The following is a 115,044-nucleotide window of genomic DNA, read 5'->3' on the forward strand; positions in this document are numbered from 1 at the left end:
AATTTCTCGAGATAAGTATTTTGTTCAAAAGCTATTTAGTTGCAAACAAACTACACTAAAACCGAAATTTTTAAAAAACTTCTCAAAAATAATGATAGTTTATCTTTCATTATCCATAAAACCTAACTCTTTTTTTTAGCGCAAAATTTTATAACGATTTTTTATATTTGATATTTGACTTTATTTTGCCTAAATGGATTTTGACCTCTTGGAGATGTCTGGTTAAGTTTTGTGGCATTCTTCAAGGGGGGTTGTTCATGGAAAAATTATGGGGAAGCATACTGGAAATTTTACGTGAACTGCTTCCTGAAGCCAGTTTTAAGGTATGGATCAAGCCCCTTAAATATTTGGGGTTAAAAGGAAACAAGATCTTAATTGCCTGTCCCAATCAATTCAGTTTAGAATGGATTAAAGAAAATTATTTGCCCCTTTTCGAAGAAGCCCTTAAAAAACAAAGGCTTTCTCTTGAATTTGAATTCAAAGTAGTAGAAGAAAATTCTAATAACTCGGTAATCCAAGGAGAGTTACCCTACGACCCTACCCGTCTTTTAGGAAGAAAGTTATCAGGGCGTTTTACTTTCGAAGAATTTGTAGTGGGAGAATGCAACCGTCTGGCCTATGCTACTTGCTGGGCTCTTGCTAATAAAAATCCTAAAAGTTCTATTATTTATCTTTGCGCTGGAACAGGTCTTGGCAAAAGTCATTTAAGCCAGGCAATTGGAAATTATCTTCTAAAAAATCCTGGAAAGGGTGGTAAGATTTGCTACCTTACCGCCCAAGATTTTACTGCTCATCTAGTTAGAGCTTTACGACAGGACCGTTTAGACGAGTTTAAAGAAAAGCTCCGCAAAGGCCTAGAGATTCTCATGCTGGAAGAAGTACACCATTTTGCTGGGAAAGATTTTACCCAACAAGAACTAGCCTTAACTTTAGACTATCTTTATGATGCTGGGAAAATAGTGGTTTTTACGGCCAATCGTCCACCTCAAGAAATAGAACGCATCGATGACAGCTTGCGCAGCCGTTTTCAAGCAGGGGCTATTGTCCGCATAAATCCTCCTGATTATCAGACAAGGATAAATATCATCAGACGCAAAGCCGAAAAACAAGGTATCAAACTCAATGAAGAAGTTATAGACTATCTTGCCCAAAATTTACGAGGCGATATTCGCCAGATAGAAAGTGCTATCGTAGGGCTGGTAGCCCGTTCAAGTCTCCTTCAGGAACCCATAACCCTTTCTCTGGCTCAAGAACTGGTCCAAGAAATAACTCCTCAGATCCCTTCCCTCACTAAGGACTTTATAATTGACCTTGTATGCCGTTATTTCAAAGTAAGCAAAGAAGACCTGACTTCCAAAAAAAGACAGCGCAAGATCACGTTTTCGCGCCAGGTAGCCATGTATCTGTGTCGTCGTTTTACCGATGAAAGTCTGCAATCCATAGGGAAGTTATTTAATAAAGACCACGCCACAGTGGTTTACGCCATCAAAAACATAAACAAAAAATTGAGCCTCCCTGGCCCAACTAAATATCAAATTGAGTACCTTTGCCGTGAAATTGAAGAATACTTACAACCCACTAAGCTCATCAATAAGGAAGAAATTACGGCAGATACTGGGCAAGCGGTTTCTGGAAACCCAAGAAGACTTAAGAGCCTATAGTGTTGATGCTTCTCCTCATAGCTTTCTTCCAGAAGCCGTAGCCTTGCCCGAGAGTGCCGAAGAAATAGCCCAAATTCTACGCCTGGCCCAGAAAGAAAAATTTCCTGTTATACCTAGGGGAGCAGGCACTTCCACTACTGGAGCCACTCTCGCGGTAAAAGGGGGGCTAGTCATTTCACTTTTGCGCCTTAACCGCATTCTCGAAATTAATCGAGAAGACCTGGTCGCCGTAGTAGAGCCAGGTGTTTTTACCGGAGACTTTAAACGAGCAGTAGAAGAGGTAGGGCTCTTTTACCCGCCAGACCCGGCCAGTTATGAGTTTTCAACTATTGGTGGAAACGTAGCTTGCGGTGCAGGAGGCCCCAAAGGCCTTAAATACGGTACCACTAAAGACTATGTGTTAGGCCTTGAGGTGGTAACCGCTAGAGGAGAAATAATCTTTTGTGGCCGACGGACTATGAAGGGTGTGGTTGGATATGACCTGGTACACCTTTTTACCGGCTCTGAGGGAACCCTCGGAGTTATAACCAAGCTTATACTCAAATTAATCCCTAAACCTCCCTGCCAAGCTACTTTGGCCCTGTGGCTGGAAGACACTGAAAAAGCAGCTAAGGCCTTTCTGGAAATATTAAAGGCGAAACTTTTTCCCGCTACCGCTGAACTTTTAGATGATACTACCTTATTGGCCGTGAAAAGATTTCTTGAAAAAGAAATTCTCCGGGCGCAAGCCCTTCTTTTGCTAGAGTTTGACGGGGCTAAAAAACAAGTAGAAGAAGATCTACTACAAGCGCAAAAAATTTTAAAAAACTTTGGACTAAAACTTGAAGTGGCCACATCTAAGCAAGAAAGAGAAAAACTCTGGCGAGCGCGCCGTTTAATCTCCCCTGCCCTAAAAAAAATAGCGCCAGGTAAACTGGCTGACGATGTAGTCCTTCCCAGGAGTAAAGTACCTGAATTTTTAAGTTTTGCTAAAAATACAGGGGAAAAATATGGTCTTACAGTAGCTTGTTTTGGCCATCTAGGTGACGGCAATATCCATGTAAACATACTTTTTGAAAAAAATGACGAAATTAAAGCCCAAAAAGTACGTGTGGAAATATTAAATAAAGTACTTGATCTTTGTGGGACCATCTCCGGTGAACACGGAATAGGCCTTACCAAAAAAGGTTTTTTACCCAAAGAACTTTCACCGGAGGTGCTTTCTCTAATGAAGGGAATCAAGCAGGTTTTTGATCCGCATAATATTTTGAATCCAGAGAAGATTTTTTAGTTTTACAGCCGAGGGAAAATACTATATAAAAACCAGAAACTGTTGAGGGAAACTTAGCCGTGCCGATATTGAGAACGCTGATATTAATATTTTTATTTTTATTGGCCTCAGGGAAGGTTTTCGCTCAAGAACTAGTCTTTGATGAAGAAACTTTTAAAAAAATAGCTTCTGTAATTAGACACGAAACTATATTCTCTAAAGAGCCAGGCACTTTATCTACCTTAACTGCTCAGGACCTTGAAATACTAAATCCACAGGATCTCACCTGGGTATTACGTTATCTCCCAGGAGTACTGCTAAATTATACTTCTCCTAGTTACGCCAATATAATGTTTAGGGGGGCTACTGGTGTTTTCCCTCCCATTCAGGTATTGCTTGATGGAAGGCCTTACACCATTGAAGCCATAGGCATAACGGTCTGGCCTTTTTTACTGATCGATCCCTCAGAAATAGAACGCATAGAGCTTATCAGCACACCAGCTTCAGTCTATTTTGGCTCAAACGCCCTCACTGGGGCCATAAATATTGTAACTAAACCCCCTGAAGATATACATAAAAATTCCATACAGACCTCTTTAGGAACCCAATCTTACTTTAAAACCGCAGGAATATTTAAGAAATATATAAAGCCCTGGCATGTATATGCTTTTGTTGGCCAAGAAAAAGTAGATGACTTTCATTCCTCAAATCTTTCTATGAGAAGATGTATGGCAAGAACTTCTCTTTCTCGAATCACAAGATTGGGAACGCTTAGATTTGACATTGGTTTTTATAGCGGTGAATTAAAAAATCTTTATATATTGAGAAATCTTTCAGAAAGTTTTGGTCTTTTTGATTTTGGTATAGATACTGATGATGTTCATCATTGGGGAGCGCGCCTTGCTTTAGAAGGCCCAACTTACTTTATAAGATTTTCAAATTATCAGGCCGATGGGGAATTGGTAATAACAAATACTTTGAATCAACCCATAAAATATAAACAGAAAGACTATTTATTAGAAGCTGAGAAATATTTATACTTTTACAAACAACGCTTAACAATAGGCTTTAACCTTCAGCAGGTAAATACAGACACTGATTTTATAAAAGATAGTGATGAAACAAGGTTTGCCCTTTTTGCCGAAGATTTAATAAAACTAAATAAAAAGATAGATTTAAATTTAGGAGCTAGAATTAATTATCATCCTTTAACAAATTTTTATTTTTCACCTAGAGCATCCTTTGTTTTTAGTCTTAGACCAAATATAAAATTACGTTATACCTATACCAGAAGCTTCGGAAATCCAATTCTATACTATACAAGTATAAACCTTAAAAACTATCCCATAAAAATTCCTAATTATCCAATAGACTTCAAACTTACTATTGAGCCTACTAAAAAACCAGAATATATTAAACAAGATGCCCATGAGGTAAGCCTATTAATCAAAAAGAAAAAGCATAGCTTATTGCTTTCTATGTTTAACTATTATATAAAAGACTACCCATATCAAAAAATTGAACAAATTAATCAGATAACTGGAACAATCAATGTTAGTTCAGGATACCTCAAAAGAAAAATAAAAGGTTTTAGCATCGAATACCAATATCATATATTTAACAATTTTAGCCTTAGAACAAACTACGAATATACTGATGTGAAAAATTTGACTACTAATAGAAAAGAAAAAATATTTCCAAGACATTTAATCTCAGGCTTAATTCTCTATAAAAGAAAAAAATTTAGCGGTTTTATTGGAGTAAATTATATTAGCAAAAGAGAAGACTCAAACGTAAAAATAGGAGATATTTTTTATTTAGATACAGGAATAAATTTTAAATTAAGTAAAAAATTTTCAGTAAGTATACAGGGCCTTAATATTTTAAATTGTCAAGAAAAAAACGACATCTTTGGTAAAGAATTAGAAAGACGTCTATTTTTAAACCTAAAATATCAATGGTAAAAAAAAGACAATTAATCATAACAATTATAGCAATAATAATTTTTCTATCAAAAAATACTCACGCTGATATAATAATTATTTCATCATCTAAAATATACTATAAACAGGCAATCGAACTCTTTTTAAAAGAATTAGAGGCAAAAAAAATAGAAACCTCTAAAGTAGAGATAGTATACGATAATTTTAAAAACTTTTATATTAAAGATGATAGCTTTATAATCTCCTTGGGTGGCGATCTTACCAAAAAAATATTGAGAAAAAACTATAAAAAAATATTCTTTTTTATGACTGCTGATGCAGATTTATATGATTTAAGTTTAAAGATTAATAACAGCAAATCTGATAAAAAAATTTCTGGAATTTTTTATTTACCAGAGATAAAAAAAAGACTAGAAGTTTTAAAAGAAATTTTCAACAGCAATATCATTATTTCTATCCTTCATAGCAAATCATCTTTATTTTATGCCAAAAAGATAAAAAGTGAAGCAGACAAATTAGGAATTAAAGTAATATTAATTGAAGCAAACAAAGAAAATTTTACAACTAAAATAGAAGAAGCTTTTAGTAAAGGTAATATATTCTGGATGATTCCTGATGAGTCTATTTATAATCAAACTACTATAAAGTTAATACTGATATCAGCTGTTAAAAAAGGTATCCCTGTTATAAGCTTTTCTCCTGTTTTTATAGATATTGGTGCATTTATGAGCTATCAAATAGACATAAATGATTATATAAAAGAAGCTGCAGAAACATTTCTAAAATGTTACCAAAAAGATATTTGTGAAATAAAATTTACTAAAAACTTTAAAATAATAATCAATAAAAACTTAGCAAAATTTTGGAATATTAAAATAAAACTAAAATCCAACTTCTTTATCTTAAAATAATGGTTAAAACTAATAGTTTATATTTTAGATTTACAGGACTTACTTTCCTAGCCATTTTTTTTACAGCTATCTTAATAATTTTTAGTTACATATATATAAACAAGAGAAATTTCTGGGAAAATCAAACATCTATATTACAAGAAATTGCTAACTCCTTAAAAGAAAGTATAAAATATTATTTACCTCTAGATAGAAAAAATGAAATAAAAAATTTATTTAAAAGTTATATCGATATTGCTAATATTGAAAACATTGTTCTAATAAAATGCAACAACAAAAAAATACTAATATCTGCCAAAAAAATAAATAATCCAGAAGATATTTTATTTTGTAAAAAAAATAAAATTATTAAACACGAAGATCATTTCCATTATAAAATTAGCTTCAAAATCAAAATTCCCCAAAAAAACTATTTAGAAGACATAATATTCAAAAGAAGTAGTAACAATATAAAAGAAGAAAAATATTGTCTTTGCTTTATTCTTTCTAGCCAAAAAATATTCTCACAGCTATGGAAACCCATAATTACCTCAATAATCATCGCTATTATTATAACATGCATATTGACAATAATTTCTATTTTTACTGTTAACAAAATCAGTGCCCCACTAAAAAAGGTAACAGAACAGATAAATGCCATATCTAGAGGAAATATTGAAGAAATAGAACCAGAACTCCTTGAAAGCGAAATAGAAGAAATCAAAGAGTTAGCAAACGCTTTCAATAAAATGGTAGAAGCGCTAAAAAACAAAGAAATAGAAGTAAGAAAGGAAATAGAAGGTTACATAAATGAACTAGAAAAGAAAAATAATGAACTTAAAAAAGCCCTCAAATCTTTAAAAGAAAGCCAAGAACAATTAATACAAACAGAAAAATTGGCAGGACTTGGCTTCATATCTGCTGGTATTGCTCACGAAATTAACAATCCATTACAAGTTATAAATGGATATTGTGAAATTATTTTAGCGAAAGAAACTGATCAAAATAAAATAAAAAATCTCAAAAGAATTCAAGAAAGCGTTAATAGAATAAAGAAAATTACTGAATCATTAGGAGAATATACCAGAAAAGAAAATAACTTCAAAAAAGTCAACCTGCGAGAAGTTGTCGACAAAGCTATAGAAACAGTAAAATTCTCTGAAAAGATAAAGAATATAGCTTTTGATATAAACGTTGACCCAAACATCAAGATTATTGGCAAACCAACAGAACTACAACAGGTCTTTATCAACTTATTTTTAAACTCGGTTCAGGCTATGGAAGGCGAAGGAAAAATTTGTGTAGAAGCTAAGAACAGTAAAAAAGAAAAGCTTGTATATATTTACGTTAAAGATACTGGTCCAGGAATACCTTCCGAACATCGCAAATATATTTTTGATCCGTTTTTTACCACTAAAAGCCCCGGGGAAGGAACAGGGCTTGGCCTTAACATTGTTTACCGAATTATAATGAAGCATAAAGGCTTTATTCGAGTCCTAGATAATGACCCCGGAGCTACTTTTGAAATTATATTAAAGACCGTTTAATTAAGTTCTTTGCAAAGGCTCAGAAATATAGGTTGAGATCGCTTCGGCTATAGTGACTCGCGACCGAGATTGCTTCGCTTTGCTCGCAATGACAGTGTAAGAAGGTAGCAAACGTAGTTCCTACGCATGTAGCGAAGCAATATCTTTTAAAAACTTTAGCAAAGGTCTCTAATCGTCTAATAAAATAGCACCTTTAGCTGCGGATGTTACTAATTTGGCATACTTGCCCAAAACTCCTTTTACCTTCTTCTGTTTTATTTTTAGATTTTTTCTTCGTTTTTCTAGTTCTCCTTCGCTTACCTTTAGAACTAAACGGCGATTGGGAATATCTATCTCGATAATATCCCCTTCTTCGACTAGGGCAATAGGCCCACCTTCAGCTGCCTCAGGAGAAATATGCCCCACACAAGCACCTCGTGTTCCTCCACTAAAGCGGCCATCAGTTAAAAGGGCTACCGAACGCCCTAATCCCATTCCCATAATAGCAGAGGTGGGAGAAAGCATTTCTCTCATTCCAGGTCCACCTTTAGGGCCTTCATATCGGATAACCACAACATCGCCTTCTTTTATTTTGCCGGCTAAAATGGCTTCATAGGCCTCCTCTTCAGATTCAAATACTCGAGCAGGACCTTCGTGGTGAAGCATCTCCGGGACCACTGCGCTTGTTTTAACCACAGAGCCTTCAGGAGCAAGGTTACCCCAAAGTATAGCGATAGCTCCCTCTGGACGATAAGGGCTATCAATCGGCCTTATTACCTCCTGATCCAAGACCTTAGCTGTTTTTAAATTCTCGCCTACACTTTTACCGGTAACGGTTTTTGGTTTTTTCTTTATAAGATTGGCCTTACTTAGCTCCAGCATTACTCCAAGAACTCCTCCGGCTTCATGAAGGTCCGTAACGCTGTGGGGACCACTAGGAATAAGAGAACACAAACAAGGTACTTGACGTGAAATCTTATCAAAGATTTTAAGGGAAAGATCAATCCCGCCTTCGTGGGCAATAGCAGGCAAATGTAACACGGTATTGGTAGAACATCCCATAGCCATAATAAGAGCAATGGCATTTTTAAAGGCATCTAACGTGGCTATTTTTCGGGGAGTTAGTTTTTTCTTCAATAGATTCATAACCTGCATTCCTGACTGCTTGGCCAATCTTATCCGGGCTGAACTAACAGCAGGTATGGTACCATTACCAGGCAAAGCCAAACCCAAAGCTTCTGTCAAACAATTCATTGAATTGGCGGTAAACATACCCGCGCAAGAACCACACGTAGGACAGGCTTCATCTTCTATTTCTCGTAATTCGTCACTAGTTATTTCTCCTTTTTTATAGCGACCAATAGCTTCAAAAACCGTAACTAAGTTTATCTCTTTTCCTCTATGTCTCCCTGTAAGCATAGGCCCACCAGAGACAAAAATAGCAGGGAGGTCCAAACGCATAGCAGCCATTAACATGCCGGGAACTATTTTGTCGCAATTAGGGACGAAAACTAAAGCATCACAGGCATGGGCTTTAGCCATTATTTCTACAGAATCAGCTATATTATCACGGGAAACAAGGGAATATTTCATACCTTCATGATTCATGGCGATACCGTCACAGACAGCTATCACCCCAAATTCCATAGGGGTTCCTCCCGCCATACGAACTCCGGCCTTAATAGCCTCTACAATCGGACGCAAATGGACATGCCCAGGGACTATTTCATTAAAAGAATTCACTATACCGACTATAGGACGAGCAAGTTCATCATCAGTGTAACCAGAAGCTTTTAAAAGAGAACGGTGAGGTGCTCTTTCCAAACCCTTCTTTATGGCATCACTCCGCATAGTGCCCTCCTCTTTGGGAATTATTTTTTTGTTTACTACAAAAACAAACTTTTGCAAAAGAGACCTTTGCAAAACATCTTATTTAAGAGACTGTTTAGCCCTTAGGGGCTCGCAGTAACTAAATGGCTAAGGGCTGATGGTAGATGGCTGGTGGTAAATAACTCTCACTTCTATTTATGAGAAGGCCCGTATTGCCGACGAAGTGGCCCAACCGGGTCATTACGAGGAGGCCCAAAGGACCGACGAAGTAATCTAAGAGACTGCTTCACCTGTCCCGAGCGCTAGCGAAGGGATCTCTGTCACCAGGCGCCAGCAGCCGAAGCAACGCTCTCGCGAGGCGACGTAGTCGTTGTGGCGATTAATCTATATTTTTTGAATTTTGCAAAGGTCTCAAAAATAAGATTATTGGTTTACGAAAAAACCTAATACTTTGAGCAAAACTCTCGATAATATTGATAAATATTCGCCTCTTGGCATGAGTTACTTTTGAAATTAAAATGCCTTCAAACTCAAAGGAGGTTTCTCTATGAGGGAAGAAGTAGAAAAAGCCCTTCAGAAAGTGCGTCCTATGCTTCAGGCAGACGGCGGAGATGTTGAGCTAGTAGAAGTAACTGAAGATGGCATTGTAAAGTTGCGTCTTCAAGGTGCCTGTAAAGGCTGCCCTATGTCTACTTACACTTTAAAAATGGGAATCGAACGCTTTCTTAAAAAAGAAGTCCCTGAAGTTAAAGCCGTAGAAGAAGTTTCTTAGGAGGATTATTTATATGGCCAGAGTCACAGTAGAAGATTGCTTACGCCAGGAACCCAGACGTTTTCGCTTAATACACCTGACTATCAGAAGGGTAAAACAGCTTCGTAAGGGAGCTAAGCCTTTAATAGAGTGCAACAATAAGGAAATTGTTTGTGCTCTTAGGGAAATAGCTGCTGGTAAAGTAAACTGGGAAAACATCGATCAATTAGAAAAAGAAACGGAAGAACTCTCACTAGGAGAATTCCTAGACCTTGCAAAATTAGCTGAAGAAAAAGCCAAGTCGTGAGAGAAAAAGACTATTACCAAATTTTAGGTGTATCGCGTAACGCCTCGCAAGAAGAGATAAAGAAGGCGTATCGTCGTCTTGCACGCCAGTATCATCCTGACCTTCACCCTGGAGACAAAGAAGCAGAGGAACGTTTTAAAGAAATCTCCGAAGCTTACGAAGTTCTTTCTGACCCGGAAAAACGGGCTATATACGACGCACGGGGCTGGCGTGGTCTTCATGAAAGGGGCTATGAAGGCTTCACTGATGTTGACGACATTTTTAGCACTTTTTCTGACCTCTTTGAAGAATTTTTCGGCATAAGGTTTGGCGGAGGCCCAAGCAGAGAACGCCGTCCAAGAAGAGGGGCTGATCTCTCTTATGAAGTTACGGTTACCCTTGAAGATGTCTATTTTGGTCGAGAAATCCCTATAGAAATTGAACGCTATGAAAATTGTAGCGCCTGTCAGGGCACAGGCCTTGCACCTGGCGCTACTCCCCAATATTGTCCCACCTGTAAAGGGAAAGGCTATGTTGTTCACTCTGAAGGTTTCTTTAGGCTCTCTACCACCTGCCCTACGTGTCACGGAGCAGGCACTTTAATTACTGATCCTTGCCCAGCCTGTAAAGGCAAAGGGCGGATGCGTAAAAAGAAAAAGCTTTCGGTAAAAATTCCTCCTGGGATAGAAGACGGGTCTATTATAAAGGTAACAGGAGAAGGGGAAGCTGGCCTTATGGGCGGCCCCCCTGGTGACCTCTATTTAAAAGTTCGCATCCTTCCACACGAAATATTTGAAAGAAAAGGAAAAGACCTTTATCTGGAAGTGCCTATATCGGTAATAGACGCTATCCTTGGAACTGAAATCGAAGTCCCTACCATGGAAGAAGAGGTCAAGGTAAAAGTTCCTCCTGGTATCCAGCCTAATGAAAGCCTGGCCATAGAAGATAAAGGGCTTCTTGACTGGCGCACTAAAAAAAGAGGAAATCTTATTTTAAACTTCAAAGTAGAAATACCTAAAGACCTTACTCCCAGACAGATTGAGCTTCTTAAAGAATTTCAAGAAATTGAAAAAGAAAAACGAGGAAATATTTTTAAGAGACTCTGGAAAGCAGTTAAAAAATGAGCAAATTTACCCATTTAACAGAAGATGGACAGGCCCAGATGGTAGATGTTTCTCAAAAGGTACCTACTGCCCGAGAAGCTGTAGCTAGAGGGAAAATAGTCCTTGGAGAAAAAGTCTTTCAAGCAGTAGTTGATAAAAACATCCCTAAGGGAGATCTCTTTGCCACCGCCAGGATTGCAGGTATTCTTGCCGCTAAAAAAACAGCAGACCTTATCCCCCTTTGCCACCCTTTACCGCTAACCAAAGTCGAAGTTGACTTTTCTCTTTCCCCAGAAGATAAGAGTCTCTCTATAGAGGCTCGCGCCAAAACTGTAGCCCAAACAGGTGTTGAGATGGAAGCCCTAACCGCCGTAAGTGTAGCTGCTCTTACCATATATGACATGTGTAAAGGCATAGATAAAGGCATGCGCATTACGGATATCCGGCTAGTCAAAAAAACCGGGGGTAAAAGCGGCACTTTAATACTGGAATAAGAGGAGGATTTATGGATCCTGAAAAACTTGAATATTTTCGGAAGTTACTCCTGGAAAAACGGGAAAGACTTATTAGAGAAGCCCTTAAGACCGTTGGCGAACTGGTAGAAAACCCCGAAAGGCTTCCTGACCCTACAGACCAGGCCACTTTTGAAAGTGACAAAGGATTTGAACTAAGAATACGAGATAGAGAACGCAAACTGATAAAAAAGATAGATAAAGCCTTAAAACGAATCGAAGAGGGAACTTATGGTATCTGTGAGGCATGTGGTGAAGACATTGATGAAAAAAGGCTAAAAGCCCGTCCTGAAGCCTCTTTATGCATTCATTGTAAAAGAGAACAAGAAAGACTTGAAAAGCTGCGCGGTGATTGATGCTTTATATAGCCTTTTTATGGCACATGCATCAGCCCTTCTATCTTGACTGGGAGAAGGGCTCGCTTGCTCTTCCCTGGGTAAGGCTACATGCTGTAAAAGCCTATTTTGACCTACCCTACTTGCTTGCTAAATACCCTCAAGTCAAAAACAATTTTAATTTGGTACCAAGCTTACTTCTTCAATTACGCCATTATGAAGAAGGAAAAACTGATATTTTTCTCGAACTCTCTCGTAAACCCGCGAGCGAATTATCACCTGAAGAAAAAGCCTTTCTTTTGAAATACTTTTTTAGCTGTCATTGGGAAACACATATTTATCCTTTCCCTCGCTATCATGAACTCCTGGCTTTACGCGGTGGAGATCGGCCTCAAGATATAGAAAGGGCCCTTGATGAATTTTCGAACCAGGATTTTCTTGATCTTCAGGTATGGTTTAATCTCACCTGGATTGGCTTTGGACACCGAAGTGAACCTTTGATTAAGGAACTTTTAGCCAAAGAAAGGCTTTTTACCGAAGAAGAAAAAAATTTGCTCCTTGATCTTCACATCGAAGTTATAAAAAAAATAATACCTCTTTATAAAGAACTACAGGAGAAAGGCCAGATAGAAATATCTACCTCTCCTTTTTTTCACCCTATTCTTCCTCTTCTTATCGACTCCGATATGGCCAGACGGAATCTTCCCCACGCTCCCTTACCTCCCCGCTTTAACTATCCAGATGATGCCGCTTTTCAAGTTGAAAAAGCTTTGGAATACCACCAGGAACTATTTGACAAAAAACCAAAAGGACTGTGGCCATCAGAAGGCTCTGTTTGCCCTGAACTTATTCCTATAGTGGCCCAAGCTGGCCTTTCCTGGATGGCTACTGACGAAGAAATATTATACAAAAGCCTTTGGCGCCATGGCCCAGCAGTTCTTATGAAACCTTATTTAGCCACCCATGAGAACTCTCAAATAGCTATGGTATTTCGCCACCACGGCCTATCAGACCGTATCGGCTTTGTTTATCGCACCCTTACCCCTGAAGACGCAGTCTCAGACCTTATTAACACTGCCAAAGGACTGGCTAGAGAAAGTGGACTTGAAAATCCTCTGCTAACCTTGATTTTAGATGGAGAAAACCCCTGGGAATATTATGCCGATGGCGGTGAAGGCTTTTTATCAGCTCTTTTTGAAAAAATAACCAGCGACCCGGAAATAGCCTCTGTCACCATAAGCGAGTATCTTGATAAGTTTCCTCCTCAAGAAGAGATAACCAATCTTTACACTGGCTCCTGGATAAACGCCAACTTTGATATCTGGATAGGCCACGAGGAAGAAAATCAGGCCTGGGAACTTCTTGGCCGTACTAGAAGAGTATTGAATAGCTTAAAAGAAGTCCCTGAAAAAGCCCGTCAGGCGATAATGGCTGCAGAAGGAAGTGATTGGTTCTGGTGGTATGGGGATCATTTTACCAGCCTTTTTGACGCCGAATTTGACCGTTTGTTCAGGGGGCATTTACAAGAAGTATTTAAGGCATTAGGAAAGGAGCCTATTGTTGATCTATTTTATCCAGTAAGAAAACCTAAACCCATTGAACCAGAAGAAATTCCTGTAGCTTTTATAAAACCAGTGATTGATGGCCGGGAAACCTTCTTTTTTGAATGGATTGGAGCCGGCCGTTTTCTCCCTTCTACCGCTGGAGAGGCTATGTATCTTGGTGAAAGTCTTGTTGTTGCCCTATATTTTGGCTTTGATCTTACTAATTTTTATTTAAGGCTTGATTTTAAAGACAAAATATTTGATCATTTACCTGAAGATTTGCAGACTATAGTTACTTTTTCAGGTTCTAAACATAAAACTCAAATTATGTTTAAACCCAAAGCTAAAGACATAACAAAAACTCTTATTCTCGTTAAAGGACCATTTCGTCTTTACGGAAAAGATGTTGGAGAAATCGCTTTAGACCGAATATTAGAATTAGCAGTCTCTTTTGAAAATCTCGGTTTTGTAGTAGGAGAAAAAGTAAATTTCCATTTGGAATTTTTAGAAAATAGTTTAATTCGTGAAAGAATTCCAAGAACAGGGAACCTTTTGTTTACTGTTCCGGACGAAAATTTTGAACAAGAAATGTGGTTAGCCTAAGCTAAGGAGGCATTTATGCCTGAATTAAGAAAAGACCCTGTTGTCGGCCGGTGGGTTATTATCGCTAAAGAAAGGGCCAAACGTCCCCACGATTTTATTATTCCAGAAGAAAAAACCAAAGGGGGTTTTTGCCCCCTTTGCCCGGGCCACGAATATTCTACCCCTCCAGAAGTTTTAGCCTATGGCCGCCCGCCAGAAGCACCCCCTAACAGCCCTGGCTGGACGGTAAGAGTAGTGCCTAACAAATTTCCAGCACTTCGCATTGAAGGTGAACTCTGGAAAGAAGGTGAAGGAATCTATGATAAAATGAATGGTATCGGGGCTCATGAGGTCATCATAGAAACTCCCAATCACCACGAAACACTTTCTACCATGCCTATAGATCGCTTAGTCCAAGTCTTTTGGGCCTATCGAGACCGTATGGTTGATCTCTCTAGAGACCCACGTTTTCGTTACGTTATCATATTTAAAAACCATGGCCGGGCTGCTGGAGCCTCACTTGAACATGCTCACTCACAACTTATCGCCTTACCTGTTCTTCCCCTCAGAATGAATCAAGAGCTTAGAGGCACCAAAATGTATTACGATTATAAGGAGCGTTGTATCTTTTGTGACATCGTACACCAGGAACTCAGAGACGGAAAAAGAGTAGTCTGCGAAAATCACGAGTTCGTAGCTATTTGTGCCTTTGCTCCCAGACAACCTTTTGAAATGTGGATTATTCCTAAAAAACATCATTCTGATTTCCGTACTATTGATGAAAGCCAATTAAGGGCGCTTGCTGAGATATTCTCTGAAGTTTTAAAGCGGCTTGATACTGCTATTCCTCGTTGTCCTTACAATTTCGTTCTTCACACCGCTCCCTTGCGCGAGCCTTATCTGGAACACTACCACTGGCACTTTGAACTCTTACCCAAACTCACCCAAATAGCTGGTTTTGAATGGGGCACTGGTTTTTACATTACGCCAACGAGCCCTGAAGACGCAGCCCATTTCTTACGTGAAATAAAACTTTCTGAAGGAGGCCAATAATGGCAGACAAACCTAAAATACTTATCGTTGACGACGAAGAAAGTATCCACCTTCTTTATAGAGAGGAACTCTCTGAAGAAGGCTATGAAGTTATCTCTGCCTTAAATGGCCCTGAAGCCATTGAACTGGTAGATAAAGAAAATCCAGATCTGGTGGTTCTTGACATAAATATGCCTGGCATGGACGGCTTAGAAGTTTTGCGCATCATTAAGGAAAAACATCCTCGTCTTCCAGTTATTTTGTGTTCTGCTTATCCGGAATTCAAACAAGACTTGAGTTCTTGGGCCTCAGAGGATTATATCGTCAAATCTTTTGATCTTACCGAATTAAAGGAATCTATTAAAAAGAATTTGGCTAAAACAACAGAAAACTAAGGCTAGCTATAACTAAACGAAATGGTCTAAAAATATGGAAGAGATTACTTCGCTTTAAGATACTTTTACTTTCTCATAATTTTTATACCAGGCAATAGTTTTGCCAAGCCCTTCTTCAAGGTCTGTTAGATCCGTCAGGTTAAGCAAATGACGGGCTTTGGAAATATCAGCCAGTGAATGGCGTACGTCTCCCGCTCGTGATGGAGCATAATTGGGTTTTATATCTACATCTATAATTCCAGCAATAATTCGATAAAGTTCGTTAATACTTATAGCTTTACCTGAAGCTATATTTATGACTTCTCCCACAGCTTTCTTATCAGCTTTACAGGCAAGAAGATTAGCCCGCACAACATCTTTAACAAAAATAAAATCTCGGGTTTGTTCTCCATCACCAAAAATTGTAGGAGTTTCTTCTTTAAGTAAAGCGGTGATAAATTTAGGTATTACCGCCGCATACTGGGATTTTGGGTCCTGCCTGGGGCCATAGACATTAAAATATCTGAGAATTACCGTCTCAAGGCCATAAAGTTCAGGAAAAATTTTACAAAAATATTCTCCTGAAAGTTTGGTTACCGCGTAAGGTGACATGGGATTGGGAAGCATGTCTTCCCGTTTAGGCGCTGGCGTTTCTTCTTCGCTATCTCCATAAGCTGAAGAAGAACCCGCATATACGAGCCTCTTTACTCCGGTTTTGCTAGCGGCACGCAAAATATTAAGTGTACCCGTGGCATTTACATCTTGATAAGTAGCCGGGTCCTCCACCGAGGCCGGCACTGAGCCTAAAGCCGCTTCATGAAAAACGTAATCAACCCCCTTGCAGGCCTCTTCACAAAGCTTAAAATCCCTAATATCTCCCTCTATAAGAGTAAAACGAGCTTTAGCCCCAGGGATCTCTTCCACAAAAGCCAGATTTTTAGGAATACCGTTAGAAAAATTATCAAGCACTCGTACTTTATAGCCTTCACACAAAAGATATTCGGCAATATTTGAACCAATAAACCCAGCCCCGCCGGTTATCAGAAACTCCATATTTATAACCCCATCTCTTCGAATTCTCTAAGTTTATAAAGAAGCGCCTTATAAGAGATCCCCAAAAGCGCTGCGGCCTGCTTTTTATTGCCATCGGTTTGCCTGAGGACCATATCAATTATCTTTTTTTCCACCAGAGCCAGCACTCGCTTTTTTACATCTTTTAGGCAGATCTTTCCCTGTTCTGCTTTAGCCAGCTCTAAAGCAATACGTTTGGCAAATTGTTCATTTTCTGTCTCCAAGATATCTTCTGGATCTAAAATTTTTAAAAAGCGCTTTATCTCTATTTCAACTTCTTCAAAGTCTCTTAAAACCACCAGTCGTTTGATGTAGTTTTCAAGCTCACGGACATTCCCTGGCCAGCTGTATTTAAGAAAGAGTTCTAGTAAGCTAGAAGGAATTTTGAAATCTGTGACATTATATTTGCGGCCATAAAGATTAGCGAAATAGTCACATAGTAAAGGTATGTCTTCTTTTCTTTCTCTAAGGGGAGGGATATAAATTTTTATGACACTTAAACGATAGTAAAGATCTTGCCTAAAAGAACCTTTTTCTACGTCTTTTTCTAGATCATGGTTAGTAGCTGTAATAACCCAAACATCAACTTTTATGTCTTTTTTACCGCCCAAGCGGCAAAACTCTTGGTCCTGGAGGACCTGAAGAAGTTTTGATTGAAGGGAGAGAGGCATGTCTCCAATTTCGTCAAGAAAAATTACCCCGCCATTTGCCTGTTCAAAACGACCAGGCTTTGCCCTTTCTGCTCCGGTAAAGGCCCCTTTTTCATAACCGAAAAGCTCGCTTTCCAAAAGTTCTTCGGGAATAGCAGCGCAATTAACCTTAACAAAAGGTCCTCGGGAACGATAAGAGCAGGCATATAAAGTTCTTGCCACCACCTCCTTGCCGACTCCGCTTTCTCCATATATAACAACATTTAAATCAGTATCAGCTACTTGGAGGATAAGATTCTTTATGCGCTTAATAGCAGGACTTTGGCCAACTATATTTCTTAATGGGCCTTCAAGATGTTTATCTTGTTCAGTAGCTAGTGCATTCACTCCAGATACCCGATTTTTAAAATAGTGCTTTTATTATAAAGGACAATTAAAATTTTAAGCAAGGGAGTGTTATGAAAAATTTAATTAGTAACTCTAATCCATCTTATCGGCAAAAAATAGAAAAAGCTAAGGATTTTTTGGCTCAAAAATTTCCTTTTTTTCCTAAAGTAGTCATTGTTTTGGGCACAGGGCTTTCGGGCGTGGCCGAGGAAATGGAAAAAGACCTGGTTATTCCTTATGCAGAAATTCCCTACTTCCCACGTTCCACAGTAGAAAGCCATAAAGGAAATTTAATTTTGGGTCGGCTCTCAGACCTTGAAATAGCGGTTTTTCAGGGAAGATTTCACTTTTACGAAGGCTATTCTACCAAAGAAATTACTTTTCCCTTAAGAGTACTAACTCTCCTTGGGGCAAAACTCTTGATTATTTCAAACGCCGCAGGAGGCCTTGATTTATCTTTTAAACCAGGTGATTTGATGCTTATAGCCGACCACATTAATTTTATTCCCGAAAATCCTTTAAGGGGAGAAAATTACGAAGATTGGGGGCCGCGTTTCCCAGACCTCTCTGAGGCCTATAGCAAACGATTGCGGCACCTGGTCAAAGCGGTAGCTGAGGGTAAAATAGACTTACAAGAAGGTGTTTATGTAGCTGTCCCTGGCCCAAGCCTTGAAACTCCCGCAGAAACGCGTTTTTTACGTTTGATAGGGGCTGACGCCGTAGGCATGTCCACGGTGCCTGAGGTCATTGTGGCCAAACACGCTGGCCTTGAAGTGCTTGGCCTTTCTGTTATTGCCAACGTTAACGACCCGGATAATTTTCAACCCATTCTTCTGGAAGACGTCATTGCCAACGCCCAAAAGGCCGAAAAGAAAATGCTTTTTCTAATAAAAGAATTTTTAAATTTCCTTCCCAAGGATTGGCTGGAATAAAATGGCAGAGCTTTTGATAAACTACGCTCCGTACGAAACAAGAGTTGCTCTTCTTGAAGATGGAACCCTTGCCGAATTTTATCTCGAACGTCCAAGAGAAAGAGGTTGCGTAGGCAACATCTATAAAGGCCGTGTAGTTCGTGTTCTTCCTGGTATGAAAGCTGCCTTTGTGGATATTGGCCTTAATCGTACGGCCTTTCTTTACGGAGGAGATCTATGCCCTAGCCTTTTTGAAGCAGAAGAACTATTTGGCGAATATTTCGCTCAAGAAAAATTTAAAATTCCACCGATAGAAGATGTTTTAAAACCCGGCCAGGAAATTTTGGTGCAAGTAGTCAAGGAGCCTATTGGTAATAAAGGAGCAAGGCTTACTACGAATGTAACTCTAGCTGGGCGCTACTTGGTTTTTCTGCCAACTATGGGGCATATTGGCATTTCACGAAAAATTATTGATGAGAAGGAGCGAAAACGCCTAAAAGAACTTATTGAAGGATTACGTCCGTCTAATACCGGTTGGATTATTAGAACAGTAGCCCAAGAAGCTACCGAAGAAGAAATTAAAACAGAAATCTCTTTTTTAGTTTCTTTGTGGGAAGATATCAAAAAACGCGCCCAAAAAGTTATAGCCCCAGCTTTACTCTATGAAGAGCTTGACATAAGTTTAAGGGCAGTACGAGACTTACTAGTAAAAGAAGTATCTTCTCTGGTAATAGATAACCGTCAGGTTTACGAAAAAATTCTTTCTTATGTAGAAGAGTTAGCCCCTCATTTAAAGGGCTGTATAAAACTCCACGAGCCACCACCTGGAATCTTTGAGGCCTACGGTGTGGAAATAGACTATCATCGTTTTTTGGCCCGTAAGGTATGGCTTAAATCAGGGGGCTTTATTGTTATCGAGCCGTGTGAGGCCTTCACCGCTATCGATGTGAATACTGGCCGATTTGTGGGTAAAGACGACCTTGAAGAAACGGTACTGCGCACGAACCTTGAAGCCGCCAAGGAAATAGCTTACCAATTACGCCTAAGAAATATCGGTGGTCTAATTATTATTGACTTTATTGACATGCACCGCCAGGAAAGCCGTGAAAAACTCTATCAAGCTCTCAAACAATTCCTTAGCCGTGACCGGGCCAAAACCAACGTGCGGCCCATGTCAGAATTCGGTATTATAGAAATGACCAGAGAAAGACGCCGTGAAAGCCTCTATAATCTTCTTATGGAAACCTGCCCTCTTTGCCATGGAGACGGGGTTATAAAAAGTAAACGCACGGTGTGCTATGAACTTTTCCGCCGTCTTGAACGCATGGGCCCTCATATCAAAGGGAAAAATGTAACAATCAAGGTACATCCCGATGTGGCTCAGGTCTTAACCGGTGAAGAAATTGAATTTCTTGAAGAAATAGAAAAAAAATTCGAATTTGAGGCCTTAGTAAACGAAGATCCCGAACTTTACCCCTGGGAATTCAAATTTATTTTGAATTCCAGTTAATTACACGGAAAGACCTCTGAAAAATTTCTCAGAGGTCTCTTAGAACAAAAAAGAAAAAAAGAGGCAAATGGGGGTTTGGGGGCAAAACCCCCAATGTATCCCAACGGGAAGAAACTTATTAAAAGGTCTGGCAGAGTAAAAATCTCTATTCCCTCTACCTCAAAATAGAAGATACCTCTTTCAAAAGAGACAAAGCTTGTTCAACTAAATCTTCAGGCAAAGTTCCCATGCCACAGCTAGGAGTAATTATGGCTTGCTCCACTACTTGTTGTATAGACAAACTTCCCTCTTTGGTCAGTTTCTCAAAGGCATTTTCAAGTTGTTTGGCAAGGCTTTCAGCAGAACTTTCTTTTAAGGCCTCGGGTTTAAGGGTGGGAATGATTCCCCAGGCAATGTTTCCCTTTTTGTTTAATAAAGTGACTATGTCTTTGGTATAAAGCAGGAAACGATCTAGATAATCAAAGGCATCAAAATTTAAGATATCAATTCCCGCCTCAACCAGCAGATCCCATTCTGTATTAGCACAGACGTGAACCCCTACTATACCCCCTCGAGCCTTAATTTCTTCAGCTACTTCACCAAGGACCGCCAGCACTTCTTCTCGACTCACGCCTACAAAACTAGAAGAACCAAAACCCGCTAGCGCTGGTTCATCGAGAAAAATTATTACCGGAACTTCCAGTTCCTTTAACAAATCTACCTGAAAAGCTGCTTTTAATGCCACCTGTTTGGTTATAATGTCCCTCAAAGTAGAATCGTAAAAGCAGGCCTTACCATCAGGTGTCTTAAGCCCCGTGGCCAGGGTAAATGGCCCGGTAACCTGGCCTTTAACCGCCAAGGGCTTCGCGCCAGCAAGTTTTTCTTTCAAGCAGAAAAGTCCTCTGGCCTCCTCGGGAGTGAGCGCAAAAAAGCTTTCCGTTACAGGCTTTCCGGCTTCTTTTACCGCTAGATACTCTTCATAAAATTGAAGCATTTGCGGTTCAAAATTTGCGTCAGTAGGGTCTAAAATAAGTTTTTCTGGATTAAATCCAGGAAGGCCCTTTGAAAACTGGATTAACATGCCCTCTTGTGGATAAGCTGGCAACTGGGGCCAGCATGGTATTTCGGGGCAATATTTTAAAACAAGCTTTACGGCTTTTTCATGATCTTTGCCAGGAAAACTCCCCACAATGGTAGGAAAAGCTCTGCCTATAAACATTTTTACCTCCAAAGATTTTTGGCTTTTTTCTAACAAAATTTTTTAGGCAAGCCAAGAAGGATACCACTCTGACAAAAAATGAAGGGACAGGCAAAAATTTTCAGGTCTCCCAAAATTCTGCCGATATAAGGGACAGGTGCCGATATAAGGGACAGGCAAAGAAAAAATTTAGGAGGTCTCTTATGCCACGTATCCCACGTTTTTTCATGAATGATCCACGAGCCGCTTATCATGTAATCTCCCGCACCGCCTTGCCCGGCCACCATGTCCTCGGCGACGAAGAAAAAGAACACTTACTCCATCTTATTAGTTGGCTCTCGCAGGTCTATTTCGTCGAAGTTTATGGCTTCGCCATTATGGGTAACCATTTCCATCTCCTCTGCCGCATGCTCCCTGAAGACCAGTTCTCTGACGAAGAAGTAAAACGCCGCATTCGCCTCTACTACGGCGAGAAACGCAAAATTTTCTTCTACGAAGAGGTGCTCAAAAAATGGCGGAAAAGGCTTGGAAATCTTTCTCGATACGTCCAGGACATCAAACAGCGCTTTTCACGCTGGTATAACAAGCGCGTTGACCGCAAGGGCTATTTCTGGGCTGACAGGTTTAAGTCCGTAATCATTGAAACTGGGGAGGCTTTGCTCAACTGCTTGGCTTACATAGAGCTAAACCCGGTGCGGGCAGGAATTGTAGAAAAGCCAGAAAACTACCGCTGGTGCTCGCTAGGATACAGAGCAAGAAGAGGGACAGGCAAAACTTTTCTGTCGCTTGATATAGGACTTCCGCGGTATGAGGGAAAAAGCGAGAAAGAAAAATTTGAGCTTTTGCGGGAGTTTGTTTATGGCAAGGGCGGGCTTGGCAAACCAGAACGAGGGACAGGCAAAAATTTAAGACAAAGAGTCAGTTTTTTTACAGAAGGTCTGGCTATCGGAAGCAAAGATTTTGTGAAAAGTGCGGCCACAAGGTTAAAGAGATTTCTCGGGCTCAAACGAGGAAGAAAAAGTAAAAAGATAAAAGATTGGGCAGATATGGCTTTTATCTGAGCTAAACTTTACTTGCAATTTTTGGATAAATCTCGGAAAGAAATCTTTAAAAAATAAAATCGAAAATTTCACTTGTCTTTTAATTCGACTGTCCCCCTATTTTAACTGTCCCCCTATTTTAAGCTAAGACCAAGGAATTGAATCAATGAATATTGGGTAGTTTTGGAATTTTTGTAAGACAGATTAAAATTTAGACATGACCAAAAACCCTTTCGAAGTGCTAGGAATATCTCCTGAAATGGTTAGAGACCTTGATGAAGAGGCCTTATTTGGCCTGGTCAAGGCTTGTTATCGAGCCCTTCAGCGAGCTTACCACCCAGACATGCAAACTAACGGCAAAGAAAAGGCAGTAGAACTTAATCTGGCCTTTGAAGCTCTTGATCTTGAACGAAATCCGGATTCTTTTAAGATACATCGAAAAGCTTATTTAAGACGACTTTCCCGCCGTACCCAAAAAAAAACTATCGACGATTTAACTAAAAAAGTAGCCACTCTTTTGCGTCAGAAAGAACTCCTTGCTGAAAATTTTTGGCAACATCTTTTAATTAACTCGGAATCTCCTCGCGCGACTTTATTTCCCGAACAACCAAAAGATTTAAAAGTTACTCTGCTAGACCTAGGTCTTAAATTTAATGCCTCTTTTACCGGTTTTGCCAGGCACGTGGCCTTTAAGGAAATACTTTTTGACGAAGAGGGAAAGCTTTATTATCGTTTTCCCAAAAGGCGATACTTTCAGCCAGTAAATTTTATTACTCTGGTTGGTTCCGTTTCTAGGCGCAAATTAGAAATTTGGCCACTTCTTGAAAAAGAGCCCACACCTGAAGCCGCTGAAGACGGTTTACCTGATCTTAAAGCCTTTAAAATATTAAATGCCATTTCAGTAGAAGTATTTAAAAGAACATGTCTTCCCTTGTTGAAGACTTCTCTTCATGAAAATGCCTATCTATTTTCTTTACATCGACGTTATTCATTAATAGAGCCTCTGGTATTTGTTGAAGGAATGATATTAAAAATAGAACCAGCTACTTCTAAAGATTTTTCTAAAATAATAAAAAAGTCTGTATCCCAAAAAACTCCAGAATTGCCTTCAGGTTTTTTAGCTTTAACTTCTCACAAAGACAGTTCTGCCTAAACTTTAGACCTTTTTGAAATAAGAAATTCTCTCTTTGACTTTTTCCACAAGCATTTCTGTTCCATTAAAAGAAGCAATTCGGTCATAATAAATTAAAGCTCTCTCAGCTAAAAGCATTAATTCGCCCTTGGCCACTTCACGCGAAAAACCCATTTTTTGTCCAGCAGCTAATAAATCATCTGGAGTAATATCATTAGTTTTATCATTTATAGGCATAGTGTGCTCAGACATGCCCCAGAGGTTTCCCACCAAATCATATGCTGGAGATAACCTTAAAGTCTCTCCATCCCAAAGAAAGGCAAAGTTTTTGAGATGATCATCAGTATTTACGATGAACCAATTAAGCACCATCTGTTTATAAAAGGTCAATACATCTCTTTCTGGAAAGTGAGAATATTTTTTCACATATTGAGCGGCTACTTCATATCCTTCGTCAAACATTTCAAGGCCTCCCATCACTGTACTTAAAGAAATTAACATAAGACGCCCGAGATAAAGGGTTTTAAGAGAAGTGATGTCGAATCTTTTTACCGCAATGCTATATATGTGTTTAGTTTTGACTAGCCAGAAGGTAGGTACTGGAATCCCTACATCTCTTGCAAAAGCAAGGCCTTCAACCTCTACCTGAGCAATAGTATTAGGAGCAGGGTCGGTTTTTCCAGGAAATTTTACCAGCCAGGGCTGGCCATGAAAGTCAACTAAAATAGTTTTGGGTTTAGCACCACCGATATTTACTCCTGTTACGCCGATATAATTGAAGACCTCTTCTACACGCCGTGGATCAAACTCTGGTATTTCTTCTAGACACTTCTGTAAGGCTCTAAAGTTCACCCAGGTAGGCTTAGGAGGAGAGGAAGCTTCTGTATCTGAAAAAAGAAGAGCCCCTATACGGGAAGAATCTCCTATTCCTATAGCAAGATGTCTATTACGTATAAAATCAAAATCGTACTTATCTGAAAGGATCTTAAGACCCCAGGTGTCAGGGATGGTATCATCAAAAATCAGAAGAGGGGGTTTAAGTCCTTCCGTTCTAATAGGTTTATCTGTATAAGGTAGATTTATAGGATCAATGATGAATTTTTTTGTTTCGTACTGGAAGGTAATCCCTTCTCTATCTATATCTATCCAACCAATATGGTGAGGATAACCTTTGGTATCAACAAACCAAACTTTTAAGCGTCGTTCTAAAGAAAAATTAAAATGTTCTTCTTTCATTTGTTTTAATCATCTTGGGAATAAAAATAATGGGAATTAAAGCAAGAGTGGTAACTCCAGAAATAAAAAGAGGCCATTGATAGCCCCACTTTTCCCCAAGAGGCCCAAAAATAAGTGAACCAATAAAGCCTCCTAACATGATAGTCAAAGTAATTAAGCCGCTGTTTCCTCCGATACGCTCAACCCGAAAAAGCTCGGCTATCCCCACATAAGAAAGCACCATTATGGTGCCGTCTCCTACTCCGTGTAACAATCGAAAAACAAGACTTACCGTAAGATTTTCAATAATCATTCCCATGTGCCCGATTCCAGAAGCCAATAGACCCCAGATTGCAAGAAGGTAAGGGCTCACCCCTTTATTTAACCAGAGACCTACTGTAAAAGAAGTTAAACCTATCATAGCAAATTCGGCAGACATGTAAAAACCCATACCTAACAAGGAAAGTCTAAGATTTTCCCTCAAGAATAGACCATAAGAAGTGAATTCTGCCCCCCAGTGAAGATAAAATAAAAAGAGCCAAATCGCAAAAAGAAGCACCGAAGGTTTCCAAAAGTCCTCTCTATAAGTTTTGAGGCCAAAAGAAATCGGTACGTTTTTGGGAAGAAAATTTTTTATAAGGGAAAGTAGCAAATAGAAACTACCTATTAATTTGAGAATGAAACGAAAATCAAGAACTGAAAGTAAAAGACCTCCCGCAATTCCTCCAGGGGTAAAGCCTAACATTCTTACACTGTTAAATATGCCATAAACTTTACCTACATCTCGAGAGAAGGTTTTCAGAAGTAAAGCATCAAGGCTTACCTTGAAAAGATTTTGACCTACTCCATAAATAAGATAAGCCAACATAAAAAGTGGAAATAAAAAAATTTCACTTTTCATCCAAGAAGCAACTCCCATAAGAGCTAGAGCTAGAGCGATTAAATCTCTTGCCAAAAAGCGATCACTAGCAAGCCCTGAGGGAAAAGCACTGATAATAGAAGTAATACTAAAAGCAGCGTAAATAATCCCTATTTCTTTTCCTGAAAAACCGCTTTCTTTTAGATAAAGAGGCATAAAAAAAGCAGTAGTAGCTAAGGCAAAGGCTCCACAGACAGAAAAAAACAAAGAAGGAAAAGATTTTTTGTCACTTTAAATTTTAAGGGGCACTTTTGTGCCCCTTAGTTTAGTTATTCAGGTTTGATCCCCAGTTTCTTTTCAGTCTCAGCCACTAATAGCCAGGTTTTGACAATGGTATCAGGCGTAAGACTCATAGAGTCAATCCCACATTCTACTAAAAAGGCGGCAAAGTCAGGAAAATCGCTGGGAGCTTGACCACAAATCCCTACTTTACGTTTTGCCTTTTTGGCTTCTTTTATAACTTGGCGAATAAGCTTTTTAACAGCAGGGTTTCTTTCATCATAAATATGGGCTACTAGCTCAGAGTCACGGTCAAGTCCTAAGGTAAGTTGTGTGAGGTCATTTGAACCAATAGAAAAGCCATCAAATACCTTAGCAAATTCATCCGCCAAGATAACGTTACTCGGAATCTCACACATTACATAAACTTCAAGGCCATTTTCTCCCTGTTTAAGGCCGTATTTCTCCATCACCTGAATTACTTTTTGGCCTTCTTCAACGGTTCGACAGAAAGGAACCATAACTTTTACATTAGTAAGCCCCATTTCATCGCGAACTTTCTTTAGAGCTTTGCATTCCAGGGCGAAAGCTGGCTCAAAATTAGGGTCATAATAGCGAGAAGCCCCTCGCCAACCAAGCATTGGATTGTGTTCTACCGGCTCGTAAAGGAACCCACCTATTAAATTGGCATATTCGTTACTTTTGAAATCAGAAAGACGAACAATTACATCTTTGGGATAAAAACCCGCGGCTATCATGGCTATGCCCTGAGCCAGTTTATCCACATAATATTCGGCCTTGTTTTCGTACATAGGGGTCTTTTCATCAATAGCTTTAATTACTTTTCGAATCTTTCTGTCTTTCTTGGCCTTTTCTTTGAGTTCTTCGTAATTAAGAAGGGCCAGAGGATGAATGGCAATGTGAGAACCAATGATAAATTCAAGTCTGGCTAGTCCCACTCCGTCGTTAGGAATTTGGCCTTGAGAAAAAGCCTTTTCGGGAATTCCCACGTTCATCATTATTTTAGTACGTGTACGTGGCATTTTAGTAAGGTCAATACGCTCTACTTCAAAAGGAATAAGCCCTTCGTACACATATCCATCTTCTCCCTGAGAACAATCCACTGTAACATCCATACCTGTTTTTATAACCTCTGTAGCGTTGTTGGTTCCTACTATACAAGGAATACCAAGCTCTCGTGAAATAATGGCAGCGTGACAGGTTCTTCCACCACGGTTAGTCACAATAGCCGAAGCTATTTTCATAATAGGTTCCCAGTCTGGGTCGGTCATGTCAGTTACTAGGACTTCACCTTTCTGAAAATCATGAATACCAGAAACATCTTCAATAACTCTGGCCTTCCCCTGGCCGATTTTGCTTCCAACAGCCTTTCCTACGGTAAGGACCTTACCTTCGCCTTTTAGTTTGTAAATTTCATAAAATTGTTCTTGTTTAGTTCCGTGAACCGTTTCAGGTCTTGCCTGTACAATAAAGAGTTCACCAGTTCCAACTTCTTTTCCGTCTCCGTCTTTGGCCCACTCAATATCCATCGGTCGTCCATAATGATCTTCAATAATGATAGCCCATTCAGCCAATTTTAAGATTTCATCATCGGTAAGACAAAACTTTTGACGTAATTCCTTAGGAGTTTTGATGTTTCTTACAGGGCAACGCTTACTTTTACCGTAAATCATCATTAGCTCTTTAGAGCCTAATTTCTTGGAAAGAATCGGCCGAAAACCTTTCTTGAGAGTGGGTTTGAAAACGTAAAATTCGTCAGGATTTACGGCCCCTTGCACTACATTTTCACCAAGACCCCAGGCTCCAGTAATATAAACCACTTCTCGATATCCTGACTCAGTATCAATAGTGAACATAACCCCAGACGAAGCAGCGTCACTTCTGACCATCTTTTGAATTGCTACTGAAAGATAGACGTTAAAATGATCAAAACCTTTGTCTTGACGGTAAGAAATGGCTCTGTCAGTAAAGAGCGAGGCGAAACACCTCTTAACAAACTCGATTACATTTTCGGCCCCTCGGACATTTAAAAAGGTTTCCTGCTGACCAGCAAAAGAGGCATCTGGTAGATCTTCAGCAGTAGCTGAAGAACGAACGGCTACATCTACTTCAGGATAGTATTTTTCTTCTAACTTATGGTATGCCTCTTTGATAGAGGCAGCCAATTTCTCAGGCATTTTGGCCTTAAGAATTATCTCTCGTACTTTTTTTCCACGTCTTTGAAGATCTTTAATATCGTGAGTATCAAGACCGGTTAATATTTCTCGAATTTTATCATCAAGATGGTTCTCGTGAATAAAATAGCGATAGGCCGCCGCGGTAACCGCAAAGCCATCAGGGACATTTATCCCTTTGGGAGTCAAATTACGATACATTTCCCCTAAAGAGGCGTTTTTGCCGCCTACCAAAGGAACGTCCTTGATGGAAATTTCTTCAAACCACATAATAAGAGGTTCATTACTCATAAATTCCTCCTTAAATAAAATCTTGTCAAAATTATTTGAATGAGATTTCTTCTTATCTATCGGGTTTTTATCAATTTTAGAAAATATGTGTCAAGCCATGTTTTAATATTATAATTTTAAATTAAAAATAATTAAAGAAATGGTATAAAAATTTTTAAAATCTAGAAATGAAAACTCTGCCCTGGAACATACTTGATGAAAAAGACTGGAAGATTCTAAAAGATTTATATGCCCATGCCCCTGATTGCGCTAAATTTTTATCACGTCGATTACGGTTTGAATTAGGTGACACCATGGAAAGACTACGAAAATTAGAAAATTTAGGTTTTTTAGAAAGAATAGAAGGCAGATTTTTAAAGAAAAAGGGACTTAAAAGGCCTAAACACATGAATCACACTTATTACGAACTTACCAGATCCTGCCGTTTATATCTTAGAAAGGACCTATTTAAAAAAGACTAAATCATAATATTTGGCAAATCCATTTCTCCATGTTCAAAGGCTTTTACAAAAGCTTTTACAACTTCTGGATCAAAGTGCTTGCCGGCTCCTTTAACGATAATTTCTTTGGCCTCAAAAGGCGGAAGCCCTTTTCGATAAGGTCTATCACTAATTAGAGCATCATAAACATCTGCTACCGCTAAAATTTTGGCTTCAATAGGTATCTGACGACCTTCAAGCCCCAAATAGCCTGTACCATCATATTTTTCATGGTGGGCCAGGACAATAGGAATAACTCTCCCTAAACTTCCTTTTATAGGATCAAGGATATCAGTAGCTGAAGTAACATGTTTTTTCATATGTTCAAATTCTTTTTGGGTAAGTTTAGCCGCTTTGTAAAGAATTTCACGACTAATCTTTAGTTTACCTATGTCGTGAATTAAAGCTGCTGAGCGAAGGTCTTCAATACGATCATCCGAAAGCCCCATATATTGAGCAATTTTAGTAGCAAATACAGAAACCCTATAACAATGATTTTCTGTATATTCATCTTTAGAAAGAAAATGTCTAAGAATTAAGATAATACCGTGATAAGTTTTTTGAAGTTCTTTTATTTTTTTCTTTATGACGATCATATAAAACTCCCATGGTATAAGCCATAATTAGCAATGTAGTTGTCCATACAGTTAGCTGGCGCCAATCTTCTTTCCACCAACTAAAGTTTTTATTTTCAATTATACTAGGAATAACATAAAGTATAGCTATTACTAACAAAATACTGGCTAACGCAGTAAGAACAGCATGCCTTTTCCCATAAAAAATATGCTGAAAAAATGGCAGGAAGACTGTAAAGATTTAACAAAATTCGTTGTGAGTCAACTAAGAAATTGGTAATAGCAAGTAAAGAAACGATGGATAAAACTAGCCATAGCTCCTTGTTTACTTTATAAACTTGTTCTAAAAAATTCTGTTTTATATTTGAAAAAGAAAACTTCTTCTTTTTATCTTCATTATATAAATATTCTTGCAAAATCTTTTCTGTCTTGTCTATGTCTTCATCTTCGTAGGAATGTATTTCTTTTTGTTCCTTTAAATATTCTTTTTTTACTTCCTGAATTTTTGTATGTTCTTTCGAATCATTATTTTTCAAGTAATTAACTTTATTTTCTTTAGGAATAAAAGTTACCTCAGCTCCTAACTCTTTAAGCTTTCTTAAAAAGAAATAGGCTTCTTTTTCGGAAATCTCTCTTTTTAAAATTAAAGGAGTTTTGGAAATAATATCTTTTATTTTTTCTAAATTCTCTTTATCGCCGTTTTTCCGACAAATTTGGCCAAAAATTCAGCCACTTTATCCTTTTTTTCTTGGGGAATAGATTTAAGAATCAAGATTCCCGTAGTATTATTCATATACCTAGCTCTATTCTTTTTTTCTATTCTTTTATAATTAATCGGCAGGTTATTATTTAAATTTAATTATTTTTCTACTAGCCTTAAAAACGAAAATAAGTTTTCTTCAGACATTTGAGAGGTAAGGGATACGCGGAGGCGAGCTGTTCCTGGAGGCACAGTAGGTGGCCTTATAGCAGGAACAAAAAAACCAGCTTCAAAAAGTTTGGCTGAAGCAGCTAAAGCCTTTTCATTGTCACCTAAAACAATAGGAACAATAGGGGTATCTCCTGAAAGCCCTAAATTTTTACGAAACCAGGAAGATAGTTTTCTTAATTGGCTGCGCGCCTCTTTAAGATCAGGCAACAAAGATATGGCCTTTAGGTTGACCGCCAAGATAAAAGGAGGTAAAGCTGTAGTAAAAATGAAAGAACGGGCCTTGTTTATCAAAAGATCTATTACCTCTTCGCTAGCTATCACAAAGGCCCCATAACCACCAAGGGCCTTGCCAAAGGTACCAAGAAGCAAGTCTATCTCATTTATTAAACCGTATTCCTCTGCCAATCCCAAACCTTGTTGCCCATAAACACCAACAGCGTGAGCTTCATCAAGTATTAAAAAGGCCTGATAAGTTCTTTTAAGTTTTATTAGTTCTTCAAGAGGGCTCTTATCTCCGTCCATACTAAAGATACTTTCTGTAATTATAAAAGCCCGTTTATACCTGAAACGACGACTTTTAAGCAGGTCAGCCAATGCTTCTATATTTCCGTGGGGATAACGAAAATAAGTGGCTCCTGAGAGACGAAGGCCGTCTATTATGCTTGCGTGGACTAGTTTGTCTGCAAAGACCACGTCTCTTCGTCCAGCAAGGGCTGAAATAATTCCTACGTTAGCGTGATAGCCTGAAGAAAAAACAAGGGCTTTTTTTTGGTAAAGATTTCCGAGCTTTTCTTCTAGGCGTTGATAAAGAAGATGGTTACCTGAAAGAAGTCTCGCCGCCCCTGCCCCTATAGGAAAGTCTTTTATTTCTTCAAGAATTTCTTTCTGAGAAAGTTTTTCACTCAAACCCAAATAATCGTTTGACGAAAGGTTAAGGAGCCATTTTCCATTTATCTTTACATAAGGCCCTTGGCGAGCTTCTATCAAGGGAAGACGGCGAAAACGTTTTTCTTCCTTTAATTTGGTTATTTCTGCCGTGAAATCCATTACAAATTAATCAGAACTTCTTCGATAACTTCAGCACTGATTTTTAAAATTTCCTCTACCTCGGTTTTACTTATACACAAAGGCAAAAACCAGTAAATAACGTCTCCAAGAGGCCTCAAAACTACACCTTTTTCCAAGGACTTCATGTAAATATTGAAACCCAATCTCAACTCTTCAGAAAAAGGTTCTTTTGTTTTTTTATCTCTTACCAGCTCAATGGCTCCCACATAACCGATATAGCGTATATCACCTACGTAGGGTTTATCTGAAAAAGTATCAAGCAATAACTGGTGAAAATATTCTCGGGCTTCTTTAGTTTTGACTAGCGGCTCTTCTTCGGCAAAAAGTTTAAGACTAGCCGCCGCCACTGCACAACAAATGGGATTGGCAGTATAAGTGTGGCCGTGATAAAACGTTTTCCCTTCCAGGTAGTCAGCGTAAAAGGCCTGATAAATTTCTTCGGTAGTTACTGTCAAGGCCATAGGGAGATACCCGCCAGTTAAGCCTTTGGCCAGACAAATAATGTCTGGCGCTATCCCTGCCTGTTCAAAGGCAAACATGGTCCCTGTGCGCCCAAAACCTGTAGCTACTTCATCGAAAATTAGAAAAACTTTAAATTGTTCGGTAATCTCTCTTAGTTTTTTTAAATAAGCAGCAGGGTAAACTAAAATTCCCCCTGCCCCTTGAAGACGGGGCTCCACAATAACGGCACAAATTTCTTCATGATGTTCATTAAGAATTTTTTCTAACCCATCCAGACAACGTAAGTTACACTCGTGATTGGCGTCTAGAGTAAAGCCTTCTTTTTCTTCACAACGATAACAATAGGGGCTTGGCGCTTTAAAGGACTTGAAAAGAAGCGGCTTATAGAGTTCGAAAAAAAGATCTACCCCTCCAACACTTACTGCCCCTAAGGTATCGCCGTGATAGGCATTTTCCAGACATACAAAACGAGTTTTGGAATTTACTCCTCTGTTTTGCCAGAACTGAAAGGCCATTTTTAAGGCTACTTCTACCGCCGTTGAACCATTATCAGAGAAAAAAAAGCGCGAAAGTGTATGTGGTAAAAAATTTTTTAAACGCTCTACTACTTCTACTGCATAAGGATGGGTATAACCTGAAAAGTTCACGTGATCTAAAAGTTTTAGCTGTTCCATTATGGCTTGATTAAGCTTTGGATGAAGGTGTCCATGCAAAGTAGTCCACCAGGAAGAAATAGAATCATAAAGTTCATCGCCATCTATTGTTTTTAGCTTACAGCCATTAGCGGCAACTATGACCAATGGGTCACGGTTTTCATAATCTTTCATCTGAGTGTAAGGATGCCAGATGTGCTTTTTATCAATTTCCAAAATTTTCTTTTTATTCCAGCTTTTCATTGGCAATTCTCCACACATATTTTTTCAGGGATGATAGTTCCTCCACAGCTCAAAAAACAACGATCATAGATTTCTTGGCAACCACAATCCCGATGGCAAGTAATCATGAGCTTTTTTATTATGATTTCAAGATTGGGTTTCTTAGGCCTTATAGGACGAAAAGGCTTATTTTGTTTGAAATGATATATTTCTTTTTTTAATTCTTTTTGACGTAAGCAGGCGTAACGGTCTTGTTTCTCCTGACAAATCCGCTTAAAGAAACGAAAGTCATCGTTTAACTTTTTAAAGTTTTCCTGATATTCAGTTATTTTCTGGCGAAAAAAACGCATTTCTTCCTGGTAAACAGCAAGTTGTTTTTCATATTTGGCTATGTCTTTTTCATAAATATTGATTGCCTTTAGGCGTACGTCAGCCATACAAGATTGATATTGATTTTCACAGGCTTTTTGGCAGCTTTCGAACTTTTCCTCACAAATATGGAGACAGGAATTATCTTTCACAACAATGGGAGGAATATAGCGATTTTTTACTACATATTTAGGCCCGCCGCAGGCACTCAAAAAACATAAACTTCCTAGCCCTATTAAATACAAAAATTTTTTAAAACACATAAAAAGGCCCCAGTAATTTTTAAAACTTACTTATTATTATCTTGGCTTACAAGTTTTAGAGAAATAGGTAACAAAAATTTTTGCCTGTCCCCAATTTTAGTTTAAGTTAACTGCTATGAATACGGGAAAAGATTACCTTTTAACCCTACTAAAAGATGAAGCAGATGTTTTTACCGCCCTTTTTGAGGCCAAAAAACTAAAAGAAAAATATTTTGGAGACTTTATTGAAACCTGCAGCATCTTGAACACTAAAAGTGGCCGCTGCCCTTCAGATTGTAAATTTTGTGCCCAATCCAAAAGCTGGCCTACCAAAATTAATGCTTACCCACTTCTTGAGGAAGACAAGATACTTGCAGCTGCCGAAGAAGCTCAAAAAGCGGGTATTGACCGCTTCAGCCTAGTAACAAGCGGGGTTAAGCCCAGCCGACAGGAATTCAAACAAATACTCAACGTAATAGAAACTATTAAGGAAAGGCTTCCCGGGCTAAAGCTTTGTGCCTCTCTTGGGCAGCTCACCACCGAAGAGCTCAAGGCCTTAAAAGAGGCCGGACTTTCTCGTTATCATCATAACTTGGAAACAGCTGAAAGTTTTTATCCTTACGTCTGCACTACCCAGCAGTGGCGTGACCGCCTAAAGACCGCCGAAAGGGTAAAAGAAGTCGGTCTTTCCCTTTGTTGTGGAGGGATTTTTGGCCTAGGAGAAACGGCTCAGCAAGTCATAGAGTTTGCTGAAACCCTGCAAAAGCTTGCCCCAGATTCTGTCCCGGTAAACTTTCTGCATCCCATACCGGGCACTCCTTTGGAAAATGCTTCTTTTCTCTCCCCCAGAAAGGCCCTGGCTATTTTGGCTGTTTTACGTTTTATGTTGCCAGATAAGGCTATAAGGGTTTGCGGAGGCCGAGAACATAATCTTAGGGATTTGCAAGTGTTTCTACTTTGGCCAGCCAACGCCTTAATGGTAGGGAACTATTTAACTACTTCAGGAAGAATGCTGACTGATGATAGCCAGATGATAAAAGATATGGGACTTAAAAGCTCTCTTGTCATTTAAGGGGCACCTTCCCTGTGCCCCATTTTAGCAATTAAGCCTGAGCCTCTTTGGCTTCTTCGCCTTCTTCATCTTGCGGCAAAATATCAGAGTATTCTTTTTTAAAGAATATAATCCGCTGACAAATAGGACACTCATATACCTTGTCATCTCGCTGCAATTCATTATAAAGCTGAGGAGGGATATTCATATGGCAACCGTCACAAACGGCATTTATCACCGGCACCACCGCCACCCCGTTACGGTGAGATTTAATAAATTCGTAACGTTTGAGGAGATTTCCAGGAATATTTTTAGCAATAGCTTCCCTTTCCTTCCAAATCCCTTCCCTTTCCTTATCAAGCTCTGCCCGGCGAGTTTCATATTTTTGGTGTTCTTCTTCAACCTGTTTTTCAAGTTCCGCTATTTCATTTTTTAGGTCTTCTTTCTGTTTGGTAAGCTCTTCCACGCGTTCCATCATTTTAAGAAGTTCTTCTTCGCGAAGCTTGTTGGCCTTTTTAATTTCTTCTATTTCTTTTAGAAGGGCCTGATATTCTCTCTGGGCCTTGACCTCCATAAGGCGGGTCTGACTCTTTTTAAGACGCTGATACTCTTGCTCAAGTTCCTCTTCAAACTTACGCCGTTTAAACTTCAGTTCCTCAATTTCGTTTTCAAGTGCTTCCATTTCATTCTTTTTCTGAGCAAGGGCCTCCTCGGCCTTCTTTAAAGACTCTGGGAATTCATCCTTGGCCTTATCCAAAGCCAAAATTTTTAAATCAATCTCCTGTAATTTGATGAGATTTACGATTTCCTCCCGCACTATTTACCTCCTCCTTTAAAATAACGGTATAAACGGGTTTTTTTCTTTTAACATGGTAATTTGTAGTTCTTCACCTTTGCTGTTGGCCATTTTTTGAAAAAATTCCGCCATTTTAGGCACTATGAGGCTTTCGGACTCAAAATGGCCAACAGAAATCAAGGAAAGCCCTCTAGCTTCAGCCTCACGAGCCTGGTGATACTTGACCTCAGCGGTAATATAGACCTCGGCCCCCAGAGAAAGCGCATTTTCAAAGAAGTCCCCTCCTGCTCCACCACAAAGGGCCACTCTTTTGACCAGTTGCTTAGGGTCTCCCACCATAAAAATAGCCTGTGAATTAAGTAGTTGGCTCAATTTTTGAGCCAGCTCATAAAGAGTATATTCCAATGGGAGTTCACCTATCCGGCCCAGGCCATAACGGTAATCATAAGCCTCAGTCGGCCATACATCTATGGGAACCTCTTCGTAAGGGTGTACTTCCTTGATTTTGGCTATAACTCGAGCCAGCAAAAATTCAGGTACTAAAAATTCCATCTTGGTTCCAGACACTAAGTTGAGCTTGCCAACTTTTCCTCTGTAAGGTTTTGCCTCTTCTTTAGGATAAAAACTTCCTATACCCTCTGTGGCAAAAGAACACCCACTATATTTTCCCCTCTGGCCAGCCCCTTCTTTTAACAAAATCTCTCTTACTTTTTCTTCGTAACCTTTAGGTACGTAAGTAGTTATCAAAAATAACTTCGTGGCTTTAGCCGGCAAAAGAGCTCTTTCTACTTTTAAATGCAAGGCTTCGCCTAGAACGTCACTCACTCCCTCTTTTGCTGAATCAAGGTTGGTATGACAGGCTATAAGGGAAATATCTTTTTCAGCAAGAGTTTTTACCGCCTTACCAGGCCAGGTGTCCCAACAAATTTGCTTGGTGGACTTAAAAAAGAAGGGATGATGGGTGACAAGGCAATCGATTTTTTGAGTTAAGGCTTGAGCCAGGGTCTCAGGGGTAAGGTCTAAGCAAACACCAAGATGTTTTACCTGTTTTTTGAGGGATCCAAGCTGGAGACCAACGTTATCCCAATCCTCAGCTAGTTTTTTAGGGGCCCAACTTTCTAAAGCGGCTATAATTTCCTCGACTGTTATCGCCATTTTTTGAGCAAAAATAAAAGGTGCATTTACATGCACCTTTAAAATTGGTGGGCCCACCTGGACTTGAACCAGGGACCTACCGGTTATGAGCCGGTGGCTCTAACCAGCTGAGCTATGGGCCCACAATATATTTTCCTCTTAAAATGTATCCTCATCCTCTCTTTTGTCAACCTGCTCCAAAATTTGTTATTTAAACATTTTTTATAAAACAGCGCAATTTTCGGCTACGGCTTGGATGCCTTAATTTTCGCAAGGCCTTCGCCTCTATCTGTCTGATTCTTTCTCTCGTCACCCTAAATTCCTTACCTACTTCTTCAAGAGTATGCTCGCCTTTTTCACCTATGCCAAAACGCATCCGCAATACTTTCTCTTCTCTAGGGGTAAGGGTGGATAGTACTCGACGTGTCTGCTCTATAAGGCTTAGAGAAATAGCCACTTGATCCGGAGGGGGAACACTTGGATCTTCGATGAAATCCCCCAAATGCGAATCTTCATCTTCACCAATAGGCGTTTCAAGAGAGATGGGTTCTTTGGCTATTTTTAGAATCTTGCGAACTTTCTCTACTGGCAGTTCAAGCCTTTCAGCAATTTGTTCGGGCGTGGCTTCCTGGCCTGTCTCTTGATAAATCTGAAGAGAAGCCCTTACTAGCTTGTTTATAGTTTCAATCATGTGTACGGGAATACGAATGGTGCGGGCCTGATCAGCAATAGCCCGGGTAATGGCCTGTCTTATCCACCAGGTGGCATAAGTGCTAAACTTGTAACCGCGGCGGTAATCAAACTTTTCCACCGCCTTCATAAGGCCAATATTTCCTTCCTGGATTAAGTCCAGAAATTGTAAACCGCGGCCTGTATATTTTTTGGCAATAGAAACCACCAATCTCAGATTGGCCTTAACCAGCTCATCTTTGGCCTTTCTTATCTTTTCTAATGAATGTTCTAGGTCGCGAGCTACACTTTGTAATTTCTTGGCAGAAAGGCCAGTTTGTTTCTCTGCCTCTTCGATGGCCTTTTGAGCCAGTAAATATCTCGCTCTGAGATTAAGGAAGCGGTCCATATCCATTCCCAGTTTAGCCGCTGACTTTTCTATTTCCGAAAAGTGACCATTAGTCTTTTGAAAATGGACCGCAAGGCTTGAAAGAGAGCGACCGGCCTCTCTTTCACAGGCTTTTAAGTCTCTATGTGCCTTTGTAATTTTTTCATAGCCATCAATTATGGGTTTAATTATCCTTTCTAGACATCGCTTATCAAGACGCAGTTGACAAAGACGGGCTAAAATTTCTTCACGCAACTTCCTGGCTCTTTGACGCATACGCGCCTTGGCCTGTTTATTAGAAGAGGAATCGAGAGCTTCCTCTAGGCTCAACAAGTCTCTAGCAATACAGCGTATTTCTAGCAGAATTCCTTGAAGACCTTGGCTTCGCTGTTCGATATCAGATTCATTATCAGAAAAACAATCATCAAGGTCTCTAACTATTTCGCGGGCCTTAAGTTGACCGGCAAAGAATTCTTCACAGATATTGAATATTTCTTGCACTACGCCACGAGCCTTAATGGCTACTTTTAAGGCCTCGTGTTCTCCTTGTTCAATAATTTTGGCTACTATTACCTCTTCTTCGCGACTCAAAAGACGGGCTTGCCCCATTTCTTTTAAGTAAAGCTTTACCGGGTCAGAGCGGGAAACATCTTTGGTCACCTCTTCGGCAATCTCTTCAAGAGAGGCTTCTTCTACCTTGGTCCCTATATCCAGGCTTTCCACCAAGTCAGCTACTTCTTCAATGGGCATAGAAAATGACCTAAGGACAGACTTTTTCCGCACCCCCTTTTCTTTAAGCTCCTCCAAGACACTTAAGTCTTTGGTGAGGTCTGCCATACCCCCCTCCCTCTTTAAAATTTTAAAGATTTAAACGGCAAAGATTTTGATACTCTTTTAACAAACGCAAGGCTTCCTCTTCCCGGCCGGCTTTTTCCGCCTCTTTAATGGCCTGACGTATTTCCAAGAGTTTTTTCTTGCTTTTCTTTCTGAACAGCCAACATTTTATACCGGCATATACTTCTTCTGGAGAAACGTCATCAAAAGGAGGCGGAGAAAGAAGTATTTCGCTAAGTAAAGCTTGAAGTTCCAAATCCTCAAGGGAAAGATCCGCATAAGACTTGTTTTCAAGTTCAGAAAGCTTTTCTATAAGAGCACGATAAAGAGGATTTTGAACATGTTCAAGTATCCCCTCTTCAAGTAAACTGGATAAATATTCCGGGTAATGAACTAGGAATTCAAGCACTAGCCTTTCTGAATAGACTTTTCCCTTCGGCGAAGGCACCTTAAAAGAAGAACGGGAATCAAATGTGCGTCGCAGGGCTGTCTCTGAAACACCAAGCCTCTCTCCCAGTTTAGAAAGCTCAAGCTCAAAGAGAAGAGGATCTTTTATGGCGGAAAGCGCTGGCTTTATCTCCTGAAAGAGCCTTAAGCGCCCTTCAGGTGTTTTAGAAAAACGAGGTTCAAGCACCGCAATCATAAAGTCAAAGATGTCCTGAGCTTCTTCAACTAGTTTACGAAAACCCTCGGCACCGAACTTCCTCACGAAGGTATCAGGGTCTTCGCCAGCCGGAAGAGTGATCACCTTAGGGAAAAGGCCTTCATTCAGAAAGATAGGGGCCGCGCGTAAGGCCGCTTTAACACCCGCTTCATCGGCATCAAAGACCAGATACCACTCAGAGGTAAGGGAACGGAGCTGCCTTGCGTGGTGGGAGGTAAGGGCCGTACCAAGTGTGGCCAACACCTCGGTAACTCCTGCCTCAAAAAGGGAAATCAAATCAAAATAACCTTCTACAATAAAACCCCGTTTAGCTTCCCTAATAAAAGACCTGGCTTGAAAAAAGCCGTAAAGGATAGACCCTTTGTGATACACAGGAGTTTCTGGAGAGTTGAGGTATTTTGGCTCTCCCTGATCAAGCACCCTACCCCCAAAACCCGCCACTCGCCCAGAGTGGTCATAAATGGGAAAGATGAGACGGGCACGAAAACGATCGTAAAAACTTCCGTCAGTACGCCTTACTAAAAGCCCAGCCTGCTCAGCTAGCTCTAGCGAGGCCCCTACCAGCTTCAAGTGTGAAGCCAGGCTATCATAAGAGGCTGGAGCAAACCCCAGCCCAAATGCCTTGGCTACCTTAGAGGATATACCTCGTTCTTTTAGGTAGCCTCTGGCCTTTTCCCCTTCTTTTGAAGACCATAAAAGATGCTCAAAAAAACGCTTGGCCTTTTGATTAATTTCAAAAAGCTTTTCTCTTAAAGAGTCTTCTTTGGTATCCCAGGAAATCGAAATATTGAAACGTGAGGCCAGCTCTTTTACCGCGGCTACAAAATCAAGGTTGTGAAACTTCATGTAAAAGGCGATAACATCACCGCCTGCCCCACAACCAAAACAATGAAAGATTTGCCTCTCTTCGTTTACCGTAAATGAAGGCTTGCGATCAGCATGAAACGGACAAAGCCCCAAATAATTGCGCCCTACTTTCTTTAAGGCTACGTGTTCGCCGATAACATCAACGATGTTGGCTACTTCTTTTATGCGTCTTACCGCCTCTTTAAGGCTCAAACAGCAGCCTCCTTGGTGGCTAATTCTACCACAGTTACCGCCTCGCCACCTTGATAACCTTCCCCTGGACGCACCGAAGTTACCAGGGCGTGTTCTTTTAAATAATCTCTAACCGCTTTCATAAGACGCCCGGTTCCCAGGCCGTGAATTATAATCAAGTGCGTCTTTCCGGCGAGAAAGGCCCTGTCAAGGGCTTTATCAAGCTCATAAAGGGCATCTTCCACTCTCAAGCCAATCAAATTAAGGGTATCAGGGGCTTCCTTTTGAGCCTCTACTTTAAAAGAGCTTTTTTTACAACCTTGTTCTGGCCTTTTAGATAAGACTATAAGTTCTTTTGGCGAAACTTCCACCCTGAAAGGCCCTATTTGCACTTCAACCAGATTCCCTTTGAGGCGAAGGACCTTCCCCTCCTGCCCTACCCCTTTTATTTTTACCGCAGCCCCAGGCTCAAGCTGGATATCTTCTTTCTCTCTGGCCGGAAGAATATCTTCGGCCTTTTCTTTTATGAAAGAGGAAAAGGCCTCCCTGGCCTTCTTTTCCTGAAATCCTCTTTTTTCAATAGAACGCAAAAAAGTTTTGAATTCTTCTTCAAGAGCAGCAAGCTTTTCTTCAACCTGCTTAACCAAGGCCTTCTCTTTAGCGGCAAAGTCTTCTTTGAGTTTGGCTTCAAGCTCTTTTAACTCTTGCTCACGCTTAGCTAAGGCTTCCTTCTGGCGCAAAAGGGCTTCTCTTTCAAAGGAAAGCTCTTCAAGCTGCTTACGCAAAGCCCCGATTACCTCTTTAAAACTTTCGTCTCCCTTACCAAGATAATCCTGCGCTTTGTTGATAATCTTGGCGGAGAGCCCAAGCCTTTCGGCCAAAAGCAAGCCCTGGGACAAACCGGCTACTTCGTAGATTAGCTGATAGGTGGGAAGCCCAGTTTCTTCATCAAAACCAACGGCTATAGGCAAAATCCAATCTCTGCTGAAAGAAAAGGCCTTAAGGGCTTCATAATGAGTGGTGGCAAGCACTCTGGCGCCCCGTTCGTAAAGTTCCTCAAGCACAGCCATGGCCAGAGCCGCTCCTTCTTCTGGGGCTGTGCCCCGGCCGATTTCATCAAGCAGAAAAAGCTTCCCGGAACCGGCTATTTCCAGGGCCTTTTTCAGATTTTTAACGTGGGCCGAAAAAGTACTTTCGTTGGCGGAAATATCCTGTTCATCGCCTATATCCACAAAGATATCTTCAAAGACAGGAAGCTCACTATCAGGTGAGGCGGGAATGGGAATGGCGCTTTGGGCCATAACCACCAAAAGGCCAACTGTTTTTAGGGCCACGGTTTTCCCACCCATGTTTGGCCCACTAATGATTACTACCGGGCGCTCTTCAGGAAAAACAAAGTCATTACGGACTACTTCCCGTAAGGAAAGCAACAAAAGGGGGTGAGCCGCCTTTTTCAGAATTAGAGAACCTTCTTTTTTGAAAGCCGGAAGGGATCCTTTAATCTGTTTAGCAAAGGCTACCTTGGCCTGAATAACATCTACCTCGGCAACGGTTTCTTCAAGTTCCCAAAAATCTTGGGCGTATTCCGCTACCTTCTCAGAAACTTCTTTGAGAATACGTTCCCTCTCTCTTTCTTCAGCACGCTTTAAGGCTTCTATTTCGTTGGTGATTTGAATAATTTCAAGGGGCTCTATAAATACCGTAGCGCCGCTGGCTGAGACATCGTGCAAAACTCCAGGAATTTTGGCCTTGGCCTCGGCTTTTACAGGAAACACGTGACGCCCTTCGCGCTGGGCAATTATCTCTTCCTGAAGAAACCCTGCCCGCGCATATTTTTTAAGCAGCTCTTCAAGGCGCTTTCTAAGCCTTTCTTGAGCCTTATTTTGAGCCACTTTAAGCGAATAAAGCTCAGGGCTTGCATCAGGCTTGAGGCCACGGTCGTCAAAAAGACTCTCGAAATAACGTCTTAAAGGAGAAAGATTGGGGATACGGGCCTTGATAGCCCTAATTTGTGGGAAATTAGCCTGGGCCAAATAAGAAGTAAGTTTTTTGGCTACCTGTAGATAACGCAATAGAACCAGGGCCTGCTTTTCAGAAAGAACTCCGCCTTTAGTAGTTCTTTTTACCAGAGGAATAAGCGTAGGAAGGGAGTCAAGAGGAGGCGTTCCCGTTTCAATTACCAGCTTTTCAAAATCTCTTAATTTTTCGGCTTCTATTTCAAGGGAAGTTAAATCTTTTAAAGGGCTGAGCTTGGTAACTAAATTAGCACCAAGTTCAGTAAATGTTTTTTCACGCAGGATATCTTTTATATGATGAAATTCAAGCTTTTTAAGGCTTTCTGGTCTCATCAAAGGTATTTTGGCAAAACTTTTGGAACAATTAAAAACCCGGCTCTGGCAACAGAGCCGGGCCAAAAAAATTAGTCACGCTGTTTCATGCGTTTGAGGCGCTTGAGCAGTCTTTTGCGGGCGGCCATGAGTTTTTTCTTGCGGCGGACACTAGGCTTTTCGTAGTATTCTCTCTTTTTGATTTCAGAAAGAATTCCCGCCTTCTCACACGCTTTTTTGAATCGTTTCAAGGCCTGTTCAAAGGGTTCGTCTTCTTTAACGATTACGCCAGCCAAAAAAATTCCCTCCCTCCATTTTGAGATATCAAAAAACGATATTACCACCTGAAAAACCCCTGTCAACAAAGAAAATCAAGAAAATTCAACAAAATTGAGCTAATAACTACTTTTTTACTATAGTTTAAGCTATCTCTAAGCTATTAAAAAGCAGCTTCGGCCTTTCTAAGGCGGTCCATAATAGCCAGTCCCAGGCCTTCTTCAGGTACAGGTTCCACTAAAATTAAGTCAAGGCCCATCTGGTCAAGCTCGTGTAAATACTTAAAAAGATTGGCCGCCGCTTCCCTCAAGTCTCCTGAAGGAGTAAGTATCCGCACCGCTTCATACTTACCTTCTGGAGCTTTAGAAAAAGCGAGAAAACCTATCTTTTTGCCCTTTATCTCCAAGTTTTTTTGCCAGATTTTAAGCGGAGTTCTTGGGGCATAATGACTTTTTAACTGCCCCGGGGCCTTTGGTTTTTCAGGCTTTCTTTTTATTTTGATCTCCCCCAGAACTTCCTTTAAAGCTTCCATAGGCACGCCACCAGGCCGCAAGAGTACCGGTTCTTTTTCAGTCAAATCAAGGATAGTTGACTCAAGCCCTACCTGACATTCACCGCCCTCAAGAATAAAAAGCTTCTCTCCAAAGTAAGAAAGAACGTGTTCGGCCCTGGTGGGGCTAAGCTGCCCAAAGGGGTTAGCACTGGGAGCAGCCAAAGGAAAACCACATTCCTTAATAAGGGCTAGCGCCACCTCATGGGCTGGCATTCTTATGGCTACTGAAGAAAGCCCGGAAGTAACAATATCTGGCACTTTGGGCTTTTTGGGGAGGATCAAAGTCAAGGGGCCAGGCCAAAAACGCTTGGCCAAAGCCCTGGCTCGCTCGTCAAAGACGGCCACCTCGGCCATAGCGATATCAGCCACGTGGACAATCAAAGGATCAAAGTACGGGCGCCTTTTGAGTTCAAAAATCTTGGTCACCGCCCTTTCATCAAATACATTGGCTCCCAGGCCATAGACCGTCTCCGTAGGAAAGACTACCAAATCTCCGGCCCTTAAAAGCTCAGCTGCTTTTTTGATGTTATCAAGTGTGGGTTTTAATATTGGCATTTTTAGACTTTATGAAGACCTTTGTAAAAAGCTTTAGATAAGAGACTCCTTCGCCCATACGGACTCTTAGTAACAAAAAGGAAAGGGCTCGACACCCTAAAAGAGTCATCGTGAGGCTGCGTCAGCAGCCGAAGCAATCTCGCGTGGCAACAACGGCACCATAGCAATCTCAACTTATATTTTTTAAAAGTCTCTATTAGTTGTTTTCTATTTGGCATTATCACTACAAAACAGAGCTAAAATTGTCTAAGTTTCTGCGAACTCAAATTAAAATTAGCTTTCAGATATCTTTTTAAGAACGTTATAAAGGTTTTCAGGAAATTTTATAAGACGCCCGTCTTTATTAACTGGCACGTGAACGGTGAAGCCTTCTACCAAGAGCTTTTCTTCAAGAAAGATTTTGTATTCAAAACGCACCTTATGGGGGTAAAGCTCGGCAAACCTGGTTTCAATGGTAACTAAATCATCATAACGGGCCGGATGGCGGTATCTCGCCTGGGCCTCCACTACCGGCAAGATAAGCCCTTCTTTTTCTTCAATATCGCGGTAGGTAAGTCCAGCCTGGCGCAACAGTTCCGTGCGCCCTATTTCAAAGAGCCTAAAATAATTGGCGTAATAAACCACGCCACCACAATCGGTGTCTCCATAAATAATACGATAACTAACCCTTGCCACTTGAGTCATCTCGCCTTAAAACTACCCCTGAAACCTCTTGTTCACAAGGAGAAAGTATGCCCAAGTTGCCAGTAAAAAACCCCCGGGCCATGGCGCTCAAAGTTCTCATACGCTGGGAAACCAAAAAGCCCCTTTTGGACGAAGTCTTAAACGAAGTGCTTGAAAAAAGTGTACTTCCAGACCCACGAGATAGGGCTTTCGTTTCTGAGCTCATAAACGGAGTAGTAAGGCATCTGGTTTATCTTGATTATGTCCTTTCCAGGGTGAGCCGAAAACCTCTTGACAAAATGGACCCAGAGGTAAGAAACGCCTTGCGTCTTGGGGCCTATCAAATTTTTTTTACCCGCGTGCCTGTTCAGGTAGCCGTGGCGGAAACTATAAAACTCGTAAAGCCCCGCCGCGGCCAATGGATTGTAAACTTTGTAAATGCCGTCTTAAGAGAGCTCGCCAGGCGCAAAGATGAAATTTCTCTTCCTCCAAAAGAAATGGACCCGGTTGAACACCTGGCTATCAAATACTCTTATCCTCGCTGGCTAGTTGAGCGCTGGCTTAAACGCTTTGGCGAAGAAGAAACCGAGGCCCTGCTTAAAGCCGGAAACGAAAGGCCAACTTTAGTGATACGAGCCAATACTTTAAGGGTAACTAGAGACAACCTCTTGCTCTTCCTAAAAAAAGATGTGCCTGAGGCGAGCCCCTGCCGCTTTAGCCCTGACGGCATTGAACTAAAAGGCTTTCGCGGTCAGGTAACCTCTCTTAAGGCCTTTAAGTTCGGGTGGTTACAGGTGCAGGACGAAGCCAGCCAGTTGGTAAGCTATCTCCTTTCCCCGAAGGAAGGCGAACGAATCCTAGACGCCTGTGCTGGAGTTGGCGGTAAAACTACCCATCTGGCCCAGCTTATGCGAAACACCGGGAAAATTTACGCCATGGACGTGCTCGCCTGGAGACTCAAGCGCCTTGAAGAAAACGCAAAACGCCTGGGAATAACGAACATAGAGGTAATCACTGGTGACGCCACTAAAAGCATTGAAAAACTCGGCGGAAAATTCTTTGACCGTATCCTCATAGACGCCCCCTGTACAGGGACTGGCGTCATAAGGCGTCATCCAGATATAAAATGGGCCAGAAAACCGGAAGACCTGGTAACCGTTCCCGAAAAACAGCTTTCTTTGCTCAATTCCCTGGCTCCTTTGGTAAAAGAAAAAGGGGTAATAGTTTACGCCACCTGTAGCCTTGAACCCGAAGAAAACGAAGAGGTAATAGAGAAGTTTCTTAAAAAACACCCGGAATTTCAGATAGAAGACGCCCGCAAGTATCTGCCAGAAAAGGCCCAAGAATTAGTAGATAAACGGGGCTTTATGCATACCTATCCGCATCGCCATGGCCTTGACGGCTTCTTCGCCGCAAGACTCAAAAAATTAGACAAATAAAAAATTAGACAAATAAATTACATCTTTTTTTCTTTTTTCTCTTTCTTCTTTCTCTCCTCGCGTGCCACTAAATAGCGTAACAAAAGGGACAGGCAAAAATTTCAAGCTCCAGAGACCACATTCCGATAAGAGGGACAGGCAAAGAAAAAATTTAGGAGGTCTCTTATGCCACGCATCCCACGTTTTTTCATGAATGATCCACGAGCCGCTTATCATGTAATCTCCCGCACAGCCTTGCCCGGCCATGATGTCCTCGGCGATGATGAAAAAGAACACTTACTCCATCTTATTAGTTGGCTCTCGCAGGTCTATTTCGTCGAAGTTTATGGCTTCGCCATTATGGGTAACCATTTCCATCTCCTCTGCCGCATGCTCCCTGAAGACCAGTTCTCTGACGAAGAAGTAAAACGCCGCATTCGCCTCTACTACGGCGAGAAACGCAAAATTTTCTTCTACGAAGAGGTGCTCAAAAAATGGCGGAAAAGGCTTGGAAATCTTTCTCGATACGTCCAGGACATCAAGCAGCGCTTTTCACGCTGGTATAACAAGCGCGTTGACCGCAAGGGCTATTTCTGGGCTGACAGGTTCAAGTCCGTCATCATTGAGACAGGCGAGGCTCTGCTTAATTGTCTGGCTTACATAGAGTTAAACCCGGTGCGGGCAGGAATTGTAGAAAAGCCAGAAGACTATCGCTGGTGCTCGCTAGGATACAGAGCAAGAAAAGGGACAGGCAAAACTTTTTTGACGCTTGATATCGGCCTTCCGTCCTATGCTAACAAATCAGAAAAAGAGCGCTTCAGGCTTTATCGGAAATTTGTTTACGGCAAAGGTGGGCTTGACGAGCCAGAAAGAGGGACAGGCAAAATCTTCCGGCAAAGAATCAATTTTTTTACAAAAGGTCTGGCTATTGGAAGCAAAGGTTTTGTAGAAAGTGCGGCCTTAAAGTTAAAAAGATTTCTCGGGCTCAAACGAGGAAGAAAAAGTAAAACGATAAAAGACTGGACAGATATGGCTTTTATCTGAGCTTAAAACTTACTTGACTTGTAATTTTTGGATAAAATTTCGGAAAGAAATCTTTTTAAATTTAAAAAATGAAAAATTTTGCCTGTCCCTAATTGTTCTTTGAGGTATTTTTGAGTATTTTGCGAGGCATGGTGGCTCTAGACAAGAAAAAATACGTAAAGACCAAGTTCTCAAAGGTCACTCGTCGGTACGATTTAGTAAACACTTTAGGGAGTCTAGGGGTTGATCACTGGTGGCGATATTTGTGTATCCGCGAGCTCAAGGCGTATCCTGGCCCTATTCTTGACCTTTGTGCAGGCACTCTCACGCTATCTAAAGAAATCGTTAGACAAAGGCCAAGACCCGTAGTTGCCCTAGATATCACCTATGAAATGCTATCTTATGGTAAACTTCGCCTGGCCAGACATCCGGCCCTGAGCTTTATTTTCCCTGTAGTCGGTGACGCTGAAAAACTTCCCTTTTCAGCTAACCAATTTTGGGGAGCATCGGTAGCTTTTGGTATAAGAAATCTGGCCGATCCTGAAAAGGGGTTAAAAGAAGTGCTTCGGACATTAAAACCAGGTGGGAAATTTGTTATTCTTGAATTCTCAAGGCCTACTTTACCTGGCTTCAGCCATCTTTATCGCCTTTACCTCAATAAATTCATGCCCCTTTTAGGAGGAAACCTTACCGGAGACCGCGAAGCTTACGAATATTTAGCTGATTCTATTGAAAAATTCCCTGCTCCCGAAGAATTTTCTCTTTTAATGAAAAATTGCGGTTTTAAAAAAGTAAAGTACTTTCAGTTAAGTTTTGGCATTGTAACAATTTATACCGGCCTTAAGCCCTAAGCCCTCTACGTGCCAAAAACTTTTTCATGAAATCTTTTATCCGCGTGTAAGCCTTTTTAAGTAGATCTTCAGGAGGCAAAAACACCACTCGAAAATGGGCTGTACCTGGCTTTTCGCCAAATCCGCTTCCATGAACCACAACTACCCCGGTTTCCGCAATGAGTTCTTTGACAAATTCCCTATCAGACACTTCAGGTATATCTATACGGGGAAAAGCATAGAATGCCCCTTTAGGTTTCACACAGGAGATTCCCGGAATGTCGTTTAACATCTCGTAGGTGAGATCGCGTCTTTTCTCTAGCTTTTCAATAACTTCTTTAAGATGACCTTGATTGCCATTTAAGGCCACGGGAATAGCATATTGTTTAGGATGTGAAGCGGAAAGACGAGCTCTTGCCAGTTTGTGAATGGCCTCTACGAAGTCTTTCACCACTTCCCAAGGACCCGAAACAATGCCCCACCCAATTCTAAAACCAGGAGCCAAATAACTCTTTGAAAGACCGTTAAAGGTAACCACAGGAACTTCTAGATCAAGAGACGCAATAGATATATGTTTAGCACCATCAAAAACAAGTTTATCGTAAATTTCGTCAGAAAATATTACCAGTTGGTGTCTTCTAGCTATATCTATAATGCCCCTTAAAGTTTCTTCAGAATAAACCGCCCCTGTAGGATTATTGGGGTTAATTATCACTATGGCTCTGGTTTTTTCATTAATTTTGGCCTCGATATCAGCAAGATCAGGCTGCCACTCATTTTCTTCATCGAGATAATATGGGTTAGGCTCTGCTCCCAATTTAGCTAAAATAGCCGTGTAAAGGGGATAACCAGGATAAGGAACTAAAACATTTTCACCTTCGTTTACGAGAGCTGTCAAAGCAAAATCGATAGCTTCACTAGCCCCAGAGGTTACGTAAATGTCAGAGGGTTCGATACCGGCTTTTCGGGCTTCTTTACGTATGGCACAAATGGCTTCGTCAACACCTTCAGAAGCAGAATAGCCGGTCAAATTTTCGCACATAGCCTGATAAGTAGCCTCTATGATAGGCTCTGGAGTGCGAAAGTCAAACTGAGCGGGATCTCCTATGTTTAGAAAAATTAATTCCTTACCCTTTTTGCGGGCCTCGTTGGCTACTAAAACTATATCTCTAACGGCGTATTCAATATTTTCCGTGCGTTTAGCGGGTTTTATAGGTTCAAAATCTCTTTTCATAGCCAAATCACCCTGATTTTAAGTGTCAAAATAAGATAATGACGCTCTTTAAAGCATGTGTCAATAATTAAACTATTAGCGTCATTATGAGATTACAGTTCGAAATAGGGACAGGCAATTTATGTTTAAAACTAGTCGCCTTTACTTATTTCTAGGGCTTCACACTAAGGGCTTTATCAATAAGTAACCTTGCAGATAAAAAAAGCCGCGGCTATTCCCACAAAATCGGCAAAAAGGGCTGCCCAAACCGCGTAACGCGGATCTTTTATTCCTACTGCTCCAAAATAAACAGCCAATACGTAAAAGGTGGTTTCGGTTGAACCTTGGATCGTCGAAGCAAGGTAAGAGGCAAAACTATCAGGGGCACGAGCTACAATTTCACTCATAAGACCAAAGGCCCCCGAACCAGAAAGAGGACGCAAAATAGCTACAGGCAAAACCTCAGCCGGGAAACCAATAGGATCAGTAATGGGCTTAAGCAGTTGAGCTAGATAGTTAAAGGCTCCAGAAGACTTGAACATAGCAATGGCTACCAAAATCATTACCAGAAATGGAATAATCCTTACTGCCACCTGAAAGCCTTCTTTGCCTCCTTCACAGGCCTTCTCATAAACAGGTACCCCTCGCCAGTAACCAAAGAAAAGTAACCCTAGCATCAAAAGAGGAACTATCCAAAAAGAAACTATTTCACGGAAAGTATCAGCTGTAGGAGACTCAAAAATTCGGTAAAGCAAAAGCCCACAAAATAACAACAGAGTAAAAATCAAAAAAAGCTTTTCCCCTTTAGGTATGACTGCTAAATCTCTGGGGTTTGACTGCTTGGTTTCGTCATTATTTACTTCTTCGGAGTCCACTCTAGGTGGAGGCTCTTCCCCACTCAAACGAGCCAAAAACTTAGCGGCTACAATTGCCGCTATGGTAGAACAGGTTGTAGCAAAAATAGTAGGAAAAATAATAGATGCTGGCTGTGAGGCTCCTGCAGCAGCACGCACGGCTATCACTCCTAACGGCAAAAGGGTGACATTTGATGTATTAATGGCCAGGAAAAGACACATGGCATTGGTGGCTCGTTCAGGGTGAGGGTTAAGTTTTTGAAGTTCCATCATGGCCTTAATACCAAGAGGAGTAGCAGCATTTCCCAGGCCCAACATGTTAGCAGAGATATTCATCACCATAGCACTCATAGCCGGATGAGTAGGGGGGACATTGGGAAAAAGTCGTACCAAGATACATTTTACTTTGCGAGAAATTATTTCCAGAAGGCCGGCCTCTTCGGCCACCTTCATGATCCCCAGCCAGAGGGTCATAGCTCCGATAAGGCCGATGGCCAATTTCACCGCCGTCTTAGCGGCATCAAAGGAAACTTTAGTAACAGCTTCCATGGAGTTATTGTAGGCGGCCGCCAAGACCGCCAACAAAATAAGATAGAACCAAATGCGGTTCATAATGGCCATTTTACGCACGGGAAAAGACCCTTTCAGGAAGCTGATTTATAAGGCTGGCCATATAAGCTGCGCCAAAGCCATTATCAATGTTTACCACTGCCACCCCAGCAGCACAGGAGTTTAGCATAGTAAGAAGGGGAGCAAGCCCCTGAAAGTTGGCCCCATAACCCGCACTTACCGGTACAGCTATTATGGGAACATCTATCAGTCCTGCTACCAGACTTGGTAAGGCCCCTTCCATACCAGCCACACAAATAATAACTCGGGCTTGGCGTAACTTGGGAAGCTCTGGCACAATACGGTGAACACCAGCAACACCCACGTCAACAATAACCTCTACTCTGTTGCCAAAGGCCTCCGCACAAATGCGGGCTTCTTCTACTACAGGAAGATCTGCTGTGCCTCCACAGGCAATGAGAATATAACCTTTAGGTTCTCTTTTTTCTGGCAAATGATAGATAAGCCTTGCTCGAGAAGAATAAGAAAGCTCTGGAAATTTTTTGAGAACCGCTTGGGCTTTTTGAGATTCCACTCTGGTAATAAGCAAAGAAAGTTTTTTAGCCAAAAAAGTCTCGGTAATCTTTATAAGTTCTTCTTCAGTTTTACCTGGGCCGTAAATCACTTCTGGAAAGTGCTTACGAATACCTCGGTGATGATCAAGTCTAGCAAAGCCTAAGTCTTCAAAAGGAGCTAGAGATAAAGCCTCTTCGGCTTCCTCTTGGGTCATTTTCCCTTGGGCCAGGGCTTCAAGAACTTTTCTTATTTTTTCTCGCATCATGGAAGCATCTTGTAAAAAAGGTCTTTAAAATAGTCAAGCTGACGCTTGTATTGGGCCTCAAGTTGCCCTTTAACCTTACCCCATTCTTCCTGAAACTGAGGAAGCATCTCTGGTTCTATTTTTACGGACTGGCCATATTGCTGTTTAAGGGCCTCTTCAATCTCTCCCATTTGACTCTTAAACTGTATTTTAAATTGCTCAAACAGTTGTTTTTGCTGTTGTAGATAAAGGGTGAGTAGCTTTTTTATCTCCGCTGTAAGTTCTTTTACCTGGGGAAAGTCTATAAAAATAACTTCAAGACCTTTTAAGGCTTTTTCTATGTCACTTAAGGCTAGTTCGTCTCGAGGAAATACTATGTTACGTACCAGGGTATCAACCGCAGCTCGCAAAACAACGGGCTTATCTTCAGAAGAAATAGCCGCTATGGCCTTCAAAAGGTTAAAGTCTTTTTCTTGAAGAAAACGGGCCGCAAGCCTTCGGCCTTCTTTTTCAAGTTTTTCTTTACGCAGTTCTTCCTTTGAAGCCTTGCCGATTTTGGCTGCCTTCTCAAGAGCTATTTCTAGAGCGCTTTTTATTTCGTCTCCCATAATGCCTCCCTTGCCATATAGATTTTTTAAAAAATAGTAATAAGCTGCGCCTCGTCAACAATGTAATCCGTTTACCAAAAGCCCCAAAATGCCTTAAAATTAAAATTATTATGAAATCGATCAAACAACACAAAAAAAAGCTGCGTAAAAACTTTCTGACCCTAAGAGATAGCCTCTCTGGTGAAACTAGAAAAAGTCTTTCTCAAAAAATTGCCTATCACTTACAGAAATCAATTTATTATGAAAAAGCTCAAAAAATACTTTTTTACGCCTCTTTTAAAAGTGAAGTTGAAACTTATGAGCTTATTCAAAAAGCGTTAACTGAAGGCAAAGAAGTTTACCTCCCCAAAACGTATATCTCCGAGCACAAATTAAGACTTTTTAAAATAAAAAGCCTTAAAGAACTTAAACCTGGAGCTTACGGTATACCAGAACCCCCAGAGAACAATCCAGAAATCATGCCCCACGAATTAGACTTAATTATCTTACCAGGTGTTGCCTTTGATCTTTCAGGTGGCCGTTTAGGCTACGGTGGCGGTTTTTACGACCGACTTTTGGCCAAAGCCCAGGATATCACCAAAATAGCCCTGGCCTTTGAGTGCCAACTTGTAAAAACGCTCCCCCTTGAAGCGCATGATCTAAGGGTTAATGCCATTGTTACCGAAAAGGGGTTAAAAGAAATCTTCTAATTTTTTACGGCCAGAAGCTAGATCTTCTAAACGAGAAAGACCATCACGGTCACCAAGGGCTACCAGAACATCACCTGGTTCGAATTTATAATCTGGAGGAGGATTAAAAACCATCTCGCCGGTTATCTTTTTTACAGCAAGAATGATGACCCCAGAAATCTGTCTAAGTTGGCTGTTTATTAAACTTTTTCCTACCAGGTCAGACCTTTCAAATATGCGGACTTCTTCCAATTGGAGTTCTAAATGTTCAGCAGGGGTCACTAACTCCAGAAAATCTGTCACCGCTGGCCTCAAAATGCTCATAGCCATACGCTTGGCTCCAATAAGATAGGGACACACAACTTTATCAGCTCCAGCCCTCTTTAACTTTTGCTCCACATGTTCCTCGTCAGCACGAGCAATAATATAAAGATTGGGGTTTAAACCGCGAGCCGTAAGAGTGATGTATACGTTGTCAGCATCTGAACGGAGCACAGAAATAAGGCCTTTGGCCCGTTCTATACCTGCTTTTTTAAGAACTTCTTCTTGAGTTGAATCTCCTTCTAAATAAAGAAAACCTGCCTTATCAATCTCTTCTATAACCTTGTGATTCTTTTCCACCACCACAAAAGGCACTTCTTTGGCTATCATGTGGCATATATGTTTACCAATACGCCCATAACCACAAATAATGTAATGGTCGTGCAGGGTCTCAAGCTTTGATTCCAGGCGCTTACGGCCCAAAAAATCTTGCAGCTGACCAGAAACAACGGCCTCGGTAATCATGGTAAATACATAGAAGGCCACCCCCACCCCAGCAAATATGAGGAAAGACGTAAAAATACGCCCTTCGTGAGAAAGGGGGTGGACTTCTGAGTAGCCCACCGTAGAAAGGGTAATTACCGTCATGTAAAAAGAATCAAATAGGTTCCAACCTTCTAAAAAGAAATAACCAAAAGTGCCGGTGAAAACTATTAGAAACAATAAAATTAAGGCTAACAGGAGTTTTTTAAGTATCATCTTCGGTTAAACGAGTGACCTCCTCCATAAATTGATAAAATTTTTTCAAATCTTCAATGTAATTATCCGTAAGGTGAATGTGAAGTACCGGGCGATTATCTTCACTTAAGGCCTGAAAGTCACCGTAGGCCTGAGCAAACTCGAGATCCCAAAAAGTAAAACCGAATTCTGGAATAATTTGATCTTCCCGCCGACCTTTACGGGTAAAAATAAAAAATCGCCCAGAACGTGGCCCACCTTTAAAGAGCTGGCCAATAGAATGAAGATATCGAGGACCAAAACCCATAATAGTGGAACACTGGCGTCTTCCGCGCAAAAGGGTTCTTAAATCAGTAAAAATTTCTTCTATCTCAGGATCGTAAGGTAAAAAGGGGAGAAAGGCGAAATATCCCCAGGGAGGTGTTTCGTAAAGTAGTTTTTTCATCACCGCCCTTAGCCTAGGATACTGGACTTTTAACCCCCCGGCGTATAAAAAACCCACGTCTAAATCATCATCCACATAAAATTCAATGGGAAAGTCTCCGGTTTTTACAAAGGTATCCAATACCTCTTTGGTTTTTTTCTTGGCCCGAATTACATCAGGCTCATCAAAGGGATTAAGCCCTAACCATACCCCACAGAGGGCTACAGCCAGCTCCCAGCGAAAACACTCAGCTCCTAATTCGTAACGGTCATCAAGAAAATATTGCTTCAAGGGAAAACCCGCTTCTTTAAGGTCACTAAAGAGGCGACGATAAAGATCCTGCCTACCCCTTAAACCAAGATAGACAAAAACCCGGTCAGGACCATAAACCGTAGGAGAACCTGGAGATTCCCCCACAATGGGAATAATTCCAGTAAACTCCTTACCAAGGCTTTCGGCTACTAATTGTTCTATCCACAGGGAGAAAGGCCTGAGTAGAGGATCGGCCATAATGGTAAGTTTATCATGACCTAAGAAGAAATGTTCGGCCATATACTCTGAGAGCCAGGCGGCGGGATTGAGCTCCCAGGGAATATCAGGAGAGCAAGCCTCTTGCATTTCTTGAGCTTTATCAAGAAATCGTTCCACCTCAAGCCCCATAAGGGCAGCCGGCAAAAGGCCAACGTATGTAAGCGCTGCATAACGCCCACCTATATCTTTCGGGTTCAAAAAAACTTTTAGAAAAGCCTTTTCTTCCCCTTCTTTGTGAAGAGGAGTACCTTCGTCGGTGATAGCCACGAAATGGCTTCCGGGATTATCGGTTATCTGGGATACCTTTTCCCAAAAATAGTGAAACTGGGTTAAGGTTTCTATAGTGGTGCCTGACTTGCTAGCAATAATGAAAAGGGTCTTTTTCAGGTCTTTTTCTTCGATTTTGGCTATTTCTTCAGGGTCAGTGGTATCAAGCACGTTAAAATTGGGCCATCCTTCTTCTGGACCAAAAATCTTGGTCAGAGCCAGGGGGAAAAGGCTCGATCCCCCCATACCACAAAGAACAATTTCAGAAAACTCCTCTTTTACTTTGGCAGCAAATTCTTTTATTTCTGGGAGTTTTGAGCGCATACGTTGAGGAGCATCCACCCAACCTAGGCGATTTTTAATGGCCTTTTGAAGGTCTTGGTCATCTGTAAAAACTGAAGGATCTTTAGCAAATATAGCGGAAATGATCTTTCTCTTTTCGTCTTCACTCAACTTAGTCGGACGCAAAAGTCTTGCTCTTTTTTGAGAATCCATTTCTTCCTCCTGGTATTTTTGTCTTTTAAGTTTTATACTCACCCTCAAAAGTATGGCAAGAACTATTTTGGCTAATCGAGGCATAATAATTTTTGCTCTAAAACTTTACCAAAACACTTGGCTTTTTTCTCAGTAAAAGTTATCTTTATCTCGATGCGAGAAAAAGTTAGTTCTACCAAGGAAGAAGGCAAAAAAAGGCGCTTTGTCATCATTAAAAAACAGCCCTTTTTTACCAATACTACCAGGATAGTCTGTCCTTTTTGCGGCAATGACGAAGACTTCTGGGAGCATGCTGAAGGAGTCACTATAAAAACCCATTACGTTCAGAACGAAGACGGAAGCTTCTCCCCCGTAAGCGACGATACCCAAATTTTTGGAGAAATTCGTTTTATATGCGGCAAATGTAATTCCGATTTAACAAAGTATCACAAACAATTCCTTGAGATGCTCTTTTAATGCGCAATCCCTGGGTAATTCTTTCCAACCGGGCCCTTCGCAAACTATACCATGAATTACAAGCAGGAGACGCCTTTATAGGAAGGCTTGCAGTAAAATACGGTGAGGAATTTATCTTCCTAGACCTTGAAGCCCGTGGGGTCAAAGCTTATCCATCTCTTTTGGCCCAACATCTGGCCCGCTCTAAATGCTTTCAGGCTCAGGTGTTTAGCCATTTCATGCTCCCTCATACCCGACTTATTAGAGACCGGCACGATCTTATTAAAACCGCTAACGAATACGGCTCTCTCGGTGTTAAAAAAGTTGTTTTAAAACAGGACCGTTTTAACTGTGGCCTAGGCATACATCTTTTCGAACACATAGAAGAAGTTATGAATCTGGCAAGCTTTGGAAATCTCCCCTATCCTTTTGTTTTACAGCCTTTTGCCGAAGAAATAACTGATGTGCGGGTAATCATCTTGGGTAATTATCTTGAAGCTTACTCACGGAAAAATCCTTATAACTTTCGCAATAACCTTTTTTTTGGCGGAGAAGCTAAACCTTACAAGCTAAATGATGAAGAGCTTTCGTTTTGTAAAAAGGTAATGAAAAGAGGCGATTTCCCTTACGCCCACATTGATCTTATGATACTGCCTGACGGACGTTTTTATCTTTCAGAGATAAACTTGCGAGGAGGCTTAAAAGGCGCCCAAATAACAGCAAAAGATTACGAGGCCAAAGTTGAAGAACTTCACCGAAATTTTCTCCAAAAATACCTAGAAAAAAATCCGCAAGCCAAAGTGTGGGAATAATTTAACTTTTAGTCTTTTGCCCTTCGGGTGGAAGTAATTCTTCTATAGACAGACCATATTTTTGTGAAATCTCAAGAAGGGTGGAAAAAAGCTCTTCACAAAGCAAACATACACCTATTTTTTCTCCAAGCTCACGGTAAAAGGCCTGTGTTTCTGGATACTTAATAACGATATCAAGAAGTGTTTTGTTTTCTAACTCAGACATCTTTTTAAAGCCTCTCCCAAATAAGGAATTATTTCTTTTATCTGTGTAGCAGGCATTGGTTTGGCCAATAGACCTGCCAAACGGTTGGCCTTGGCCGCCACCACACAAGCCTCTTTTATGCCCAAACCCTTAGCTAAGAGGGCTCCCACAAGACCTGTTAAAGTATCGCCTGTGCCGCCAATGGCCTCAAGGGCCTCAACTACCGGTTCTTCAATTTCGGCTTCAATGCGTCCGTCAATAACGACCAGGTCCTTATGACCTTTAACTAGCAAGGCTTTAGCGGCATTTTTATGGGCATAGGCCCGTTCTATAAACTCTTCTACTTTCTCCTCATCTGGAAAAAGAAAACCGCGAGTATAAAGGGGATGAGGGGCCTTTTCGTCAGCTAAAAAGGCAAGTTCACCAAGGTCTGGGGTGAAGAGGTCATAGGAAGGGGCAAGACCGGCCATTTTAGCCGCATACATAAAACCAGCATCAGCCACAAGGATTGGCCTTTGAGATATCTTTTCAACACCAAGAAACACTTTTCCCTGGCCATCAACATCAGGAAAAAGGTAATGAAAGACCAGCACTTTAAAGTTTCTTTTAGGCAAGTCTTCAGACAAAAAATCATAAAGTTTGCGGCTCCCCTCGCCTTTACCTGTATCTCCAACTAGGTAAACAAAGGGCGGGGAAAGGCCTAAAACCTTTAAAGCTTCAAGACAAGCGGCGATGAGAGCCGGGGTTCCGCGCGCTATTTCTACTTGGTGGCCTTTTAAACAAATGTTACCACCCTCCGATGTAGCTTCACTGTAAACCAGAGGAAAGTCAGCCGAAGGAACCGTACCTACGATGGCAAGCATCTTTTCTTGGCCTCCTCAAGGGCCAGCTGAAGGGTATAACCACAAAGAGTATGCCCGAACGCCCTTGGCTCTGGAGTCTGGTCTAAAGGTTTTCCCACCATAATAGAGGCCAGAAACGGCACATCCGGGCACCCACCTCCTGAAATATTCACTATGGCTTTATTTCTTTTATCAACAGTTATTTTCATGTTAGCTACGTGAATCATAATGTAATCTCCGAAGTCTTTTACGCGACACATATCAACCGGTTCAAGCAAAGGGTCCTCTACAGGTACCAGAGAAAGTGGCCTTAAATTGTTCTCTTCAAGAAAGCGAGAGATTTCCAGTTTGAGCATCAAGGGAAACTCAATAACCATGTCGCACCCTTGGCGCACTTCTGGCGGGGGAGCTTTAACTTTTACCGGAAAACCTGCTTTTTTAAGCAACTCCTCGGCTCTTATCACTTCACTGGTGTTTTCAAAAAGCAAAAAACCTTTTTCAACGTCTGCGTCTTTTTTCTTATCTGAAGATAATCGAAATTTTTTAAAAAATTTAAGCATAAATGGCTCTATTTAGCGATTATAAGTTTGTATTCGCCATTTTCTTCAACTATTTCTTTAACCTTCCAGCCTTTAGAAGCTACAGCCCGACTTACGTTTTCTCTAGCCGCTTCGGTATCTACCAGGACCACCAGCTCACCTTCCTTCATTTTTTCAATAGCTTCAAGGGTTAGTAAAACAGGCTGAGGACAGGAAAGCCCTCTGGCATCTACTGTATTCATAAACTCCCTCCCCTATTTTCTTCTCATAATAAGGCCTACGGCCACGCAAAAGATTAAACCAATGATTACCCCAGCCATACTATGAGGGCTAATTCCTTTAGGAGTAGCGGCCATGGCAAAGTTATGAGCAAAAGCCGCTCCAATAAGCATACCCAGGGCAAAAATGGCCGCATCGGTATCACCTTCACCTGAAAGGAATAATTGCCGCCCGGGACATCCTCCTGCCAGGGCAAAGGCTAAACCCGCCAGTACCATACCGGCAAAATTCCAGAAGGCCTGGGTATGAGCAGCTGGCTGCCCGGTAAACCCCGGATGAAATTGGCCTAAGATTAAGTTTACCAAAAGGGCGGTACTGAAAAAGGCAAGAACTCCGAAAAAGAGATGACCCTGGCGGAAAAGAATGAGGTCCCTAAAGGCACCCATGGTGCAAAAACGGCTTCTCTGGGCAAGAATCCCTATTAAGAGGCCTGCTCCTATGGAAATAAAGACAGGGGCAAACATGGTACCTGGGCCTTTAATACTGTAAAAAAGAACACCACTTTTGGGTTCACCAGGAATAGGCGGAAAAACAAGCCTTAAAAGCAAAAGACCGGCCATGACGACGGGAAAGACTAAGCCGGCTCCCCAGCCTAAACGCTGAGTGCGTCCTAAATCAAAACCTTGCTTAAAAAAGAATATCCCTATAGAAATACCGGTTACCAGGCCAATAAGACCAAAGATGGCGTTCAGGTCTCCACCGGCGAGTCTCAAAATAGTTCTCCAGGGGCAGCCCAGAAACACAAGAGCGCCTATCATAGCGAAAAAACCGAGGAAAAACCTGATAATAGGGGCCGAACCACCTCTAGGCCTGAACTCTTTAAATAGCATGGCCGCTAAGAAAGAACCCAAGACAAAAGAAGGGATTTCTGGACGAAGGTATTGAACCACTGCTGCCCTATGAAGACCTAAAGAACCGGCAATATCCCTTAAAAAACAGGCCACACAGACACCCATGTTGCCAGGATTACCAAACTTCTGAAGCAGAGGTGCAAGAACCCCTATAACCACTCCTACGGAAATTATGCCCAAAGTGGTAGCAAAAAAGTTTCTTTTCATAAAGCCTCCTGGAAACTTAGAAATTCAAGTGCTTAATATCAATAAGTTATCTATAAGACAAATTGTTTTTTTCTATAATTTAGTCCGTTTTTATTGGTCAAATATAATTTGCCTGTCCCCAAAATATGGGATTAAAATGGTCTAAAATTCTTAAGGATTTAAAAGTGTTCGACCTTAAAAAACTGGAAGTTTTCGTTAAGGTTATTGAAACCGGGAGTTTTTCTAAAGCGGCAGAGCTTTGCCATCTTACCCAACCTACGGTATCAGGGCATATTAAACAGCTTGAAGAGTATTACGAAGTCCCCCTTATAGACCGTCATACCCGTGAAGTAAAACCTACACCTGCGGGGCTTCTACTTCATAGATATGCCAAACACATTTTACGTTTGTGGGAAGAGTTTGAAAGGGAAATGCACTCTTACAAAGGCGGACAAAAAGGGAAACTAAGGATCGGTGGCAGCACGATACCCGGCCAATACATTCTGCCCTTTGTTCTCTGCCGTTTTAACCAAAAGTTCCCTAAAATTAAGATCAATCTTCAAATTGCTGATACTAAAGTCGTAGCCGAAGGGGTAGTTAAAGGCGAACTGGAATTGGGTATAATCGGGGCCAAAGTTATGCCCCATCAACTACACTTTGAGCCCGTCTGTAATGACGAAATAATCCTTGTTATTCATAAAGATTATCCTCACGAAATAGCCCAAAAAAAACAAATTACCGTGGAAGAGATACCTGATATTCCTCTAATTATCAGGGAAAAAGGCTCTGGTACTTGGCTTACCACGCAAAATACGCTCAAAAAGCTAGGGCTTTCTCCACAGCGCTTAAATGTTGTGGCTGAACTTGGTTCAACAGAAGCCGTCCGCCAGGCAGTTAAGGCCAAACTGGGAGCTTCTTTTATTTCAGAAATAGCCGTTAAAGAAGACCTTGAACGAGGAATTTTCAAAAAGATAGAGGTAAAAAACCTGGTTATAAAAAGACACTTTTACTTGATTTATCCATCTAAAAAAAACCTGGCCCCTCTTGCCGAAATCTTTATAGATTTTTTAAAGGAATCTTCTTCCTCTATGGAACAAGATTAACCTTTTAACTTTCTTGTTCGGGCTTTTCAGGTGGCGTTTTTTCAAAGATTTCCCAGAGAGGGATTTTTAGGTTAATTGTTTTCAATTCAAGGGTTTCGTCCCAGTTTGTAATTTCAGGGGCGTGGTACCTACCATTTTCCAGGCGATAAACCTCGGCGTATTCCCGCTCGGGATAAACAATCACATATTCTTGCACGCCAAAGCGCTCGTAAAGCCTTAATTTCTCCCGGCGATCTTTTATTTCCGTATGAGGTGAAATTACTTCAATAACTACGTCAGGGGCTCCGGCAACATGGGTTTCTTTTAATTTATCACGGTCACAGACTACGAAGACATCAGGCTGAACGACATTTCTTTCGTCAAAAACAACATCTGTAGGTGCAATGCCCGTATAGCACGGATTTTCAGGATGGGTTTTTAGTTTAACATAAAGATTACCTACAATATTCTGGTGTTTTATTGATGGTGCTGGGCTCATGTTATAGGCCTGGCCGTCAATAATTTCCCAGCGCTCATCATCAGGCCAGGAAAGATAGTCCTGATAAGTAAAGCCTTCTTCTTTCTTGGAAGCAGGATACGCCATAAGCACCTCCTTTTTGTTGATTATAACATGGCCTTTGTCCAGTGCATTTATTGGTTTGCCTGTCCCCAAAACTCTGCTATAAATTTTTTCATGCTTGATAGTCTTGATAAAAAAATAATAGCCGCCTTAAGTGAAGGATTACCTCTTACTCTTAGGCCTTACGAGGATCTTGCCAAAAATTTGGACATTTCAGAAGAAGAACTTTTTTCGCGAATTAAAAAACTCAAAGAAAAAGGAGTTATAAGGCGCCTTGGAGGCACCATTAGGCACGACCAGGCTGGCATTAAAGGAAACGTTATGGTGGCCTGGATTGTCCCCAGCAACCGCCTCGATGAAGTGGGGCAAAAATGTGCCCGCTATCCTTTTATTACCCACTGCTACGTAAGAGAAACAGCGCCTGATTGGCCTTACAACTTCTATACCATGGTCCACGCTGAAAACGAAACAGAATGCCTAAAACTCGTTGAAAACCTTGCCGAAGAACTAAACCTTAAAGATTATGAACTTCTTTTTACCAAAAAAGAAATCGTGCGCCGTATGCGCCGCTATTTTTCTGAAGAAATCTAAAGGGGGTTAAAATGGCTGGTATCCTATCACAAAAATTTTTTGAAAAAGCCAAAGAATTAATACCTGGAGGAGTTAATTCGCCGGTTAGGGCCTGCAAGTCTGTTGGGGTAGATCCAGTATTTTTTAGCGCCGGCACTGGCCCATTTTTAATTGACGTTGAAGGCAAAGAATACATAGACTACGTGGCTTCTTGGGGGCCACTTATCCTGGGGCATGCCCATCCAGAAGTGGTCTCTGCCATCCAGGCTGCGGCGGAAAACGGCACAAGCTTTGGCGCTCCCACCTGGGGAGAAGTGGAACTTGCCGAGCTTATTTGCCAAATATTCCCTTCTATAGAAAAAGTTAGGCTCGTAAATTCCGGCACCGAAGCCACTATGAGTGCCGTGCGCCTGGCTCGCGGGTTTACCAACCGCAAAAAAATCATAAAGTTTGACGGCTGTTACCACGGCCACGCGGATTCTTTTTTGGTAAAAGCCGGCTCAGGAATAGCCACCCTGGGTATTCCTGGAAGCCCCGGCGTGCCCGAAGAAATCGTTAAAAACACCATCTCGCTTCCCTACAATGACCTTGACGCCGTAAAAGAGGCCTTTGCCAAAATGGGAGAAGAAATTGCCTGCGTAATTGTTGAGCCCATTGCCGGAAACATGGGCGTCATTCCCCCAGAGCCTGGCTTTCTTGAGGGCTTGAGAGAGCTTACTAAAAAATATGGCTCTTTACTTATTTTTGATGAGGTTATAACCGGCTTCAGAGTGAGCCTGGCCGGAGCCCAGGGGCTTTACGGCGTAGAACCTGACCTCACCTGCCTCGGCAAAATTATAGGTGGTGGCCTTCCAGTAGGAGCTTACGGTGGTAAAGCCGAAATCATGGCCCATATTGCTCCTGAAGGCCCGGTTTATCAAGCAGGCACCCTTTCAGGAAACCCTATCGCCGTAGCCGCAGGCATAGCCACTTTAAAAGTCTTGATGCGCCCTGGTGTTTACGAATACCTTGAAGCCCTTTCTGAAAAATTGGCCAATGGTCTTGCTGAAGCAGCTAAAGAAGCCGGAGCCAAGGTCACCTTTAACCGCGTAGGCTCCATGATGACCTGCTTTTTCCGAGAAGGAGAAGTCAAAAACTTTGCTGACGCCGCCGGCTCTGACACTGAGCGTTATGGCCAGTTTTGGCGAGAGATGCTTGCTCGCGGAGTGTATTTAGCACCTTCTCAGTTTGAGGCCGCTTTTGTTTCTCTGGCTCATACTGAAGAGGAGATAGACCATACGATAGAAGCGGCCCGCGAGGCCTTTGCTATAGTGGCCTAACCTTCGCTATAGTGGCCTAATTTTTAAGATATAATTCTATATTTTTAAGGATTTCTTTGTCAGAAACTACCTTTTGCTGGGCTAATTTTAGAGCCAGCTCAGGATCTTTAATTTTGTAAACTAATTCAAGAGAATCTGTTTGGCCTTTTAAAAAGGCTTCAAGGGCACGGTAGCTTTCGTCTAATTTTTGACAGATGGCAGGCTCGTTTTTTAAGTCTATGCATTCTTTTTTGAACTCTTGATAAAAACTATGGGCATTGGCAAGCTCTGCGCCTATTAAAGCTTTTGGGTCGTTGGGAGATAACCATAAGGCAAGGATTTCAAGCCAATTTCTACCTTTGATTTTTAAAGAGACATAATCCGGAGTAAAGTATTTATCTGTTTCAGGGGCGGCACTAGTAAAAGCTTTTTCACATTCGGGCAATTTGCAGAAAGGAAAGTGGGCTTTGCCCGAAAGAGTTACTAAAGGTTCTCTACCTTTTAAAGAAAATTCTTTGACTTCTGTTTCAAGACCTTCTTTTTTGAACTGCCAGCCCCCGTCAGCTTGTATCTCTAACACTTCGCCGATTTTGATTTTTTCAAGGCTTGGCTTAAGTTCTTGGACACGATAAGGATCAAACTGTTTTAAAAGGCGATAAACTGGGACTTCTAAAATTACTCTTCCTTGAGCCTTTTCTGGTATCTGACCTTGAACATCTTTTACCGAAACAGTGGCTAAGCGAATCCTAAAAAGGGGATAATCCATAAAAGAAACTACTCCATTTTCAATAGTGACACTATTTTTAAGCCAGGAGACTTTGACCTTTTCAGGCTTTATAGAAATCCCTAGCTCCCCTTTTATTAATGCCTGCTTAATTTCTTCGGCTTTCTTGTTTTCCTGGTACTTAATATAGGCTCCCGCGGCCAATACAAGTGCCAGAAATAACCCCGCTCCTATACATATCACTTTTCCAATCTTTGACATAATTACCTCCTTTTTGTTTTGAATATGGTCTTATTTAAAAAGTTCCTTTTGTTTCGGCATTTTCTCTTTTATCTCCCACGGCGCGCAGAATTCAAAGGGAAGGTCAGGGTTTTTGCAACCGCAAATTTTTACGGTAAGGCCAAAAGCCCGACCTATTTCCTTAAAAAGCGCGTAACCCTTTTCTCTGATTTCTTTTCGGACAAGTTTGGTGGTAGCTGAAGTAATTACCTGGCACCAAGGCTCACCCTGATAGACCGAAAATATTTTTTGCCAGAAAGCGTAAGGTAATTCTTTTTCCATCTGCTCCATCACCTTTGGCCGAAGCACGAGATAACTAACAGAAACTTCTTTTACACCAGCCATAGCAAGGCGCCTCATAAGAGACTCAACCATTTCTTCCCGGTCAGTTAGGCCAGGAATTACGGGGTCTATGCGCACTGCAGGTTCAAGACCAAGCTTTGCCGCTTTTTCAATCAACCTGAGACGCAGATAAAGCGGAGCCGTCCGCGGTTCAAAAATCAGGCGATAATCCGAACTCAAGCTTACCAGGCCAAATCTCGGCTTAACTAGGCCCTTATGCTCATTGAAAAGACTAAAAAATTTTTCAGGTATGCGCCCTTTGGTAAGAAACGACACCGCAACGCCTGATTTAAGAAGTATTTTCATGCATTCAAAAGATATTTGTAAAATTGCTTCGTTAGGCTGAAAGGCGTCACTTGCGGTAGAAAAGGCTACAGCCTTTGGCTTTCGGCCACGCTTAAGTCGTGAGACTATCTCTTTTTCAAGCTTTTCCGGAAGATTTTCATAAAGCTGAACCTCATTTTTGGGAGTCTCCGGAAAAACCCTGGCGTAGCAATAAGCACAGCGATGAAGACAGCCTCTAGTAACATTCACTGATGGTATATCTTTCAAACACCCAAAGGCTGGATTTTTAAGCACCTGAGACCTACGCTTTACTTTTACAACTTTCATAAATTATTTCGCCTGTCCCTAATTTTAACTTGTGAAATATTTAGATTTTGACATATCATTTTTAGTTATGAAAAAAGCTCCTTTAAATTTTTTATTTAAAAAAGTAACCTTTCCCATTTCAGGGGTAAAAACCTGGATATTTTTACCACCTCTGGTGGCATTTTTCTTGGCCTATTTTGGCAGTATGGCTGGAGTAACCGGGGCCTTTCTCCTTTTACCTTTTCAGATGAGCGTTCTCGGCTATACAACTCCTGGAGTTTCGGCTACTAACTTTTTTTATAATCTTTTTGCCATTCCAGGGAGCCTTTGGCGCTATACCAAGCAAGGGCGACTTAACTGGCCGCTTAGCCTCTGTATATCTCTTGGAAGTGCTTCTGGAATAGTTCTCGGCTATTTTTTGCGAATCAAATTTTTGACAGATCCTAGTAAGTTTAAGCCCTTTGCCGGATTTGTTCTACTTTATCTTGCCTTTCGGTTAGGAAAAGATTTAGTTTACGGCAAAAATAAGCCAACACCTTCTAAGAAAGAAGTAATTGTTTATCTAAAATTATCTTTAAAAGAAATTTCCTTTTCCTTTGATCAGCAGGTCTATTCTTTTTCTCCAAGCAAAGTCTTTGGTGTTTCTTTTCTAGTTGGAATTGCTGGTGGAGCTTACGGTATTGGCGGCGGAGCTATTATGTCTCCCTATTGTGTAAGTATGTTAGGCCTCCCCGTTCACACAGTAGCAGGTGCCTCTCTTTTGGGAACTTTTATATCATCTGTTATTGGTGTAACCATTTATACCCTCGGCTTAGGAGCTAAGGGTATTTCTACAAAACCTGATTATTTACTCGGTGTCTTATTTGGCCTTGGAGGTCTGGCTGGAGGTATTCTGGGGGCGCGTACTCAAAAATTTATTCCCGAACGACCTATAAAATTGGGCCTCTTTCTGGTGGTGCTGTTGGTTTCCTTGCGATACCTCCTGAGCTGGTTCTAAAAACTTTATCCGCCTATTTGATAAATGCTAATTTTATGTTAAGAGAAATTAAATCATCCTGTATGCCCAGCCCTGTCGTATAAGTCACCTTAATTCCTGCTTGGTCAGGAATTAAGGAATAAAAGTTATTGATAACTCGTAACAATTAAAGACCTGTGGAGGCTTTAGTCTTTAAGAGCTAAAGCTTTAGTAAAAGCAGGTAGAAGTATGGTCCAATTTAAGAAAGGAGGGTTTTATGCCTAAGTGGAATCCAGAAAGAAGACTATTAGACCATGAACATACCAAGTTCTGGCAACATCGTTTACAGGATGTAGACGAACCTAACCTAATGAAAGAAGTTTTTCCTTATGACGACGTCCCCTATGTAGATTTTGACCACAAATACGTTATGCCCATGCCAGCCAAAGACTTCTGGATTACGGATACCACCTTTCGTGATGGCCAACAGGCACGCCCCCCTTATACTGTTGACCAGATCGTCAAACTATTTGATTTTTTACACAAGCTAGGGGGGCCAAACGGAGTTATTCGGCAGACAGAGTTTTTCCTCTATACCAAAAAAGACAAAGACGCCGTTATTAAATGCCTGGAACGGGGGTATCGCTTTCCAGAAGTTACCGCCTGGATTAGGGCTAAAGCTGAAGACTTAAAGCTCGTAAAAGAAATGGGTATAAGGGAAACGGGTATTCTTACTTCCTGTTCCGATTATCATATTTTTCTTAAGCTAAAAAAAGATCGCCGGCAGGCACTTAATGACTACCTAGCCATTGTTAAAGCTGCTCTCGAAGAGGGGATAGTGCCACGCTGTCACTTTGAAGACGTGACCCGCGCTGATATCTACGGTTTTGTTATCCCCTTTGCCATTGAACTTATGAAGCTCCGGGAAGAATCAGGTATTGATATCAAAATAAGGCTTTGTGATACCCTAGGCGTGGGGGTCCCTTATCCCGGAGCGGCACTTCCTCGCAGTGTCCCAAAGCTTGTACGAGCCTTTATTGAAGAGGCCGGGGTGCCAGGCGAACTCCTCGAATGGCACGGACACAACGATTTTTACAAGGCCGTGATTAACGCCACCACCGCCTGGCTCTATGGCTGTGCGGCTATCAATACAACTCTCCTCGGCTACGGTGAGAGAACCGGAAACACTCCACTTGAGGCCATGATATTTGAGTATATCTCATTGAGGGGCACTCATAACGGCGTTGATACCACGGTTATTACCGATGTGGCCGAGTTTTACCGCCGCGAACTAGGAGACAGGATTCCACCAAATCAACCCTTTGTGGGTTCTGAATTTAACGCTACCAAGGCGGGAATTCACATTGACGGACTCCTCAAAAACGAAGAGATTTATAACTCCTTCAATACTCGTAAACTTCTTAAAAGGCCTATCGGTATCATTATCACTGATAAGAGCGGAACAGCTGGTATTGCCTACTGGATTAATACTCACTTTGGCCTTGAGGGCGATAAGCGTATTGATAAAAAGCATCCAGGTGTGGCCAAGATTTACAAAAAAATTATCAAGCAATATGAGGCTGGCCGGATAACTCCTATTTCTAACGAAGAGATGATGCACTTGGTAAGACGTTATATCCCTGAACTCTTTGTCTCTGAGCTTGACCGCATGAAACAAAAGGCCTCAAAGCTTCTGGTAGAGCTGGTGGAAAAGCTGGTGGAACGGCCTGAAATCCGTTCTCTTGATCCCGAAAAAATTGTCCCTCTTTTAAGAGAAGTCCTCGAAGAGCATCCTTATATCCAGTTCATTTACGTTATCAACCAAGATGGCAAACGGATAACTCCTCTGGTAACCCACTTGGAAGACAGGTATCGCTACGAACACCTGTTAAAATATGAAGACTATTCAGACCGTGATTGGTTCATAAAACCTTTTAAGACCGGAAAAATTTATGTCTCTGATTTTTACTCTTCTAAAGTTACCGGGGCACTTTGTCTAACGGTTTCTGGGCCCATTCGTAACGAATATGAAGAAATAGTCGGTATCCTTGGTATGGACATTCGTTTTGAAGATCTGGTGAAAATGGAAGAGGAAGAAGGAGAGGAATAAATAATTAGAGGGCGGCAAGTCCGACTTGCCGCCCTGTTTTTTTTATTCAGGTATTCTTAGTTCGTAGCAGCCCCTTTCAATAGCCTGATACATTACCTTAAAGATTTGAGTATTGTCTTTTATGTCTCCATCATATTTGGCCTTTAAGGCTCTGGCGCACACTCCCTGGGCATAGATCGGTACCAGACTATTGGTATGATGATGCCAGCCTTCACAATTTAGCCCCCAGCATTGTTCTTTTATAACTTCGTCGCCGGTTACATTTAAAGGCTGGAGATGTCCGGTTTCGTGATCAGCCACTACAACCACCAAAGTATTGTCCCAATTGCTTCCATTATTGGGGTCATTAACCCAATCAATAACTGCTTTGACAGCATTATCAAAATCAATTATTTCTTCAAGCATTCTGGTCATGTTGTTAGCGTGGCTAGCCCAATCAATGGCTCCGCCTTCAATCATTACAAAAAAGCCGTCTTCGTCCTGTTCAAGCACTTCAAGAGCAGCTCTGGTCATGGTTTCAAGAGAGGGAACATTGGTTATAAAGGCCTGGCCACCGACTTTCCAGTCATCAGAAGGATCTCCATCATCTATGTTGCGAGAAGCCTGTAAAGTATTAGCTACCTGAGCCAATCCGAATACCCGTCTAGGCATAGGGCCTCCGTGAAAGAGTCCGTCACCATCGGCTAAATCCTCAAAATCTTCTTTTTTATCGACAAAAACTCTACCTCTTACTCCGTTTACTACTTTTTCATATAAAGCTTCACCGTCTTCATCATCGATATAGGGTCCTTTATTGCGAGACCAGTAATAAAAGTTAGGCTCTTCGCGTAGATTGCCGTTGTCATCGTAATAAGGATGTCCGGCTCCCATAATTACATCCAAGTTAGAAAAAATCATTTGACGAGCTATTTCCCCATAATTTTTACGGTACTGGGTTTTGGCAATAAAAGCAGCGGGAGTGGCATGGGAGAAAGGAACACTGGTTACTACGCCGGTGGCCATACCTTTGGCCTCGGCAAAATCAACAATGGTGGGATAATATTTGACCGTAAAAGGTTCATCAGCAGGATATCCTTCAGGCTTAGGAACTACATTCAATGCATATTTTACTGTTTTGTGGCCACTGGCTAGTGCGCTACCAGCAGCTGCCGAATCTGTAGCCCCCTCATCTACATAAGCAGGAACTGGTTGTATTTCCCACGGAGTACGACCTCCTAGCGCGGGATCATAACTACCAAGTTCGTTAGGATCATCCCAGTATTCTCCACTAAGTCCACCTTCTCCTGTAGAATTTCTCATAAAAGTAGTCATATAACCAAAGTACCTAAGGCTTTCCATATTGGTTTTGCTTACATTCAAGTATCTACGTAAGGCATCAACGTGCCAATAGCCCATCCCGTCTCCTATCAAAAGTATGACGTACTTAGCTTTTTTGACCTTAACCTGCGGTTTGTGAAAAAAGACTCGGTCAGGATAAGTAAAGGCATGGGCTGACAAAACCTGAATAAATAACAGACAAAAACATAACGAAATAATGAAACGTAATTTTTTAAACATGACCCCCCTCCTTGTTTTAAGTTATTTAACGTTATTAACCTTAGATTTGGCTTTAAGGCCTAAAAAACCCAAAATACTTAGAGCAAGACCTACCAAGATAATGCTGGCTGGTTCGGGAACATTTACCGGAGAAGAAAAGGTAATAGTGTAATTCACGTCTCCACCAACAACAGGGCCATCCCAGTATGCCAACCAGGGATCCATTGCTTGAGGTGCAAGTTGAGTATCGTAAGGATAATCTGGAAAGATTTCTTCACCAAAGAGGTTATAGGGATCGTAATCGTAGGCAGAGATTCCCAGGTAATAGACACCAGGAGCCAGGACATCTTCAATACGGGCATTTAGATTGTAACCACCGTCATCGTTTGCCCAGATTCCATAACCATTTTCATCAAAAAGGAAAAGCTGAAAGTCGAAATAGTTATTACTACTGGTTTCTGCTCCAAAAGGGCCGCCATTCCACCAGAATACGTAAAGATCTGCTCCGGCGTAGTCATTGAAAGGATCGGGCCATTCCAAGTAGCCGTTAATCTGAACAGTGCTCTCTGCTACGGGCATGGCTGTGTCAAGCGTCTTTCCTGCATCGCCAATTTCTTGAAACAAAGCTGCACGGCTAGTTCCTGCTAGCCAAAAGAGAAAACAAAAACAAAAAATCCATTTTTTAAACATACCCCCCTCCTTAATTAGGTTTTGACTTAAACTAACGAAAGAGGGTTACAGAGTTTTGCCTGAGTTTTAAAAAAAATGTGACATCAAAAATAGTTTCTTTTATCAAATAAATGTTGAGAGACTACATAGTTGTCCTAGCAATCTCACAAAGTCACTTCACCTATATCGAAGTAAGGGAAGAGGATTTCCCAAGATTATTCGCTTACACTAGCTAATTTTTAGAGATTGTTTTATTTTTTAAAATAGTTACACTTACAAATACATCAAACTTATAATCGTTGCTTTATGTCTCTTTTAATTTTTCAGCGCTTAGCAGAACAGCGTATTCAAGAGGCTATAAACAGGGGTGAGCTTGAAAATCTCCCTGGTAAAGGGAAACCCCTTGAACTTGAAGATTTAAGTCATGTACCCCAAGAGTTAAGACTGGCTTATAAAGTACTTAAAAATGCTGGTTTTTTGCCACCTGAGGCCGAACTCCTTAAAGAGATTCGTACGGTGGAAGATCTTATTGAACACATGGAAGATGAAGAGCACAAACTAAGACAAATCAAAAAGCTCAATTATTTGATTCTTAAACTTAATCAATTTCGCCCCAAACCAATGCACCTTGAGAAAGAACAACGCTATTATGAAAAAATTGTAGAAAAAATAGAAGTCTTTGGAAGTAAAAAAGCTAGAGCTAAACAGCTTGAAAAGTTAGAAGAGGGGCAAATTCCCAAAATAGACTATAAACGCATTGAACAACAAACTATTCTTTCTACTGTTGCCCGCCTAGCCAACGCCATTTCTCCTAAGAGAAGGCCTTAAGTTTTGGACTAGTGGAAACCTTGATTTCCTCTTAAGCGAGAATCAATGTTGATTTCTTTTTGAATTTTTCAACAACTAAGTTAACTTCTAATTTCATGCCTGTATTCAAACGCCATCATTTTGAAAGGCTTTTCAAGCTGGCTCAGGAAGGACGTATTGCTCCCCTTTATTTGTTTTTAGGTAACCCACAAACTGGAGAAGAGCTTGCGCGTCGTTTATTTGAGTTTCTAAAAAAGCAAGGATTTCAAGCTGAAAAGCTTAAAGCTTCAGAAACTAATCAGTTAAGAGAAAAATTATTTAGCCCCTTTCTTTTTGGAAGAAGAGTTTTTTTTCTAGAAGTAACCAAAGACACCTTAAACTTTTTTGATGAAAAGACTCTTTCTTTTTTAGAACAAAATAAAACCCGCTTAAGCCTTATTATTTCCATTAATGCCCTTGATGAAAAACACCCCCTTTATAAATATGCCCAAGAAAGGGCTGTAATAATGCCCCTTTCTGACAAAAAATCAAAAGACCTTCTTTCTTATGAAATACCAGAGCTGTTGGCTTCTTTTGGCAAAAAAATGGATCGCGCGGCAGCTGAATCCCTTTTGGCTTTAGTAGGTGAAGACCTAGGAGCCATTAGGCAAGAAATAGAAAAATTGTCCCTTTTCGTAGGGGAAAGACCGGTTATTACCCTGGCTGACGTTAAAGAAGTGGTCTCCCCTCGCCCTGAACAAGCTCCTTATATTTTGACCCAGACCCTATTTCAAGAAGGCCCTGAAGCGGCTCTTAAATTTCTACAAAATCTCTTAATTCAGGGAATACATCCCTTAGTGATACTGGCTACTTTTACAAAATTTTTTAAAAGGCTCTATCTTTTAAGAGAAGTTTTTGAGGCCAATCCAGACCTGGCTTCCATCAAAAACTTTAAAGTTTTTCAAGAAAAATATAAAAAAACATCAAAAGAAGTTTTCCCAGACAAGGAACCTAAAGATTTAAAAGGTTATCACCCATACGCCATTTTTATGATGAGAAAACCCGCAAGCCTTCTAGTTTTAGATGACTTTTCTTTTATATTTGAAGAGCTGGCCAAAATAGACCTGGCTCTAAAAACCGGAGCCTTACCAGAAGAAAATTTTTATTCATTCTTCGTAAAATTAAAGCTTAAAATCAAAAAACGCTTGAAATCTAAAACTCCTCACCGATAATTTCTCTAATTTTGGGCCATTTCTTTTCTATTTCCTCGGCACTCTTAAAATTAATTTCAAGACACATAGAATCCTTTTCTAAAAAAGGAGTAAACTTGATTTTTGCTCCTAGTTCATGCAAACGACTGGAAATCTTCTTGATTTTTGCTTCTCTAGCCGAATAAACAGGCATTAATTCTTTGGCCAATTGCTTAAAAAGTTTTTCTGTTTTTTGATGAGGAGAAAGTCTTTCTTCATTTAAAAGAGATGTTACAGAAATTTCTTCGATTATTTGTTTAAAACTTTGCGCCTTTTTACGACTTAGATCTTCTAACATCTCCCAGAATAAACGTTGCCTGCTACTTGAAAGCTTAAGCTTACTCAAAATCTCTAAAAATTTTTTTTGATTTACTTTATCAAGCCCTGCTAGCTTAACCGCCACCTTAGGATTCAAGCGATTCTCTATCAAAAAATTCCAGGCCATATCTCCTAAAGAAGCTATGGCTTTTAAAACCTCAAAATGATGATAATGAGGAGCAAAGCCGAGGCGTGGCAAAACCTCTTTTATTATTCTTTCATCGGTTAGATAGGTATGATATTTTCTTACTACTAAAGCCTTTTCTACCAGGTTCAGGCCGCGTGAAGTAAGATTTTCTTCAATCACTAGGTCCAAACAAAAAGTATCACCCGTCTCATAGGGAAGAACATTGCAAGTGACCTTTTCAATTTTTAATTCTCTGGCTGCCTCAAGCCGGCCTCGGCCAGAAACTATTTGGAGCCCTCTTGGACTTGGCCTTAAAATCGGAGGGTTAATAATGCCTATACGCTTTATGGATTCGATTAAGAAAACTACCCGAGGAGGATAGGATATGGCAAATGTTTCATCTTCGAAAAGGACTTCTTGCAAGCTAACAGATTTAAGGTCAATTTTCAAAAAACAATTCCTTTCCTGTTATTCGACGATAAGCTTCAAGATAACGTTTTTGTGTCTTTTCAATAATATCAGGAGGCAATTTGGGAGCCGGGGGCTCTTTCTTCCAGCCAATCTCTTCAAGCCAGTCACGCAAAAATTGCTTGTCAAAACTTTTTTGTGGGCGTCCTGGCTCGTATTCTTCCTTGGGCCAAAAGCGAGAAGAATCAGGGGTTAAAACTTCGTCTATAAGAATCAACTCGCCGCCCAAAAGACCAAATTCAAACTTAGTATCAGCAATGATAATGCCTCTTTCTTCTGCATAGGAAGCTGCCTTTTGGTAAATGGCCAGAGAAAGCTCCTTAACTTTTTCCGCCAGTTCTTTTCCAATAAATTTTGCACATTCGTCAAAAGTTATATTTATGTCGTGCCCCTCTTCGGCTTTAGTAGAAGGAGTAAAAATAGGCTCTGGGAGTTTTTCGGCCTCTTTAAGACCAGGCGGAAGCTTAATACCGCAAATACAAGCGGTTTTCAAATATTCCTTAAGACCTGAACCTGCCAGATAACCTCTTACAATGCATTCAACTGGTAAAGGTTTAGCTTTTTTGATTAACATGGAACGACCACGTAATTTGTCGGAAAAAGGCTGACATTCCTGAGGATAATACTCAACATCAGCGCTAATAAGATGATTAGAAAGTAAATCTTTTAAAAAATCAAACCAGAAAACAGAAATCTGGGTAAGAATAATGCCCTTTCCCGGAATGGGATCGGGCATTATTACATCAAAAGCGGAAATACGGTCAGTAGCTACTAAAAGGAGTTTGTCCCCCAGGTCATAAATATCACGAACCTTACCTCGCTTAAAGAGCTTTAGACCTGAGAAATTAGTTTCAAAGAGAGCTTTCACTAAGCCGCCGCCTTTTTAGCTAGTTTACGCGTACGCTTCTTAAAACGAGAAGCCAACTTGCGATAACGTTCATATTTTTCTAAATCGCCAGCCTCTTTGGCTTTAGCTGCCAGTTCTTTGAACTTGGCAATCTTGGCCTTTAACTCTCGCATACTTCCGCCGACTTTACGCGGCTCTTCTTCGATGCCATAAACCTTTTTGAGAGCAGAGATAAGCTCCTCTTTATTCATGCCGTGGACGCCTTGAATCTCAGGAATCTGAAGAGCAATCTCACGAAGTTCTTTAACCGTCATTTTTTCAAGTTTCTTTTCCAGTTTGGGCAATTCAGCCATGTTTCCCCTCCTTTTCGAAGTCAAGGCTAATGTAACAAAAAATTTGGTTTATTCAACTATTTTACCATAAAGCGACAAGTAAAATGAGGTTAGATTTGACTGTGTATATTGTCGCCTATTTAAATAACCTAAATAAGGTCATTAAACAGATGATAATTGCATCGTCATTGCGAGCGGAGCGAAGCAATCTCAAAATTGCTCCTGATATTACTTCGTCGGTCCTCGCGGACCTCCTCGTAATAACAGAGAAAGAGTCAGTTAGCCTCGTCCACTGCGGAACCTTTGTGATAACGCTTTGTCGTATAAAAAACGCTCGGATTAATATCAACAACAAATAACATTTGCGACTTTTTCTGTCCCCTATTATGTTACCAAATTATGACAGAATTTTGGCAAATTTTTGACAAAACACTTTTATTTGAAGAGCTGGGAAAGCTTTTACTAGCTGCTACTCTTGGAGCAATTATTGGCTATGAACGTGAAAAACACGGCCAGGCCGCAGGTTTCCGTACTAATATCATTGTGGCTACATCTTCTTGTCTTTTAATGATTCTTTCTTTTCTTATAGTTGAGCGCTTCGGCGGAGAACCTTCCACTATTTCTTTAAGGCTTGATCCAGCACGTATCCCGTCTTATGCCGTAGCCGGAATGGGTTTTTTGGGAGCCGGCGCTATTATCAAAGGAAAAGGTTCTGTCCGAGGACTTACTACCGCTGCTAGCCTCTGGCTAGTTAATGCTATCGGGCTCACCGTAGGCGCTGGTGCCTATTTGCTGGCTATAATTACTACTGTAATAAGTATTATCTTTCTTTATGTATTTCGTTTGATTTTTAGGCCTTCTTTTGTAAGGGAAACTTATCGAATTTTAACTATTACCTGCACTTGCCCTGTTGAACAATTGGAAAAAATTAAAGCTATTCTAGTAAATTATAATGTCGAAATACAAAACGCTGATTTTTTCTATGATATAGAAAAAACCATTTATACCATTAAACTTCGCCTACGCATGACTGACGATATCTCGGTTGAAAAGCTAGTAGAAAATATCTTAGTTCTTGAAAACATAAAAAGTATTATCTGGGAAGAGGCTCCCGTACCCTAAGAAAGCTTGGCCTTTATGTGCGCTGCCAGCTCTTCAGCATAGATTTTTATCTTTTCTTCGTCTAACCCCTCTACCATCACCCGATATTTAGGCTCAGTTCCAGATGGTCTTATAAGAACGCGACCTTCTTCACCCAGTTCTTTTTCTATCTTAACTATCAGCTCATTGAGACCGGGAATTTCGTCTTTTGGTACCCGTTCCCTTACTTTAACATTTACTAAAATTTGCGGATACTTTTCTACCAGATTAGCAAGCTCTGAAAGGGGTTTTCCTGCCTTTTTCATAATAGACAGTACCTGAAGAGCAGCAAGAATTCCGTCTCCGGTAGTAGAGTGGTCTAGAAAAATAATATGACCGGATTGTTCACCTCCCAGGTTATAACCTTTACTCCTCATGGCTTCTACTACAAAGCGGTCTCCTACCTTCGTACGGAGAAGACGCAAGCCCATTTTTTCTAAAGCCTTCTCAAGACCCATATTACTCATTACGGTAGCTACTACCGCATCTCCCTTAAGCCTTCCTTCTTTTTTCATCTCTAGGGCGCAAAGGGCAAGGATTTGGTCTCCGTCAATTATGTTTCCTTTTTCATCAACCACAATCAACCGATCAGCATCCCCATCAAGGGCAAGCCCCAAGTGAGCGTTATTATCTCTCACTAGGCGGGAAAGGTTTTCAGGGCAAAGGGCACCACAGTTTTCATTTATATTAAGTCCGTTTGGGGAAACGCCTATTTTTACGACCTCAGCACCCAGTTCTTCAAAAACAGAAGGAGCTACTTTATAAGCAGCACCATTAGCGCAATCAAGGACAATCTTTATACCTTCTAAATTTTCTTCACGGGGAAATGTGTTTTTTAAGTGCACAATATAGCGGCCAGGAGCATCTTCAATGCGGTAAGCCTTTCCGATTTCTTCATTCTCTACTCTAAAAGAAGCAATAGTATCGTTTAACACCATGTCTTCTATTTTTTCTTCGAGTTCGTCAGAAAGTTTAAAACCATCTGAACCAAAAATCTTAATACCGTTGTCATAATAAGGATTATGGGAAGCAGAGATAACAATTCCGGCATCGCAGCGCATATCTACCGTGAGGAAGGCAATAGCTGGGGTAGGCAAAGGGCCTACAAAAATAGCCTCAGCCCCCATAGAACACAGCCCCGAAGCAATAGCTGTTTCTAAAAGATAGCCAGAAAGACGAGTATCTTTACCTATCAAAATTTTTTGCCGACCATGATGGTTTTTGAAGATATACCCCACGGCTCGGCCTACTTGCAAAGCCACTTCAGGAGTCATAGGCCACTTGTTTGCCTTTCCACGTATTCCATCTGTCCCGAAAAGTCTTCCCATATCTTCCACCATCCCGGGTAAAAATTTATTCAATGATAACTTCTATTTTGCGTGGTTCAATTTTTAATAGTTTAACTTTCGGTGGCAATATTATTTTTACTTCGACTACATGTTTACCTTTTTCTAGATTTTTAACATCAACTATCGCTTTTATTTTCTTTTCAGCAGTAAAGGCCCCAATGACATTCTCAGGTCCTTGGAGAATTATGTTAACTTTACTGGGGGTTACTTTTACAGGTCCTTTTTTATTTCCTACAACCCTTATAGGAAAATCTTTTAACTCTCGGGTAACAATTTTTTCTACTATTTTTACGATTACTTCAACTGTTTTACGGTCAGTTTTTATCAATGGTGGCAAGTCCAATAAAACTTCTCGATGGATTTCGCCGGTTAAACTTGAAATATCAACAGGTTTAGTAGGTATTTCTCTAATACGAAAAACAAGCGACCGAGGACCTCTAATTTTTATCTTAGAGGGCGAAACTTCTATCTTTTCTATCTTCCAGCCAGGCGGAGGAGCCCCATAAATTACAGGCTTAACTTTAACGGTTCTTTTGGCCTCTTTTTCTAAAACAACTTCCACTTGACTAGGACTAATCTCTTTAACACTTAAGCCAGCTGGCAAATTTAATTTAGAGGGCCTTATTCTTATAATATGACGGCCAGCTTCAAAGTTTTTGAGATTTAAAGTAATAACTAACGGATTTTTCTCAAGATTTCTTAAAATACTCCTGGGGCCTGAGACTTTTACATAGATAAACGCAGGAGGTTCTTTTACCAGCACCAGGCCTTGGGGAATATTAACGAGTTTGAGTTGGGCTGTAATTTCTTTGTCAACCTTGTCTTCAAGAACAACAAAAAACCACAGAAGAATGGCGAAAGCGAGAGAAAGAATTTTTAAAAAGAGATTTTGACTAAAAAATCTGAACGGGTTCATTTAAAAATCTTTCTCCGCCACCATTTATTTTGACCTGATTCAAAACCAAGCAGGTTTAGCAAAAGCTGTCTCAAGTTAGAAGGCTGAATATCTCTATTTATCTTGCCCCCAAGAGCTACTGAAATGCTTCCTGTCTCTTCGGAAACTACAATAGCCACTGCATCACTAACTTCAGAAATACCTATAGCCGCCCTATGTCTGGTCCCCAGACGACGACTAATTTTAGGATTAGTAGACAAAGGTAAAATAGCTCCAGCCACTGCTATTCGGCCTTCTCTAATAATAACAGCTCCGTCATGGAGGGGAGAATTTTTCTGAAAAATCGATATTAAAAGATCTCTAGTAACTCTGGCCTCAATAGGGGTTCCACTTTCAATAAACTCCCCAAGCCCGGTATTCCTTTCTATAACTATTAATGCCCCAATTTTTTTTTCAGAAAGAGTGGCTACTGCCTTTACTATTTCTTCAATAATTTGGCTATATTCGGTCCGAGCTTTAATAAACGGTGTCTGCCCCATCTGGATAAGGGCCCGTCTAATATCGTCCTGAAAAACTATAATCACTACCAAAAAAATCGAAGAAAGAAACGTTCCTAAAAGCCAGTGAAGAGTGAGCAACTGGAGATTGGCGGCCACAAAATACATCATCACCAACATGGCCAGCCCAGCTGCCATTTGAATAGCTCGAGTTCCACGGATCAACAAAAGAATACGGTAAAAAAGATAAGCTACAATGAGTATGTCAACGATGTCTTGCCAGCGGAGGAGATGATAATACTGCCTGAGGAGGTCTTTCACCTAACCTCCCTTATGGCTTCAATAACTTTAATAACATCGCGAGCCATGGCTACGTTGTGAACTCTTATTAAATCCACTTTCTTTAAAGAGAGATAAGCAACTGTAGCCATGGTGCCGGCATCTCTTTCTCGGGCCTCTTTGTTTACTATATGACCAATAAATGATTTTCTTGAAGGTCCTATTAGGATGGGTAGTCTATATTTTTTAAAAAAGTCTATTTCTTTGATGATTTTTAAATTATCTTCAAACCTTTTACCAAAGCCCAAACCAGGATCAATTATAATTTTTTCCCGCGCGATACCAGCTCCTTCGGCAAAAGCCACCCTTTCCTCAAAAAAGGAGCTGATTTCCGAAAGGACGTCTTCATAATATGGATCAAGCTGCATAGTCTGGGGGTTCCCCTTCATATGCATAAGAATTACCGGCACCCCGTTTTTGGCCACTACTTCGGCCATACGAGGATCAAAACGTAGAGCACTAATGTCATTAACTACATCCGCGCCAGCTTTAAGGGCTTTTTCGGCTACTCCGGCCTTATATGTGTCAATAGAAATAGGAATATCCCAATATTTCCTAATAGCCTCGATTATCGGGATAGTTCTCTTGATCTCTTCTTCTTCAGGAACTGGCTTAGCAAAAGGTCTAGTAGATTCGCCGCCAATATCAATTATATCAACTCCAGCCTCTATCATTTCTTCGGCCCGCTTAAGGGCTTGTTTGGGATTTAAGTAGAGCCCCCCATCAGAAAAGGAATCCGGGGTAACGTTCAAAACACCTACCAAATAAGTTTTTTTACCCCATTCAAAAACCTTGTTTCTAACTTTAAGAGGCTTAAGCATTAGTAGTTAGGCTGCCCCTTCAGCCGGTCTTTCCTGAGAAAGACCGAGAATATTATCAATGTCTTTGGCATCAAGAGTTTCTTTTTCAAGCAAGGCGTTTGCCAGACGATGAAGCAACTCAATGTTATCTTCCAGCAATTTTTTGGCCTTGTTATAGCAAGAAAGTACTATCTCTCGAATTTCATTATCAATAGCCAGAGCTGTAGCCTCACTATAATTTTTAATCTGAGAAAGCTCTTTACCTAAAAAGACGGGCTCATGACGCTGGCCAAAGGCTACAGGGCCAAGTTTTTCACTCATCCCCCACTCACAAACCATGCGGCGGGCAATTTCGGTAGCTCTCTCGATATCGTTTCCAGCCCCGGTAGTAAACTCATTAAAAATCAACTCTTCGGCAGCTCTACCACCTAAAAGGACCATCAACCTTTTGAGAAGATAGTCCTTAGAATAAGTATGCCTCTCATCTAAGGGAAGTTGCTGGGTTATCCCTAGCGCCTGGCCGCGAGGGATGATACTTACTTTGTGAACAGGATCAGTCCCCGGCAAAAGTTTGGCCACCATGGTGTGTCCAGCCTCATGATAAGCAGTGATTCTCTTTTCTTCATCACTTATAACAGCAGTTTTTCGCTCACGCCCCATAAGAAGTTTGTCTTTAGCCTCTTCGAAGTCTTCCATGGTGACTTTATCCTTTCCCTTGCGTGCGGCAATAAGAGCAGCTTCGTTTACCAGGTTCTGAAGGTCTGCTCCAGTAAAACCAGGTGTTCCCTTAGCAATGATTTCGAGATTTACATCATCACCTAATGGCACTTTTTTGGTGTGGACTTTAAGTATCTTTTCTCTTCCTTTTACGTCTGGAGGTGGCACAACCACTTGGCGATCAAAGCGCCCAGGCCTTAAAAGAGCAGGGTCTAAAATGTCGGGTCGGTTAGTAGCCGCCACCACAATAATGCCTTCATTACCTTCAAACCCGTCCATCTCTACTAAAAGCTGGTTTAAAGTCTGCTCACGTTCATCATGGCCACCACCAAGGCCTGCTCCACGATGACGACCAACAGCGTCTATCTCGTCTATAAAGATGATACACGGGGCATTTTTCTTAGCCTGGGTAAAAAGGTCTCTAACACGGGCAGCGCCAACTCCCACAAACATTTCCACAAAGTCTGAGCCGCTGATACTAAAGAAAGGCACTCCCGCTTCACCAGCGATAGCTTTGGCCAAAAGGGTTTTACCTGTTCCTGGAGGGCCTACCAGAAGGACTCCTTTGGGAATTCGACCACCAAGCTTGGTAAACTTGTGAGGATCCTTCAAAAATTCGATAACTTCTGCAAGTTCTTCTTTAGCTTCATCAACACCAGCCACATCATCAAAGGTAACTTTCACCTCTTCGCCAGAAACCATACGAGCCCGACTTCTACCAAAAGAAAAAGCTCGGCCACTTCCTGCCTGCATTTGGCGCATGAAAAATATCCATACCCCCACTAACAAGAGCATAGGTAGCCAGGAAATAAGAAAAGAAAGATACCACGGGTTTTTGTCTTCAGGTTTTACATTTATACGCACCCCTGCTTTGCGTAACATAGGGATTAATTCCGTTTCGCCATCGGGAACATAGGTTACAAAAGTCTCTTTTTTGTCAGCTACGACCCCGTGGATCTCTTTCCCTTTAATAGTAACTTCTGTTATCTGTCCTTTTTGGACCATAGAGATAAAATCAGTATAGGATATCTCCGTAGCCCTTTTATGAGGAGTACTAACAAAATTGAAAAGGAGTATCATGGCCAGGGCGATCAATAGCCAAATTGTCAGATTACGATAAAAGCTTCGCAATTCTTTCACCTCTAAATTTTTTGAATGAAATTTTTTTAAATTTTAAATCTTTATGAACATTTTGCAATTGGGGAATCGTTATCAATACTTTTATCGGAAAAATAATATAATTTTTTCATGATTGCACAATTAAATATATTTTGCTAAAACCAATTTGAGAACAAGGAGAAGGCCATGCCTAGAAAAATTTTACTAATAGAAGATGACGACAACCTAAGGAGTCAACTGGCAGAATATTTATCCTTAAAGGGCGGCTTCCAGGTCGAAGAAGCCGAAGACGGCTTAAAGGGCTTAGAAAAGCTAAAAAAAGAACCCTTTGATCTGGTAATCACCGATATAACCATGCCATATATTAGCGGGATCGGTATTATAACCGTCTTAAAAAGAGAAAATCCTGATATCCCAGTAGTAGCCATAACTGGTTATGGGGCTGAAGTAGAAAGTCTCGCCCAGGAAAAAGAAGCTGACGCTGTACTTCCCAAACCCATCGAAACTGAAAAGATGATAAAACTCCTCGAGGAGCTCCTCTCAAAAGGAGGCAAAGATGGCTCTTAAAGCTTATATTCTGATAAACACCCAAATAGGTAAAACTTCTGAAGTAGCTGAAACGCTTAAAAATATGCCAGAAGTAAAGAGATTAGACATTATTATGGGCCCTTATGATATAATTGCGGAAGTAGAAACCAAAGATCACGACGAACTCTCTGACATGGTAATCAGAAAATTACAGAGAATCGATTATATCCAACACACTATGACCTGCCCGGTTATAAAAGTTGAAAGCTAAATTGTTGAGTGGGTGAGTGGTTAAGTGGGTGAGTGGTTGAGTAGTTAAAAGCTCATATTTAAATTTTCATTCAGTTAACAAGAGACCTTAGCAAAATCTTTTATTTAGAGACTGCTTCGTCGGCCCTGCGGGCCTCCTCGCAGTGACGAGCGAGGGGTTGCTCCTCGCCGTGACAGTAGGGACCGTCTCCTCGCCGTGACAGTAGGGGGAGTGCTCCTTGCAGTGACGGGCTGGTTGATGGCTGGTGGTGCTAAAGACTGCTCGCTGCGCTCGCAGTGACACCAGAAGTGAGTCATTGCGAGGGGCGAAGCCCCGAAGCAATCTCTCGTAAGCAGGACAAGCCACCCTCTATCATCGCGAGGCGATGTAGTCGCCGTGACGATCTCGGAGATTCCCTTTGCTACGCTCGGGACAGGAGCTCGCAGTGACACCGGGAGAGAGTCATTGTATGGTTTTAATTTAACCCTGTCATTGTATGGTTTTAAGTAAAGGGCAAAAGCATTAAAGTAAAAAAAGTTGGTAGGGAGGGACAGGCTGTTGAGTCATGGAACGTTTGCTTTTTAGCAAACTGTTCGATCGCAAGATTAGCCGTCCTTCCCTGTGTTTGAACAGTATCCGGGACGTTTCCAATTACGGAAACTGTCCGTATACAAGGCTAAACCTGGAAGGACCTCCCTACCAACAATCTTTATTTTATCTCAAAGAAAGGAGAATTGAAGACCTATGAAAAATTTATCTTTTCTTGGGGTGGATGTGGCCAAGGATACATTGGTTATTTTTGATGGCCAGAAGGTTTACGAGTTTCAAAATGAAAGGGGTTTAAAGAAATTTAAGAGGAAGTTTTTTAAGAAGAAAGAAGACAGGAAGAAAAGGGTGGTGATATACGAGCCCACAGGGCCATATTCGGCATTTCTGGAGGAGTTCTGTGCTACGAATATGATAAAAGTAGTATCCCTTAACCCCAGAAAAGTCCCCCGTTTAAGAGAAGTATTAGGTCATAGAGCAAAAACAGATAATCTTGATGCGAAACTGTTATACGAATATCACAAGATAGTTAGCGAAGAAGAGATCAAAGAAATAGAATATAACGAAAATTTAGAGAAATTATCTTTATTGTTAAGTGAGTATCAATTATATCAAAATATAGAAAACAAGTTATCTAATTTTCTAGAGTATTTAGATAGAGTACCAGTAGATAGTAAAGAAAGCAAAAAACACATACAGAAAAACTTAGAAGAAACAAGGCAGAGGCTTCAGAAGATAAAGAAAGAGATGGAGGAATTAGTAAATAAAGATGACGACATAAACAGAGGGGTTAGAGAAATAGAGAAAGTTAAAGGAATAGGGAAGATGATAGCGACATATTGTTACATCTTTTTTCGGAAGAGGCGGATAAGAAACCGGCGGGAGGTAGTAGCTCTAGCAGGATTGGACCCGGAAGTAAAGGAATCTGGTAAGAGGAAGCTGGTAACTAGGATAAGCAAGAAAGGGGATAATAGGTTAAGGAGTTTGCTTTTTATGGGGGCGCTTAGTGCCATAAGATGTAAAGAAGGGGGACTAAAAGAGTATTACGAAAGTTTGATAAAGAGAGGAAAACCGAAGAAAGTGGCCATAATAGCCTGTGCCAGAAAATTATTGATATTTGCTTTCTATAATTACAAAAAATGGCAAATGGAAGCTCAAAGTGCTTGACAAAAACCACAGTATCTTGCGAGCTCCTGTCCCCTCCCTGAGCAATTCGTTACCGCAAAAGTCCTCTGGCTAACGTTCGGACAAGCAAAACAATGTTTATTTTATAGTTTATTTTATAGTTTATTTTATAAAAATCTCTTCTAAGAGAGAGACGTACCTTGTGGTTGCCCCTAAAAACTTTTTAAAACTTTCAAAGGCAGCCTCACCGGTTTTTTGGGTTAGTTTTTCGTCAGTAAAAAACCCCTTTATAGCCTGGGCTAATTCATCTGGTGTTTTAACTATCTGCGCCCCGCCAGCTGTAACTAAGGCCTTGGCCTCATAAGAAAAGTTTTCCATATAAGGACCAAAGAGTACAGGTTTTTTAAAAACCGCTGGTTCAAAGGGATTTTGCCCGCCCTTAGGACAAAGGCTTCCTCCCACAAAAGCAGCTTTAGAAAGGGCGTAAATGCCAAAAAGTGGGCCTATTTCATCAACTATCGTTACCAAAGAGTCATTTACTGGCTTGCTATAAAGCCTAAAAGAAAGTCCCCTTTGGCTTAACTCATTTTTTATCCCGGGAATAAACGTAAGATGCCGTGGCACCAAAATGAAATGCACCTTAGGCAAAGTTTTTTGTAATAAAGAAAGAACTTCTCCTATGATTTTCTCTTCTCCTTTACGGATACTTCCAAACACAAAAAGAGGTTTTTGTGGGAGCCTGGATACTATTTTTTTCAGGTCCAGCTTTTTATGCCTTTCCCAAAGGAGGTCGTATTTGGCATTTCCTTCTATAGAAACCTTTTCAGGAGGAGCTCCTAAGGCAAGATATCTTTCCTTTTCCTCTGGCCCAATAACAGCAATATGTTCAAACTTAAAAAAAAGTTCCTTAAGAAGGGGCCTAATAAGCTTATATTTTTTAAAACTGCGGGATGAAAGCCTACCATTCAATATAAGTAGTTTGGTTCCGCTGGCATGGGCTTCACAAATTAAGTTTGGCCAGAGTTCGGTTTCTACTATGGCAAAAACTTTAGGGCTTACTGAAAGTAGTGCTTTTTTAACAAAGCTTGGAGTATCAAAAGGAGCCCAAGAAATGAAAACCGGAAAGTCTTCCAATAAATCTTTGGCTTTTTTAATACCAGTGGAAGTATGAAGAGTTAATAAGATTTTTACCTCAGGATGATATCTTAAAAAGTTTGAAATGATACTTGCGGCCACATTGGCCTCACCGACAGAAGCCGCATGGATCCAGATATCTGCTTTAGGGAGTTCTCCTTTTCGTTCTTTGGGTATGCCTTTAGCTAGAAAAAAAGGTGTCAGTAACTGCCCTATTAACCGGTAAGCCTTAAGCATTTACGAATGATAACGCTGCCTTTGGGTTTCAAAAAGGGCAATTGCTCCAGCTACCGCTGCGTTAAGCGAATCTATCGGCCCGCGCATGGGAATAGAAGCCAGAAAATCACATTTTTCCTTAATAGAAGGACGAAGACCCTTTTCCTCGCTTCCCACTACCCAGACTAGTGGAAGCTTGAGGTCTAATTGGTAAATAGTATTTTTGGTCCTGGCCTCAAGGCCAGCTATCCAAAAATTTCTTTCTTTTAATTCTTCTAAAGTGCGGCCTAGGTTTTTGGCCTGGTGCACTAAAAGATGAGAAATGGCCCCAGCGGAAGCTTTTACCACTGTGCCTGTAATACCTGCGGCTCTTCTTTCGGGAATGATTAAGCCGTGAGCCCCAGCAGCTACAGCACTTCTTATCAAAGAACCAAGGTTTTGGGGATCTGTTAGCCCATCTACAGCCACTATTAAACCAAGTTCTTGGCTTTTTTTAGCTTTTTCAAGAATATCTTCAAGATCAACATAGTCAAAATCTTTTACTACAGCAACAACACCTTGAGTTTTAACCTCCGGAGGCAATCCTAAGCCTGTTAGTTCCTTTTTGATTTTTACGGAAATGTCCTTCTTACGCGCCCTTTCTACTATTTGATAAACCCGCCCCTTTAGCTCCTTTTTTTGGATATAAATCTCTTTTATTTTGGAAGGGTTAGTGCGAAGGAGTTCAAGAACAGGATTTATTCCCCAAATAACTTCTGGCATTTTAAAAAAACCTCATAATAAGGTCACTTCGGCGGAACGTGCGCTGTCTTTCTGCCTTCAAAATAGAATACAACCTATCGAGAGCCTCTTCTAAAACATCATTAACGATCAAATAGTCAAAGGCCTGGGCCTTGGCTATTTCTTCTTTGGCCACTGAAAGCCTGAGCTCAAGTTCTTTAGGGTCTTCAGTGCCTCGTTTTTTAAGTCGCTTTTCAAGTTCTTCAAAAGAGGGTGGTAAAATAAAGACTAAAACAGCTTCTCTACCGAGCTTTTCTCTAACCTGAAAAGCCCCTTGAACATCTATGTCAAGCAAAACATCTTTCCCTGAAGAGATAGCCTCTTTTACCTGTTCAAGGGAGGTGCCATAGAAGTTTCCGTGTACCTCAGCCCACTCGAGAAAGGCACCTTCATTTATCATCTTTTTAAAAGTCTCTTTATCTACAAAAAAATAATCAACACCATTTCTTTCATTAGGGCGAGGTGATCTGGTGGTGTAAGAGACTGAAAAAGAAATCTCTGAGTCAAGAGAAAGTAAACGGCGACAAAGGGTAGTTTTGCCGGCCCCAGAAGGGGCCGAGACTACTAAGACCAAACCTTTTCTCATAATTATTTGCCGGAATTTTTGCTTTCACATTCTTCTTCGTCATCATGGCCAGCCTTGAGAAGATCAGAGGCAAGACGCTGAGAAATGGTTTCCGCCTGAATGGCTGAAAGGATAACATGGTTGCTGTCAGTAATAATGATAGAACGGGTTCTGCGACCCTGGGTAGCATCAATAAGACGCTTTGACTCACGGGCTTCTTCACGAAGCCTTTTCATTGGAGCAGAATTTGGATTCACAATAGCAATAATACGTTCAGCCACCACCGAGTTACCAAAGCCGATGTTTAAAAGACGACACTTGCAGCTCATAACTAATCCTCCAAAATTTTCTAAATTTCGCCAAAGATGTTAATCAAAACGCCAATAAATGTCAATATATGAAAAATTTACTTGTTTTCTAAAGTTATTCAATATTTTGAATTTGTTCCCTCATCTTCTCTAAGGTACATTTGACCTCTACAGCCAACTGGGAAATTTCGGCATTAGCGGCCTTATTGGAAAGGGTATTTATTTCACGAAACATCTCCTGAATCAAAAAATCAAGTTTGCGGCCATGAGGCCCTGGCTCTTCTATTGCCTTTTCAAACTGTCCTATATGACTTTTAAGACGATCTAGTTCTTCGGTAAAATCTGTCCTATCAGCAAGTATTACCACTTCTTGATGAAGACGTAAGGGGTCAAGTTCTTTATCTGATAAAAGTTTTTTTATGCGGTCTTCAAGACGTTTTTTAGCCGTTAAAAAAGCGCTTTCTCGTCTTTTTTCTATTTCTTCCACCAAAAGCTTAAGCTTTGAAAGCTGGTCTCTAAGAACTCCTTCCAAAAACTTCCCCTCTTCTTCCCTCATGGTGGCCAGATGGTCAAGGGCCTCGATTAAAGCCGGAGATAATTCCTCCCAAAGGGCCTCAAGGTCTTCTTCTGCTTCTACAGCCTGAAAAACTTCGCGCATACGAAGCAAATCTTTAATTTCAATGTCTCCGGCCAAGCCTAGAACCACTTTTAAATACCTCAGACTTTCGACATACTGGCGCGCGAGAGTCTCATTGAAACTCAAACTTTGGGCCGTGGGAGGACTTCCCACGAGCTGGACGTAAATATCAAATCTTCCCCGCGAGAATCTTTCTCGGAGGGTTCTTCTTATCCTTTCTTCAAGGACCTGATAACGCCTAGGAAGTCTTACTACTATTTCTAGAAATCTGTGATTTACACTTTTTATCTCTACCCGGAGCGACCAGGTATCTCTAACTTCCTCGGCTCGGCCAAAGCCGGTCATACTTTTTAAACTCATTAAATTCCTCCTTTTGTCTCTTTTAGGCCTCCAATTTTAATGGTAAATAAGCACTATGCGATATCTCCGTGCTAAAAGACCTGACCCTACACGTCTTATAGAAGAAAAAATAGAAACTGCCAAAGAAATTTTTATCATCTGGGGAGACGATTTACGCCAGGATCCTGAAATCGCTCCCCTTCTTTCTCCATACGTAAAAGCCATAGAGGCTTCCAATCAGGCTATGGAAGAGGCTGGCACTTTCCATGAATGTTATGTTTGTACGGTCATTGACGGCAAAGGCTGCTGCAAAATAGGCCTAGAAAACGAGTGTACAGTTTTAATTTTGCTTTTAAACTTACTTTTAGGGCAAAAATTCCCTGAGGAAAGAGAAGTCCCTGGCAGGTGTTTTTTTGTAGGGCCAAGGGGGTGTAAAATTTTAGCTCGCCCTATGCTTTGTAGGGATTATTTTTGTTTAAGACATTTAAATATGCTTTCTGATAAAGAAATGGCCCACATTACCCAGGTTTTAAATGATGAACTAACTTTATTGCATAGATTGACTTCTCTTATGCGCCAAAGGCTTGAAGAGTGGACAGGAAAATTTTTGTTAGAATATGACCTTACCGGTTATTAAACATAAGAAAGGAGGCTTTATGAAAAAACTTAATTTGTTGTTAATTTTGATGGTAGGATTGTTTGTTGTCTCTTGTGCCAAAAAAGAAATACCAACTGGAGTAGAAGAAGCACCTCCACCTGCAGTAAAAAAAGAATCTGCTCCGCAGACAAAGCCGGCCGAAGAAGCCAAAGTTCCCTCTCAAGAAACTCCTAAGCTTTCAGAACCCCCTATATTTGAAGAAGTAGGCCTTGAACCCCAAAATCCGGAATGGATAGACGCCCACCGTGAAGAACTTTTACTTTATGGCCGCAGCACCAGACCTTTTAAGGCCATCTTTTTTGACTTTGATTCCTATTATATTCGTGATGACATGAAAGATCGTTTGCAAGAGAACGCCCGGTTTCTCTTAGAAAATCCAGAAATAAAAGTAGAACTTCAGGGCAACTGTGACGAACGCGGCTCAAGCGAATATAACTTGGCTCTTGGAGAAAAAAGGGCCCTTGCCGTGAAACGCTATCTTATAAACCTGGGTGTTTCTCCAGAAAGGCTTATCACCGTAAGTTTTGGCGAAGAGCGGCCTCTTGATCCCAGGCATAACGAAGAGGCATGGGCGCTTAACCGCCGAGTTGACTTTGTGGTAATCAAAAAATAACCAACAATAAGGAGGTTTTATGAAAAGGCTGGCAATTTTAATAGTTTTTGGGATTTTACTTTTGAGTACAAATAGCTGGGCCACTGAAGCCAAAATTGGCGTGGTTGATATCCAGACAGTAGTCAGAAACTCTCAGGCCGGGCAAGAGGCTCTTAAAAAACTTCAGGCCAAGTTTGAAACTTTAAAAGCCAAACTCCAAAAAAAAGAAAGCGAATTACGTAAATTTAAAACAGAACTTGAAAAGAAAGCGCCTCTCCTCTCCCCAGAGGCACGCAAAGAAAAAGAACGGGAATACCAAAAAATGCTAAGAGAATATCAGGCCGCCAGAGAAGATGCCCAGTTTGAAATGAAGCAAGAAGAAGAAAAGGCCTTAAAACCCATAATGCAGGATTTAGATAAAATAATAAAAGACATGGCTAAAAAAGAAGGTTACGACCTTATCCTTGAAAAAAGGATGCCCGGGCTTTATTGGGCTTCAGAAAAAATAGACATTACCAAACATTTGATTGAACTTTACAACAAGTACTGGACCACCAAGAAAAAGTAATGATTTTAGCAGGAGACATAGGCGGGACTAAGGCCCTACTGGCCATCTACGAAACAACTGGTCCCGCCAGGCCCAAAAAATTACGTCTCCTTTATACAAAAAATTTTTCAAGTATTACTGAGCTCTTAAAAACCTACGTTTCAGAGTTCTCATTTAAGCCTAAGTATCTCGCTTTAGCTGTAGCTGGCCCGGTAATCAAAGGCTGGGTAAATATGGTAAACGTGGGCTGGCGCTTCTCAGCCAATCAACTGGCTAAAAAGTTCGGTTGTTCAGAGGTTTTTCTTTTGAATGACCTTGAGGCCATGGCCTATTCACTTCCTTTTATTTCTAGAAAACACTTATACTCAATAAAAGCCGGGCACCAGGATAAAAAAGGAAATATAGCAGTCATCGCTGCTGGCACCGGCCTTGGCGAAGCTCTATTAATAAGGAAAGAAGATTCAATTTTTCCTGTAGCCACCGAAGGTGGGCACGCTGATTTTGCTCCGTGGGACGAACTTACCTACCGTTTGCATGCTTATCTTGCTAAAAAATTTGGTCACGTGAGCTGGGAAAGGGTAGTCTCCGGCCCAGGAATTGAAAACATATACTTTTTTCTCTGCCAAGAAAAAGGCATTACTCCTCGTCTATCTTCTGCTAAAGAAATAGGCCCAGCAGGCTTAGAAGCTAAAGATCCTCTAGCAGAAAAGACCCTGGAAATATTTTTTTACGCTTACGGTGCTGAAGCCGGAAATCTGGCCTTAAAAAGTCTGGCTACTGGCGGAGTTTTTATAGGAGGCGGGATTGCCCCAAAACTTTTTCCCTTTTTTGAAAGGGGAATTTTTCAAAAGGCTTTTTTAGCTAAAGGAAGACACCAAGAATTACTAGAAGGAATGCCCATCTGGCTGGTGAAACACCCTTATCCCGCCTTACAAGGAGCAGCCCTATTTGCCCGTCACCGATTGGCAAAAGGTCAAAGGAAAGAGCATGAATTTTCTAGCTAGCATCCTTTTATGGTTAGCCTATCTCCTTTTGGCCGCTCACTTTTGGCGACACGCCCAGATAGAATTAGCCTTGATCCTGGCCGTTTTACCCTCTTTATTAGTACTAAAAAGATGGCCAATCAGACTAATTCTAAGCCTGGGACTTCTGGCCGGATTGGGGCTTTGGGTTAAGACATTTTATTATTTAAAGAATTTTTACGCAGTGCATAATATTCCTTTTTTAAAAGCTGGTTTTATTTTGGGAGGGGTGGTTGTTTTAACTTTATTAGCATCGCTGTTTAATTTATACCAGGCTCTTAAGTCCAGATCTTCTCAATCCTAGATGTCTCAAGAACAAAAAGCCTTTAAAAAAATAGCCTCTGGAGCCCGAGCAGTAACCATTGCGGTATTGTTAAGCCGCCTCTTGGGTCTTATCCGCGAACAGGTACTAGCAGGTTTTTTTGGTGCCGGGCTCCAGATGGACGCCTACGTAGTGGCCTACCGGATACCCAATCTTTTAAGGGATCTCCTGGCTGAAGGAGCCCTGGCTACGGCTTTTGTTACGGTCTTCACCCAACACAAAGAGAAATATGGTCTCGAGAAGACCTGGCGTCTGGCCGGCAAGGCTTTAGGCACAGTATTAGTCCTGGTAATATTTCTTGTCCTTTTGGGAGAGCTGTTTGCTCCCTATTTGGTTGGTCTTCTTGCCCCGGGATTTAAGGTCAACCCCGAAAAACTCCAACTTGCCACTTTTCTTACTCGCATCATGTTCCCTTTCCTGGCTTTAATAAGTACTTCAGCGGTAATAGCTGGTATGCTAAACTCCCTTGGCACTTTCTTTTTACCAGCGGCTTCCTCAGCAGTCTTCAACCTAATTTCCATATTAACAGGGGTCTCTCTCTATTTTGTCTTTGTAAAAGCAGGGGTTACTCCTATAACCGCTATGGCAATTGGTGTAATAGCTGGGGGCATAGCCCAGGTAGGCATTCAAACACCGGCTATCTGGAAAAAGGGGTTTCGTTTCAAACTCTCCTTCGCTCCAAAAGACCCTTATGTAAAAGAAATTTTTAAGCTAATGGCTCCGGCAGTGATTGGGCTATCAGCGGTACAATTAAATATTTTTATCAACACTTATTTTGCCTCTCTTTGTGAGGAAGGTTCCCTTTCCTGGCTTTCGTATGCCTTTAGGCTAATGTATGTGCCTCTAGGGCTTTTTGGAGTAGCACTCGCTACAGCTATTCTTCCGGTGGTTTCAGCTCAAGCGGCTCGTAAAGATTTTTTCAGCCTTCGTTCTACTTACGCCTCTGCAATACTTATGGCCCAAGCCCTAGCCCTTCCTTCAGCCGTTGGGCTAATTATTCTAGCCAAACCTATTGTGAGGATAATTTTTGAAAGGGGTCAGTTTGGCCCGGCTGATACCATAGCCACGGCTACGGCCCTTTCTTTATTTTCTATTTCGCTTCCTGCTTATGCCCTTACCAAAGTCACCGCGCCTGTTTTTTATGCGCTTCACAAGCCAAAGATACCTATGCTTTCAAGTTTTCTCTCAGTAGCTGTTAACCTTCTTACAGTTACCACTTTGGTCAAAACTTGGGGCTTCAAAGCTGTAGCCTTGGGAATGAGTCTCGGTATCGTGGCCCAGGCCATCTTTCAAGTAGTTGTTCTTACCAAAAAGCTTGAGGGAATAGAATTTACTAAAGTAGTAAGTGGTTTAGCCCGTATTTTATTGGCTACTTTTGGGCTAGGGCTTATCGCTTTCTATGGGGACAAATATTTAAAAAGCTTTTCTGGCCTTGATTTTACTTTTGGTCTCCTGGGCCTGATAGTTTTTTGTGCCGTTTTTTATTTTGGACTGATAAGGCTAATAGGCCCGAGAGAAGGTCTCTATCTCTTTCGCTTTCGCACTAAGAAGTGACCGCCTGATAACCCAGATCAAAGGCCTTAAGGTTAGGCTCTAAAAATTGAGGTTTAACTGCCTTTTTTATGGCCTCAATCATATCTTCGTTATCAAAAGGCAAAATACCTGTTCCTATTAAAGCCCCAAGGGTAACTACGTTTAAAGCACGACTGGTACCTGCCTCTTTAGCCAGTTTTTCGCCAGGGAAAAGATATACCTTTTCAAAGGCCCTTTTTAATTTTTCAAAAAGAGGAGAGAGCTCTGGATATTCTGCCAGGCCGTCTTTTACTATTTGAGGAACAACTGGATCTGTACTCGAGATGATAACCGTATTTTTACTAGCTCGAGGAAGAGCCCTCAACGTCTCTACTGGTTCAAGGCCTACTAATACATCGGCCTCTCCTTTAGCAATAAGAGGACTTTTTATCCCACCTAAAACAATATTGGTCTCAACCACGCCGCCTCGCTGGGCCATACCGTGAACCTCAGACATGGTCACAGGAATATCAGCTCTAAGGCAGGCTTCCCCCAAAATTTTAGAGAAAAGAAGTATGCCTTGCCCTCCTACGCCTACCGTTAAAATGCGAAGTTTCTTCATAAGTCCTCCCGCAACTACTTTTTCTTAGCCAAGCGGGCCCGGTAAAGCACACAAGGGGCCTTGGCAATAATCACCGAAAGTTCATTTTTTTCAAGTATAGGGCGCACTGCCTCTTTGGCCTTTTCTTTTTGATACGGGTTTATAGTGACTACATTCTTAACTCCTAAGGCTCTCACTACTTCTTCAATATCTATTCTAGGACGGTCCTCAAGGACTTTGGGACGTAATTCCTGAGAAGGAACCGGCTGATGACCAGTCATAGCTGTGGTCTCGTTATCAAGAACAACTAAAGTAAATTTGTGTTTATTGAAAACAGCGCTGGCTAAGGGTGAAAGCCCCGCATGGAAAAAGGTAGAATCACCTATAAAAGAGACTATACGGTGGTCAGTAGCTACAGAAAAACCACAAGGAGCCCCTACACTTGAACCCATGCAAATGAGATAATCAGCCATTTGAATGGGAGGCAAAATCCCCAGGGTGTAACAGCCGATATCTGTAGGAAAGATAGTATTTTCAAGGATGCCTAGTTCTTTTAAAACATCTTTAATAACGTTGTAAGTCTCACGGTGAGGGCAGCCAGGGCAAAGAGTGGGAGGTCTTGGCGGAAGCTCCGGCACCCAGGAAATATCAGGTGTTTCAGGCTTAGGCAAGTCAAGAGAAAAAGCTCTAGCTATGGCCAGTTTGACCTGGCCAGGATCAAACTCAAGATACCTGGGAAGATGCCCGGTATGTTTGCCTAAGATAGCAACCTTTATACCCTCTTCCTGAGCCACTACTTTGACGGCTTCTTCAAGATAAGGTTCAAGTTCTTCTACCACTAAAACTTTTTCCACTTGCTTCAAGAAGTCTGCTATCAGCTTGACTGGCCAAGGGTGTGTAAAACCAAGGTTTAATACTTTGATTTGTTCAAAGAGATTGAGGTCTTGAAAAGCGTCTTCAACATAGTTGGCGGCAACACTACTGGTGATTATACCCAGAGGACCTTTTCCGTAGGTACGATTCCAGGAAGAAGACTCTGCCAGCCTTTGAGCTTCTTTCATCTTCTCAAGGAGCACCTGGTGCCTAACTCTTGCTACCGCAGGGATAGGCACCCAGCGATGTGTATCTTTTTCAAACTTACCTTTGATAGGCTGGTCATAAGAAGGCAGTGTTCCTACTTCTACAACCCCTCGCGCGTGAGAAACCCTAGTAGTAGTGCGCAAAAGCACGGGAAGCTCAAGCTTTTCTGAAAGCTCAAAGGCAAAGCGTGTCATCTGATAGGCTTCTTCAGGGGTAGCTGGCTCAAGCAAAGGAAGGCCTGATAGCCTGGCGTAATAGCGGCTGTCCTGCTCATTTTGGCTTGAGTGACAGGAAGGATCATCTGCCACCACAATGACCATACCACCGCGCACACCGATATAGGCAAGGGTCATTAACGGATCAGAGGCCACGTTCAACCCTACATGTTTCATACAGGTAAGGCTTCTTAAACCGGTAGCAGCTGCAGCAGCCGCTACTTCCATGGCCACTTTCTCATTAGTAGAAAATTCGAAGTAAAGACCAGGAAGTTCATGCTGGATCTGAAACAGATTGTTACCTATCTCAGAAGAAGGAGTCCCAGGATAAGCGGCTCCTACTCTAAGACCCGCTTCTAAGGCTCCTCTGGCAATAGCTTCATTCCCTAATAACAAAAGTTTTTGACCGGCTCTCGCCTCTATTAATGGATGCATAGAAGACCTCCCGCCACTGGTTAGAAAGGTATTACCTGTTAAGGAGAAAAATATCAAGCTAATTTCAGATAAATCTGGCCTTGCGCCAGCCTTCTTCCTTAAGACGGGCCATGCGGGCGTTGGCCCAATTTCTAAGTTCTTTAAAGTACCTTTGAGGGTCTTCTTTAAGAATGGCCACAATGGCTTCTTTTTCTTCTTTGATATCTTCTAATTCTCCTGGATAAAGCTCTTTCCAGGTGGCATAACCCTCGTCAAAAAGAAAAGCAGGCGTTACCTCCTCGGCAGAAATACCAAGCTTGGCTAGCGCCATAAAACGGGCAAGATCCATGTCATACTCTATAAGCCAGCCGTTATCCAAGATCATAGTGGTCTCGTCAAACTCCACTTTAGAAGAACAAAGCGGGCAATAGAGGCCCAAAATTACTTCTTGGGGCATGATATTATCTCTCATATTAAAACTGGCCTCTTTTTGCCCGCATTTACAGCGTATTTTAAGTTCTATACACATAAAAATCCTCTAGCTTTCTTTTTTCATGGTACCCTGTTCACCACATTTAGGGCATTTACGCGGTTTACAACGGCCTTCTTTAGTGGCTCCACACTTTTCACAACGGAAAACCGCCATAACTACACCTCCTTTCTTTTGCAATCTGCACAAATACCACGGAAAATGATCTCACATTCTCTTATCTCAAATTGCTTTTGATATTCCTCAGGAAGATTTATCTGAAAATCTTCAAAAATATCATAGACTTGATGGCATCTTTCACAAATAAAATGATGGTGAGGAGAAGGGTTCGGATCAAAACGTTTTTTACCCGGTTCTATGCTCAGCTCTCGTATCAAACCCTTTTCTTTTAAGGCTTCTAAGGTGTTATAAACCGTGGCAAAAGACATGCTGGGGAACTTTCCCTCCACGTGACGATAAATATCTTCAGCCGAAGGATGAGAGGTATTACCGTCTAAAAATTCTAAAATGGCCAAACGCTGCGGAGTCATCTTAAGCCCTAACTTACGATAGTATTCAATCTTTTCTTTGGTCACCGCTATCACCTCATAAAAATTTTTTGTTTAGATCGTTTATAAATTAATAAAAAATTTGTTTTTTGCAAGTTTGTTACACAAATTTTATGAGCGGCTAAAAATAAAAATCACTGATTATGATATTTTGAATATTTAAATTATTATTTTTTTAGTTTTTGCATCATATTTCGGCAGAAATAAAATTTAAATTCCCTCTGAATACTACAACCGTATTTACGGTGGTTGTTAATATTAACCTCCATGCCCCAAAGGGGCACAACGAAGGCATGAAAACATTGAAAAGAGAGGAGCCATGGATATTTTGTTGCTTCAAAAAGTCTTTAAAAAGGAGGTATATACCCATGGCTCCTGAAAAAGAAAATAACCAGGTTTTAAGAATTATTCATCCCATTTGTTGTGGCCTTGACGTTCATAAGCGTTTCGTCTCAGCATGTATCCTAAAGACTCTTCCTGATGGTTCTATAGAAGTCGAAGTTCGAGAATTTGAAACTTTTACCGACGATCTTATAGCCCTGAGAGAATGGCTGATCGAAAAAGATTGTCCCATTGTAGCCATGGAAAGCACAGGTGTTTACTGGCAGCCTATACACAATATTTTAGAAGGCTATGTGGAAGTGATCTTAGTCAATGCCAGGCATATCAAAAATGTCCCTGGACGAAAGACGGATGTCTCAGACAGCCGCTGGTTAGCAGAATTACTTCGTGTAGGTCTGCTACGGGCAAGTTATATTCCCCCAAAACAAGTTCGTTTCTGGAGAGAGCTAGTACGACTTAGACAGAAACATGTCAAAACGCTTGCTGATTATAAGAAAAGAGTTCAAAAGCTTTTTGAATCAGCAAATATTAAGCTAGACAATGTAGTTTCAGATTTGTTTGGGGAAACAGGTCGTCAAATCATGAGATTACTTTTAGAGACCCCCAAGCCTAGCCTTGAAGAAGTTAGGGCTTGTGCTAAAGGGAAACTTAAGAAGAAAGTAGAAGAGCTCTATCGCTCTATTTGTGGCTTTTTCGAAGAGCATCATCGTTTTCTTTTGCATTCGCTCTTAAGTATAATAGAGACTCTGGAAAAAGAGATAGGGATTATGGATATAAGGATCAAGGAAGTAATGAGACACCATGAAGATTTAATAGAGAGATTAAAAGGGATACCAGGAGTAAGTGAAGTTTCAGCGCGAGCTATTTTGGCAGAAGTAGGGCCGGATCTGAGAAGTTTTCCAAATGAGAGGGCGCTAGCCAGTTGGGCAGGAGTTTGTCCAGGGAATAACGAAAGTGGAGGAAAGAGGATTAGCGGCAAGAGCCCGGTAAAGAAACATCCTTTAAGAAGCGTTTTGATAGAGGTGTCTTGGGCGGCCACGAGGAAGAAAGGGACATATTATGCGGCAAAATATAGGCAACTTCGTGCTCGTCGAGGGCCTAAGAAAGCCATAGGGGCCATAGCGCATAAGATATTGAAAGCGGTGTATTTTATCATCAAAGAGGGTCAGGAATACAGGGAATTAGGGGCAAATCATCTGAAGCAGATAAATAGGGAGAGATTATTGACAAAAATAAAAGAAGAAGCAGAAAGACTTGGGTATAAAGTGGTAGCGGCATAAAACAGCGAGGTAAGGTCGTAGCCCCCACTGAAGCCAAAGAGCGCGATATTAACCTGACCGACCACCAGCAGGCACAACAAATTGTAGGCTTTGACCACGCACAGGAATCTCTCTTGAACTAGAGTTGGTGGTTATTGGTCGATGTTTTCACAGGAATGGGGTCACTAAATAGGCGACAATTGAGTCATTGTGTGGCGGGGCCTTATATGCCCACTACCTATACAAGCCTGGTTGTAGTATTAAGCGGGATCCCTATCGCCAGGCGCCGGTGGCGCCGTGGCTATCTACTCTCTGTTTTTTTAATTTTGCAAAAGTCTCAATTAAATTAAACTTTAAAGTTAGAAGCTAGTTCTTTAAGACGATTAGCTAAGGCTATCATTTCTTGAGAAAGTTCTCGACTTTTATTGCCCTTTTCTGCCGTATCTTTAATAGCCCGTGACATTTTTTCTATTTTTTCTCTTATTTGCTCTGCACTTTCAGCAGACATATTGGCCGCCTGGCTTATCTCTCCCATCATGGCAGTCTGTTCTTCTACAGCACTGGCTATCATATTTGATATATCATTTATTCGACTTATAACTTCAGTAATCTCTTGGATAGCTTTTACTGAAGCGCGAGCATCTGTCTGAATGGCTTGAATTTTTCTGGATATCTTTTCTGTAGCTTTAGTAGTTTGCCGTGAAAGCTCTTTTACCTCACCAGCTACTACGGCAAAGCCTTTACCAGCCTCTCCAGCCCGGGCTGCCTCAATCGTGGCGTTTAAGGCTAAAAGGTTAGTTTGTTCGGCAATACTCTGGATAAGACTTATAACCTCTCCTATTTCTTCAGAAGAAACACCTAGTTTATTAACTATATCGTTAGTTTCCTTGGCCTTAGTCTCTGCCTCACTGGCAATACGGGCTGCCTCAGAAGTATTGCGAGAGATCTCGGTGATGGCTTCTACCATCTGCTCAGAAGCCGCAGAAACTGCTCGCACACTATTATTTATAGCCTTTTCTGCCTCTTTTACTTCCTCTCCTTCTTGGGCCAATCTTACGGCCTTTTCGGCTACTTCTTCTCCGGCTCGGTAAATTTCTTGAGAAGACGAATATACTTGATCTGAAGACGTAACAACGTTTCTCAAGGTCTCTCTCAAACGTTCGGTCATTTCTTCAAGGGCGGCTAGTAATCTTCCTATTTCGTCTTTACTAGTTTTGGGAAACTTAACGGTAAAATCCCCTTCTGCTACCCTCATAACTAAAGCTACAGCCTTATCAATGGGAGCAATAATCTTGGTCCTTGCCATCCACCAGATAGCGGCCAGTAAAAACATGGTAAAACTCAATATGGCTATCTGATAAATCTTTAATCTATTGAGGTTACTGATAGCCTTTTCTTCAAATTTTTTGGTTAGGGTATTGGCCAAAGAAAGAATTTTTAAATTGTGATCAAGGAGATAATTAAGGTCTGTTTTATTACCGGTAATAAGATAACGATCAAAAGCTTTTTTGAAATCTTGCCAACAAGAGTGAAGGTCTTCCCAAGCCGCCAATATTTTAGGATCAGTAATAGGCTCCAAGCCTTTGTTTCTATCTCCGTTTTTAAGAATTTGGAGACTATTTTCAAAGAGATTGGCTGTGTTCCTAGCTGATGCAAAATCTTTAGATAAAATTTCTTTGGTCATTTTTTGCACCAGCATCCTTTGGCGCCCAGCAAGGTTAATATACTGGGCATCTCCAGCATTTTTTTGTAAAACCATAAATACCATGCCGGCATTTAGGATACTCAATAGGAACATTACAAGAATGATGGCCTGGATACGAGCCTTAATAGTGTCAAACTTCATACCCGACCTCCTTATCTATTTTTATATTTTTTCGACGAGAAGAGATTTTTCTTTAATCATTTGTGATGAACTCAAATCTCTTCAACGCTTCACCCTTCGTATGACTTTCTAACGTTGTCACGGTGAGCCTTAAGCGAAACAGTCTCTTGAATAAAGTATTTCGCAAGGTCTCTAGTAATATCTATGGTTGTATTTCTACGTCTTTGGTTTATGTTTGAGCGCCATGAGTATAGAACTCAAAAAAGAATTGTTCCCCTCTGGCCTGCGGGTGGTAACAGAAAACATTGCAGATTTTCCTACAGTTTCTTTAGGCCTGTGGTTAAGCATTGGTAGCCGAGACGAAGAAGATTATCAAAACGGGCTTACGCATTTTATAGAACACCTGTTCTTCAAAGGTACCCATCGGCGCACGGCTTTAGAGATTGCTAAAGAGCTTGACCGTTTGGGAGGCTACTCCAACGCCTTCACGGCCAAAGAATACACATGTCTTCACGGAAAGGTGTTGCCTGAAGACTTGCCTCGTTTTTTAGACCTCTTGGCCGATATCTTCTTAAATCCACTTTTTTCGCCCGAAGACATTGAACGCGAAAAACAAATCATCCTTCAAGAAATAAAGATGCTTGAAGATTCCCCTGAAGAACTGGTTCATGAACTATTCAGCACCCTACTTTGGGGAAAACATCCTCTTGCTCGCCCAATTCTTGGCCAGTGGGAAGTTATTTCTCGCGTATCCAAAAATGATGTTCTTGAATTTTACGAAAAATATTACAAAGCCTCTAACCTGGTAATAGCCGCCGCGGGGAAGGTAGAACATGAAGAACTGGTAAACCTTGTCCAAAACAACTTTGGCAAACTTGCTCCTGGAGAAACTAAAAAGCGCCTCCGGCCTAAACCCATTTCCAGATGTGACGTTCAGAGGCGAGAGCTTGAACAGGTACACCTGGTTCTGGGCGTAGCCACACCAGGAACAAGAGATGAAAGTCGCTACGCCGCTCTATTTTTTAACACCCTGCTTGGTGGCAACATGAGTTCGCGTCTTTTTCAAGAAGTCCGCGAAAAGCGCGGGCTAGCTTACGCCATTTATTCTTATCTTTCTCTTTACGAAGATGTCGGCCAGCTTGGCATTTACGCAGCGGTGGAAAAGGAAAAGCTTAAAGAGACCCTTTCTGTTATCAAGAACGAACTTGATGCTTTGATGGAAAATCAAATTAGCCAGGAAGAATTTGAAGCTGCCTTTGATAACCTGAAATGCGCCCTTTTACTTTCAGCAGATAACCCCGATAGCCGCATGACCCGCTTGGCCAGAAATGAATTCATCTTTGGCCGTTATATTCCTTACGAAGAAACCGTTGAGAAAATAAAGGCCCTTACCCCTCAAGATATCACCGCCTTTGCCAGAAAGGTTTTTGGAGTAAAACCAACCCTTGCCCTTCTCGGGCCGATTGGTAAAGACGAAGGGCTTTCTCTTTACGAAGAAATATTCTGTTAATTGTTATATAGACTGCTTCGCCTGTCCTGAGCACAGCGAAGGGATCTCTCCTAACAGGCCTCCTCGCAGTGACAGAATGGTAGATGGCCGATAGTAGATAGCCGGTGGTGAAACAGCGGGATCCCTGGCGAAATTTTAGAAAAAGATCAAAATCTGGCCCCCAAATTGGGGGCCCTAAAATTATTTTTTAATCACTCCGGCTATCAAGTCCTGCACGGCCATGTCAGACTTCATCTTGGCCGGGATATTTTCAATCACGTGGACTCCCATGTTAGTGAGGCTTTCTTTTAATTTCTTAGAAATTTGAGGCGTTAAAAGATGAGTAATCACCTGCTCTTTAAGCCATAAGTCCATGGGAGCATCATCAGGTTTGGGAACCACGTCTTTCACTTTGACGACACCTTTTTCTACGTCGTAAATGGCAAACATAGAGGCCTCATCGGCTTTATCAGTTACCAGTGGACCTTCCACCGGAACAGCCACCCGCATAAAACGCCCTTCTTCAATGTCTTTCAAGAGTTCTTCAGTGGCGGCTACCACGTTTCTGACCAGCTCCTCAAAGGCCTCAGCGGTTTTGGACTCTGGAAAAGCCGCAATCATGGGTTTACCTGAATCGCCTGCGGCTACTACTCTTGGGTCAACGGGAATGCGACCTAAAAATTTAATACCAAGCTCTTCGGCTAAACGCTCACCTCCACCGCGCTTGAAAAGGTCAACTTCCTTGCCGCAATGAGGGCAAATAAAACCACTCATGTTCTCCACCAGCCCCAGGATGCGCATCTTCACCTTTTTGCAAAAATTGTAAGACTTTTTTACGTCAATCAAGGAAACTTCCTGGGGTGTAGTTACCAAAAGGGCATAAGCATCAGGAATAGTCTGAGCAATAGTCATGGGTTCGTCACCTGTGCCAGGAGGGGCGTCTATGACCAGATAATCAAGTTTTCCCCAGTCAATATCGCCGATGAACTGTTTGATGGCAGAAATCTTTAATGGCCCACGCCAGATGATGGCTGAATCTTCTTCAGGAAGTAAAGGCTCAATAGAGAGAAACTTGAGGTTTGGCGAATAAACCACCGGGCCGATACGGCCATCAGGACGGCGAGGAAGATGAGCCCGCCTTAAACCAAGCATTTTGGGAACATTTGGACCGTGAAGGTCAACATCTAAGAGGCCGACCATAAAGTCCTGTAAAGAAAGGCCTACCGCCAGGTTAACCGCCACCGAACTTTTTCCTACCCCGCCCTTGCCGGACATAACCATGATTTTGTGACGGATCCTGGTAAGCTGCTCTTTGACACGGCGGTCTTGTTGTTCAATTATGGCACTTTTATCCATTCCAGGCATACCTTTAGCTACGTTTTCCATATCATTTCCTCCTAAAAACTTTCCGCTAAAACTAACAGGTGCTAGCTGTTTGGGCAAATTAATTAAGCTCTTACGTAGCGAAAACCGTTATCCTGCCATTCTACCAGCGCCCTTATTCCCGCGGAAACTATATGGCAGTTAGCCGGGACCTTTTCTTCAGGCACATTGAAGGCCTTCATAGCGTTGCGGCAGAAATGAACCTCCCCGCCTAAAGAGATGAATTCTTCCATGAGTTTTGTGATTTCTTCATCAAGTTCTAGAAGCACCGTAATGCCCTGGGCATTTACCAGGACACGCGCCAGAAGTTCCTCACCATCGGCCTTGGTTTTAAAGAAATTTACACCCATTTTTAAGGCTATCTTGTAACGAGTTGAGTCAGGCACGTGAATTACCAGTTTAAGCGACATAATAAGGCCTCCTTGACCTTTTGTTTGGCATAATGCTTACTAAAGCATTTAAAGCACTAACTCATAAATATCAACACTAAGGTTCTCGCTTAAGTGAAAATCTTGGGTCAATAAAAGTTTTCAGATACTCTATCACCATCTTAGCGGGAAAAGTAGGAAACGCCTTTTTAAGGGCCAGCAAACAGGAAGTACAGGCTGTGGCCAGGTAACGGGGCTTACTCTTTTCAATCTCTTTAAAAAGGGGCCGCCTTATTTGCTCGGCCTTTTTGGAGAAAAGATAACCAAAAGCCCCTGCCTGGCCGCAACAGCCTTCATAGTAGAGAAGGCCTAAATCTCGCCACCAAGGGAAGGTGTCTAAATTTTTCAAATGACAGGGCACCTGAAAAAAAATGTCTTCTTTAGGCACACTAAACTCTAAATCCTGATTTTTAGCCAGATAGGCCATGGCGTCCAGAGTTTTGGCTGATATCCCATCGTCTCCGGTGAACGCGGGATAAATTTTTTTAAGAGTAAAAAGGCAGGAAGCACAAAGGGTTATAATAAGCTCAGCCTGCTTAAAGGCCTTAAGGTTTGTTTCTAAGTGTTCTTTAAAGGCCTTCTCATCACCTGCCGCCAGGAAAGGAAGCCCGCAACAGGTTTGTTCTTGAGGCACAAACAGGTCAGCAGGCCGTGGACATAAACTTATTAAGTGCTTTATGGCCTGTGGATAAAGAAGCTCACCACCACAGCCGAGAAAAATAGCTATTTTCTTTCCCTTTAAAGAAACTAGTTCTTTTTTAATAGAAAACCTTTCCGAGGCTATTGGCTTTAATTTATCAGCCGCGGCCAGCAAATATCGCGTAGGTATGGGATGAGCTAACTTGGCCTTAACCAGTGTTTCCAGAAGGGGAACATTATTAGGGCAGGTCTTCTCACAGGCACCGCACAAAAGACAGCTAGCCCAAAAACTAAAAGAGGCCTTCTTCTCCTCGAGGGCCATTAGCCTTCCCCTGGGAGAAAAGGTCTCGCGTCTGGTGGCCTTAAACACAGGACAGGCCACCAGGCATTTACCACAACGGGCACAAAGCTCAGTTGGTTTCATCTTTGGCCACAAATTGGTCAAGCCACCAGGAGGCCCAATCTGTTTCGGTAATGGCCTCTGCAAGTTTACGGCCAATATCGGTACGAAGCCTTCTTTTGGCGTAAACCAGCCAGCGGCGGGCGTAAGGGTTTCCCAGGTCATGCTGCTCCTTGAGCATAACCATGAGGTCTAGCTGGTCGGCATCATGGACTAGTTGGGCCTCAAGGGTCTTGGCCTCGCGGTATTCTCTTAAAAGCTCCTGCCATTCTTCCTCCCAAGGAAGACCAGAGAAGGCATCGTTAGCCGCGGCCTCTTCGTCAACTCTGTCATAGAGTTTGTTTACCGAATTGAGGTCCCCGGTGCGTGCCTCTAAAAAATCATGCAAAATGGCCATCTTAAGCAGTTTAGTTTCGTCAACTTCTGGAACGAGCTTGGCAAGCATCATAGCGGCCAAGGAAACACCAAAGGAATGGGCCGCTATGTTCTCTTTGCCTGTCCCCAAATAGGCATATCCCGTGCGTTCAAGGCGTTTCAACATAGCTCCTTCAAAGAGGAGCTTGGCTAACCTGTGCCAAAACATATTTCCTCCTAATCGGTTGCTGAAAAATTCTATTTTGGAGATCTTTACAAAATGCTATACTTTAGAGACTGCTTCGCCCATACGGGCTCGCAGTGACACCCTAAAGGAGTCATGGCGAGGCTGCGTCAACAGCCGAAGCAATCCCTGTCACGAGGCACCAATGCCGCCGTGGTGATCTATTTATGTTTTTTAAATTTTACAGACGTCTCTCTATTCTGAATAGTAAACTCAATATATTCAAGAGGGAAATAAATTAGCGAGGTGCTTATGACTTTACGTGAACGATATACCGGTTGCCTTTTGGGGCTGGCCGTGGGAGACGCCTTAGGGGCTCCTCTTGAGTTCCAGGCAAGAGACCTCTTTGAGCCTGTCACGGACATGATTGGCGGAGGCCCACATTTCCTTGAACCCGGACAGTGGACAGACGATACCTCCATGGCCCTTTGTCTGGCCGAAAGCCTTATTGAAAAAGGCGGCTTTGACCCTCACGACCAGATGGAACGTTACTGCCGTTGGTACGAGGAAGGATATTTGAGCAGCACAGGGGTGTGCTTTGACATAGGAAATACGGTTAAAAAGGCCCTTGAAAAGTTTCGCCAAACCGGAAACCCCTTTGCCGGCTCAAAAGACCCCTGGTCTGCTGGTAACGGCTGCATTATGCGGCTGGCTCCAGTGCCTATGTTTTTCTACCCGGACATAGAAAAGGCCGAATGGTACGCCCAGGAAAGCGCCAGAACCACCCACGGAGCCCAAGAATGCCTGGACGCCGCGCGTCTTTTTGCTCGAATGCTGATAAGAGCTCTTGCCGGGAAGCCCAAAGAAGAAATCCTTCTTGCTGATAGCGAAAATTTTGAAGCCAGTCCCAAAATTCTTGATATAGCCAGAGGTGCCTATTTTGAAAAAGAAGAATACGAAATAAGAGGCACGGGATACGTGGTAGAAAGCCTTGAAGCCGCTCTCTGGTGTTTCTGGCAAAGTGAGTCCTTTGAAGAGGCTGTTTTAATGGCCATTAATCTTGGTGATGACGCAGATACCACCGGTGCCGTGTGCGGGCAGATTGCTGGTGCCTATTACGGCGAGAAGGCCATCCCTGAAAGATGGCTTAAAAAGCTTACCATGGCCGAAAAAATCAGAAATACAGCCTTAAAACTCCTTGAAGCTGCTACAAGAAGAAGTGAAAAGTGAAAAGTGAAAGGTGAAAGGTGAGAAGGCGTGTAAGGCCAACGAGGTAATCTCCTGAGAGGCGAAGCCGTCTCAAACAGCTAAGCAAGTCTCCTCACTCCTTACTTTCTTCTGGTAAGCCTAGGAGGCAGGCGGCTATCATCTTTTCTACCGGGTCTTTGGTCTTCACGTTTGCCAAAAGGCTCTTTAGTTCTTCTGTGGTCAGAGGGTTTTCTCGCAAGTATGTTTTCAGGTCTTTTAGGAGAAAAGGGCCTCTTTTCTGGGTCGTTTTTATGAATTCCTGAAGTTTTGGCACCAGAAGCTCAAGGCACAGGCGGGAGAAGTGATAGAGGTCAAGGTTTTCTTCGCGGTAGTTTTCAATCAAATAAAGAAGGCGCGCCACCACGGCCCTTCTTTCGTGGCCCCTATCCCTGCGGTGGTAATACCTTAAAATTTCTTGGAAGACCTTTAAAGCCCGCTTATGTCTGGCCGGCAATAGTAAAAATTCTGCCCTTTTGAGGTCTTCAAGAAAGCTCTGCAAAAGCTCATCAGCCCCTTTTAACCAGGGGATAGAAGCCTCGTCAGGGGTTAAATTCTCTCGTAGTTTCTGACAAATTTCTGAAATATCAGTTATCGGTTCTTTCCCTTTTTCAAGGAAAACCCATGAAGGCGCGGTATTAGCCTTCTTTGAACCTTTGAGACACAAAAAGCACCACGGCCTTTTGGCCTTTACCGCGCTAACCAACGAACCCTTTATCTTGAGGCCCTTTATCTCTCTAAAAGTCTTTTCAGGTACTAATGGGTTTTCACCTTCCATAAGTTTTTTGACCGGTTGAAAGGCATCAGCCAGCCCGTCCCAAAAACTGGCCTCAAATTCCTTTCTTTTTTGTTCAAAAAGCTCAAGCATCATGCGCCCGGTAATCTTTTCTTCCTGATAGCCCTGGGCGTATTCCAGAAACTCTTCAGGGATGTTGATATTGCTTCCCAGTATGTTTTCCACTAGCAGGTGGCGCTCAACAAGACGCCTGTCAGTGGAAACACAGAATTCTTGCGAGTCATTTGGCCAGTAAATTTCAACTTCTTCGTGAGGGCTATCAAGGCGCTCAATACGGCCGATGCGTTGCTCAGCAAGCCTTATAACCGAAGGTAGATCAAAAAACACCACCGCTCCTGCCTGCTGAAGGTTTACACCTTCAGCCACCGCGTCAGAACAAAGGGCAAGCACATTCTTGGCCGGCGACCCCAGAGAAAAGAAGCGCTTAAGGAGGCGTCTTTCCTTTGGCCTTCCCCCGGTAACGAAAAGTATCTTTATCTCCGGGTCAAGCCTCTTTACAAGGCCTTCCAGATAGGCCAGCGTGATTAAACGGCTGTCATAAGCCAGAATAAGTTTGTGTTTTTTGAAAAGCTCAAGTACAAAGCGGGCCTTGGTTTCTTCGCGAGCAGGGGATATTTCCCGACAAAGACTGGCTATCCGGCCATAGATTTTCATCTCCTGGTCAAGGGCCTCAAGAAAGGCCTCTTTGCTTTTAAGCCAGAGAGGCGCTTCAGCAGTCTCCGGCAAAGGCCTGAAAAGCTCCTTGGCTTTAAGCTTCCAGTCAGCCAGGGCACTTAGAATGTCGCCAGTGGCGTGCTTGAACTTGCCGCTAAGCCCAAAGGCCCTTTGGGCGGCTTCAGTGCCTTCAATGTGCTCCACGAGAGCCACTCTTGAGGAGCGCAGCATGGCCTTGACATTAAACCGGGCCAGGGCCGGGGCTGCAGAAAGCCTTTTACTTAAAAAATTAGCGTCAAAGGCGTTTTCGTTTTGCCAGAGATCAAAGATAGTTTTTCGCAACCAGACAAGGCCTTTGAGTTCCCGCGAAAGCTCGTCAATCTTAAGAGCTAACTCGCGGTCGCGTTGGGTTTCTCCTGTAGGGTAAAGTTTGCTAATTTCTTTCGGGAAACGGCAGAGACGCCCAAATTTGTCACGATATTCCTCTGGTTTTTCTTCAATGAGACGGTTTAACTCCTGTTTGGTGCGCCGCACGGTAAAGAGCTGAACATAACGCCTAAGCTTTTCCAGCTGATCACGAGAAAATTTCCCGGTGGTTTCAATCTCACGTCTTAGTTTCTGATAGGTCTCAAGGCCCTCTTCAGAAAGGTTATCAAGGCCAAGGACTTCCATTAAACGCAGGAGGTCTTCCACGCCGCGATTTATGGGCGTGGCGGTCATGAGGATTACGTGTTCAGCCAGGCTGTTTAACTGGATACTCTGCGAACGCCTGGAAGTACGGGAAAGGTAATTATGGGCTTCGTCGATGAGGAGGATATTGGCCCGCCTAATCTTTTCAAGGGCACGGCTTCTGGCCTCACCGTGTGACACACTTAATAGCCCCTGAGAAATGGCCTCTGGCACAAAGGGAATGTCTTCGCTTAAAGCCTCTTCTTCCCACTGGTCTTTAACACCAGGTGGGCAGATTACGTAGCTTGAAAGGCGTCTTAACTCCTGCCGGGAAAGAAACCTGAAACTTAGCGCCGTAAGCACCGCAAGCCCTACTTTGGTCTTCCCGGCGCCGGTGGGGTCAGCAATGAGCACACTTCCGTGGTTATCAAGCACCCATAGGGCCTGAGCCACGGCCTGCCGCTGGGAAGGCCAAAGCTTTAGCCTGGCAAGCACCCGGCTTAAACCCTCGTGCTGAGTAAGCCATTCGTCGCCCATTATCTGGCAAATGGCATAGGCCAGCACCTCCTGCCAGCTTACGTAGCGCAAAAGCTGCTCTAGAAGGGCTATTATCTCCTCCTGGTAATCCTGACTGTCTTTAACAAAGTTTGAGACAATAAGCTTTAAGTCTTCGTAGCGTGGGTCTGTGGCTGAGAGGCGAATATTGGCCTCTTTTTGAAAAACAAAGCCAGCCCGGGAAAAATTGCTTGAGCCCAAAATAGCATGGGTATCTCCCAGATAGACCTTGGCGTGAAGCTCTCGGCCCAGGCGAAAGACAATATTTCTCGCCTTTAACTCTTCGAGAAAATTGAGAAGAGCACCACTAAGGGTTACAGAGATACCCTTTTCAAGCCAGTATTCCTTTATCTCCTGAGAGAGGTTAACTTTGGGCCAGGGAGCCTTTAACTGCTCTTCAGGGAGATCAAGCTCGTGGCCTAACACCACGGTAATCTTGCGGTTAGGGAAATGACCCTCGCCAAAGAACGAAATAAGGTATTCAAGAGAAGAATAGCCGGTAACGATGGTATAGCGACTTGAAGAGAGAATATCTTCACGGACAATGTTTTCTATTTTTTGATAAGGAGTATTCAAGGGAAAAAATTCTACCGATGGCCAGACACGCTCTTCAACGCGCTCAAAAATAGAAATCTGTTTTAGTTTTTCCATGTTGTAAAGAGATCTTTGCCGGAGGTTTTACTTAAAAGCTGCTTCGCCCGTACGACAAATAAGGTTTCCATAAATTTTTACCTGGTTCACAATCTCTCTTTACCTTACAATGCCTTAGCAAAGAGGCCAATAGCTGAGAATTTCCCGTTATTAGCCCTGAGATATCAAAAGTGCATTTTAAGGAAAACGAGATTTAAATTATAAAACATGAGTTACAAATGGAATCCTGAAGAATATCGCATTAGCTCTTCGAATCAAAAAAGATGGGGTCAAGAACTACTTTCAAAAATTGATTTTAAAGGCGATGAAAAAGTTTTAGATATTGGTTGCGGAGACGGAGAAATAACAGCCCTTATTGCCCAGAGAGTTCCCAAAGGATTTGTTGTAGGAATTGATAGCTCAAAAGATATGATAAACATGGCTAAGAAAAATTTTTTGTCAAAAGAATATCCAAATCTCAGTTTTTTGGTAAAAGATGTAAGAGAAATCACTTTTGAGAAGGAATTTGATATCGTATTTTCAAATGCTTGTCTACATTGGGTAATAGATCACCTTTCTGTCCTTAAAAGAATAAAAACAAGTTTAAAACCTTCTGGAAAAATCTTTTTTCAAATGGGTGGTAAGGGAAATGCAGAAGAAATTATAAAGGTCTTAGAAAATATTATAAGACAACCAAAGTGGTCTAAATTTTTTAAAAATTTCTCATTTCCTTATGGTTTTTATAGCCCTAAAGAATACAGTAAATGGCTAAAGATAGCTGGCTTTAAACCAAAAAGGATTGAGCTATTAACAAAAGATATGATTCATCAAGACGAGAAAACTTTTGCTTCATGGCTCCTCTCTACCTGGCTTCCTTACCTCCAAAGAATTCCTGAAAATAATAGAGAAGAGTTTATAAGCGAGGTGATAAAAAGATATCTTGAAAAACACCCTCAAGACAAAAACGGGTGTATTCATGTTCAAATGGTAAGATTAGAAGTCGAAGCCGAAATACACTAAAAGGCCATAAAAACATGTAACCACCATAATCCTGCTTAAACATTGGTGGCTTAGCCACCTGCCATCGACCAACTGCCATTTAGCAAGTTAAGTGAGAAGTGAAAAGTTTTAGTACTATCAGCTATCCACCATTAGCCATTTACCATTTAGTTACTGCGAGCCCGACAGGGCGAAGCAGTCTCTTAAGTAACATTTTGCAGAGGTCTCGTCTCTAATAAAATTAAATAGGTATTTCTTGACAAAGTGTGAAAAGATAAGTATTTATTTCACAATTTTGCTCCTAGCGGAACTTGAGGGAAGACACAATGGCATATGAACATTGGAAAAAATTCGTTGTTGGGTCTTTGGTAGGTGCTGTTGCATTTGCAAGTGCTTACATCTTGCCTGCTAAAAAGGCAAGGGCTGAAGACAGGATATTTGCTGCGGTTAGCTTTCCGTTAAGCAGGGATTTCCTTAAAGGTGCAAGGGTTGAAGGCGGCTTTGCGCATCTTGATGACAACACAGGTTACAGTGCTGAACTATTCGTAGCACCTTTTCAGAAAACAATCGGAGTAGGTGCTGACTTATACGCTGGAACAGAAGACCTTGGCGGCTCTTTAGGTGCAGAACTTGGCTACAACATACCAAACCATAGCATTCAAGAAGCACTAAGGGCAAGAATTGAAGCTCTCAAAGGAGCAACAAACCTCGGCGTTAGATTACCTTTAGACGGCATTAAGCCAAAGCTTTCCGGGTTAGAACTTACCATAGGTGGTGGCACTCAAAAATGGGTTGAAGATAAAAAAGAAGACCCTGCTACTACAAGCAGCAGCAATTCTGCTACTCCTACTGGCCCACCTATTAGTGGCGATTTTTAAACTCTCTCTCCTTTAATCCCTCCTTATTTCACTTCCTTTTAATCTCTTTTAATTTCATCTCTTTCGAATAATAAAAAACATTTAAATTAAAGTGGCTTGCCTGCATAGGTATGGCAACCTTAAGAAACCTGTGGGCAAGTTTATTTCTCGTGCTCTTCCTGTTTGGCTTGGCCAACGGAGCCGGTGTAGAATATTATCGTGACCTCAGTTACACTTACCAAGTATACAGGACGGATAGCACTTACACAAACATACAAGGCTCTGATCTCCTGGCTCAAGGAACGAGTTCTTATAAAAATACTCCCGGCATCCCTCAACACTGGTGGGCTTTTGTAGGAACGGATGTAGGAAATAACTATGGTTACGGTATAATATTCTTTGAACCAAACGACGAAAACCATCTATTACTAAAAACTTGGATTGACTTTAAACCTGTTGATTATAACACCACCGTAAACGCCGACTTCCCTAAACACTACCGCCAATCTGATCCCACACACCAATACGAACTCCCCGCAGGTGCCAAATGCCAAGCAACATACATCTCTCACAACTATAACGATGCCACCAAAACACTCTCCGTCACCATACAAAACAACCTAAACCCATTACAAACCATCAGCGGCATCCCAATAAAATACAACGGCGTCGAGCTCCACAAAGCAAGCTACTTGCCCCCCGCTCTGGCCGAAACCCTCAAAAAAAACTACTACACCAAATACTTCGCATACCTAAAACTAACCTCAACCACAGGCTCACCCTACAAAGACCTCTACATCTTACCCCAAGAGCTCCAAAAAGACAGCTCCGGCAAACTCAAAACCTACTCCTACCCAAACAACCTATACCCTAACCCAACCACCCTAAAATCCGAACTAGACGACTCCGACACCCTCTCAAACGGCGACTACCTCTACTACAACGGCAGAGAATACCCCAGCTGGTATAACTCAAACCCTCTCTACTATTACTACTCATTCATCGGCGCACTAAGTTCTGCCAACAAAATCGACACCTCAAATTACAACATCCCTTCCATAGGAGCCATGGAAGCTTACCCCTATATGACCCTAAAACCCGGCCAAAACACCCTAACCTTCAACCTCACCCCAATCTACAACACACTCCAAAAAGCAGGAATATTTGGCACCTGGACCGCAACACTCTACCTAATCCCTATTGACGGAAAATGCGACCTAAACGAAAATAACCAGCTCAACACCAACGACGCCATAACAACCACCCACGCACTCACCTACCAACTAAACGCCATCAACATCATCCCCGACACAACAAACATAGGCACAGAACTAGTAGACACCCACGCCATGCACAGATTCCGCCACTGCCGCTGGAACACGCTTTCCCACGAACTAGAACTCTCCGACCACACAACTATCCCCTTACCCACCATCACTCCTAAAATAACACTAATAGAAAAAATCAACGGCATAACAATCACCAAAAAAACCATCCCAATAAACCCTGTCTTCTGAAAGAAACGAAGTCCAGGGGTATACTACCTATGTGGCTCTCTCTTACCCTTGAGGGAAAAATCCTGGCCCCCTAACACTCCAACAAATATTTCTTGACAAAGTGTGAAAAGATAAGTATTTATTTCACAATTTTGCTCCTAGCGGAACCTGAGGGAAGACGCAATGGCATATGAGCATTGGAAAAAATTCGTTGTTGGGTCTTTGGTAGGTGCTGTTGCATTTGCAAGTGCTTACATCTTGCCTGCTAAAAAGGCGAGGGCTGAAGACAGGATATTTGCTGCGGTTAGCTTTCCGTTAAGCAGGGATTTCCTTAAAGGTGCAAGGGTTGAAGGCGGCTTTGCGCATCTTGATGACAACACAGGTTACAGTGCTGAACTATTCGTAGCACCTTTTCAGAAAACAATCGGTGTAGGTGCTGACTTATACGCTGGAACAGAAGACCTTGGCGGCTCTTTAGGTGCAGAACTTGGCTACAACATACCAAACCACAGCATTCAAGAAGCACTAAGGGCAAGAATTGAAGCTCTCAAAGGAGCAACAAACCTCGGCGTTAGATTACCTTTAGACGGCATTAAGCCAAAGCTTTCCGGGTTAGAGCTTACCATAGGCGGTGGCACTCAAAAATGGGTTGAAGACAAAAAAGAAGACCCTGCTACTACTACAAGCAGCAGTAACACTTCCACCCCTACTACCCCTCCTGGTGGGCTTGATTAAACTTTCTTTCCTTTAATCCCTCCTTGTTTCACTTCCTTTTAATCTCTTTTAATTTCATCTCTTTTGAATAATAAAAAACATTTAAATTAAAACAGCTTGCCTGCATAGTTATGGCAACCTTAAGAAACCTGTGGGCAAGTTTATTTCTCGTGCTCTTCCTATTTGGCTTGGCCAACGGAGCAGGTATGGAATTTTATTTTGAACCTGATTACACTTATCAAGTATATAGGACGGATAGCACTTACACAGACATACAAAGCTCTGATCTCCTGGCTCAAGGAACGAGTTCTTATCAAGATAGCCTTCCTTCCGGCATTACCCAACACTGGATGGCTTCTATAGGAACGGATGTAGGAAGTAACTATGGTTACGGTAGAATATTCTTTGAACCAAACGATGAAAACCATCTATTACTAAAAAGTTGGATAAACTTTGACCCTAATGCTTACAATGGCTATCCTGATCAAACCTATACCGTAAACGCCGACTTCCCCAAACACTACCGCCAATCTGATCCCACACACCATTACGAACTCCCCGCAGGAGCCAAATGCCAAGCAACATACATCTCTGACAACTATAACGATGCCACCAAAACACTCTCCGTCACCATACAAAACAACCTAAACCCATTACAAACCATCAGCGGCATCCCAATAAAATACAACGGTGTCGAGCTCCACAAAGCAAGCTACTTGCCCCCTGCTCTGGCCGAAACCCTCAAAAAAAACTACTACACCAAATACTTCGCATACCTAAAACTAACCTCAACCACAGGCTCACCCTACAAAGACCTCTACATCTTACCCCAAGAGCTCCAAAAAGACAGCTCCGGCAAACTCAAAACCTACTCCTACCCAAACAACCTATACCCTAACCCAACCACCCTAAAATCCGAACTAGACGACTCCGACACCCTCTCAAACGGCGACTACCTCTACTACAACGGCAGAGAATACCCCAGCTGGTATAACTCAAACCCTCTCTACTATTACTACTCATTCGTCGGCGCACTAAGTTCTGCCAGCAAAATCGACACCTCAAATTACAACATCCCTTCCATAGGAGCCATGAAAGCTTACCCCTATATAACCCTAAAACCCGGCCAAAACACCCTAACCTTCAACCTCACCCCAATCTACAACACACTCCAAAAAGCAGGAATATTTGGCACCTGGACCGCAACACTCTACCTAATCCCTATTGACGGAAAATGCGACCTAAACGAAAATAACCAGCTCAACACCAACGACGCCATAACAACCACCCACGCACTCACCTACCAACTAAACGCCATCAACATCATCCCCGACATAACAAACACAAGCACAGAAATAGTAGATACCAACGCCATGCACAGATTCCGCCACTGCCGCTGGAACACGCTCTCCCACGAACTAGAACTCTCCGACCACACAACTATCCCCTTACCCACCATCACTCCTAAAATAACACTAATAGAAAAAATCAACGGCATAACAATCACCAAAAAAACCATCCCAATAAACCCCGTCTTCTGAAAGAAACGAAGTCCAGGGGTATACTACCTATGTGGCTCTCTCTTACCCTTGAGGGAAAAATCCTGGCCCCCTAACACTCCAACAAATATTTCTTGACAAAGTGTGAAAAGATAAGTATTTATTTCACAATTTTGCTCCTCGTGGAACCTGAGGGAAGACGCAATGGCATATGAGCATTGGAAAAAATTCGTTGTTGGGTCTTTGGTAGGTGCTGTTGCATTTGCAAGTGCTTACATGTTGCCTGCTAAAAAGGCGAGGGCTGAAGACAGGGTATTTGCTGCGGTTAGCTTTCCCTTAAGCAGGGGTTTCCTTAAAGGTGCAAGGGTTGAAGGCGGCTTTGCGCATCTTGATGACAACACAGGTTACAGTGCTGAACTATTCGTAGCACCTTTTCAGAAAACAATCGGTGTAGGTGCTGACTTATACGCTGGAACAGAAGACCTTGGCGGCTCTTTAGGTGCAGAACTTGGCTACAACATACCAAATCACAGCATTCAAGAAGCACTAAGGGCAAGAATTGAAGCTCTCAAAGGAGCAACAAACCTCGGCGTTAGATTACCTTTAGACGGCATTAAGCCAAAGCTTTCCGGGTTAGAGCTTACCATAGGTGGTGGCACTCAAAAATGGGTTGAAGACAAAAAAGAAGACCCTGCTGCTACTACAAACAGCAGCAACTCTGCTACTCCTACTGGCCCACCTATTGGTTGGGATGATTAAACTCTCTTTCCTTTAATCCCTCCTTGTTTCACTTCTTTTTAATCTCTTTTAATTTTATCTCTCTCGAATAATAATGAGGTATAATGAGGTCACTAAATAGGCGGCAATTGAGTCATTGCGAGCGCAGCGAAGCAATCCCTGAGACTGCTTCGATCTCTAATGAGGCCTTGCTGTGACAGCGAGGGTTGCTTTGCTTTAGCGATTATGTCAGCGGCGATACTTTGTCGTGTAAAAAACGCTCGGATTAATATAGGAACTGATGTAGGGGGTAACACTGGTTACGGTAGAATTTAGGTATAAATTCAAAGTTAGGTTAAAATAATAAGCTAAATTGCCAAAGGAGTTTTTATGCCAGGAAATACTTTGGGCCAGGCCTTTAGGATTACCACTTTTGGTGAGTCACACGGAAGGGCCCTAGGCGTAGTAATAGATGGCTGTCCGCCAGGGCTTGAACTTGACGAAGCTTACATCCAGGAAGAACTTGATAAACGTCGCCCTGGAAAGGCCTTAGGTGAGACACCTCGCAAGGAAAAAGACCGTGTTCACCTGCTTTCAGGTGTTTTTGAAGGTCGCACCACCGGTACACCCATTGCCCTCCTAATTTATAA

General features: G+C 41.7%; 112 protein-coding genes and 1 tRNA gene (1 of these 113 only partly in view). 52 read left to right on the plus strand and 61 right to left on the minus strand.

Translation table 11 applies throughout. The annotated features are described in order from the left end of the window. Positions 1-257: 257 nt before the first annotated feature. The 5 genes from dnaA (at position 258) to THEIN_RS00025 (ending at position 7,290) form a co-directional block, all read left to right on the plus strand. Entirely contained in the window at positions 258-1,661 is a 1,404-nt protein-coding gene (gene dnaA, locus THEIN_RS00005) for a chromosomal replication initiator protein DnaA (RefSeq protein WP_013906634.1), read from the plus strand. Then, positions 1,552-2,931 carry an FAD-binding oxidoreductase gene (locus tag THEIN_RS00010; RefSeq protein WP_281054739.1) on the plus strand — a complete coding sequence of 460 codons (1,380 nt, stop codon included), beginning with the start codon at positions 1,552-1,554 and terminating at the stop codon, positions 2,929-2,931. Before dnaA ends, THEIN_RS00010 begins: the two co-directional genes overlap by 110 nt. A gap of 101 nt (positions 2,932-3,032) precedes the next feature. Then, entirely contained in the window at positions 3,033-4,874 is a 1,842-nt protein-coding gene (locus tag THEIN_RS00015; RefSeq protein ID WP_169311133.1) for a TonB-dependent receptor plug domain-containing protein, read from the plus strand. Next, positions 4,868-5,764: an ABC transporter substrate binding protein gene (locus THEIN_RS00020; protein WP_013906637.1), complete on the plus strand. Its 897-nt coding sequence runs from the start codon at positions 4,868-4,870 to the stop codon at positions 5,762-5,764. The genes THEIN_RS00015 and THEIN_RS00020 overlap by 7 nt, the downstream gene beginning before the upstream one ends. After that, complete coding sequence (locus THEIN_RS00025) at positions 5,764-7,290, plus strand: sensor histidine kinase (protein ID WP_013906638.1); 1,527 nt, start codon at positions 5,764-5,766, stop codon at positions 7,288-7,290. The genes THEIN_RS00020 and THEIN_RS00025 overlap by 1 nt, the downstream gene beginning before the upstream one ends. A gap of 168 nt (positions 7,291-7,458) precedes the next feature. On the opposite strand, the gene ilvD is transcribed toward THEIN_RS00025, so the two are convergent. Further along, entirely contained in the window at positions 7,459-9,120 is a 1,662-nt protein-coding gene (gene ilvD, locus THEIN_RS00030; protein ID WP_013906639.1) for a dihydroxy-acid dehydratase, read from the minus strand. 526 nt (positions 9,121-9,646) lie between these two features. On the opposite strand from ilvD, the gene THEIN_RS00035 reads away from it, so the two are divergent. The 8 genes from THEIN_RS00035 to THEIN_RS00070 are packed head-to-tail and all read left to right on the plus strand — an operon-like array spanning position 9,647 to position 15,639. Continuing rightward, the gene (locus THEIN_RS00035; protein ID WP_013906640.1) at positions 9,647-9,871 is read left to right on the plus strand and encodes a NifU family protein; all 225 of its coding nucleotides are present in this window, start codon (positions 9,647-9,649) and stop codon (positions 9,869-9,871) included. A gap of 13 nt (positions 9,872-9,884) precedes the next feature. Then, complete coding sequence (rpoZ, locus tag THEIN_RS11415) at positions 9,885-10,157, plus strand: DNA-directed RNA polymerase subunit omega (protein ID WP_013906641.1); 273 nt, start codon at positions 9,885-9,887, stop codon at positions 10,155-10,157. Then, positions 10,154-11,260, plus strand: a complete 1,107-nt coding sequence (dnaJ, locus tag THEIN_RS00045; RefSeq protein ID WP_013906642.1) for a molecular chaperone DnaJ — start codon at positions 10,154-10,156, stop codon at positions 11,258-11,260. Before rpoZ ends, dnaJ begins: the two co-directional genes overlap by 4 nt. Then, positions 11,257-11,733 carry a cyclic pyranopterin monophosphate synthase MoaC gene (gene moaC, locus THEIN_RS00050; RefSeq protein WP_013906643.1) on the plus strand — a complete coding sequence of 159 codons (477 nt, stop codon included), beginning with the start codon at positions 11,257-11,259 and terminating at the stop codon, positions 11,731-11,733. The genes dnaJ and moaC overlap by 4 nt, the downstream gene beginning before the upstream one ends. A gap of 11 nt (positions 11,734-11,744) precedes the next feature. Then, positions 11,745-12,107 carry an RNA polymerase-binding protein DksA gene (dksA, locus tag THEIN_RS00055; protein ID WP_013906644.1) on the plus strand — a complete coding sequence of 121 codons (363 nt, stop codon included), beginning with the start codon at positions 11,745-11,747 and terminating at the stop codon, positions 12,105-12,107. Further along, entirely contained in the window at positions 12,107-14,233 is a 2,127-nt protein-coding gene (locus THEIN_RS00060; protein ID WP_013906645.1) for a glycoside hydrolase family 57 protein, read from the plus strand. Before dksA ends, THEIN_RS00060 begins: the two co-directional genes overlap by 1 nt. Positions 14,234-14,248: 15 nt before the next feature. Next, complete coding sequence (gene galT, locus THEIN_RS00065) at positions 14,249-15,265, plus strand: galactose-1-phosphate uridylyltransferase (protein WP_013906646.1); 1,017 nt, start codon at positions 14,249-14,251, stop codon at positions 15,263-15,265. Then, positions 15,265-15,639: a response regulator gene (locus THEIN_RS00070; protein WP_013906647.1), complete on the plus strand. Its 375-nt coding sequence runs from the start codon at positions 15,265-15,267 to the stop codon at positions 15,637-15,639. The genes galT and THEIN_RS00070 overlap by 1 nt, the downstream gene beginning before the upstream one ends. 54 nt (positions 15,640-15,693) lie before the next feature. Here the strand turns inward: THEIN_RS00070 and THEIN_RS00075 are convergent, their stop codons facing one another. Then, entirely contained in the window at positions 15,694-16,671 is a 978-nt protein-coding gene (locus tag THEIN_RS00075) for an SDR family oxidoreductase (RefSeq protein WP_013906648.1), read from the minus strand. 2 nt (positions 16,672-16,673) lie between these two features. After that, the gene (locus tag THEIN_RS00080; protein ID WP_013906649.1) at positions 16,674-17,726 is read right to left on the minus strand and encodes a sigma-54 interaction domain-containing protein; all 1,053 of its coding nucleotides are present in this window, start codon (positions 17,724-17,726) and stop codon (positions 16,674-16,676) included. Between the two features lie 71 nt (positions 17,727-17,797). On the opposite strand from THEIN_RS00080, the gene THEIN_RS00085 reads away from it, so the two are divergent. Together THEIN_RS00085 and THEIN_RS00090 are read left to right on the plus strand one after the other, a co-directional pair. Continuing rightward, complete coding sequence (locus tag THEIN_RS00085) at positions 17,798-18,658, plus strand: purine-nucleoside phosphorylase (protein WP_013906650.1); 861 nt, start codon at positions 17,798-17,800, stop codon at positions 18,656-18,658. A 1-nt stretch (position 18,659) separates the two neighbouring features. Next, complete coding sequence (locus tag THEIN_RS00090) at positions 18,660-20,147, plus strand: Rne/Rng family ribonuclease (protein ID WP_013906651.1); 1,488 nt, start codon at positions 18,660-18,662, stop codon at positions 20,145-20,147. A 154-nt stretch (positions 20,148-20,301) separates the two neighbouring features. Here THEIN_RS00090 and THEIN_RS00095 read toward each other — a convergent pair whose 3' ends face one another. Beyond that, positions 20,302-21,345, minus strand: a complete 1,044-nt coding sequence (locus THEIN_RS00095; RefSeq protein WP_013906652.1) for a uroporphyrinogen decarboxylase/cobalamine-independent methonine synthase family protein — start codon at positions 21,343-21,345, stop codon at positions 20,302-20,304. A 182-nt stretch (positions 21,346-21,527) separates the two neighbouring features. Between THEIN_RS00095 and THEIN_RS00100 the strand changes: the two genes are divergently transcribed. Together THEIN_RS00100 and THEIN_RS00105 are read left to right on the plus strand one after the other, a co-directional pair. Continuing rightward, positions 21,528-22,385 (plus strand): transposase, encoded by an 858-nt coding sequence (locus tag THEIN_RS00100; protein WP_013906653.1) that lies wholly within the window; start codon positions 21,528-21,530, stop codon positions 22,383-22,385. A 196-nt stretch (positions 22,386-22,581) separates the two neighbouring features. Next, complete coding sequence (locus THEIN_RS00105; RefSeq protein ID WP_013906654.1) at positions 22,582-23,517, plus strand: J domain-containing protein; 936 nt, start codon at positions 22,582-22,584, stop codon at positions 23,515-23,517. A gap of 3 nt (positions 23,518-23,520) precedes the next feature. On the opposite strand, the gene THEIN_RS00110 is transcribed toward THEIN_RS00105, so the two are convergent. The 3 genes from THEIN_RS00110 to ppsA all read right to left on the minus strand — a co-directional run bounded on the left by THEIN_RS00110 (position 23,521) and on the right by ppsA (position 28,335). Beyond that, positions 23,521-24,732, minus strand: coding sequence for a type II toxin-antitoxin system HipA family toxin (locus THEIN_RS00110; protein WP_013906655.1), 1,212 nt, complete (start codon positions 24,730-24,732; stop codon positions 23,521-23,523). After that, positions 24,713-25,837, minus strand: coding sequence for an MFS transporter (locus THEIN_RS00115; RefSeq protein WP_013906656.1), 1,125 nt, complete (start codon positions 25,835-25,837; stop codon positions 24,713-24,715). Before THEIN_RS00115 ends, THEIN_RS00110 begins: the two co-directional genes overlap by 20 nt. Positions 25,838-25,899: 62 nt before the next feature. Further along, positions 25,900-28,335, minus strand: coding sequence for a phosphoenolpyruvate synthase (gene ppsA, locus THEIN_RS00120; RefSeq protein WP_013906657.1), 2,436 nt, complete (start codon positions 28,333-28,335; stop codon positions 25,900-25,902). Between the two features lie 167 nt (positions 28,336-28,502). Between ppsA and THEIN_RS00125 the strand changes: the two genes are divergently transcribed. Continuing rightward, entirely contained in the window at positions 28,503-28,796 is a 294-nt protein-coding gene (locus THEIN_RS00125) for a DUF2250 domain-containing protein (protein ID WP_013906658.1), read from the plus strand. Here THEIN_RS00125 and THEIN_RS00130 read toward each other — a convergent pair. The 5 genes from THEIN_RS00130 to THEIN_RS00150 all read right to left on the minus strand — a co-directional run bounded on the left by THEIN_RS00130 (position 28,793) and on the right by THEIN_RS00150 (position 33,357). Next, a complete protein-coding gene (locus tag THEIN_RS00130) occupies positions 28,793-29,410 on the minus strand; it encodes an HD-GYP domain-containing protein (protein WP_052299018.1) in 618 nt (205 codons plus the stop codon). The genes THEIN_RS00125 and THEIN_RS00130 overlap by 4 nt on opposite strands. 104 nt (positions 29,411-29,514) lie before the next feature. Further along, entirely contained in the window at positions 29,515-29,925 is a 411-nt protein-coding gene (locus tag THEIN_RS00135) for a hypothetical protein (protein ID WP_041434420.1), read from the minus strand. A gap of 323 nt (positions 29,926-30,248) precedes the next feature. Next, positions 30,249-31,367, minus strand: coding sequence for an aminotransferase class I/II-fold pyridoxal phosphate-dependent enzyme (locus THEIN_RS00140; RefSeq protein ID WP_013906660.1), 1,119 nt, complete (start codon positions 31,365-31,367; stop codon positions 30,249-30,251). After that, positions 31,367-32,746, minus strand: coding sequence for an adenosylmethionine--8-amino-7-oxononanoate transaminase (gene bioA, locus THEIN_RS00145; protein ID WP_013906661.1), 1,380 nt, complete (start codon positions 32,744-32,746; stop codon positions 31,367-31,369). The genes THEIN_RS00140 and bioA overlap by 1 nt, the downstream gene beginning before the upstream one ends. Continuing rightward, positions 32,743-33,357 carry a hypothetical protein gene (locus THEIN_RS00150; RefSeq protein ID WP_013906662.1) on the minus strand — a complete coding sequence of 205 codons (615 nt, stop codon included), beginning with the start codon at positions 33,355-33,357 and terminating at the stop codon, positions 32,743-32,745. The genes bioA and THEIN_RS00150 overlap by 4 nt, the downstream gene beginning before the upstream one ends. Before the next feature lie 115 nt (positions 33,358-33,472). Here THEIN_RS00150 and bioB point away from each other — a divergent pair, with 115 nt between their 5' ends. Beyond that, entirely contained in the window at positions 33,473-34,408 is a 936-nt protein-coding gene (gene bioB / locus THEIN_RS00155) for a biotin synthase BioB (protein ID WP_013906663.1), read from the plus strand. 31 nt (positions 34,409-34,439) lie between these two features. On the opposite strand, the gene THEIN_RS00160 is transcribed toward bioB, so the two are convergent. From THEIN_RS00160 to THEIN_RS00200, 9 genes are all read right to left on the minus strand, one after another. Continuing rightward, positions 34,440-35,204, minus strand: a complete 765-nt coding sequence (locus THEIN_RS00160) for a zinc ribbon domain-containing protein (protein ID WP_013906664.1) — start codon at positions 35,202-35,204, stop codon at positions 34,440-34,442. Between the two features lie 15 nt (positions 35,205-35,219). After that, on the minus strand, positions 35,220-36,338 hold the full coding sequence (locus tag THEIN_RS11875) for a Nif3-like dinuclear metal center hexameric protein (protein WP_013906665.1): 1,119 nt from the start codon (positions 36,336-36,338) through the stop codon (positions 35,220-35,222). 45 nt (positions 36,339-36,383) lie between these two features. Beyond that, positions 36,384-36,460, minus strand: a tRNA-Ile gene (locus THEIN_RS00170). 68 nt (positions 36,461-36,528) lie between these two features. Next, positions 36,529-38,211, minus strand: a complete 1,683-nt coding sequence (gene rpoD / locus THEIN_RS00175; protein ID WP_013906666.1) for an RNA polymerase sigma factor RpoD — start codon at positions 38,209-38,211, stop codon at positions 36,529-36,531. Between the two features lie 22 nt (positions 38,212-38,233). After that, positions 38,234-39,931: a DNA primase gene (dnaG, locus tag THEIN_RS00180; RefSeq protein WP_013906667.1), complete on the minus strand. Its 1,698-nt coding sequence runs from the start codon at positions 39,929-39,931 to the stop codon at positions 38,234-38,236. After that, the gene (locus THEIN_RS00185; protein ID WP_013906668.1) at positions 39,928-42,258 is read right to left on the minus strand and encodes an endonuclease MutS2; all 2,331 of its coding nucleotides are present in this window, start codon (positions 42,256-42,258) and stop codon (positions 39,928-39,930) included. Before THEIN_RS00185 ends, dnaG begins: the two co-directional genes overlap by 4 nt. Before the next feature lie 71 nt (positions 42,259-42,329). Continuing rightward, positions 42,330-42,533 (minus strand): 30S ribosomal protein S21, encoded by a 204-nt coding sequence (gene rpsU, locus THEIN_RS00190; protein WP_013906669.1) that lies wholly within the window; start codon positions 42,531-42,533, stop codon positions 42,330-42,332. A gap of 143 nt (positions 42,534-42,676) precedes the next feature. After that, positions 42,677-43,621 (minus strand): L-threonylcarbamoyladenylate synthase, encoded by a 945-nt coding sequence (locus tag THEIN_RS00195; protein ID WP_013906670.1) that lies wholly within the window; start codon positions 43,619-43,621, stop codon positions 42,677-42,679. 273 nt (positions 43,622-43,894) lie between these two features. Then, positions 43,895-44,305, minus strand: a complete 411-nt coding sequence (locus THEIN_RS00200) for an acyl-CoA thioesterase (RefSeq protein ID WP_013906671.1) — start codon at positions 44,303-44,305, stop codon at positions 43,895-43,897. A gap of 47 nt (positions 44,306-44,352) precedes the next feature. Between THEIN_RS00200 and rsmB the strand changes: the two genes are divergently transcribed. The 3 genes from rsmB (at position 44,353) to THEIN_RS00215 (ending at position 47,576) form a co-directional block, all read left to right on the plus strand. After that, entirely contained in the window at positions 44,353-45,723 is a 1,371-nt protein-coding gene (rsmB, locus tag THEIN_RS00205; RefSeq protein ID WP_013906672.1) for a 16S rRNA (cytosine(967)-C(5))-methyltransferase RsmB, read from the plus strand. Positions 45,724-45,888: 165 nt separating this feature from the next. After that, complete coding sequence (locus tag THEIN_RS11420; protein ID WP_013906673.1) at positions 45,889-46,746, plus strand: transposase; 858 nt, start codon at positions 45,889-45,891, stop codon at positions 46,744-46,746. A gap of 92 nt (positions 46,747-46,838) precedes the next feature. Continuing rightward, the gene (locus THEIN_RS00215) at positions 46,839-47,576 is read left to right on the plus strand and encodes a ubiquinone/menaquinone biosynthesis methyltransferase (RefSeq protein ID WP_148236914.1); all 738 of its coding nucleotides are present in this window, start codon (positions 46,839-46,841) and stop codon (positions 47,574-47,576) included. Here THEIN_RS00215 and THEIN_RS00220 read toward each other — a convergent pair. The 4 genes from THEIN_RS00220 to THEIN_RS00235 all read right to left on the minus strand — a co-directional run bounded on the left by THEIN_RS00220 (position 47,566) and on the right by THEIN_RS00235 (position 51,599). Then, the gene (locus tag THEIN_RS00220; protein WP_013906675.1) at positions 47,566-48,789 is read right to left on the minus strand and encodes an aminotransferase class I/II-fold pyridoxal phosphate-dependent enzyme; all 1,224 of its coding nucleotides are present in this window, start codon (positions 48,787-48,789) and stop codon (positions 47,566-47,568) included. The genes THEIN_RS00215 and THEIN_RS00220 overlap by 11 nt on opposite strands. A gap of 176 nt (positions 48,790-48,965) precedes the next feature. Further along, entirely contained in the window at positions 48,966-50,243 is a 1,278-nt protein-coding gene (locus THEIN_RS00225) for a nucleoside recognition domain-containing protein (protein ID WP_013906676.1), read from the minus strand. 1 nt (position 50,244) lies between these two features. Beyond that, positions 50,245-51,012, minus strand: coding sequence for a nickel pincer cofactor biosynthesis protein LarB (gene larB, locus THEIN_RS00230; protein ID WP_013906677.1), 768 nt, complete (start codon positions 51,010-51,012; stop codon positions 50,245-50,247). Next, on the minus strand, positions 51,009-51,599 hold the full coding sequence (locus THEIN_RS00235) for a DUF6657 family protein (RefSeq protein WP_013906678.1): 591 nt from the start codon (positions 51,597-51,599) through the stop codon (positions 51,009-51,011). The genes larB and THEIN_RS00235 overlap by 4 nt, the downstream gene beginning before the upstream one ends. 110 nt (positions 51,600-51,709) lie before the next feature. On the opposite strand from THEIN_RS00235, the gene THEIN_RS00240 reads away from it, so the two are divergent. Beyond that, positions 51,710-52,288, plus strand: coding sequence for a 5-formyltetrahydrofolate cyclo-ligase (locus tag THEIN_RS00240; RefSeq protein WP_013906679.1), 579 nt, complete (start codon positions 51,710-51,712; stop codon positions 52,286-52,288). Here THEIN_RS00240 and THEIN_RS00245 read toward each other — a convergent pair. Next, complete coding sequence (locus THEIN_RS00245) at positions 52,271-53,287, minus strand: potassium channel family protein (protein ID WP_013906680.1); 1,017 nt, start codon at positions 53,285-53,287, stop codon at positions 52,271-52,273. The two genes, THEIN_RS00240 and THEIN_RS00245, sit on opposite strands and share 18 nt — an antisense overlap. Continuing rightward, the gene (locus THEIN_RS00250) at positions 53,277-55,067 is read right to left on the minus strand and encodes a phosphoglucose isomerase (RefSeq protein ID WP_013906681.1); all 1,791 of its coding nucleotides are present in this window, start codon (positions 55,065-55,067) and stop codon (positions 53,277-53,279) included. Before THEIN_RS00250 ends, THEIN_RS00245 begins: the two co-directional genes overlap by 11 nt. Before the next feature lie 69 nt (positions 55,068-55,136). Here THEIN_RS00250 and THEIN_RS00255 point away from each other — a divergent pair, with 69 nt between their 5' ends. Both THEIN_RS00255 and THEIN_RS00260 read left to right on the plus strand, forming a co-directional pair. Continuing rightward, positions 55,137-55,439 carry a hypothetical protein gene (locus THEIN_RS00255; protein WP_013906682.1) on the plus strand — a complete coding sequence of 101 codons (303 nt, stop codon included), beginning with the start codon at positions 55,137-55,139 and terminating at the stop codon, positions 55,437-55,439. Then, positions 55,439-56,230, plus strand: a complete 792-nt coding sequence (locus THEIN_RS00260) for an ATP-grasp domain-containing protein (protein ID WP_013906683.1) — start codon at positions 55,439-55,441, stop codon at positions 56,228-56,230. Before THEIN_RS00255 ends, THEIN_RS00260 begins: the two co-directional genes overlap by 1 nt. Position 56,231: 1 nt before the next feature. Here the strand turns inward: THEIN_RS00260 and THEIN_RS00265 are convergent, their stop codons facing one another. From THEIN_RS00265 to yedE, 5 genes are read right to left on the minus strand one after another with little or no spacing between them, the layout of a single operon-like run. Beyond that, entirely contained in the window at positions 56,232-56,435 is a 204-nt protein-coding gene (locus tag THEIN_RS00265) for a hypothetical protein (RefSeq protein ID WP_013906684.1), read from the minus strand. Then, entirely contained in the window at positions 56,423-57,277 is an 855-nt protein-coding gene (locus tag THEIN_RS00270) for an NAD(P)H-hydrate dehydratase (RefSeq protein ID WP_013906685.1), read from the minus strand. Before THEIN_RS00270 ends, THEIN_RS00265 begins: the two co-directional genes overlap by 13 nt. After that, the gene (locus tag THEIN_RS00275; RefSeq protein WP_013906686.1) at positions 57,262-57,816 is read right to left on the minus strand and encodes a putative Se/S carrier protein; all 555 of its coding nucleotides are present in this window, start codon (positions 57,814-57,816) and stop codon (positions 57,262-57,264) included. The genes THEIN_RS00270 and THEIN_RS00275 overlap by 16 nt, the downstream gene beginning before the upstream one ends. 8 nt (positions 57,817-57,824) lie before the next feature. Continuing rightward, the gene (locus tag THEIN_RS00280) at positions 57,825-58,037 is read right to left on the minus strand and encodes a sulfurtransferase TusA family protein (protein WP_013906687.1); all 213 of its coding nucleotides are present in this window, start codon (positions 58,035-58,037) and stop codon (positions 57,825-57,827) included. A gap of 12 nt (positions 58,038-58,049) precedes the next feature. After that, positions 58,050-59,132, minus strand: a complete 1,083-nt coding sequence (yedE, locus tag THEIN_RS00285) for a YedE family putative selenium transporter (protein ID WP_013906688.1) — start codon at positions 59,130-59,132, stop codon at positions 58,050-58,052. A 125-nt stretch (positions 59,133-59,257) separates the two neighbouring features. Between yedE and THEIN_RS00290 the strand changes: the two genes are divergently transcribed. Then, positions 59,258-60,214 (plus strand): selenium metabolism-associated LysR family transcriptional regulator, encoded by a 957-nt coding sequence (locus THEIN_RS00290; RefSeq protein ID WP_013906689.1) that lies wholly within the window; start codon positions 59,258-59,260, stop codon positions 60,212-60,214. 4 nt (positions 60,215-60,218) lie between these two features. Here THEIN_RS00290 and THEIN_RS00295 read toward each other — a convergent pair whose 3' ends face one another. Then, on the minus strand, positions 60,219-60,797 hold the full coding sequence (locus tag THEIN_RS00295; RefSeq protein ID WP_013906690.1) for a Uma2 family endonuclease: 579 nt from the start codon (positions 60,795-60,797) through the stop codon (positions 60,219-60,221). A 90-nt stretch (positions 60,798-60,887) separates the two neighbouring features. Between THEIN_RS00295 and ahbB the strand changes: the two genes are divergently transcribed. Together ahbB and hemL are read left to right on the plus strand one after the other, a co-directional pair. Beyond that, a complete protein-coding gene (gene ahbB, locus THEIN_RS00300) occupies positions 60,888-61,364 on the plus strand; it encodes a siroheme decarboxylase subunit beta (RefSeq protein ID WP_041434784.1) in 477 nt (158 codons plus the stop codon). A gap of 11 nt (positions 61,365-61,375) precedes the next feature. Next, positions 61,376-62,662, plus strand: a complete 1,287-nt coding sequence (hemL, locus tag THEIN_RS00305; RefSeq protein WP_013906692.1) for a glutamate-1-semialdehyde 2,1-aminomutase — start codon at positions 61,376-61,378, stop codon at positions 62,660-62,662. A 16-nt stretch (positions 62,663-62,678) separates the two neighbouring features. Here hemL and THEIN_RS00310 read toward each other — a convergent pair whose 3' ends face one another. Together THEIN_RS00310 and THEIN_RS00315 are read right to left on the minus strand one after the other, a co-directional pair. Then, positions 62,679-63,626: an immunoglobulin domain-containing protein gene (locus THEIN_RS00310; RefSeq protein ID WP_013906693.1), complete on the minus strand. Its 948-nt coding sequence runs from the start codon at positions 63,624-63,626 to the stop codon at positions 62,679-62,681. A 30-nt stretch (positions 63,627-63,656) separates the two neighbouring features. Next, complete coding sequence (locus tag THEIN_RS00315; protein ID WP_013906694.1) at positions 63,657-64,598, minus strand: SPL family radical SAM protein; 942 nt, start codon at positions 64,596-64,598, stop codon at positions 63,657-63,659. A 67-nt stretch (positions 64,599-64,665) separates the two neighbouring features. Between THEIN_RS00315 and THEIN_RS00320 the strand changes: the two genes are divergently transcribed. Together THEIN_RS00320 and THEIN_RS00325 are read left to right on the plus strand one after the other, a co-directional pair. Then, entirely contained in the window at positions 64,666-65,574 is a 909-nt protein-coding gene (locus tag THEIN_RS00320; RefSeq protein ID WP_013906695.1) for a sulfite exporter TauE/SafE family protein, read from the plus strand. 235 nt (positions 65,575-65,809) lie between these two features. Further along, positions 65,810-67,642 carry a triose-phosphate isomerase gene (locus THEIN_RS00325; RefSeq protein ID WP_013906696.1) on the plus strand — a complete coding sequence of 611 codons (1,833 nt, stop codon included), beginning with the start codon at positions 65,810-65,812 and terminating at the stop codon, positions 67,640-67,642. Positions 67,643-67,684: 42 nt separating this feature from the next. Here THEIN_RS00325 and THEIN_RS00330 read toward each other — a convergent pair whose 3' ends face one another. Further along, a complete protein-coding gene (locus THEIN_RS00330; protein ID WP_013906697.1) occupies positions 67,685-69,199 on the minus strand; it encodes an alkaline phosphatase in 1,515 nt (504 codons plus the stop codon). Between the two features lie 21 nt (positions 69,200-69,220). After that, positions 69,221-69,868, minus strand: a complete 648-nt coding sequence (locus tag THEIN_RS00335; RefSeq protein ID WP_013906698.1) for a DVUA0089 family protein — start codon at positions 69,866-69,868, stop codon at positions 69,221-69,223. Between the two features lie 285 nt (positions 69,869-70,153). On the opposite strand from THEIN_RS00335, the gene THEIN_RS00340 reads away from it, so the two are divergent. Together THEIN_RS00340 and holA are read left to right on the plus strand one after the other, a co-directional pair. Continuing rightward, on the plus strand, positions 70,154-70,675 hold the full coding sequence (locus THEIN_RS00340; protein ID WP_013906699.1) for a DnaJ family domain-containing protein: 522 nt from the start codon (positions 70,154-70,156) through the stop codon (positions 70,673-70,675). Between the two features lie 95 nt (positions 70,676-70,770). Beyond that, positions 70,771-71,865 carry a DNA polymerase III subunit delta gene (gene holA / locus THEIN_RS00345; RefSeq protein WP_013906700.1) on the plus strand — a complete coding sequence of 365 codons (1,095 nt, stop codon included), beginning with the start codon at positions 70,771-70,773 and terminating at the stop codon, positions 71,863-71,865. Here holA and THEIN_RS00350 read toward each other — a convergent pair. From THEIN_RS00350 to THEIN_RS00360, 3 genes are read right to left on the minus strand one after another with little or no spacing between them, the layout of a single operon-like run. Further along, a complete protein-coding gene (locus THEIN_RS00350) occupies positions 71,846-72,778 on the minus strand; it encodes a ParB/RepB/Spo0J family partition protein (RefSeq protein ID WP_013906701.1) in 933 nt (310 codons plus the stop codon). The two genes, holA and THEIN_RS00350, sit on opposite strands and share 20 nt — an antisense overlap. After that, complete coding sequence (locus tag THEIN_RS00355) at positions 72,768-73,664, minus strand: phosphoribosylaminoimidazolesuccinocarboxamide synthase (RefSeq protein WP_013906702.1); 897 nt, start codon at positions 73,662-73,664, stop codon at positions 72,768-72,770. The genes THEIN_RS00350 and THEIN_RS00355 overlap by 11 nt, the downstream gene beginning before the upstream one ends. After that, positions 73,664-73,996 (minus strand): Rho termination factor N-terminal domain-containing protein, encoded by a 333-nt coding sequence (locus tag THEIN_RS00360; RefSeq protein WP_013906703.1) that lies wholly within the window; start codon positions 73,994-73,996, stop codon positions 73,664-73,666. The genes THEIN_RS00355 and THEIN_RS00360 overlap by 1 nt, the downstream gene beginning before the upstream one ends. A 378-nt stretch (positions 73,997-74,374) precedes the next feature. Between THEIN_RS00360 and THEIN_RS00365 the strand changes: the two genes are divergently transcribed. Continuing rightward, positions 74,375-75,097 carry an MgtC/SapB family protein gene (locus tag THEIN_RS00365; protein WP_013906705.1) on the plus strand — a complete coding sequence of 241 codons (723 nt, stop codon included), beginning with the start codon at positions 74,375-74,377 and terminating at the stop codon, positions 75,095-75,097. Here THEIN_RS00365 and glmM read toward each other — a convergent pair. The 5 genes from glmM to ftsH are packed head-to-tail and all read right to left on the minus strand — an operon-like array spanning position 75,094 to position 80,843. After that, positions 75,094-76,443, minus strand: a complete 1,350-nt coding sequence (glmM, locus tag THEIN_RS00370; RefSeq protein ID WP_013906706.1) for a phosphoglucosamine mutase — start codon at positions 76,441-76,443, stop codon at positions 75,094-75,096. The genes THEIN_RS00365 and glmM overlap by 4 nt on opposite strands. A gap of 25 nt (positions 76,444-76,468) precedes the next feature. Then, positions 76,469-77,380 (minus strand): CdaR family protein, encoded by a 912-nt coding sequence (locus THEIN_RS00375; RefSeq protein ID WP_013906707.1) that lies wholly within the window; start codon positions 77,378-77,380, stop codon positions 76,469-76,471. After that, on the minus strand, positions 77,377-78,177 hold the full coding sequence (gene cdaA, locus THEIN_RS00380; RefSeq protein WP_013906708.1) for a diadenylate cyclase CdaA: 801 nt from the start codon (positions 78,175-78,177) through the stop codon (positions 77,377-77,379). The genes THEIN_RS00375 and cdaA overlap by 4 nt, the downstream gene beginning before the upstream one ends. After that, on the minus strand, positions 78,174-79,016 hold the full coding sequence (gene folP / locus THEIN_RS00385; protein WP_013906709.1) for a dihydropteroate synthase: 843 nt from the start codon (positions 79,014-79,016) through the stop codon (positions 78,174-78,176). The genes cdaA and folP overlap by 4 nt, the downstream gene beginning before the upstream one ends. Before the next feature lie 6 nt (positions 79,017-79,022). Continuing rightward, positions 79,023-80,843 carry an ATP-dependent zinc metalloprotease FtsH gene (ftsH, locus tag THEIN_RS00390; protein WP_013906710.1) on the minus strand — a complete coding sequence of 607 codons (1,821 nt, stop codon included), beginning with the start codon at positions 80,841-80,843 and terminating at the stop codon, positions 79,023-79,025. A 174-nt stretch (positions 80,844-81,017) separates the two neighbouring features. Between ftsH and THEIN_RS00395 the strand changes: the two genes are divergently transcribed. The 3 genes from THEIN_RS00395 (at position 81,018) to THEIN_RS00405 (ending at position 83,322) form a co-directional block, all read left to right on the plus strand. Next, positions 81,018-81,398 (plus strand): response regulator, encoded by a 381-nt coding sequence (locus tag THEIN_RS00395; protein ID WP_013906711.1) that lies wholly within the window; start codon positions 81,018-81,020, stop codon positions 81,396-81,398. After that, the gene (locus tag THEIN_RS00400; protein WP_013906712.1) at positions 81,388-81,630 is read left to right on the plus strand and encodes an Lrp/AsnC family transcriptional regulator; all 243 of its coding nucleotides are present in this window, start codon (positions 81,388-81,390) and stop codon (positions 81,628-81,630) included. Before THEIN_RS00395 ends, THEIN_RS00400 begins: the two co-directional genes overlap by 11 nt. A gap of 723 nt (positions 81,631-82,353) precedes the next feature. After that, positions 82,354-83,322 (plus strand): IS110 family RNA-guided transposase, encoded by a 969-nt coding sequence (locus THEIN_RS00405; RefSeq protein WP_013906714.1) that lies wholly within the window; start codon positions 82,354-82,356, stop codon positions 83,320-83,322. 120 nt (positions 83,323-83,442) lie between these two features. Here the strand turns inward: THEIN_RS00405 and THEIN_RS00410 are convergent, their stop codons facing one another. The 5 genes from THEIN_RS00410 to THEIN_RS00430 all read right to left on the minus strand — a co-directional run bounded on the left by THEIN_RS00410 (position 83,443) and on the right by THEIN_RS00430 (position 87,280). Continuing rightward, positions 83,443-84,651, minus strand: coding sequence for a 3-deoxy-D-manno-octulosonic acid transferase (locus tag THEIN_RS00410; RefSeq protein ID WP_013906715.1), 1,209 nt, complete (start codon positions 84,649-84,651; stop codon positions 83,443-83,445). After that, positions 84,652-85,392: a 23S rRNA (guanosine(2251)-2'-O)-methyltransferase RlmB gene (rlmB, locus tag THEIN_RS00415; RefSeq protein WP_013906716.1), complete on the minus strand. Its 741-nt coding sequence runs from the start codon at positions 85,390-85,392 to the stop codon at positions 84,652-84,654. It abuts the gene before it with no gap. Between the two features lies 1 nt (position 85,393). Beyond that, complete coding sequence (gmk, locus tag THEIN_RS00420; protein ID WP_013906717.1) at positions 85,394-85,996, minus strand: guanylate kinase; 603 nt, start codon at positions 85,994-85,996, stop codon at positions 85,394-85,396. A gap of 2 nt (positions 85,997-85,998) precedes the next feature. After that, complete coding sequence (locus THEIN_RS00425) at positions 85,999-86,304, minus strand: DUF370 domain-containing protein (RefSeq protein ID WP_013906718.1); 306 nt, start codon at positions 86,302-86,304, stop codon at positions 85,999-86,001. 94 nt (positions 86,305-86,398) lie between these two features. Further along, positions 86,399-87,280, minus strand: a complete 882-nt coding sequence (locus THEIN_RS00430; RefSeq protein WP_013906719.1) for a YicC/YloC family endoribonuclease — start codon at positions 87,278-87,280, stop codon at positions 86,399-86,401. Positions 87,281-87,335: 55 nt separating this feature from the next. Here THEIN_RS00430 and THEIN_RS00435 point away from each other — a divergent pair, with 55 nt between their 5' ends. From THEIN_RS00435 to murJ, 6 genes are all read left to right on the plus strand, one after another. Further along, positions 87,336-87,896 carry a hypothetical protein gene (locus THEIN_RS00435; protein ID WP_013906720.1) on the plus strand — a complete coding sequence of 187 codons (561 nt, stop codon included), beginning with the start codon at positions 87,336-87,338 and terminating at the stop codon, positions 87,894-87,896. Positions 87,897-87,915: 19 nt separating this feature from the next. Then, on the plus strand, positions 87,916-88,530 hold the full coding sequence (gene pal / locus THEIN_RS00440) for a peptidoglycan-associated lipoprotein Pal (RefSeq protein WP_013906721.1): 615 nt from the start codon (positions 87,916-87,918) through the stop codon (positions 88,528-88,530). Between the two features lie 19 nt (positions 88,531-88,549). Continuing rightward, positions 88,550-89,077, plus strand: a complete 528-nt coding sequence (locus THEIN_RS00445) for an OmpH/Skp family outer membrane protein (RefSeq protein WP_013906722.1) — start codon at positions 88,550-88,552, stop codon at positions 89,075-89,077. Continuing rightward, on the plus strand, positions 89,077-90,060 hold the full coding sequence (glk, locus tag THEIN_RS00450; RefSeq protein WP_013906723.1) for a glucokinase: 984 nt from the start codon (positions 89,077-89,079) through the stop codon (positions 90,058-90,060). Before THEIN_RS00445 ends, glk begins: the two co-directional genes overlap by 1 nt. A gap of 42 nt (positions 90,061-90,102) precedes the next feature. Next, positions 90,103-90,231, plus strand: coding sequence for a hypothetical protein (locus tag THEIN_RS12420; RefSeq protein ID WP_281054741.1), 129 nt, complete (start codon positions 90,103-90,105; stop codon positions 90,229-90,231). A gap of 151 nt (positions 90,232-90,382) precedes the next feature. Further along, a complete protein-coding gene (gene murJ, locus THEIN_RS00460) occupies positions 90,383-91,954 on the plus strand; it encodes a murein biosynthesis integral membrane protein MurJ (protein ID WP_013906725.1) in 1,572 nt (523 codons plus the stop codon). On the opposite strand, the gene THEIN_RS00465 is transcribed toward murJ, so the two are convergent. The 5 genes from THEIN_RS00465 to THEIN_RS00485 form a co-directional block, all read right to left on the minus strand. After that, complete coding sequence (locus tag THEIN_RS00465) at positions 91,944-92,534, minus strand: indolepyruvate oxidoreductase subunit beta (protein WP_013906726.1); 591 nt, start codon at positions 92,532-92,534, stop codon at positions 91,944-91,946. The genes murJ and THEIN_RS00465 overlap by 11 nt on opposite strands. A gap of 14 nt (positions 92,535-92,548) precedes the next feature. Beyond that, positions 92,549-94,243 carry an indolepyruvate ferredoxin oxidoreductase subunit alpha gene (iorA, locus tag THEIN_RS00470; RefSeq protein WP_013906727.1) on the minus strand — a complete coding sequence of 565 codons (1,695 nt, stop codon included), beginning with the start codon at positions 94,241-94,243 and terminating at the stop codon, positions 92,549-92,551. Between the two features lie 64 nt (positions 94,244-94,307). Then, positions 94,308-94,751: a hypothetical protein gene (locus THEIN_RS00475; protein WP_013906728.1), complete on the minus strand. Its 444-nt coding sequence runs from the start codon at positions 94,749-94,751 to the stop codon at positions 94,308-94,310. A 9-nt stretch (positions 94,752-94,760) separates the two neighbouring features. Continuing rightward, positions 94,761-94,868: an RCKP-type rubredoxin-like domain-containing protein gene (locus tag THEIN_RS00480; protein ID WP_013906729.1), complete on the minus strand. Its 108-nt coding sequence runs from the start codon at positions 94,866-94,868 to the stop codon at positions 94,761-94,763. 2 nt (positions 94,869-94,870) lie between these two features. Next, positions 94,871-95,287: a Fur family transcriptional regulator gene (locus THEIN_RS00485; RefSeq protein WP_013906730.1), complete on the minus strand. Its 417-nt coding sequence runs from the start codon at positions 95,285-95,287 to the stop codon at positions 94,871-94,873. Between the two features lie 341 nt (positions 95,288-95,628). Here THEIN_RS00485 and THEIN_RS00495 point away from each other — a divergent pair, with 341 nt between their 5' ends. After that, a complete protein-coding gene (locus THEIN_RS00495; RefSeq protein ID WP_013906731.1) occupies positions 95,629-96,882 on the plus strand; it encodes an IS110 family RNA-guided transposase in 1,254 nt (417 codons plus the stop codon). Positions 96,883-97,207: 325 nt separating this feature from the next. Here the strand turns inward: THEIN_RS00495 and THEIN_RS00500 are convergent, their stop codons facing one another. Beyond that, positions 97,208-98,707, minus strand: coding sequence for a methyl-accepting chemotaxis protein (locus THEIN_RS00500; protein WP_013906732.1), 1,500 nt, complete (start codon positions 98,705-98,707; stop codon positions 97,208-97,210). A gap of 223 nt (positions 98,708-98,930) precedes the next feature. Between THEIN_RS00500 and THEIN_RS00505 the strand changes: the two genes are divergently transcribed. Next, a complete protein-coding gene (locus THEIN_RS00505; RefSeq protein ID WP_013906733.1) occupies positions 98,931-100,196 on the plus strand; it encodes a M16 family metallopeptidase in 1,266 nt (421 codons plus the stop codon). 180 nt (positions 100,197-100,376) lie between these two features. On the opposite strand, the gene THEIN_RS00510 is transcribed toward THEIN_RS00505, so the two are convergent. The 4 genes from THEIN_RS00510 to THEIN_RS00525 all read right to left on the minus strand — a co-directional run bounded on the left by THEIN_RS00510 (position 100,377) and on the right by THEIN_RS00525 (position 103,608). Continuing rightward, positions 100,377-101,561, minus strand: coding sequence for an Mrp/NBP35 family ATP-binding protein (locus THEIN_RS00510; protein ID WP_013906734.1), 1,185 nt, complete (start codon positions 101,559-101,561; stop codon positions 100,377-100,379). Positions 101,562-101,623: 62 nt separating this feature from the next. Then, positions 101,624-101,968 carry a DsrE family protein gene (locus THEIN_RS00515; RefSeq protein ID WP_013906735.1) on the minus strand — a complete coding sequence of 115 codons (345 nt, stop codon included), beginning with the start codon at positions 101,966-101,968 and terminating at the stop codon, positions 101,624-101,626. Between the two features lie 76 nt (positions 101,969-102,044). After that, positions 102,045-103,049 (minus strand): (Fe-S)-binding protein, encoded by a 1,005-nt coding sequence (locus THEIN_RS00520; RefSeq protein ID WP_013906736.1) that lies wholly within the window; start codon positions 103,047-103,049, stop codon positions 102,045-102,047. Continuing rightward, positions 103,036-103,608, minus strand: coding sequence for an HD domain-containing protein (locus tag THEIN_RS00525; RefSeq protein ID WP_013906737.1), 573 nt, complete (start codon positions 103,606-103,608; stop codon positions 103,036-103,038). Before THEIN_RS00525 ends, THEIN_RS00520 begins: the two co-directional genes overlap by 14 nt. 267 nt (positions 103,609-103,875) lie before the next feature. On the opposite strand from THEIN_RS00525, the gene THEIN_RS00530 reads away from it, so the two are divergent. After that, entirely contained in the window at positions 103,876-104,793 is a 918-nt protein-coding gene (locus THEIN_RS00530) for an ADP-ribosylglycohydrolase family protein (protein WP_013906738.1), read from the plus strand. Positions 104,794-104,884: 91 nt separating this feature from the next. Here THEIN_RS00530 and THEIN_RS00535 read toward each other — a convergent pair whose 3' ends face one another. Continuing rightward, positions 104,885-108,133, minus strand: a complete 3,249-nt coding sequence (locus THEIN_RS00535; RefSeq protein ID WP_013906739.1) for an SNF2-related protein — start codon at positions 108,131-108,133, stop codon at positions 104,885-104,887. 207 nt (positions 108,134-108,340) lie between these two features. Here THEIN_RS00535 and THEIN_RS00540 point away from each other — a divergent pair, with 207 nt between their 5' ends. From THEIN_RS00540 to aroC, 7 genes are all read left to right on the plus strand, one after another. Continuing rightward, positions 108,341-109,132, plus strand: coding sequence for a class I SAM-dependent methyltransferase (locus THEIN_RS00540; protein WP_013906740.1), 792 nt, complete (start codon positions 108,341-108,343; stop codon positions 109,130-109,132). A 305-nt stretch (positions 109,133-109,437) separates the two neighbouring features. Beyond that, positions 109,438-109,989, plus strand: coding sequence for a hypothetical protein (locus THEIN_RS00545; RefSeq protein WP_013906741.1), 552 nt, complete (start codon positions 109,438-109,440; stop codon positions 109,987-109,989). A gap of 110 nt (positions 109,990-110,099) precedes the next feature. Beyond that, entirely contained in the window at positions 110,100-111,485 is a 1,386-nt protein-coding gene (locus tag THEIN_RS00550) for a hypothetical protein (protein WP_013906742.1), read from the plus strand. Between the two features lie 162 nt (positions 111,486-111,647). Beyond that, on the plus strand, positions 111,648-112,199 hold the full coding sequence (locus tag THEIN_RS00555) for a hypothetical protein (RefSeq protein ID WP_013906743.1): 552 nt from the start codon (positions 111,648-111,650) through the stop codon (positions 112,197-112,199). Between the two features lie 110 nt (positions 112,200-112,309). Beyond that, complete coding sequence (locus tag THEIN_RS00560; protein ID WP_013906744.1) at positions 112,310-113,719, plus strand: hypothetical protein; 1,410 nt, start codon at positions 112,310-112,312, stop codon at positions 113,717-113,719. Positions 113,720-113,881: 162 nt separating this feature from the next. Continuing rightward, positions 113,882-114,436 carry a hypothetical protein gene (locus THEIN_RS00565; RefSeq protein WP_013906745.1) on the plus strand — a complete coding sequence of 185 codons (555 nt, stop codon included), beginning with the start codon at positions 113,882-113,884 and terminating at the stop codon, positions 114,434-114,436. 348 nt (positions 114,437-114,784) lie between these two features. Continuing rightward, positions 114,785-115,044 carry the 5' portion of a chorismate synthase gene (gene aroC, locus THEIN_RS00570; protein ID WP_013906746.1) on the plus strand. The gene runs 832 nt beyond the window's last position, so 260 of the gene's 1,092 nt are visible here — the first part of the coding sequence; its start codon is at positions 114,785-114,787; the stop codon falls past the right edge of the window.

It is taken from the genome of Thermodesulfatator indicus DSM 15286 (assembly GCF_000217795.1).
Taxonomy (GTDB): Bacteria; Desulfobacterota; Thermodesulfobacteria; order Thermodesulfobacteriales; family Thermodesulfatatoraceae; genus Thermodesulfatator; species Thermodesulfatator indicus.

Bases quoted from the DNA above. Each gene is read 5' to 3' on its own strand.
- galT (WP_013906646.1), top strand. From the start codon at position 14,249: ATGCCTGAATTAAGAAAAGACCCTGTTGTCGGCCGGTGGGTTATTATC.
- THEIN_RS00110 (WP_013906655.1), bottom strand. From the start codon at position 24,732: ATGAAAGAAGAACATTTTAATTTTTCTTTAGAACGACGCTTAAAAGTT.
- THEIN_RS00375 (WP_013906707.1), bottom strand. From the start codon at position 77,380: ATGAACCCGTTCAGATTTTTTAGTCAAAATCTCTTTTTAAAAATTCTT.
- rsmB (WP_013906672.1), top strand. From the start codon at position 44,353: ATGCCCAAGTTGCCAGTAAAAAACCCCCGGGCCATGGCGCTCAAAGTT.
- THEIN_RS00240 (WP_013906679.1), top strand. From the start codon at position 51,710: ATGAAATCGATCAAACAACACAAAAAAAAGCTGCGTAAAAACTTTCTG.
- THEIN_RS00560 (WP_013906744.1), top strand. From the start codon at position 112,310: ATGGCAACCTTAAGAAACCTGTGGGCAAGTTTATTTCTCGTGCTCTTC.
- THEIN_RS00540 (WP_013906740.1), top strand. From the start codon at position 108,341: ATGAGTTACAAATGGAATCCTGAAGAATATCGCATTAGCTCTTCGAAT.
- THEIN_RS00525 (WP_013906737.1), bottom strand. From the start codon at position 103,608: ATGTTTTGGCACAGGTTAGCCAAGCTCCTCTTTGAAGGAGCTATGTTG.
- THEIN_RS00480 (WP_013906729.1), bottom strand. From the start codon at position 94,868: ATGGCGGTTTTCCGTTGTGAAAAGTGTGGAGCCACTAAAGAAGGCCGT.
- THEIN_RS00150 (WP_013906662.1), bottom strand. From the start codon at position 33,357: ATGTGTTTTAAAAAATTTTTGTATTTAATAGGGCTAGGAAGTTTATGT.
- THEIN_RS00475 (WP_013906728.1), bottom strand. From the start codon at position 94,751: ATGTGTATAGAACTTAAAATACGCTGTAAATGCGGGCAAAAAGAGGCC.
- THEIN_RS00430 (WP_013906719.1), bottom strand. From the start codon at position 87,280: ATGAGTTTAAAAAGTATGACCGGCTTTGGCCGAGCCGAGGAAGTTAGA.
- THEIN_RS00130 (WP_052299018.1), bottom strand. From the start codon at position 29,410: ATGATCGTCATAAAGAAAAAAATAAAAGAACTTCAAAAAACTTATCAC.
- glmM (WP_013906706.1), bottom strand. From the start codon at position 76,443: ATGGGAAGACTTTTCGGGACAGATGGAATACGTGGAAAGGCAAACAAG.
- THEIN_RS00185 (WP_013906668.1), bottom strand. From the start codon at position 42,258: ATGAGACCAGAAAGCCTTAAAAAGCTTGAATTTCATCATATAAAAGAT.
- pal (WP_013906721.1), top strand. From the start codon at position 87,916: ATGAAAAAACTTAATTTGTTGTTAATTTTGATGGTAGGATTGTTTGTT.
- THEIN_RS00060 (WP_013906645.1), top strand. From the start codon at position 12,107: ATGCTTTATATAGCCTTTTTATGGCACATGCATCAGCCCTTCTATCTT.
- THEIN_RS00265 (WP_013906684.1), bottom strand. From the start codon at position 56,435: ATGTCTGAGTTAGAAAACAAAACACTTCTTGATATCGTTATTAAGTAT.
- dnaA (WP_013906634.1), top strand. From the start codon at position 258: ATGGAAAAATTATGGGGAAGCATACTGGAAATTTTACGTGAACTGCTT.
- rpoZ (WP_013906641.1), top strand. From the start codon at position 9,885: ATGGCCAGAGTCACAGTAGAAGATTGCTTACGCCAGGAACCCAGACGT.
- THEIN_RS00335 (WP_013906698.1), bottom strand. From the start codon at position 69,868: ATGTTTAAAAAATGGATTTTTTGTTTTTGTTTTCTCTTTTGGCTAGCA.
- THEIN_RS00535 (WP_013906739.1), bottom strand. From the start codon at position 108,133: ATGGAAAAACTAAAACAGATTTCTATTTTTGAGCGCGTTGAAGAGCGT.
- THEIN_RS00280 (WP_013906687.1), bottom strand. From the start codon at position 58,037: ATGAATACAGTAGATGCCAGAGGGCTTTCCTGTCCTCAGCCTGTTTTA.
- THEIN_RS00465 (WP_013906726.1), bottom strand. From the start codon at position 92,534: ATGAAGAAACTTCGCATTTTAACGGTAGGCGTAGGAGGGCAAGGCATA.
- THEIN_RS00225 (WP_013906676.1), bottom strand. From the start codon at position 50,243: ATGGCCATTATGAACCGCATTTGGTTCTATCTTATTTTGTTGGCGGTC.
- ilvD (WP_013906639.1), bottom strand. From the start codon at position 9,120: ATGCGGAGTGATGCCATAAAGAAGGGTTTGGAAAGAGCACCTCACCGT.
- THEIN_RS00275 (WP_013906686.1), bottom strand. From the start codon at position 57,816: ATGCTTAAATTTTTTAAAAAATTTCGATTATCTTCAGATAAGAAAAAA.
- glk (WP_013906723.1), top strand. From the start codon at position 89,077: ATGATTTTAGCAGGAGACATAGGCGGGACTAAGGCCCTACTGGCCATC.
- THEIN_RS00105 (WP_013906654.1), top strand. From the start codon at position 22,582: ATGACCAAAAACCCTTTCGAAGTGCTAGGAATATCTCCTGAAATGGTT.
- THEIN_RS00510 (WP_013906734.1), bottom strand. From the start codon at position 101,561: ATGGAAAACGTAGCTAAAGGTATGCCTGGAATGGATAAAAGTGCCATA.
- THEIN_RS00400 (WP_013906712.1), top strand. From the start codon at position 81,388: ATGGCTCTTAAAGCTTATATTCTGATAAACACCCAAATAGGTAAAACT.
- rpoD (WP_013906666.1), bottom strand. From the start codon at position 38,211: ATGGCAGACCTCACCAAAGACTTAAGTGTCTTGGAGGAGCTTAAAGAA.
- THEIN_RS00325 (WP_013906696.1), top strand. From the start codon at position 65,810: ATGCCTAAGTGGAATCCAGAAAGAAGACTATTAGACCATGAACATACC.
- yedE (WP_013906688.1), bottom strand. From the start codon at position 59,132: ATGAAAAGAAACTTTTTTGCTACCACTTTGGGCATAATTTCCGTAGGA.
- THEIN_RS00255 (WP_013906682.1), top strand. From the start codon at position 55,137: ATGCGAGAAAAAGTTAGTTCTACCAAGGAAGAAGGCAAAAAAAGGCGC.
- THEIN_RS00260 (WP_013906683.1), top strand. From the start codon at position 55,439: ATGCGCAATCCCTGGGTAATTCTTTCCAACCGGGCCCTTCGCAAACTA.
- THEIN_RS00340 (WP_013906699.1), top strand. From the start codon at position 70,154: ATGTCTCTTTTAATTTTTCAGCGCTTAGCAGAACAGCGTATTCAAGAG.
- THEIN_RS11875 (WP_013906665.1), bottom strand. From the start codon at position 36,338: ATGGCGATAACAGTCGAGGAAATTATAGCCGCTTTAGAAAGTTGGGCC.
- THEIN_RS00070 (WP_013906647.1), top strand. From the start codon at position 15,265: ATGGCAGACAAACCTAAAATACTTATCGTTGACGACGAAGAAAGTATC.
- murJ (WP_013906725.1), top strand. From the start codon at position 90,383: ATGTCTCAAGAACAAAAAGCCTTTAAAAAAATAGCCTCTGGAGCCCGA.
- holA (WP_013906700.1), top strand. From the start codon at position 70,771: ATGCCTGTATTCAAACGCCATCATTTTGAAAGGCTTTTCAAGCTGGCT.
- THEIN_RS00495 (WP_013906731.1), top strand. From the start codon at position 95,629: ATGGCTCCTGAAAAAGAAAATAACCAGGTTTTAAGAATTATTCATCCC.
- THEIN_RS00320 (WP_013906695.1), top strand. From the start codon at position 64,666: ATGAAAAAAGCTCCTTTAAATTTTTTATTTAAAAAAGTAACCTTTCCC.
- THEIN_RS00245 (WP_013906680.1), bottom strand. From the start codon at position 53,287: ATGATACTTAAAAAACTCCTGTTAGCCTTAATTTTATTGTTTCTAATA.
- THEIN_RS00425 (WP_013906718.1), bottom strand. From the start codon at position 86,304: ATGAGCTGCAAGTGTCGTCTTTTAAACATCGGCTTTGGTAACTCGGTG.
- THEIN_RS00235 (WP_013906678.1), bottom strand. From the start codon at position 51,599: ATGGGAGACGAAATAAAAAGCGCTCTAGAAATAGCTCTTGAGAAGGCA.
- larB (WP_013906677.1), bottom strand. From the start codon at position 51,012: ATGATGCGAGAAAAAATAAGAAAAGTTCTTGAAGCCCTGGCCCAAGGG.
- THEIN_RS00520 (WP_013906736.1), bottom strand. From the start codon at position 103,049: ATGAAACCAACTGAGCTTTGTGCCCGTTGTGGTAAATGCCTGGTGGCC.
- THEIN_RS00360 (WP_013906703.1), bottom strand. From the start codon at position 73,996: ATGGCTGAATTGCCCAAACTGGAAAAGAAACTTGAAAAAATGACGGTT.
- bioA (WP_013906661.1), bottom strand. From the start codon at position 32,746: ATGAAAAGCTGGAATAAAAAGAAAATTTTGGAAATTGATAAAAAGCAC.
- hemL (WP_013906692.1), top strand. From the start codon at position 61,376: ATGGCTGGTATCCTATCACAAAAATTTTTTGAAAAAGCCAAAGAATTA.
- THEIN_RS00310 (WP_013906693.1), bottom strand. From the start codon at position 63,626: ATGTCAAAGATTGGAAAAGTGATATGTATAGGAGCGGGGTTATTTCTG.
- ahbB (WP_041434784.1), top strand. From the start codon at position 60,888: ATGCTTGATAGTCTTGATAAAAAAATAATAGCCGCCTTAAGTGAAGGA.
- THEIN_RS00295 (WP_013906690.1), bottom strand. From the start codon at position 60,797: ATGGCGTATCCTGCTTCCAAGAAAGAAGAAGGCTTTACTTATCAGGAC.
- THEIN_RS00410 (WP_013906715.1), bottom strand. From the start codon at position 84,651: ATGCTTAAGGCTTACCGGTTAATAGGGCAGTTACTGACACCTTTTTTT.
- THEIN_RS11420 (WP_013906673.1), top strand. From the start codon at position 45,889: ATGCCACGCATCCCACGTTTTTTCATGAATGATCCACGAGCCGCTTAT.
- THEIN_RS00075 (WP_013906648.1), bottom strand. From the start codon at position 16,671: ATGGAGTTTCTGATAACCGGCGGGGCTGGGTTTATTGGTTCAAATATT.
- THEIN_RS00365 (WP_013906705.1), top strand. From the start codon at position 74,375: ATGACAGAATTTTGGCAAATTTTTGACAAAACACTTTTATTTGAAGAG.
- THEIN_RS00140 (WP_013906660.1), bottom strand. From the start codon at position 31,367: ATGGATTTCACGGCAGAAATAACCAAATTAAAGGAAGAAAAACGTTTT.
- THEIN_RS00025 (WP_013906638.1), top strand. From the start codon at position 5,764: ATGGTTAAAACTAATAGTTTATATTTTAGATTTACAGGACTTACTTTC.
- THEIN_RS00290 (WP_013906689.1), top strand. From the start codon at position 59,258: ATGGGATTAAAATGGTCTAAAATTCTTAAGGATTTAAAAGTGTTCGAC.
- THEIN_RS00445 (WP_013906722.1), top strand. From the start codon at position 88,550: ATGAAAAGGCTGGCAATTTTAATAGTTTTTGGGATTTTACTTTTGAGT.
- THEIN_RS00250 (WP_013906681.1), bottom strand. From the start codon at position 55,067: ATGCCTCGATTAGCCAAAATAGTTCTTGCCATACTTTTGAGGGTGAGT.
- THEIN_RS00330 (WP_013906697.1), bottom strand. From the start codon at position 69,199: ATGTTTAAAAAATTACGTTTCATTATTTCGTTATGTTTTTGTCTGTTA.
- THEIN_RS00270 (WP_013906685.1), bottom strand. From the start codon at position 57,277: ATGCTTGCCATCGTAGGTACGGTTCCTTCGGCTGACTTTCCTCTGGTT.
- THEIN_RS00555 (WP_013906743.1), top strand. From the start codon at position 111,648: ATGGCATATGAGCATTGGAAAAAATTCGTTGTTGGGTCTTTGGTAGGT.
- THEIN_RS00195 (WP_013906670.1), bottom strand. From the start codon at position 43,621: ATGCCAATATTAAAACCCACACTTGATAACATCAAAAAAGCAGCTGAG.
- THEIN_RS00500 (WP_013906732.1), bottom strand. From the start codon at position 98,707: ATGAAGTTTGACACTATTAAGGCTCGTATCCAGGCCATCATTCTTGTA.
- THEIN_RS00565 (WP_013906745.1), top strand. From the start codon at position 113,882: ATGGCATATGAGCATTGGAAAAAATTCGTTGTTGGGTCTTTGGTAGGT.
- THEIN_RS00220 (WP_013906675.1), bottom strand. From the start codon at position 48,789: ATGAAAAGAGATTTTGAACCTATAAAACCCGCTAAACGCACGGAAAAT.
- moaC (WP_013906643.1), top strand. From the start codon at position 11,257: ATGAGCAAATTTACCCATTTAACAGAAGATGGACAGGCCCAGATGGTA.
- rlmB (WP_013906716.1), bottom strand. From the start codon at position 85,392: ATGCCAGAAGTTATTTGGGGAATAAATCCTGTTCTTGAACTCCTTCGC.
- THEIN_RS00405 (WP_013906714.1), top strand. From the start codon at position 82,354: ATGAAAAATTTATCTTTTCTTGGGGTGGATGTGGCCAAGGATACATTG.
- gmk (WP_013906717.1), bottom strand. From the start codon at position 85,996: ATGAGAAAAGGTTTGGTCTTAGTAGTCTCGGCCCCTTCTGGGGCCGGC.
- THEIN_RS00035 (WP_013906640.1), top strand. From the start codon at position 9,647: ATGAGGGAAGAAGTAGAAAAAGCCCTTCAGAAAGTGCGTCCTATGCTT.
- bioB (WP_013906663.1), top strand. From the start codon at position 33,473: ATGAATACGGGAAAAGATTACCTTTTAACCCTACTAAAAGATGAAGCA.
- dksA (WP_013906644.1), top strand. From the start codon at position 11,745: ATGGATCCTGAAAAACTTGAATATTTTCGGAAGTTACTCCTGGAAAAA.
- THEIN_RS00550 (WP_013906742.1), top strand. From the start codon at position 110,100: ATGGCAACCTTAAGAAACCTGTGGGCAAGTTTATTTCTCGTGCTCTTC.
- THEIN_RS00505 (WP_013906733.1), top strand. From the start codon at position 98,931: ATGAGTATAGAACTCAAAAAAGAATTGTTCCCCTCTGGCCTGCGGGTG.
- THEIN_RS00020 (WP_013906637.1), top strand. From the start codon at position 4,868: ATGGTAAAAAAAAGACAATTAATCATAACAATTATAGCAATAATAATT.
- THEIN_RS00395 (WP_013906711.1), top strand. From the start codon at position 81,018: ATGCCTAGAAAAATTTTACTAATAGAAGATGACGACAACCTAAGGAGT.
- THEIN_RS00435 (WP_013906720.1), top strand. From the start codon at position 87,336: ATGCGATATCTCCGTGCTAAAAGACCTGACCCTACACGTCTTATAGAA.
- THEIN_RS00085 (WP_013906650.1), top strand. From the start codon at position 17,798: ATGAAAAATTTAATTAGTAACTCTAATCCATCTTATCGGCAAAAAATA.
- THEIN_RS00530 (WP_013906738.1), top strand. From the start codon at position 103,876: ATGACTTTACGTGAACGATATACCGGTTGCCTTTTGGGGCTGGCCGTG.
- THEIN_RS00315 (WP_013906694.1), bottom strand. From the start codon at position 64,598: ATGAAAGTTGTAAAAGTAAAGCGTAGGTCTCAGGTGCTTAAAAATCCA.
- THEIN_RS00090 (WP_013906651.1), top strand. From the start codon at position 18,660: ATGGCAGAGCTTTTGATAAACTACGCTCCGTACGAAACAAGAGTTGCT.
- THEIN_RS00100 (WP_013906653.1), top strand. From the start codon at position 21,528: ATGCCACGTATCCCACGTTTTTTCATGAATGATCCACGAGCCGCTTAT.
- iorA (WP_013906727.1), bottom strand. From the start codon at position 94,243: ATGCATCCATTAATAGAGGCGAGAGCCGGTCAAAAACTTTTGTTATTA.
- THEIN_RS00515 (WP_013906735.1), bottom strand. From the start codon at position 101,968: ATGTCGCTTAAACTGGTAATTCACGTGCCTGACTCAACTCGTTACAAG.
- THEIN_RS00125 (WP_013906658.1), top strand. From the start codon at position 28,503: ATGAAAACTCTGCCCTGGAACATACTTGATGAAAAAGACTGGAAGATT.
- THEIN_RS00095 (WP_013906652.1), bottom strand. From the start codon at position 21,345: ATGTTTATAGGCAGAGCTTTTCCTACCATTGTGGGGAGTTTTCCTGGC.
- folP (WP_013906709.1), bottom strand. From the start codon at position 79,016: ATGCTTAAGCCTCTTAAAGTTAGAAACAAGGTTTTTGAATGGGGTAAA.
- THEIN_RS00200 (WP_013906671.1), bottom strand. From the start codon at position 44,305: ATGACTCAAGTGGCAAGGGTTAGTTATCGTATTATTTATGGAGACACC.
- THEIN_RS00545 (WP_013906741.1), top strand. From the start codon at position 109,438: ATGGCATATGAACATTGGAAAAAATTCGTTGTTGGGTCTTTGGTAGGT.
- ppsA (WP_013906657.1), bottom strand. From the start codon at position 28,335: ATGAGTAATGAACCTCTTATTATGTGGTTTGAAGAAATTTCCATCAAG.